This is a genomic window from Stappia sp., from assembly GCF_048268045.1.
Taxonomy (GTDB): Bacteria; Pseudomonadota; Alphaproteobacteria; order Rhizobiales; family Stappiaceae; genus Stappia.
In genome coordinates, this window is the sequence record NZ_JBLWWG010000001.1 from 1 (window position 1) to 110941 (window position 110941).

111 protein-coding genes and 3 tRNA genes are annotated in these 110941 nt (G+C 66.0%); 65 read left to right on the plus strand and 49 right to left on the minus strand.

The window, feature by feature from the left end; all coding sequences use genetic code 11:
- From ACN0WF_RS00005 to ACN0WF_RS00015, 3 genes are all read right to left on the minus strand, one after another.
- A partial coding sequence (locus tag ACN0WF_RS00005) for a GTP-binding protein (RefSeq protein ID WP_417771197.1) occupies nt 1-130 on the minus strand: 130 nt, incomplete at its 3' end.
- 134 nt (nt 131-264) lie between these two features.
- Nucleotides 265-338: transfer RNA gene (locus tag ACN0WF_RS00010), tRNA-Gly, on the minus strand.
- A gap of 14 nt (nt 339-352) precedes the next feature.
- A tRNA-Tyr gene (locus ACN0WF_RS00015) sits at nt 353-437 on the minus strand.
- Nucleotides 438-646: 209 nt separating this feature from the next.
- On the opposite strand from ACN0WF_RS00015, the gene ACN0WF_RS00020 reads away from it, so the two are divergent.
- From ACN0WF_RS00020 to ACN0WF_RS00030, 3 genes are all read left to right on the plus strand, one after another.
- A complete protein-coding gene (locus ACN0WF_RS00020) occupies nt 647-1441 on the plus strand; it encodes a TrmH family RNA methyltransferase (protein ID WP_417770714.1) in 795 nt (264 codons plus the stop codon).
- Between the two features lie 125 nt (nt 1442-1566).
- Nucleotides 1567-1642 (plus strand) — tRNA-Thr (locus tag ACN0WF_RS00025).
- Nucleotides 1643-1805: 163 nt separating this feature from the next.
- Nucleotides 1806-2501 (plus strand): orotate phosphoribosyltransferase, encoded by a 696-nt coding sequence (locus ACN0WF_RS00030; RefSeq protein ID WP_417770715.1) that lies wholly within the window; start codon nt 1806-1808, stop codon nt 2499-2501.
- A 61-nt stretch (nt 2502-2562) separates the two neighbouring features.
- Here the strand turns inward: ACN0WF_RS00030 and ACN0WF_RS00035 are convergent, their stop codons facing one another.
- Nucleotides 2563-3480 (minus strand): fatty acid desaturase, encoded by a 918-nt coding sequence (locus tag ACN0WF_RS00035; RefSeq protein ID WP_417770716.1) that lies wholly within the window; start codon nt 3478-3480, stop codon nt 2563-2565.
- A 301-nt stretch (nt 3481-3781) separates the two neighbouring features.
- Here ACN0WF_RS00035 and ACN0WF_RS00040 point away from each other — a divergent pair, with 301 nt between their 5' ends.
- From ACN0WF_RS00040 to ACN0WF_RS00050, 3 genes are all read left to right on the plus strand, one after another.
- Complete coding sequence (locus tag ACN0WF_RS00040; protein ID WP_417770717.1) at nt 3782-4630, plus strand: transcriptional regulator; 849 nt, start codon at nt 3782-3784, stop codon at nt 4628-4630.
- A 119-nt stretch (nt 4631-4749) separates the two neighbouring features.
- Nucleotides 4750-5193 carry a c-type cytochrome gene (locus tag ACN0WF_RS00045; protein WP_417770718.1) on the plus strand — a complete coding sequence of 148 codons (444 nt, stop codon included), beginning with the start codon at nt 4750-4752 and terminating at the stop codon, nt 5191-5193.
- Between the two features lie 106 nt (nt 5194-5299).
- The gene (locus tag ACN0WF_RS00050; protein ID WP_417770719.1) at nt 5300-6217 is read left to right on the plus strand and encodes a c-type cytochrome; all 918 of its coding nucleotides are present in this window, start codon (nt 5300-5302) and stop codon (nt 6215-6217) included.
- Nucleotides 6218-6234: 17 nt separating this feature from the next.
- Here ACN0WF_RS00050 and cutA read toward each other — a convergent pair whose 3' ends face one another.
- On the minus strand, nt 6235-6603 hold the full coding sequence (gene cutA / locus ACN0WF_RS00055) for a divalent-cation tolerance protein CutA (protein WP_417770720.1): 369 nt from the start codon (nt 6601-6603) through the stop codon (nt 6235-6237).
- Between the two features lie 200 nt (nt 6604-6803).
- On the opposite strand from cutA, the gene ACN0WF_RS00060 reads away from it, so the two are divergent.
- The 3 genes from ACN0WF_RS00060 (at nt 6804) to ACN0WF_RS00070 (ending at nt 8890) form a co-directional block, all read left to right on the plus strand.
- Nucleotides 6804-7586, plus strand: coding sequence for an NAD kinase (locus ACN0WF_RS00060; RefSeq protein WP_417770721.1), 783 nt, complete (start codon nt 6804-6806; stop codon nt 7584-7586).
- A 116-nt stretch (nt 7587-7702) separates the two neighbouring features.
- Nucleotides 7703-8275, plus strand: coding sequence for a response regulator (locus ACN0WF_RS00065; RefSeq protein ID WP_417770722.1), 573 nt, complete (start codon nt 7703-7705; stop codon nt 8273-8275).
- An 87-nt stretch (nt 8276-8362) separates the two neighbouring features.
- Entirely contained in the window at nt 8363-8890 is a 528-nt protein-coding gene (locus ACN0WF_RS00070) for an Hpt domain-containing protein (protein ID WP_417770723.1), read from the plus strand.
- A 53-nt stretch (nt 8891-8943) separates the two neighbouring features.
- Here ACN0WF_RS00070 and ACN0WF_RS00075 read toward each other — a convergent pair whose 3' ends face one another.
- From ACN0WF_RS00075 to ACN0WF_RS00085, 3 genes are all read right to left on the minus strand, one after another.
- Nucleotides 8944-10095, minus strand: coding sequence for a DUF2336 domain-containing protein (locus tag ACN0WF_RS00075; protein ID WP_417770724.1), 1152 nt, complete (start codon nt 10093-10095; stop codon nt 8944-8946).
- Nucleotides 10096-10231: 136 nt separating this feature from the next.
- Nucleotides 10232-11641 (minus strand): multicopper oxidase family protein, encoded by a 1410-nt coding sequence (locus tag ACN0WF_RS00080; RefSeq protein WP_417770725.1) that lies wholly within the window; start codon nt 11639-11641, stop codon nt 10232-10234.
- Between the two features lie 264 nt (nt 11642-11905).
- Nucleotides 11906-13012: a lytic transglycosylase domain-containing protein gene (locus tag ACN0WF_RS00085; RefSeq protein WP_417770726.1), complete on the minus strand. Its 1107-nt coding sequence runs from the start codon at nt 13010-13012 to the stop codon at nt 11906-11908.
- Between the two features lie 194 nt (nt 13013-13206).
- Here ACN0WF_RS00085 and ACN0WF_RS00090 point away from each other — a divergent pair, with 194 nt between their 5' ends.
- Together ACN0WF_RS00090 and ACN0WF_RS00095 are read left to right on the plus strand one after the other, a co-directional pair.
- Entirely contained in the window at nt 13207-13668 is a 462-nt protein-coding gene (locus ACN0WF_RS00090) for a MaoC family dehydratase (RefSeq protein ID WP_417771198.1), read from the plus strand.
- Nucleotides 13669-13670: 2 nt separating this feature from the next.
- Nucleotides 13671-14552, plus strand: coding sequence for an HpcH/HpaI aldolase/citrate lyase family protein (locus ACN0WF_RS00095; protein WP_417770727.1), 882 nt, complete (start codon nt 13671-13673; stop codon nt 14550-14552).
- Nucleotides 14553-14632: 80 nt separating this feature from the next.
- Here ACN0WF_RS00095 and ACN0WF_RS00100 read toward each other — a convergent pair whose 3' ends face one another.
- Both ACN0WF_RS00100 and ACN0WF_RS00105 read right to left on the minus strand, forming a co-directional pair.
- Entirely contained in the window at nt 14633-15241 is a 609-nt protein-coding gene (locus ACN0WF_RS00100) for a flavin reductase family protein (RefSeq protein ID WP_417770728.1), read from the minus strand.
- A complete protein-coding gene (locus ACN0WF_RS00105) occupies nt 15238-15798 on the minus strand; it encodes a nitroreductase (RefSeq protein WP_417770729.1) in 561 nt (186 codons plus the stop codon). The genes ACN0WF_RS00100 and ACN0WF_RS00105 overlap by 4 nt, the downstream gene beginning before the upstream one ends.
- 279 nt (nt 15799-16077) lie before the next feature.
- Between ACN0WF_RS00105 and ACN0WF_RS00110 the strand changes: the two genes are divergently transcribed.
- Nucleotides 16078-17193: a hypothetical protein gene (locus ACN0WF_RS00110; RefSeq protein ID WP_417770730.1), complete on the plus strand. Its 1116-nt coding sequence runs from the start codon at nt 16078-16080 to the stop codon at nt 17191-17193.
- Here ACN0WF_RS00110 and ACN0WF_RS00115 read toward each other — a convergent pair whose 3' ends face one another.
- From ACN0WF_RS00115 to ACN0WF_RS00140, 6 genes are all read right to left on the minus strand, one after another.
- Entirely contained in the window at nt 17194-18063 is an 870-nt protein-coding gene (locus ACN0WF_RS00115; RefSeq protein ID WP_417770731.1) for a lysophospholipid acyltransferase family protein, read from the minus strand.
- A 208-nt stretch (nt 18064-18271) separates the two neighbouring features.
- On the minus strand, nt 18272-20236 hold the full coding sequence (gene thrS, locus ACN0WF_RS00120) for a threonine--tRNA ligase (protein ID WP_417770732.1): 1965 nt from the start codon (nt 20234-20236) through the stop codon (nt 18272-18274).
- A 196-nt stretch (nt 20237-20432) separates the two neighbouring features.
- Nucleotides 20433-21893 (minus strand): RimK family protein, encoded by a 1461-nt coding sequence (locus ACN0WF_RS00125; protein ID WP_417770733.1) that lies wholly within the window; start codon nt 21891-21893, stop codon nt 20433-20435.
- Between the two features lie 17 nt (nt 21894-21910).
- Entirely contained in the window at nt 21911-23032 is a 1122-nt protein-coding gene (locus ACN0WF_RS00130) for a GNAT family N-acetyltransferase/peptidase C39 family protein (RefSeq protein ID WP_417770734.1), read from the minus strand.
- A gap of 238 nt (nt 23033-23270) precedes the next feature.
- Nucleotides 23271-23555, minus strand: coding sequence for a membrane protein insertion efficiency factor YidD (gene yidD, locus ACN0WF_RS00135; protein ID WP_417771199.1), 285 nt, complete (start codon nt 23553-23555; stop codon nt 23271-23273).
- A gap of 114 nt (nt 23556-23669) precedes the next feature.
- Nucleotides 23670-24113, minus strand: a complete 444-nt coding sequence (locus tag ACN0WF_RS00140; RefSeq protein WP_417770735.1) for an iron-sulfur cluster assembly scaffold protein — start codon at nt 24111-24113, stop codon at nt 23670-23672.
- A gap of 315 nt (nt 24114-24428) precedes the next feature.
- On the opposite strand from ACN0WF_RS00140, the gene folE reads away from it, so the two are divergent.
- Both folE and hisI read left to right on the plus strand, forming a co-directional pair.
- Nucleotides 24429-25061 (plus strand): GTP cyclohydrolase I FolE, encoded by a 633-nt coding sequence (gene folE, locus ACN0WF_RS00145; RefSeq protein WP_417770736.1) that lies wholly within the window; start codon nt 24429-24431, stop codon nt 25059-25061.
- Nucleotides 25062-25107: 46 nt separating this feature from the next.
- Nucleotides 25108-25575 carry a phosphoribosyl-AMP cyclohydrolase gene (hisI, locus tag ACN0WF_RS00150; protein WP_417770737.1) on the plus strand — a complete coding sequence of 156 codons (468 nt, stop codon included), beginning with the start codon at nt 25108-25110 and terminating at the stop codon, nt 25573-25575.
- Between the two features lie 96 nt (nt 25576-25671).
- Here the strand turns inward: hisI and ACN0WF_RS00155 are convergent, their stop codons facing one another.
- Together ACN0WF_RS00155 and ACN0WF_RS00160 are read right to left on the minus strand one after the other, a co-directional pair.
- Nucleotides 25672-26103: a CBS domain-containing protein gene (locus ACN0WF_RS00155; protein WP_417770738.1), complete on the minus strand. Its 432-nt coding sequence runs from the start codon at nt 26101-26103 to the stop codon at nt 25672-25674.
- A 143-nt stretch (nt 26104-26246) separates the two neighbouring features.
- On the minus strand, nt 26247-27008 hold the full coding sequence (locus tag ACN0WF_RS00160) for a rhomboid family intramembrane serine protease (protein ID WP_417770739.1): 762 nt from the start codon (nt 27006-27008) through the stop codon (nt 26247-26249).
- 249 nt (nt 27009-27257) lie between these two features.
- On the opposite strand from ACN0WF_RS00160, the gene ACN0WF_RS00165 reads away from it, so the two are divergent.
- The 3 genes from ACN0WF_RS00165 (at nt 27258) to ACN0WF_RS00175 (ending at nt 29772) form a co-directional block, all read left to right on the plus strand.
- Complete coding sequence (locus ACN0WF_RS00165; RefSeq protein WP_417770740.1) at nt 27258-27902, plus strand: PAS domain-containing protein; 645 nt, start codon at nt 27258-27260, stop codon at nt 27900-27902.
- 108 nt (nt 27903-28010) lie between these two features.
- Nucleotides 28011-28631: a PilZ domain-containing protein gene (locus tag ACN0WF_RS00170; RefSeq protein ID WP_417770741.1), complete on the plus strand. Its 621-nt coding sequence runs from the start codon at nt 28011-28013 to the stop codon at nt 28629-28631.
- Nucleotides 28632-29154: 523 nt separating this feature from the next.
- A complete protein-coding gene (locus tag ACN0WF_RS00175; RefSeq protein ID WP_417770742.1) occupies nt 29155-29772 on the plus strand; it encodes a transglutaminase-like cysteine peptidase in 618 nt (205 codons plus the stop codon).
- 135 nt (nt 29773-29907) lie between these two features.
- Here ACN0WF_RS00175 and ACN0WF_RS00180 read toward each other — a convergent pair whose 3' ends face one another.
- On the minus strand, nt 29908-30435 hold the full coding sequence (locus ACN0WF_RS00180; RefSeq protein WP_417770743.1) for a gamma carbonic anhydrase family protein: 528 nt from the start codon (nt 30433-30435) through the stop codon (nt 29908-29910).
- Nucleotides 30436-30489: 54 nt separating this feature from the next.
- Nucleotides 30490-30807, minus strand: coding sequence for a DUF6949 family protein (locus ACN0WF_RS00185; RefSeq protein ID WP_417770744.1), 318 nt, complete (start codon nt 30805-30807; stop codon nt 30490-30492).
- A gap of 242 nt (nt 30808-31049) precedes the next feature.
- Here ACN0WF_RS00185 and ACN0WF_RS00190 point away from each other — a divergent pair, with 242 nt between their 5' ends.
- Nucleotides 31050-31754, plus strand: coding sequence for a hypothetical protein (locus ACN0WF_RS00190; RefSeq protein WP_417770745.1), 705 nt, complete (start codon nt 31050-31052; stop codon nt 31752-31754).
- Nucleotides 31755-31839: 85 nt separating this feature from the next.
- Here the strand turns inward: ACN0WF_RS00190 and ACN0WF_RS00195 are convergent, their stop codons facing one another.
- From ACN0WF_RS00195 to ACN0WF_RS00210, 4 genes are all read right to left on the minus strand, one after another.
- Nucleotides 31840-32055 carry a DUF3126 family protein gene (locus tag ACN0WF_RS00195; RefSeq protein WP_417770746.1) on the minus strand — a complete coding sequence of 72 codons (216 nt, stop codon included), beginning with the start codon at nt 32053-32055 and terminating at the stop codon, nt 31840-31842.
- Nucleotides 32056-32364: 309 nt separating this feature from the next.
- Nucleotides 32365-33204 carry a serine O-acetyltransferase gene (cysE, locus tag ACN0WF_RS00200; RefSeq protein ID WP_417770747.1) on the minus strand — a complete coding sequence of 280 codons (840 nt, stop codon included), beginning with the start codon at nt 33202-33204 and terminating at the stop codon, nt 32365-32367.
- A gap of 556 nt (nt 33205-33760) precedes the next feature.
- The gene (locus ACN0WF_RS00205; protein ID WP_417770748.1) at nt 33761-34630 is read right to left on the minus strand and encodes an alpha/beta fold hydrolase; all 870 of its coding nucleotides are present in this window, start codon (nt 34628-34630) and stop codon (nt 33761-33763) included.
- Nucleotides 34627-35394: an alpha/beta fold hydrolase gene (locus tag ACN0WF_RS00210; RefSeq protein WP_417770749.1), complete on the minus strand. Its 768-nt coding sequence runs from the start codon at nt 35392-35394 to the stop codon at nt 34627-34629. The genes ACN0WF_RS00205 and ACN0WF_RS00210 overlap by 4 nt, the downstream gene beginning before the upstream one ends.
- 248 nt (nt 35395-35642) lie before the next feature.
- Here ACN0WF_RS00210 and ACN0WF_RS00215 point away from each other — a divergent pair, with 248 nt between their 5' ends.
- The 6 genes from ACN0WF_RS00215 to ACN0WF_RS00240 all read left to right on the plus strand — a co-directional run bounded on the left by ACN0WF_RS00215 (nt 35643) and on the right by ACN0WF_RS00240 (nt 39750).
- The gene (locus ACN0WF_RS00215) at nt 35643-35888 is read left to right on the plus strand and encodes a zinc-finger domain-containing protein (RefSeq protein WP_417770750.1); all 246 of its coding nucleotides are present in this window, start codon (nt 35643-35645) and stop codon (nt 35886-35888) included.
- A 57-nt stretch (nt 35889-35945) separates the two neighbouring features.
- Nucleotides 35946-37148, plus strand: a complete 1203-nt coding sequence (locus ACN0WF_RS00220) for an FAD-dependent monooxygenase (RefSeq protein ID WP_417770751.1) — start codon at nt 35946-35948, stop codon at nt 37146-37148.
- A 50-nt stretch (nt 37149-37198) separates the two neighbouring features.
- Entirely contained in the window at nt 37199-37957 is a 759-nt protein-coding gene (locus tag ACN0WF_RS00225; RefSeq protein ID WP_417770752.1) for a competence/damage-inducible protein A, read from the plus strand.
- A gap of 27 nt (nt 37958-37984) precedes the next feature.
- Nucleotides 37985-38494: a xanthine phosphoribosyltransferase gene (gene gpt, locus ACN0WF_RS00230; protein ID WP_417770753.1), complete on the plus strand. Its 510-nt coding sequence runs from the start codon at nt 37985-37987 to the stop codon at nt 38492-38494.
- Nucleotides 38495-38552: 58 nt separating this feature from the next.
- Nucleotides 38553-38888, plus strand: a complete 336-nt coding sequence (locus ACN0WF_RS00235) for a hypothetical protein (RefSeq protein ID WP_417770754.1) — start codon at nt 38553-38555, stop codon at nt 38886-38888.
- Between the two features lie 145 nt (nt 38889-39033).
- A complete protein-coding gene (locus ACN0WF_RS00240; RefSeq protein ID WP_417770755.1) occupies nt 39034-39750 on the plus strand; it encodes a L,D-transpeptidase in 717 nt (238 codons plus the stop codon).
- A gap of 30 nt (nt 39751-39780) precedes the next feature.
- Here the strand turns inward: ACN0WF_RS00240 and sfsA are convergent, their stop codons facing one another.
- The 4 genes from sfsA to ACN0WF_RS00260 form a co-directional block, all read right to left on the minus strand.
- Nucleotides 39781-40485, minus strand: a complete 705-nt coding sequence (gene sfsA / locus ACN0WF_RS00245; protein ID WP_417770756.1) for a DNA/RNA nuclease SfsA — start codon at nt 40483-40485, stop codon at nt 39781-39783.
- Between the two features lie 35 nt (nt 40486-40520).
- Nucleotides 40521-41984, minus strand: a complete 1464-nt coding sequence (locus ACN0WF_RS00250) for a TrkH family potassium uptake protein (protein WP_417770757.1) — start codon at nt 41982-41984, stop codon at nt 40521-40523.
- Between the two features lie 135 nt (nt 41985-42119).
- Entirely contained in the window at nt 42120-42998 is an 879-nt protein-coding gene (locus tag ACN0WF_RS00255; RefSeq protein ID WP_417770758.1) for a ribokinase, read from the minus strand.
- Nucleotides 42995-43924 (minus strand): dihydrodipicolinate synthase family protein, encoded by a 930-nt coding sequence (locus ACN0WF_RS00260; RefSeq protein ID WP_417770759.1) that lies wholly within the window; start codon nt 43922-43924, stop codon nt 42995-42997. Before ACN0WF_RS00260 ends, ACN0WF_RS00255 begins: the two co-directional genes overlap by 4 nt.
- An 84-nt stretch (nt 43925-44008) precedes the next feature.
- Here ACN0WF_RS00260 and ACN0WF_RS00265 point away from each other — a divergent pair, with 84 nt between their 5' ends.
- A complete protein-coding gene (locus ACN0WF_RS00265; protein ID WP_417770760.1) occupies nt 44009-45988 on the plus strand; it encodes an FG-GAP repeat domain-containing protein in 1980 nt (659 codons plus the stop codon).
- On the plus strand, nt 45976-46779 hold the full coding sequence (locus tag ACN0WF_RS00270; RefSeq protein WP_417770761.1) for a shikimate dehydrogenase family protein: 804 nt from the start codon (nt 45976-45978) through the stop codon (nt 46777-46779). The genes ACN0WF_RS00265 and ACN0WF_RS00270 overlap by 13 nt, the downstream gene beginning before the upstream one ends.
- A 66-nt stretch (nt 46780-46845) precedes the next feature.
- Here the strand turns inward: ACN0WF_RS00270 and ACN0WF_RS00275 are convergent, their stop codons facing one another.
- The 7 genes from ACN0WF_RS00275 to ACN0WF_RS00305 form a co-directional block, all read right to left on the minus strand.
- Nucleotides 46846-47679, minus strand: coding sequence for a shikimate dehydrogenase family protein (locus ACN0WF_RS00275; RefSeq protein WP_417770762.1), 834 nt, complete (start codon nt 47677-47679; stop codon nt 46846-46848).
- Nucleotides 47667-48488 carry a sugar phosphate isomerase/epimerase family protein gene (locus ACN0WF_RS00280; protein WP_417770763.1) on the minus strand — a complete coding sequence of 274 codons (822 nt, stop codon included), beginning with the start codon at nt 48486-48488 and terminating at the stop codon, nt 47667-47669. The genes ACN0WF_RS00275 and ACN0WF_RS00280 overlap by 13 nt, the downstream gene beginning before the upstream one ends.
- Before the next feature lie 8 nt (nt 48489-48496).
- Nucleotides 48497-49339, minus strand: a complete 843-nt coding sequence (locus ACN0WF_RS00285) for an ABC transporter ATP-binding protein (protein ID WP_417770764.1) — start codon at nt 49337-49339, stop codon at nt 48497-48499.
- 38 nt (nt 49340-49377) lie between these two features.
- Nucleotides 49378-50217: an ABC transporter permease gene (locus tag ACN0WF_RS00290; RefSeq protein ID WP_417770765.1), complete on the minus strand. Its 840-nt coding sequence runs from the start codon at nt 50215-50217 to the stop codon at nt 49378-49380.
- A gap of 76 nt (nt 50218-50293) precedes the next feature.
- Nucleotides 50294-51298 (minus strand): ABC transporter substrate-binding protein, encoded by a 1005-nt coding sequence (locus ACN0WF_RS00295; protein WP_417770766.1) that lies wholly within the window; start codon nt 51296-51298, stop codon nt 50294-50296.
- A 51-nt stretch (nt 51299-51349) separates the two neighbouring features.
- Nucleotides 51350-52108, minus strand: coding sequence for an ABC transporter permease (locus ACN0WF_RS00300; RefSeq protein WP_417770767.1), 759 nt, complete (start codon nt 52106-52108; stop codon nt 51350-51352).
- Complete coding sequence (locus ACN0WF_RS00305; protein WP_417770768.1) at nt 52105-52941, minus strand: IclR family transcriptional regulator; 837 nt, start codon at nt 52939-52941, stop codon at nt 52105-52107. Before ACN0WF_RS00305 ends, ACN0WF_RS00300 begins: the two co-directional genes overlap by 4 nt.
- A gap of 230 nt (nt 52942-53171) precedes the next feature.
- Here ACN0WF_RS00305 and ACN0WF_RS00310 point away from each other — a divergent pair, with 230 nt between their 5' ends.
- From ACN0WF_RS00310 to ACN0WF_RS00380, 15 genes are all read left to right on the plus strand, one after another.
- Nucleotides 53172-54185, plus strand: coding sequence for an ATP-NAD kinase family protein (locus ACN0WF_RS00310; RefSeq protein WP_417770769.1), 1014 nt, complete (start codon nt 53172-53174; stop codon nt 54183-54185).
- Between the two features lie 18 nt (nt 54186-54203).
- The gene (locus tag ACN0WF_RS00315) at nt 54204-55181 is read left to right on the plus strand and encodes a thiamine pyrophosphate-dependent dehydrogenase E1 component subunit alpha (protein ID WP_417770770.1); all 978 of its coding nucleotides are present in this window, start codon (nt 54204-54206) and stop codon (nt 55179-55181) included.
- A 22-nt stretch (nt 55182-55203) separates the two neighbouring features.
- Nucleotides 55204-56211 carry an alpha-ketoacid dehydrogenase subunit beta gene (locus tag ACN0WF_RS00320; RefSeq protein WP_417770771.1) on the plus strand — a complete coding sequence of 336 codons (1008 nt, stop codon included), beginning with the start codon at nt 55204-55206 and terminating at the stop codon, nt 56209-56211.
- A 1-nt stretch (nt 56212) separates the two neighbouring features.
- Nucleotides 56213-57316, plus strand: coding sequence for an acetoin dehydrogenase dihydrolipoyllysine-residue acetyltransferase subunit (locus ACN0WF_RS00325; RefSeq protein ID WP_417770772.1), 1104 nt, complete (start codon nt 56213-56215; stop codon nt 57314-57316).
- Between the two features lie 55 nt (nt 57317-57371).
- On the plus strand, nt 57372-58160 hold the full coding sequence (locus ACN0WF_RS00330; RefSeq protein ID WP_417770773.1) for a glucose 1-dehydrogenase: 789 nt from the start codon (nt 57372-57374) through the stop codon (nt 58158-58160).
- Nucleotides 58160-58492 (plus strand): carboxymuconolactone decarboxylase family protein, encoded by a 333-nt coding sequence (locus tag ACN0WF_RS00335; protein WP_417770774.1) that lies wholly within the window; start codon nt 58160-58162, stop codon nt 58490-58492. Before ACN0WF_RS00330 ends, ACN0WF_RS00335 begins: the two co-directional genes overlap by 1 nt.
- An 11-nt stretch (nt 58493-58503) precedes the next feature.
- On the plus strand, nt 58504-59577 hold the full coding sequence (locus ACN0WF_RS00340) for a 2,3-butanediol dehydrogenase (RefSeq protein WP_417770775.1): 1074 nt from the start codon (nt 58504-58506) through the stop codon (nt 59575-59577).
- Between the two features lie 85 nt (nt 59578-59662).
- Nucleotides 59663-61555, plus strand: a complete 1893-nt coding sequence (locus ACN0WF_RS00345) for a sigma-54-dependent Fis family transcriptional regulator (RefSeq protein WP_417770776.1) — start codon at nt 59663-59665, stop codon at nt 61553-61555.
- A gap of 973 nt (nt 61556-62528) precedes the next feature.
- Nucleotides 62529-63950 (plus strand): DUF1254 domain-containing protein, encoded by a 1422-nt coding sequence (locus tag ACN0WF_RS00350; protein ID WP_417771200.1) that lies wholly within the window; start codon nt 62529-62531, stop codon nt 63948-63950.
- A 104-nt stretch (nt 63951-64054) separates the two neighbouring features.
- Nucleotides 64055-64642, plus strand: coding sequence for a nuclear transport factor 2 family protein (locus tag ACN0WF_RS00355; RefSeq protein ID WP_417770777.1), 588 nt, complete (start codon nt 64055-64057; stop codon nt 64640-64642).
- 230 nt (nt 64643-64872) lie between these two features.
- Complete coding sequence (locus ACN0WF_RS00360; protein ID WP_417770778.1) at nt 64873-65913, plus strand: AraC family transcriptional regulator ligand-binding domain-containing protein; 1041 nt, start codon at nt 64873-64875, stop codon at nt 65911-65913.
- 188 nt (nt 65914-66101) lie between these two features.
- A complete protein-coding gene (locus ACN0WF_RS00365; RefSeq protein WP_417770779.1) occupies nt 66102-66932 on the plus strand; it encodes an outer membrane protein in 831 nt (276 codons plus the stop codon).
- A 391-nt stretch (nt 66933-67323) separates the two neighbouring features.
- Nucleotides 67324-68157, plus strand: coding sequence for a type I methionyl aminopeptidase (gene map / locus ACN0WF_RS00370; protein ID WP_417771201.1), 834 nt, complete (start codon nt 67324-67326; stop codon nt 68155-68157).
- A 20-nt stretch (nt 68158-68177) separates the two neighbouring features.
- Nucleotides 68178-68891, plus strand: a complete 714-nt coding sequence (radC, locus tag ACN0WF_RS00375; protein ID WP_417770780.1) for a RadC family protein — start codon at nt 68178-68180, stop codon at nt 68889-68891.
- 164 nt (nt 68892-69055) lie between these two features.
- Complete coding sequence (locus ACN0WF_RS00380) at nt 69056-71305, plus strand: EAL domain-containing protein (RefSeq protein ID WP_417770781.1); 2250 nt, start codon at nt 69056-69058, stop codon at nt 71303-71305.
- Nucleotides 71306-71337: 32 nt separating this feature from the next.
- On the opposite strand, the gene ACN0WF_RS00385 is transcribed toward ACN0WF_RS00380, so the two are convergent.
- Both ACN0WF_RS00385 and ppdK read right to left on the minus strand, forming a co-directional pair.
- Nucleotides 71338-72330 carry an ArgK/MeaB family GTPase gene (locus ACN0WF_RS00385; protein WP_417770782.1) on the minus strand — a complete coding sequence of 331 codons (993 nt, stop codon included), beginning with the start codon at nt 72328-72330 and terminating at the stop codon, nt 71338-71340.
- 6 nt (nt 72331-72336) lie between these two features.
- Nucleotides 72337-75006 carry a pyruvate, phosphate dikinase gene (ppdK, locus tag ACN0WF_RS00390; RefSeq protein ID WP_417770783.1) on the minus strand — a complete coding sequence of 890 codons (2670 nt, stop codon included), beginning with the start codon at nt 75004-75006 and terminating at the stop codon, nt 72337-72339.
- 297 nt (nt 75007-75303) lie between these two features.
- On the opposite strand from ppdK, the gene ACN0WF_RS00395 reads away from it, so the two are divergent.
- From ACN0WF_RS00395 to purU, 3 genes are all read left to right on the plus strand, one after another.
- Nucleotides 75304-77136 (plus strand): tetratricopeptide repeat protein, encoded by a 1833-nt coding sequence (locus ACN0WF_RS00395; RefSeq protein WP_417770784.1) that lies wholly within the window; start codon nt 75304-75306, stop codon nt 77134-77136.
- A gap of 7 nt (nt 77137-77143) precedes the next feature.
- Nucleotides 77144-78094, plus strand: a complete 951-nt coding sequence (locus ACN0WF_RS00400) for a 4-(cytidine 5'-diphospho)-2-C-methyl-D-erythritol kinase (protein WP_417770785.1) — start codon at nt 77144-77146, stop codon at nt 78092-78094.
- A gap of 201 nt (nt 78095-78295) precedes the next feature.
- Complete coding sequence (purU, locus tag ACN0WF_RS00405) at nt 78296-79180, plus strand: formyltetrahydrofolate deformylase (protein ID WP_417770786.1); 885 nt, start codon at nt 78296-78298, stop codon at nt 79178-79180.
- Nucleotides 79181-79252: 72 nt separating this feature from the next.
- On the opposite strand, the gene ACN0WF_RS00410 is transcribed toward purU, so the two are convergent.
- Nucleotides 79253-80269, minus strand: coding sequence for a polyprenyl synthetase family protein (locus ACN0WF_RS00410; RefSeq protein ID WP_417771202.1), 1017 nt, complete (start codon nt 80267-80269; stop codon nt 79253-79255).
- 283 nt (nt 80270-80552) lie between these two features.
- Between ACN0WF_RS00410 and ACN0WF_RS00415 the strand changes: the two genes are divergently transcribed.
- Nucleotides 80553-80819 carry a DUF2007 domain-containing protein gene (locus ACN0WF_RS00415; protein WP_417770787.1) on the plus strand — a complete coding sequence of 89 codons (267 nt, stop codon included), beginning with the start codon at nt 80553-80555 and terminating at the stop codon, nt 80817-80819.
- Nucleotides 80816-81634 carry a tRNA1(Val) (adenine(37)-N6)-methyltransferase gene (locus ACN0WF_RS00420; RefSeq protein ID WP_417770788.1) on the plus strand — a complete coding sequence of 273 codons (819 nt, stop codon included), beginning with the start codon at nt 80816-80818 and terminating at the stop codon, nt 81632-81634. Before ACN0WF_RS00415 ends, ACN0WF_RS00420 begins: the two co-directional genes overlap by 4 nt.
- 17 nt (nt 81635-81651) lie before the next feature.
- On the opposite strand, the gene ACN0WF_RS00425 is transcribed toward ACN0WF_RS00420, so the two are convergent.
- On the minus strand, nt 81652-81921 hold the full coding sequence (locus ACN0WF_RS00425; protein ID WP_417770789.1) for an usg protein: 270 nt from the start codon (nt 81919-81921) through the stop codon (nt 81652-81654).
- 521 nt (nt 81922-82442) lie between these two features.
- On the opposite strand from ACN0WF_RS00425, the gene ACN0WF_RS00430 reads away from it, so the two are divergent.
- Both ACN0WF_RS00430 and ACN0WF_RS00435 read left to right on the plus strand, forming a co-directional pair.
- The gene (locus ACN0WF_RS00430) at nt 82443-83378 is read left to right on the plus strand and encodes an AAA family ATPase (RefSeq protein WP_417770790.1); all 936 of its coding nucleotides are present in this window, start codon (nt 82443-82445) and stop codon (nt 83376-83378) included.
- A 16-nt stretch (nt 83379-83394) separates the two neighbouring features.
- Nucleotides 83395-84624 (plus strand): vWA domain-containing protein, encoded by a 1230-nt coding sequence (locus tag ACN0WF_RS00435; protein WP_417770791.1) that lies wholly within the window; start codon nt 83395-83397, stop codon nt 84622-84624.
- Here ACN0WF_RS00435 and ACN0WF_RS00440 read toward each other — a convergent pair.
- From ACN0WF_RS00440 to ACN0WF_RS00450, 3 genes are all read right to left on the minus strand, one after another.
- Nucleotides 84621-85637, minus strand: coding sequence for a P1 family peptidase (locus tag ACN0WF_RS00440; protein ID WP_417770792.1), 1017 nt, complete (start codon nt 85635-85637; stop codon nt 84621-84623). The genes ACN0WF_RS00435 and ACN0WF_RS00440 overlap by 4 nt on opposite strands.
- Before the next feature lie 52 nt (nt 85638-85689).
- Entirely contained in the window at nt 85690-86226 is a 537-nt protein-coding gene (locus ACN0WF_RS00445) for a flavin reductase family protein (RefSeq protein ID WP_417770793.1), read from the minus strand.
- A gap of 73 nt (nt 86227-86299) precedes the next feature.
- Nucleotides 86300-87208 carry a LysR substrate-binding domain-containing protein gene (locus ACN0WF_RS00450; RefSeq protein WP_417770794.1) on the minus strand — a complete coding sequence of 303 codons (909 nt, stop codon included), beginning with the start codon at nt 87206-87208 and terminating at the stop codon, nt 86300-86302.
- 418 nt (nt 87209-87626) lie between these two features.
- Between ACN0WF_RS00450 and ACN0WF_RS00455 the strand changes: the two genes are divergently transcribed.
- The 7 genes from ACN0WF_RS00455 (at nt 87627) to ACN0WF_RS00485 (ending at nt 94012) form a co-directional block, all read left to right on the plus strand.
- Nucleotides 87627-88562 carry an ABC transporter permease subunit gene (locus tag ACN0WF_RS00455; protein WP_417770795.1) on the plus strand — a complete coding sequence of 312 codons (936 nt, stop codon included), beginning with the start codon at nt 87627-87629 and terminating at the stop codon, nt 88560-88562.
- A gap of 4 nt (nt 88563-88566) precedes the next feature.
- Complete coding sequence (livM, locus tag ACN0WF_RS00460) at nt 88567-89892, plus strand: high-affinity branched-chain amino acid ABC transporter permease LivM (RefSeq protein ID WP_417770796.1); 1326 nt, start codon at nt 88567-88569, stop codon at nt 89890-89892.
- A complete protein-coding gene (locus ACN0WF_RS00465) occupies nt 89889-90734 on the plus strand; it encodes an ABC transporter ATP-binding protein (RefSeq protein WP_417770797.1) in 846 nt (281 codons plus the stop codon). Before livM ends, ACN0WF_RS00465 begins: the two co-directional genes overlap by 4 nt.
- On the plus strand, nt 90731-91462 hold the full coding sequence (locus tag ACN0WF_RS00470; protein WP_417770798.1) for an ABC transporter ATP-binding protein: 732 nt from the start codon (nt 90731-90733) through the stop codon (nt 91460-91462). Before ACN0WF_RS00465 ends, ACN0WF_RS00470 begins: the two co-directional genes overlap by 4 nt.
- 153 nt (nt 91463-91615) lie before the next feature.
- Entirely contained in the window at nt 91616-91981 is a 366-nt protein-coding gene (locus ACN0WF_RS00475) for a DUF6867 family protein (protein WP_417770799.1), read from the plus strand.
- Between the two features lie 202 nt (nt 91982-92183).
- A complete protein-coding gene (locus ACN0WF_RS00480) occupies nt 92184-93287 on the plus strand; it encodes a branched-chain amino acid ABC transporter substrate-binding protein (protein ID WP_417770800.1) in 1104 nt (367 codons plus the stop codon).
- 227 nt (nt 93288-93514) lie between these two features.
- Nucleotides 93515-94012, plus strand: a complete 498-nt coding sequence (locus ACN0WF_RS00485) for a L,D-transpeptidase (protein ID WP_417771203.1) — start codon at nt 93515-93517, stop codon at nt 94010-94012.
- Nucleotides 94013-94033: 21 nt separating this feature from the next.
- On the opposite strand, the gene ACN0WF_RS00490 is transcribed toward ACN0WF_RS00485, so the two are convergent.
- Complete coding sequence (locus tag ACN0WF_RS00490; RefSeq protein WP_417770801.1) at nt 94034-97549, minus strand: indolepyruvate ferredoxin oxidoreductase family protein; 3516 nt, start codon at nt 97547-97549, stop codon at nt 94034-94036.
- 157 nt (nt 97550-97706) lie between these two features.
- On the opposite strand from ACN0WF_RS00490, the gene ACN0WF_RS00495 reads away from it, so the two are divergent.
- Nucleotides 97707-98186, plus strand: coding sequence for an Lrp/AsnC family transcriptional regulator (locus tag ACN0WF_RS00495; protein WP_417770802.1), 480 nt, complete (start codon nt 97707-97709; stop codon nt 98184-98186).
- 17 nt (nt 98187-98203) lie between these two features.
- On the opposite strand, the gene ACN0WF_RS00500 is transcribed toward ACN0WF_RS00495, so the two are convergent.
- Nucleotides 98204-98827 (minus strand): LysE family transporter, encoded by a 624-nt coding sequence (locus ACN0WF_RS00500; RefSeq protein ID WP_417770803.1) that lies wholly within the window; start codon nt 98825-98827, stop codon nt 98204-98206.
- A gap of 183 nt (nt 98828-99010) precedes the next feature.
- Between ACN0WF_RS00500 and ACN0WF_RS00505 the strand changes: the two genes are divergently transcribed.
- Nucleotides 99011-99484, plus strand: a complete 474-nt coding sequence (locus ACN0WF_RS00505) for a GFA family protein (RefSeq protein WP_417770804.1) — start codon at nt 99011-99013, stop codon at nt 99482-99484.
- On the opposite strand, the gene ACN0WF_RS00510 is transcribed toward ACN0WF_RS00505, so the two are convergent.
- Nucleotides 99481-100743 carry an NAD(P)/FAD-dependent oxidoreductase gene (locus ACN0WF_RS00510; protein ID WP_417770805.1) on the minus strand — a complete coding sequence of 421 codons (1263 nt, stop codon included), beginning with the start codon at nt 100741-100743 and terminating at the stop codon, nt 99481-99483. The genes ACN0WF_RS00505 and ACN0WF_RS00510 overlap by 4 nt on opposite strands.
- Nucleotides 100744-100925: 182 nt before the next feature.
- Between ACN0WF_RS00510 and ACN0WF_RS00515 the strand changes: the two genes are divergently transcribed.
- From ACN0WF_RS00515 to ACN0WF_RS00545, 7 genes are all read left to right on the plus strand, one after another.
- On the plus strand, nt 100926-101924 hold the full coding sequence (locus ACN0WF_RS00515; RefSeq protein WP_417770806.1) for a sodium:proton symporter: 999 nt from the start codon (nt 100926-100928) through the stop codon (nt 101922-101924).
- Nucleotides 101925-101979: 55 nt separating this feature from the next.
- On the plus strand, nt 101980-102753 hold the full coding sequence (locus tag ACN0WF_RS00520; RefSeq protein ID WP_417770807.1) for a DUF2259 domain-containing protein: 774 nt from the start codon (nt 101980-101982) through the stop codon (nt 102751-102753).
- Nucleotides 102754-102880: 127 nt separating this feature from the next.
- A complete protein-coding gene (gene rpe / locus ACN0WF_RS00525) occupies nt 102881-103564 on the plus strand; it encodes a ribulose-phosphate 3-epimerase (RefSeq protein WP_417770808.1) in 684 nt (227 codons plus the stop codon).
- A 37-nt stretch (nt 103565-103601) separates the two neighbouring features.
- Nucleotides 103602-104075 carry a hypothetical protein gene (locus ACN0WF_RS00530; protein WP_417770809.1) on the plus strand — a complete coding sequence of 158 codons (474 nt, stop codon included), beginning with the start codon at nt 103602-103604 and terminating at the stop codon, nt 104073-104075.
- Between the two features lie 53 nt (nt 104076-104128).
- Nucleotides 104129-105457: an adenylosuccinate lyase gene (purB, locus tag ACN0WF_RS00535; protein WP_417770810.1), complete on the plus strand. Its 1329-nt coding sequence runs from the start codon at nt 104129-104131 to the stop codon at nt 105455-105457.
- A gap of 66 nt (nt 105458-105523) precedes the next feature.
- Nucleotides 105524-106078 carry an RBBP9/YdeN family alpha/beta hydrolase gene (locus ACN0WF_RS00540; protein WP_417770811.1) on the plus strand — a complete coding sequence of 185 codons (555 nt, stop codon included), beginning with the start codon at nt 105524-105526 and terminating at the stop codon, nt 106076-106078.
- Nucleotides 106079-106290: 212 nt separating this feature from the next.
- Nucleotides 106291-106977, plus strand: coding sequence for a hypothetical protein (locus tag ACN0WF_RS00545; RefSeq protein WP_417770812.1), 687 nt, complete (start codon nt 106291-106293; stop codon nt 106975-106977).
- A gap of 24 nt (nt 106978-107001) precedes the next feature.
- Here ACN0WF_RS00545 and ACN0WF_RS00550 read toward each other — a convergent pair whose 3' ends face one another.
- The 3 genes from ACN0WF_RS00550 to ACN0WF_RS00560 all read right to left on the minus strand — a co-directional run bounded on the left by ACN0WF_RS00550 (nt 107002) and on the right by ACN0WF_RS00560 (nt 108689).
- Nucleotides 107002-107220, minus strand: coding sequence for a hypothetical protein (locus tag ACN0WF_RS00550; RefSeq protein ID WP_417770813.1), 219 nt, complete (start codon nt 107218-107220; stop codon nt 107002-107004).
- A gap of 181 nt (nt 107221-107401) precedes the next feature.
- Nucleotides 107402-108172 (minus strand): HpcH/HpaI aldolase family protein, encoded by a 771-nt coding sequence (locus ACN0WF_RS00555; protein WP_417770814.1) that lies wholly within the window; start codon nt 108170-108172, stop codon nt 107402-107404.
- Nucleotides 108173-108365: 193 nt separating this feature from the next.
- Entirely contained in the window at nt 108366-108689 is a 324-nt protein-coding gene (locus ACN0WF_RS00560; RefSeq protein ID WP_417770815.1) for a DUF1476 domain-containing protein, read from the minus strand.
- Nucleotides 108690-109129: 440 nt separating this feature from the next.
- Between ACN0WF_RS00560 and purC the strand changes: the two genes are divergently transcribed.
- Nucleotides 109130-109927, plus strand: coding sequence for a phosphoribosylaminoimidazolesuccinocarboxamide synthase (gene purC / locus ACN0WF_RS00565; RefSeq protein ID WP_417770816.1), 798 nt, complete (start codon nt 109130-109132; stop codon nt 109925-109927).
- A 109-nt stretch (nt 109928-110036) separates the two neighbouring features.
- On the opposite strand, the gene ACN0WF_RS00570 is transcribed toward purC, so the two are convergent.
- Complete coding sequence (locus ACN0WF_RS00570) at nt 110037-110801, minus strand: SDR family oxidoreductase (RefSeq protein ID WP_417770817.1); 765 nt, start codon at nt 110799-110801, stop codon at nt 110037-110039.
- Between the last annotated feature and the right edge of the window lie 140 nt (nt 110802-110941).

Genomic DNA, 110941 nt, shown 5'->3' on the forward strand with positions numbered 1-110941 from the left:
TGTCGTACGCCTTGAAGTCGCCGAAGTACTTCGTGATCGCGGCCGTCAGCGTCGTCTTGCCGTGGTCAACGTGACCAATCGTGCCAATGTTAACGTGCGGCTTCGTCCGCTCAAACTTTGCTTTCGCCATCGGCGTCGCTCTCTTAGCTTGCGGTTAAGTCCATCAAACTCGATAAAGACCCGACCGCCGCTCGGCGGTGGATGCTCTGACCTGGCAACGTCATTCTCGCATGCCAAGTCCGGTTGCGGCCGTGAACTCGTAAGTGGAGCGGGTGAAGGGAATCGAACCCTCGTCATCAGCTTGGAAGGCTGCTGCTCTACCATTGAGCTACACCCGCCGCCGGTCGGGGGGTGGTGGAGGAGGTTGGATTCGAACCAACGTAGGCAAAGCCAACGGATTTACAGTCCGTCCCCTTTAACCACTCGGGCACTCCTCCGAGTCACCCTTCCCGACGCAGAAGCGTTCCGGATGGCTTCACGAAAATGCCTCGCAAAACAATCGCGAGGCCGTTCCCGTGGCGGGTGTTATGCAGATCAGGCATGGGGGTGTCAACGCCCATTTGCCTCCTGTGGACACAAAATCGACGCCCCCGGTGGATCGCTTTCCGCTTGCCCGCGATGGGGACCCGCGATAAGCGCTCGTCCCATGACAACGCCCACTCGCCCCGCACGCCGGCATCCCGGCGGAAAACCCCGCCATCGCGGTTCCTCTTTCTCCCGACAGGCTGAGGAAGGCCCGCTGCATCTTTATGGGCTGCACACGGTCGAGGCGGCCTTCAACAATCCCCAGCGCGAGCGCATCAAGCTGCTGGCGACGGAAAATGCCTTGCGCCGCCTGGCCGAACGCGGCGTCTCCCCGGACGTGCCTGTGGAAATCGTCAGCCCGCGCCAGCTCGACAAGCTCGTGGGCCGCGATGCGGTGCATCAGGGCGCTGTGCTGGAGGCGCTCCCCCTGCCCGCTTATGGTGCGCGCGACCTCGGACGCGCCCGGCTCGTGCTGGCGCTCGACCAGGTGACGGACCCGCATAATGTCGGCGCCATCCTGCGCTCCGCCGTGGCGCTGGCCGCCGACGCCGTGGTGACGACGGAGCGCCACGCGCCGGAAGAAGGCCCCGTGCTCGCCAAATCGGCCTCGGGTGCGCTCGATCTCATCCGGCATGTGCGCGTCAAGAACATGGCCCGCTTCGTCGCGGAAATGCGCGAGGCCGGCTTTACCTGCGTCGCGCTCGACAGCGACGGCCCCGCGCGTCTCGAGGACACCGAACTTGGCGACAAGGTCCTGCTGGTGCTTGGCTCGGAGGGCAAGGGCGTGCGCCAGGGTGTGCGCGAAGCCTGCGGCACGCTCGCCCGCCTCGACATGCCCGGCGAAATCGCCTCGCTCAATGTCTCCAATGCCGCCGTTCTCTCTCTCTATGTAACGCGCATGAAACTGGGGCTTTGAGCGAACCCGCGCGCACCTGCCACCGGGCTTTCTCCGCCCCTTGAGCACAACGCGCGTTTTTCGCACAGGCAGCACGCTAGAAACTGATGCACCCCGTCAGGACTTGTGCTAGAAGCGCCGCGTTTGCCGGTATAGCTCAGCTGGTAGAGCACCTGATTTGTAATCAGGGGGTCGCGGGTTCGAATCCTGCTGCCGGCACCACCTCCCGGTGACATTCCTCCGAGCGTCGGTCCTTCAGGGCATGGTTCGGTCCGCTGCGCCGGGACCAGCCCTTTCGCGCAGTCCCGCACCACGGGGCTTGACGCCCCGACGCCGCCCGACCAACCCGCAACGGCGGTCCGGTCGAGACACAAGAGGACAGAAGATGACCCCGCTCGGTTTCCCGGATCCCGCCTTCGTCGCCCGCCAGACCGCGAAGATGCTGCTTGAGGTCAAGGCCGTCCATTTCCGTGCCGACGAGCCCTACAAGCTGACTTCCGGCATCGCCAGTCCGGTCTACATCGACTGCCGCAAGCTCATTTCCTATCCGCGCCTGCGCTCCACGCTGATGGATTTCGCCGCGGCAAAGATCCTTTCCGACATCGGCTTCGAATCTCTCGACGGCATCGCCGGCGGCGAGACGGCCGGCATTCCCTTCGCGGCCTGGATTTCCGAGCGCCTGGCACTGCCCATGCAGTATGTCCGCAAGAAGCCGAAGGGCTTTGGCCGCGATGCCCAGATCGAGGGCGCGCTCGGCGAAGGCGACCGGGTGCTGCTCGTGGAGGATCTGACAACCGACGGCGGCAGCAAGGTCCGCTTCGCCGAGGCGCTGCGCAAGGCTGGCGCCCAGGTCGACCACACCCTTGTCCTGTTCTTCTACGACATCTTCCCCGAGACCCACGCCGCCATGGCAAAGCACGGGCTGACGCTGCACTATCTCGCCACCTGGCGCGACGTGCTGGCGGTTGCCCGCGAGGACGGCCACTTCCCCGAGGAAGCGCTCTCAGCGGTGGAATCCTTCCTCGACGCCCCGCTCGCCTGGTCGGGGAAGCACGGCGGCATCTCCGAATTTGCCGTCTGAGCAAGCGCCGGAATTTGCCGGAAACGACAAGGGGGCCATGTGGCCCCCTTTTTCTTTGCCCTCACTCACCCGCCGGTGGCCCCGACCTTTTCAGCGGGTGCGGCACTGGCTCCTTTGCGCGAAAGGCATATGTGCGGATCACCTGCCAGTAGGAGCGAAACACATAACCGCCGTTGTCGCGGATGAACGCCTCGCGGTTCTCCGCGTAGACAGCCGGCAGCCGATACCACGGCAGGCCAGGCCGGGCGTGGTGGACCGCATGCAGCGAATTGAACAGAAAAAGAAAGGCGAGCGGCCCGCGGTCCTCGATCAGCACCGTCCGATGACCGACCGCGTCTTCCGCTTGATGCTCCAGAAAGGTGCGGATCGCCAGCAGGGAAAAGCCGAGATAGCAGCCGGCCAGATAGGCCGTGAACGGAAAGCCCGGAACCTGCGCCAGAAGCCAGAACAGCAGTGCGCCGAATGCGGCGTGCTCAATCCATGCACGCGCGACACCCCTTTGTCCGGCGCGAATCAGGCGCGCTTCGGTGCGATAGAACGCGGCAAGACTGACCGCGGGGCCGAGTAACACACGCCCGGCAAGCGTGTTGTTGAGGCGCAGCACCAGCCGACGCCCCGGCCCGGCGCTCGCCCAGTCGCGCGGGTGCTGGTACCAGCTCTCCGGATCCTCATACGGATCCGTCAGGCGCGGATCATCGTGATGGGCGATATGCAGCGCGCGAAACCGCCAATAGGGCACGAACAGTCCCAACGGCAGCGCCACCAGCAGCGCGTTTATGCGCGGCGCGCGGAACGGGTGACCATGCAGGGCCTCATGCTGAAGCGACGAATGCAACGCGATCAGCACGCCAAACAGAAGAGCCGCGCCCCAGCCCAGCGATTCGGCGTGAAGGGCGAGCACCAGGAAAGCCCCATACACGCCGACGAGCAGCCCGAGCGTCGGCCATTCGACAGCGGCGAGCCGAGCAAATGGACGCATGCGGCCGCCGACGTCGTTCTTCCGCCCGTCCGCCCGCTCCTGCGGGCGGACGGGCCGCCACCAAAGTCGGCCCGCAGACGGCCGCCTCGTATCGGCAGCAGCGAGGCGACGGGTGGGCGGAGCAAGGCGGTAGGCGGTTTTGTCTGGCATGCCTCCTTGATCGAGCCGATGGCCGAGCCTTGCAATGAGTCAATGATCAAGCGAAAGCGAGATGATACATTGATTACACAAGAGACATGTGACTTCACAATTTTCATGTGATTTCACATAGACCATGATCCGGGCGAGCAGGAAGCAGGGCATGAGGGGAACCGACAAGCGGGAACTGGCGGCGACCTTTCGCGAGCGGCTGGCGATCCTGATGGCGCGGCGTGCGGAACCGCCTGCCCGCTTCGCCACGCGCATCGGCCTCGACCGGTCGGCGCTGAGCCACTTCCTCGACCCGGTCTCGACACGAATGCCGCGCACCGAGGCCTTGTGCGACATCGCCCGCGCCGAAGGCGTGACCACCGACTGGCTTCTCGGCCTCACGCAGACCACCAACGGTGCAGCCGACATTGCTCCCGCCATCGAGATCGAGCAGGCGGAAGACGGGCGCGGCGAGACCTTGCTGGCGAGCTGGCACCAGCAGGCGATCGGCTACAAGATCCGCTATGTCCCCTCCACGATCCCCGACCTCCTGCGGACCGAGGCCATCGTTGCCTATGAGTTCGGCGCTCCAGAAAGCGCCAAGGCCGCCGCCAAGGCCGACCAGGGCCGCAGGTTGCTCGCCTATACCCGCAGACCGGAGACCGACATGGAGGTCTGCATGCCGTTCCAGACGCTGGAGGAACTCGCCGCCGGCGCCGGCATCTGGGCCGGTCTTCCCGCTGCAGACCGACAGGCTCAGCTGCGCCACATGGCCCGGCTGGTCGACGAGCTTTATCCGACCTTCCGCCTGTTTCTCTTCGACGGGCGCGAGCGATTCTCCGCCCCCTACACCGTGTTCGGCCCTCAGCGCGCCGCGCTCTATCTCGGCACGCTCTATCTGGTGATCAACTCGGTCGAGCAGATCCGTGCCCTTACGCGTCATTTCGACGGCCTGATCCGGGCTGCAGCGGTCGGCCCCGACCGGGCGGGCGCGCATCTTTCCGGATTGGCAGAAAAATGAGACACTTGCGCCGGAGCAGTCACGGCTTCGTGATGCCTCCCCGACTTGAGCGTGCGACACTTCGCGCGGAATGTTGTCCGGGACGGCGACTGCCGTGCCATTCGAGGGAGACACTGACCATGATGAAAACGGGTATCCGGGCGCTTGCGCTCGCCATGCCGCTGGTGATGAGCGCGGCTGCCGCCAACGCCGACCCGGTCGCGATTCGCCAGGAGATGATGAAGTCCATCGGCGCCGCGACGGGCACGCTCGGCAAGATGATCAAGGGCGAGATCGACTATGACCCGCTGGCGGCAAGCCTTGCCATGCGGATCATCTTCGCCACGCCGTCCGGCTTTATCACCGAGTTTCCAGAAGGAAGCGAGACGGCCGAGAGCGAAGCCGGACCGAAGATCTGGGAAGACAAGGCCGGTTTCGACAAGATCGCCATGGACATGCAGGACGCCGCCCTTGCCGCGATCCCTGCCGCCGGCAAGAGCCTCGACGATCTCAAGGGCGCCTTCGGCCCGGTGGCCAAGAACTGCAAGGCCTGCCACGAGACATATCGCGTCAAGAAGAACTGAGGCACACGGCCCTGCTCAACGTGTCGCCGCCCCGGCCTGCCGCTGTCGCGAGACGGGCCGAGGCGGCGGGGCGATGACGGCTCCAGAGGACCCGCAGAGGATCTGAATGACCCGAAGGACCTTCCGCCGCCTTGTCGGCGTCTTCCTGCTCATCATCGCCGGAATGCTCTATGTGACCCGTCCGGAACGGGTCGACACGTCTGCGATCCCGGCACATGAGCCGGATCTCTCCAACGGCGAGCACATGTTCTGGGCGGGCGGCTGCGCCTCCTGTCACGCCGCGCCAGGCGCGGAAGGAGACGCCAAGCTCGTGCTTGCCGGCGGCGTCGAGCTCGACACGCCCTTCGGCCTCTTTCGCGTGCCCAACATCTCGCCCGACGCCGCGCATGGCATCGGCGGCTGGTCGCAGGCGGACTTCCTCACCGCGATGACCAAGGGCACCTCGCCGCGCGGAGAGCACTATTATCCAGCCTTCCCCTATACTTCCTACAAGAACATGCGGGCGGAAGACCTGATCGACCTCAAGGCGTTCCTCGACACGCTGCCGACATCGCAGAACACGGTCGCCGGTCACGACCTGTCTTTCCCCTTTTCCTGGCGCGGCGCGCTTGGCTTCTGGAAGTTCCTCTATCTCGGCGGCGAACCGCCCGCCGTGGCGGCCGATGCCAGCGACGCCGTGAAACGCGGCGCGTATCTGCTTGCCGGCCCCGGCCACTGCGCGGAATGCCACACGCCGCGCGACGTCTTCGGCGGGCTCGACCGTTCGCGCTGGCTTGCCGGAGGTCCCAACCCGGACGGCAAGGGAACGATCCCCAACATCACCCCGGCCCCCGACGGCATCGGCTCCTGGTCGGCCAAGGATATCGCCTATTATCTGGAAACGGGCTTCACGCCCGAGTTCGACAGCGTTGGCGGCGGCATGGCCTCGGTGCAGCAGAACTGGGCAAAGCTTCCAGCCGACTACCGCGAGGCGATCGCTGCCTATCTGAAGACCGTGCAGGCGGTGGCGGGCGAGAAGAAGTGACGCGCGCTTGGCGCGCCTCACCCTTCCGGCTGTGTCTCGGCGCGGATCCAGTCGAAAAATCCGGCGCTGCCACCAGCGGCTGCCACTGCGACGATAGCCGGTTCCTCGTAAGGATGAGCCTCGCGTATCGCCGCCACCGCCTCGGCAAGACGCGTCGCCGTTGTCTTGGCCAGGAACACGATCTCCTCGCCTTCCTCGACCCTGCCTTCCCACCGGTATAGCGAGACCATTCCGGGCCACATGTTGACGCAGGCCGCCAGGCGCGCGCCGATCAGACGCTCCCCGGCCTGCCTGCCACTCTCCATATCTGGAAAAGTCGCGTAAATCAGATGGATGTCGCTTTCGTTTTGCATCGGCGAACGGATTCCCAAGTCGGTGTCGGGCATGCTACGAGACCGGATGTCCCGTGCCTTGCGGTCACGTCCCAGCGACTGTGGCGCATCATGTCGGGATTTGAAACCGGGTGGAGACCTGCCATGGGCTTGCGTCGTGCCGCATCGAACACATGCAGATCCCGCGGGCCCAGGCGACGTCGCCCCGTTTCCCTCCACGGCCTCCGCTGCCGTCCGCTTCGTCAGGTCGCGCTATGAACGCTTCGCTTCCCGCCATCGACCGGATCGCCTTCGTTTCCAGTGACACGGAGGAGGCAGCGCTTGCCCGCGAAGCGCTCGAGACACGCTACGGCGCGCACGACCCCAAGCGCGCCGACGTGATCGTCGCCCTTGGCGGCGACGGGCTGATGCTGCAGACACTGCACCGCTTCATGAACACCGGCAAGCCGATCTACGGCCTGAATCGTGGGTCCGTCGGCTTCCTCATGAACGAATACCGCGAGGACGACCTGCTCGAGCGCATCCGCAGCGCCGCGGTCAGCCGCATCCGCCCGCTGGTGATGGAGGCAACCGACGCGCTCGGACACATCCATTCCGCGCTGGCCATCAACGAGGTCTCGCTCCTGCGCCAGACCCACCAGGCGGCGAAGCTGCGCATTTCCGTCGACGACCGGGTGCGCATGGAAGAGCTCGCCTGCGACGGGGTCATCGTTTCAACGCCGGCCGGCAGCACCGCCTACAACCTGTCCGCCCACGGGCCGATCCTTCCGATAGACGCGCATCTGCTGGCGCTGACGCCGATCAGCCCGTTTCGCCCGCGGCGCTGGCGCGGGGCGCTGCTGCCCAACCGGGTGCGGGTGCGCATCACCGTGCTGGAAGGAGACAAGCGCCCGGTGAGCGCGGCCGCCGACTACACCGAGATCCGCAACGTCGTCGAGGTCCGTGTCCGCGAGGAAGAGGGCTCGAGCAGCCTCGTGCTCTTCGACGCCGATCACAACTGGGACGAGCGTATCCTGACGGAGATGTTCCGCTACTGAGCCGCGATTTCGCATTCTCTATGAAAGAATATGCGAAAGTTTAACCGATAGACGGCACTCTTGCGGCCCAAGCATCCGTCTGCCGAACGCACGGCGGATGACAAAGCGGAAGAAACATGTCGTATCCGACCCTCAGTCTTGGCGCCTTGCGCATCCTGATCGTCGAGGACAACGCCCACATGCGGCGCATCCTCCGTCGCATGCTGGCAGGCTTCGGCATCACTGCCATCCATGAGGCAGAGGACGGTGCTGAAGCGCTCGACCAGATCTCGCGCCAGGACCCCGATCTTATCGTGATGGACTGGCTGATGCCGATTGTCGACGGGGCCGAGCTCACCCGCCGCATCCGTTCCGGCCGACAGCCCGGATGCTTCGTGCCAATCATCGCCGTCACCGCGCACACCCAGAAGCGCCGCGTCATCGAGGCCCGCGACAGCGGCGTGACCGAAGTGCTGTGCAAGCCGGTCTCGGCCAAGGCGCTCTATCTGCGCATCGCCAATTGTGTGCTCAACCAGCGCGACTTCATCCGCAGCAAGACCTTCTTCGGTCCCGACAGGCGTCGTTTCCAGACCCCGAACTTTCAGGGGATCGACCGGCGCGGCCTGCGCACCGACGACGGCTACGCTCTGGACGGAACCGGCCAAGTCACGCAGAATCGTTCAACCTCAGGATTGAGGGAATCGGCCTGACCGCCGCGTCCTCCGGGGAAACGGAACCCGCGGCGAGCCGGACGACGGCGACATCCGCAAAATCAATAACGCAGTCGGGGACCAGGCATGGCCAATGACCAGACCGGACGAGACGACGATTTCGAAGTTGTGAAGCCGCCGCGCGACCTGCGCTCCAAGGTGCGTGTCATGAGCGCGCGCGAGGCGGCGCGGTTCGATCCGGTCAAGGCGGCCGAGGCGGCGCTCGCCCGCCTCGCCGACGACTTCGACGACTGGATGGCATCGGAGGCGCTGACGCTGTCCAACGCGTGGACCGACATCCAGACCAATGGCATCGACGCGGAACGCCGCGATACGCTGTTCCGCGCGGCGCACGACATCAAGGGGCAGGCAAGCACGCTCGGCTACCCGCTCGTCGGCGCGGTTGCTGGCAACCTCTGCTACCTGATGGATCACGTCGACACGAAGCTTCTGCCGCTGACGCTCATTGCCCAGCATGTCGACGCGGTTCGCGCCATGGTCGCGGAAACCGCTGGAGAACAGGAAAACCACACCGCGCGCGCGCTGGTCGACGGACTTGCCGATGTGACGGAGGATTTCGTCGCGCGCAACGGTCGGCCGGAACAGGACGACTGAGCGGAAGCGGAGAAAGGTCCGCCCGTCAGACCACCTCCCTCACGCCGCCACCATCAGGCCGCCAGCGTGCGCTCGCGGAAGTCGCGGGCCGCCTCGCGAGCGATTTCGGCGGAAAACCGCCTGAGCATGACGACGAGGTCGTCGGCCTCGACGCCGTCCTGCGCCTGATAGCGGGCGATAACCTCGCCGATCAGCAGCCGGGAAACCCGCGCGCTGCCAGCAACCGCCGGCGCATTCGGCGCGGCCGACAGCAGATCCCGCCACACGGACACCGCAACGCAGAACAGCGAATGGGTCCGCGATGGCAGGCCGGCGCGTCCAAGCAACGCGCGCAGCGGCAGGCTGCGGCCTGACGAGAGGACACTCGCCACCCGCCGCCGCGACAATCCGGAAAGGCGCACAAGCGCCGTCTGGAACAGCTCCGCGTTGCCCGTGCACACACCTCTGAGCAGCAGACCGGCCGTGAGTTGCCCCGACTGGCGCAAGTGCTCGACCAGCGCCTCGGTCTCATGCGGCGCGGCGCAATTGGCAAGCGACACCGTCGCCCGCTCCCGCGCCTCCGCAACCACGGTGCGTGCCCGGTCCTCGTTGAGTCCCCGGCGCACCAGCGGATGGTCGCTCAGCAGGTCTCCGACCTGCTTCAGAAGCATCTGGCGGATCTCTATCGGCACATCGCCGCGCGTCAGCAGCGCCTCGCGCAGGGCGGCCTCCTTGCCGTGGCGCTCGACCAGGCGGATCAGGGAAAGTCGGGAAATGTCCGCACCCTCGTTGCCGACAAGCGCGACGCCCGCGTTCAGCGAACCAACCTCTGCGATTGCGGCCGCGACCGAGACACTCACCTGCGAGCGGCTCGCCACAGCGACCGGTAGCGGATCCGAATGCCCTGCCACCACGTCGACAAGCTCCGCATCGAGCAGCACCGGAGAATGGCGCAGCACGGTGGTCGCGATCTGCGGAAGATCGGAGACAAGTGCCAGGATCACCTCGCGCGGCGCGTCCTCGCTGCGCGCCAGGGCCTCGGCAAGCGCCCTGCGGACACGCACGCATGGGTCATCGAGGAGCAGCGTCAGGGCCGCTTCCGCCGCCTCCCGCTCGCCCTCGCTCAGCGTCGAGTGCAGATAGGCGCGCGCCAGCGCGCTCGTCGCTTCCGCCCGCCGGTCATCCGGCGCGTCGTCCATCCACCGCAAGAACTGTTCTACGATCATGGTGCCAGGTTCCCGAAAGGCGCCCAGGAACGCGGGCACCTTGTTCGACACCGACTATGCGCGCGAAACGCTTAAATCTTCGTTCACCATGAATCTGCGCCCGGGTGCACCATCCCGCCCCCCCCTGCCGAACCGCTCAGGCCTCGACGCGCAGGAAGCCGGCAAGGCCGGTCTTCTGGTGCTCGATCACATGGCAGTGGAACGCCCAGTCGCCCGGATTGTCGGCGACAAGAGCCACCTCCATGGTTTCCTGGGCCTGCAGCAGCGCCGTGTCGGTCCACAGCGGCGGCACAGGCCGCTTGTCGGAACGCAGAAGCTTGAACGTGTGACCATGCAGATGGATCGGGTGATCGTTCTGGGTCTCGTTGCGCAGACGCAGGATGTAGCTCCGACCGTGTTTCATCACCGCCAGCGGATCGAGCGGACCGGGCACGTCACCTTTCCACGCGACCCGGTTGATCGACCAGAACGTGTAGCCGAGGCTTCCGCAGATGGAGCGCTGCGGTGCATCGCCCGACGGCGTCCAGCCGAAGAGGAAGTCGAGCGTCTCGGCATTGGCAAGATCCGGCTCGGCATTCGGATTGGGCCGCAGAGGCTTCAGCTCCGCAAGACTGCGGTTGACGCTGGCACCGCTCGCCCGGAAGGTCGCCAGCGCCACCGGCCCGGTGGGCGAACTGCGCGTGAGCGTCACCGTCGCGCCCTCGCGCGCCGGCATCCGAAGCGCGATATCGGCGCGCTGTCCGGGTGCGAGCAGGATGTCGCGCGCCGGACGCGCCATGGGCAACGGGTTGGAATCGAGCGCGATGACACGCGCCGAACCTCCCTCCGGGCTGCCCGGCAGGTCGCTGGCGAGGTCGTAGGAGGCGACGCGCGTCAGGTCCGTGACCGCCAGACGCAGGCGCACGAGCGCTCCAGCGGGGAGATCATGCAGCGGCTCCACCTGCCAGTTGACCGTGGAAACCGTGCCGAGCGTGCCGCCGCGCGCGGCGTTTCTCGGCTTGTAGAACTCGATGAAGGAGCCCTTCCCGTCCAGACGGAAATCACGAATGTTCAAAGGCAGGTCGACATCAAACCCCGGATCCTCGTCCTCCTCGACGACGAGAACGCCGGTCAGCCCTCGGGCAATCTGCTCCAGCGTGTTGCAATGCGGGTGATACCAATAGGTGCCGGCATCCGGCGGCGTGAAGCTGTAGCGAAAACTCTTGCCGTCCTCGATGGGATTCTGGGTCAGATACGGCACGCCGTCCATCGCATTGGGAATGCGCAATCCGTGCCAGTGCACGGTCGCTGCCTCGCCCAGCCTGTTGTCGACGTCCACCGAGAACGGGCGCCCCTGTCGCATTCGCAGGACCGGCGCCGGCCCCTCGGGAATGAAGCTCATCATGTCGCGCGTCAGCGTACCGGGCAGGACTTCGTGGGAAAGCCGGCTGAGCTTCAGCGCACCGTCAGCCGCGAAGGCCCTGCGCGCGGCAAAGCCGCCGACCGCTGGCGCCGCCAACAAGGCTCCTGTTCCCACAAGAAGCTCCCGACGCGATATGCCCGTCATGATCCGCTCATCCCGTTCCTGCCAGCCGAGCCTGGCCTGCCCTCGACGCTCCCAAGAGAGAAACGCCTTGCCGGAGCGACCTTACGCCCGCTCGCGGTCGGCTTGAACCCGGCCGGCTCAAAATACATGAGGCAAGAACGCCAGTTTTCCGCAAAACACACCGCAGCGGACAATTGGTCGCATCGCGGCAGGAGCAAAAACGCCGCCGCCCGCGACAAGGCGGGCGGCGGCGCGAAAGGATCATCATCGAGATCCGGGGGCGGATCAGACCGGAGGCAGAAGTTCTTTCTGTTCGAAGTTCGGCCGATAGCTCAAGAAGCCGGTGAGATCGATTGGCTGCCCCTTGGCGATCGAGGCCGTCTTCAGCGACATGCCTTCGTCAAGCACCCGGGAACGAAGCTGCGTGTAGGCATCGGGCTCGCTATCGCGCTGCACGGCCGCGCGCTGCAGGGCCTCCTGCTGGCCGGCCTCCTGCGCCGCGAAGGCGGAAAGGTAGCGCGTGTCGAACGAAGCCTTGCGCGCCTCCACGCCATTGCGGAAGAGCGCATGGAACGGAGAAGACACCTCGCGGGTCGCCGACCAGGCCGACAGCACCCGGTTGGTCGGGTCGCCCATCGACAGGCCTGTGCCGGTTTCGGCCGCCGCGACGTTGGGAATGGCGTCCATGCCGCCCGAATCACGCACCGACGCAACGCTCTCCGGCTTTGTTGCGGGCAACGCCGCAAAGCGTGTGCCGGAGGTGCCCGGCAGGGTCGGCATCGATCCCCCGTGCTTGGCGATCAGATTGGCGTAGACTTCCTGCACGGAGCGCGCGCCACCGCGATCATAGAAGATCGGTTTGTTCGCCCGCGCCTGCTGGGAAAACACCTTATCGGCGGCCATGTCCGGATTCTGCTCGGCCAGCCGGATCAGCTTCGACGCCCCGGCGGCACCGAGGAAGTGGGCGATGTAGAGCTCGCCGTCGCTCGGCTGGCGACCGAGCTTGTCGCTCAGGTAGGCGGCGTTCTTCTGGGTCAGTTCGCCCGCCATTGCCGAGGCGATCTCGGCATTGTCGCGCAGGCTCAGGATCTCCCGGCGCATCTGCGGATCGGCGACCCGGTACTTGCCGTTCGCGGTGCGCTGGATCTGCTCGGCGTATTGGCCAAGGCCATGTTTGGAGCCGGTCTCCTTCAGCGTCTCCAGCCAGGTGCTCTCGATGAACTGAAACAGGCCGGAGGCGCTCGACGTGCGCGCCTTTGCGTCCTCATCGAAATTCGATTCGCGTTTCGCCGTCTTCACGAGGTAGTCGAAGGACGCACCAGTGGAGGTGCTGGCGGACTGAAAAGCCTGCTCTATCCGCGATGCGATCGAGGTCGTTTCGCCGACTTTCATGCTCCACGCTCCTGACTGGCTTCGAGAGTTCTTGCGAATTGATTAAAGAGTCCGAGGAAAGTGGTTAACGAGGGGTTAACATTCGCTAACTTGCGTTGCGAATTGAGAAATATGTCGCCAATCGAGCGACATGATTCGGGTTGCCCCCAAAGAAGGCCCCGGGGAGAATGCGCGAACATCAAGTGGAGGACGGCATGGCCGGATTGTATTTCGACGAATTCGAAGAGGGGCGGCTGTTTCGCCACGCGCTGACGCGCACGGTGACGGAGATGGACAACATGCTCTTCTCCAACATGACGCTCAATCCTCAGCCGCTGCATATCGACCGGCATTTCTGCGAGACGCAGACCGAATGGGGCCAGCCCCTGGTCAACAGCATCTTTACGCTCGGCCTGATGATCGGCATTTCCGTGCACGACACGACGCTCGGCACCACCATCGCCAATCTGGGTATGAGCGACGTGAAGTTTCCAAACCCGGTCTTCCAGGGCGACAGCCTGCACTGCACGACCGAGGTGATCTCCAAGCGCGTCTCGAAGTCGCGCCCCGATGCGGGCATCGTCGAATTCGAGCACAAGGCCTACAATCAGCACGACAAGCTCGTCGCCGTCTGCCGGCGCCAGGCCTTCATGCGCAAGAAGACGGAAGACGGCTGATCATGCGCTCGCTTCTCTTCGTTCCCGGCGACAGCGAACGCAAGCTTGCCAAGAGCCTGTCGAGCGGCGCCGATATCCTGCTGATCGACCTGGAGGATTCCGTCGCGCTCGAGGCCAAGGCGGCGGCGAGGACGATCGCAGCGGAGTTCCTCGCAGCCCATATCGGCGCCGCCGACCGGCCGAGGCTCTATGTGCGCATCAATGCGCTCGACACAGGCGAGACGGAGGCCGACCTTGCCGCGATCATGGCCGCGGGCCCCGACGGCGTCATGCTGCCGAAATCGATTTCCGGCCGCGATGTCGAGCACCTGTCGGCCAAACTTGCCGTTCATGAAGCCGAGGCAGGCCTTGAGGACGGCGCGACCCGTATCCTGCCTGTCGCCACCGAAACGGCCGCCGCAGTCTTCAATCTGGGCACTTATCAGGGCGCGAGCCCACGGCTGGAAGGGCTGACCTGGGGGGCTGAGGACCTGTCCGCCGACCTCGGGGCACTGGCGAACCGCGACGCGAGCGGAGGCTTCACCGAGCCCTTCCGGCTTGCTCGCAACCTTTGTCTCTGCGGTGCGGTCGCCGCCGGCGTCGTTCCGGTCGATACGGTCTTCACCAACTTCCGGGATATGGAGGGGTTGCGCGTGGAGGCACTGACCGCCCTGCGCGACGGCTTTACTGCGAAAATGGCGATCCATCCCGCCCAGGTGCCCGTGATCAACGAGGTCTTCACACCCTCGCTGGACGATGTGGCCCGCGCGCAGGCCATCCTTGCCGCCTTCGAGGCCGCCGGCAATCCTGGTGTCGTCGGGCTGGAGGGCGAGATGCTCGACAGGCCGCATCTGCGCCGCGCGGAAAAGCTGATCGCGCGCGCGCGGGCCGCCGGACGCGCCTGAACCCGCGACACGACCAGACACGAAAAAGCCCGGGTGGATCTGCTGCTCCGCCCGGGCTTTTTATCTGAAGACGCCTCGGACTAGCCCTTCGGTCGGGCCATCGTGAAGACCTCGTCGACGACCGCGTAGTCCATGTAGCCAAGACGCGACAACGGCCGGGCCAGCGTCACATCGAAACGCCCGTCGCGAAGGACGCTCTCGTCCAGATGGACGGTAACCACTTCCCCAAGCACCATCCAGTTGTCCGTCTCGCGCCCGTCGAGGCCCGTAAGCCGGATCGTCCGCAGATGCCGGCACTCGAGCGCCGCCTTGGCCTCACCGACGCGCGGTGCGCCGACGCTGGTCGAAGCCACCGGCGTCAGGCCCGCCGCCTCGAACTCCGACACCCCATGCGCCAGAGGGGCCGAGGAGGCGTTCATCGCGTCCTTCAGATTCTCGGTCGCGAGATTGAAGACGAAATCGCCGGTCTCATCGATATTGGCGACCGTGTCCTTGTAGCCGCTCGACGAGAAGGCCAGGATCGGAGGCGTATCGCATACCGCGTTGAAGAAGCTGTAGGGCGCAAGATTGACGCTGCCGTCGCCTGCCCGCGTCGAGATCCAGCCGATGGGGCGCGGCGCAACAATCGCCTTGAAGGGATTGTGCGGCAGGCCGTGCCCATCCGAGACATTGTAGGAGTAGGTGCTCATGCACCGGTCCATTCGCTGACGACGGCGGCAAGGTCCGGGCGCGGACGCTCGCTCGGCGTTTCGCTCGCGGTGCCGATGTGGATGAAGCCAGCGACGCGCTCCGTTTCGCCAAGACCGAGGATGGCGGCAACCCCGTCGTCAAAGGCCATCCATTCCGACAGCCACTGGGCGACGAATCCGCTCGCATGGGCGGCGAGCACCAAGTTCATGCACACCGCGCCGACGGAGAGCTGCTGTTCCCACACCGGGATCTTGGGATGCACCGCGGCGCGGCTGACAACCGCGATGACGAGCGGCGCGCGGGTGAAGCGCCCTGCTTCCTGCGCACGCCGGTCTTCGGGAAGTGCCCCGTCGCGCGCCTCGAGCAGCGTGACCAGCTTGCCGCCAAGCTCCGCGCGGGCATCGCCGCGGATGAGAACGAAGCGCCAGGGCGCAAGCTTGCCGTGATCCGGCACACGGGCGGCGGCGGTCAGCATGCGGTCAAGCGTCTCGCCTTCGGGGGCCGGCTCCACCATGCTCGCCGAGGGGTGGGAGCGGCGCGCCAGCAAAAGGCGCATGGTTTCGGAAATGTCCTGTGTCATAAGGATCCCTGTCATGATCGGCTGGAGAGGCCTTGGGGAATGGAACCGCAGGGTCGGGCTCCGGGGTCATGGCCCATGAGGTAAGCCCGTTTTCGGCCCTGTCAATCTTCAAGGTCCGGCTTGCTCGGGGGGCATGCCTGCGGACAACGGCATCGCTGCCGTAGCGGCAGACGGAAGCGGACTTGAAATCGCCCCAGTTTCAGGGTTTGAAACGCGGGACATCCTTGCAGGCGACACGACGGGGCAATTGGTTCGATGCGCGGCAGCTTTCTCAATCTCGTGGGGCTCGTGACCGGCCTTGCGCTCGGCGCCATGGCGATCTCCCCGGTTTTTGCGCAGGATGTGCTCACCCCGCCGAAAAAGCCCGACATCGACGCCCCCGCACACTCCTCGGCTTCAGGAGCAGGCCTCGAAGGATTGCTCGACGGCCCAGGCGCAAGCCGCCCCCTGTCGCAATCCTCCCCCTTCGGCAACGGCCTGCCCGGCTCGGACGAACTTTCTGCCTCCCCGCTCCTGGAAGGCCCGGTTCCTGGCGCCTCGGTCGTTCCCTACGCCCCCTCCTCGACCCCGGACACCGGAATGCCCGACATGGGCAAGGAAGCGCCGGTCTATCTCGTTGCCCGCCTCTCCGAGGACGGCCCGGCCGTCTCGCAGGGCGTTACCTGGCGGGTCTATGCCGAAAAGCCGAACGCGGAAGGCAAGCTGGAACTCGTCGCCAGCGCCAAGGGCGGCGACGCGGATCTCCGACTGACGCCAGGCGAGTATTTCGTCCACACCGCCTTTGGCTACGCCGGGCGCACCAGCCGCATCAGCGTGCGCCACGGCGTCACCAGCCAGACCGTTCTGCTCAATGCCGGCGGGTTGAAGCTCGACGCCCAGTTCGGCGGTCACCAGCCGATCCGCACCGGGCGCGTCGTCTTCGACATCTACCAGAGCGAGTTCAGCAGCCGCGGCGAGCGCAAGCTCATTGCCGGAAACGTCAAGCCGGGCGAAATCGTGCGCCTGAACGCCGACACCTATCACATCGTCAGCCGCTACGGCGCGGTGAACGCGGTGGTGCGCGCGGACATTCGCGTCGAGCCAGGCAAGCTGACCGAGGCGACCGTCTACCAGAACGCCGCCCGCGTGACGCTGAAACTCGTCAGCCAGCCAGGCGGCGAGGCCATCGCAAACACCCGCTGGTCGGTGCTGACACCCGGCGGCGACACCGTCGTCGAGGCGACCGGCGCGTTCCCTGCCTTCGTTCTCGCCTCCGGTGACTACACGGTCATCGCCCGTAACGAGGACAAACTCTACACGCGCGATTTCAATGTCGAGACCGCGAACCACGGCGAGGTCGAGGTTCTGACCAGCCAGTTGCTCAGGCAGTAGTCACGCCGCGATCCGGCGCATCCGGCGTCGGTCCGCCTTCGGACGCGGGCGGACCACCGCCGGCGCCATTGACACCACCTTGTGGTGAAGGTGCTCGATCATCGCCTTCTGATCCCCGAAAACGGCAAGCTCCGAATAGGGAACCGGCGCGCCGACGCGCACGCGAAGCTCGCATCCCATGATGCGCCGGAATTCTCGGATATAGAGCGACAGGCGCAGCGTCAGCGACACCCGCGAAACGAGATGGAAGAGCGCCGAGTTCTGCCCTTCGAAATGAAGCGGGATCACCGTCGCCTTGGCCGACCGGATCATCTTGGCCGTGAAGGTCTTCCATGGCAGTTCCCGCGCCCGCCCGAAGGGTTTCTCGGCGGTGGCCACACCGCCGCCTGGAAAGACGATGATGGTAACGCCCTCGTTGAGCAGGCGCAGCGCCTCCTGACGGGTGCGCATGTTGGTCCTGAGCGCCTCGGCCGTCTCCTCGAAGTCGACCGGAAGGGCATAGGGCCGGATCTCCGGCGCCTTCAGCAACTCGTTGTTGATCAGGATCCGGTAGGGCCGGCCCAGCTTCTCGGCCATGGACAGGATCGCCAGGCCGTCGCCCAGGCCGTAGGGGTGATTGGCGATCATGACCAGCGGCCCGTTCGGCAGGTCCTCCGGCGGCCACGCCCCTTCCGCGACCACCACGTCGACACCGATCAGGTCCAGCAGATCGCTCCACTTGTACTGGGACGTCGTGGCGATCGCATCGCGCCAGTAGCGATAGTAGCCAAGCAGGAAGCCACGACCCGACAGGGTTTCCACACAGCGGATGAAACCGCGCTTCAGCCAGGTATGCCCGTCGTTGGCATAGCTCAATTCAGTATCAGACAACTCGCGGCCCTCGCGCCGTGCTCGACCAGTTCCGCTGCGGCAGGACAGAGATCCCGTCGCGGCTGAATCGGAGATCTAGCCTCTTTCCCGTGACAGTTCGGCGACAGGACCCGCCAATTCCGGCCACGCAGGCTCAAAAAGAAAGGCCGGCGCGGGCATGCCGCGTCGGCCTTCGGTAACTGTTGCCGGTTCGCCGCAGCGCTCCGTCTCAGGCGTCGTCGGCGCGGCGCTGATCCGGCGCAACCGCTTCCTCGGCGAGAGCGGCGATCGCCTCGTCGAGCCCCATCGCGCTCTGGTTCTGGGAACCAAGCCTGCGAATATTGACCGTGCGCTCCTCCGCCTCGCGCTTGCCGCAGACGATGATCACCGGAACCTTGGCCAGCGAATGCTCGCGGACCTTGTAGTTGATCTTCTCGTTGCGCAGGTCGAGTTCGGCGCGCAGCCCCGCCTTCTTCACCGCCTTGAACACGTCCGACGCGTAATCGTCGGCATCCGAGGTGATGGTGGTGACGACCACCTGCTGCGGCGCGAGCCACAGCGGGAAGTGACCGGCGAAGTTCTCGATCAGGATGCCGAGGAACCGCTCCATCGAGCCGCAGATGGCGCGGTGGATCATCACCGGCGTCTTCTTCTCACCGTCCTTGTCGACATAGAAGGCGCCGAAACGCTCCGGCAGGTTGAAGTCCACCTGCGTGGTGCCGCACTGCCATTCGCGGCCGATGGCGTCACGCAGGGTGTACTCGAACTTGGGCCCGTAGAAGGCGCCCTCGCCCGGCAGGATACCGGTCTTGATGCGCCCGCCCGACTGCTCGGCAATCTCGCCGAGCACGCGGGTCATCACCTCTTCGGCATGGTCCCACATCTCGTCGGTGCCGACACGCTTCTCCGGGCGGGTGGAGAGTTTCACCACAATCTCGTTGAAGCCGAAGTCCTCGTAGACCGACAGGATCAGGTCGTTGATCTTGTGGCACTCGGCCGCCATCTGCTCCTCGGTGCAGAAGATATGCGCGTCGTCCTGGGTGAAGCCGCGCACGCGCATCAGCCCGTGCATGGCGCCCGACGGCTCGTAGCGGTGCACGGCCCCGAACTCCGCCATGCGCAGCGGCAGGTCACGGTAGCTCTTCAGCCCGTGCTTGAAGATCTGCACATGCCCCGGACAGTTCATCGGCTTCAGCGCGAACAGCCGGGTATCCTCGGCCTCCGTGTCGGCGCACTGCACGGAGAACATGTTCTCCTTGTACCAGCCCCAATGACCTGAGGTCTCCCACAGCGACGTGTCGAGGATCTGCGGCGCGTTGACCTCGTCGTAATCCTCGGCAAGGCGGCGACGCATGTAGGCGACGAGCGACTGGAACAGGCTCCAGCCCTTGGCGTGCCAGAACACAACGCCCGGACCTTCCTCCTGGAAATGGAAGAGATCCATCTCGCGGCCAAGCCGGCGATGATCGCGCTTCTCCGCCTCCTCCAGCATGTGGAGATAGGCCTTGAGCTCGGCCTCGTTCGCCCAGGCGGTGCCGTAGATGCGGGTCAGCATCTCGTTGTCGCTGTCGCCGCGCCAGTAGGCGCCGGCGACCTTCATCAGCTTGAAGGCATCGCCGATCTGACGGGTAGAAGCCATGTGCGGGCCGCGGCAGAGATCGAGCCAGTCACCCTGGCGGTAGATCTTGACGTCCTCTCCCGCCGGAATCGCATCGATGAGTTCGACCTTGTAGGTCTCGCCCTTGTCCAGGAAGAAACGCTTGGCCTCGTCGCGCGACCACACCTCGCGGGTGAAGGCATCACCGCGCTGGATGATCTCGCGCATCTTCTTCTCGATGACCGGCAGATCCTCGGGCGTGAAGGGCTCGTCGCGCTTGAAGTCGTAGTAGAAGCCGTTCTCGATCACCGGGCCGATGGTGACCTGGGTGCCAGGCCAAAGCGCCTGCACGGCCTCGGCCATCACATGGGCTGCATCGTGGCGAATAAGCTCAAGCGCGCGCGGGTCATCGCGCGTCACGATCTCGAGCCGCGCATCGCCTTCGATCGGCAGCGACAGGTCGGTGAGTTCGCCGTCGAGCGTCACCGCCACGGCCTTCTTGGCGAGAGACTTGGAAATACCGGCAGCGATCTCCGCCCCGGTCACGCCAGGCTCGAAGTCACGCACGGAATTGTCGGGGAAGGTCAGATGAATCATGTCTGTCTCCTGCTCACTCCTGCAAACGGGGCAGGTAAGCGAAGCGTCCTGTGTTTCTGGAAGGCCCTCCCATAAGGGATTTGCGCCCGCCAAACAACCGTCGCGCGGCGTGAAGTTCGGCGGGAACGCAGGTTCACCGATGGCTTGGACCGTGACGCGGGCGGTCCAGGGTCGCCGCCCGACAGCCTTCAGGTTCTTACCTCGCCTCCAGCCGCTTCACGAACCAGCGCACCAACCGGTCCCAGACGGCATCCTTCTCGGCGGAATCCTCCACGCCATGATCGAGATTGGGGTTGTCGTTGACCTCGATGACAACGACCCTGTCGCCGAAGGACTTGAGATCGACGCCATAGAGACCGTCGCCAATCAGGCGGGCGGCACGCACGGCGGTCTCCACCACCGCCGGAGGCGTCTCGGCGAGCGAAACGGAGCGGAACCGCCCCTCCTCCGCCTGTTTTCCATCCTCGTGGCGCACGATCTGCCAGTGCTTCTTCGCCATCAGGTACTGGACGGCGAAGAGCGGCTCGCCATCAAGCACCCCGACACGCCAGTCGAATTCCGTCGGGCAGTATTCCTGCGCGATGATGATGTCGCTTTCTTCGAGCAGCGCCTTGAGCTTCTCGGCGATGGCTTTCTCGCCCTCGACGCGGAAGACGCCCCTCGAAAAGGACCCGTCCGGGATCTTCAGAACCACCGGCGAACCGAGCCGCGCCTCAAGCCCCGCCGCTTCCTTGACGCTGGACAGGATCGCCGTCTTCGGGATCGGCAGGCCATGGGATTCCATCAGCTCGGCGAGATAGACCTTGTTGGTGCATCGGATCATCGATACCGGATCGTCGATCACCGGCATGGCTTCCTGCACCGCCCGCCGCGCGAAGCGATAAGTGTGGTTGTCGATGTTGGTTGTCTCGCGGATGAACAGCGCGTCGAACTGCGCCAGCCGGTCGAGATCACCCTTGCCGATGGGCACGATCTCGACGCCCTGACGGGCCGCGACCTTGGCAAGGTAGCGCAAGGATTCCTGGCTGGACGGTGCCAGGTCCTCCTTCGGATTGGAGAGCACTGCGAGCGAGTACTTCATCGGCACGCGCTGCTTCGGCGCCCGCCAGGCGCGATGCGTGTAGCGCTCGAGGCTTTCCATCATGAAGGCGCGGCTCGCCGGGTCGAGTTCGGAAACCGGCACGGCGCGGATGCGGGTGATCGCGCGCCAGTCGCCGCCGGCGAAGCGCACCTCAAGGATCGGAGCCCGGTACCAGTCGAACAGCAGCCGCGCGAAGGGCTCGAGCGCTGCCGCCCGCGTCATGCCGAGGCAGACGAGGACGCGGCTTCCTTCCGCCTCCTCCGGCGCCTTCGCAAGACAGCGGTTAAGGCTGTCCTCCAGCTCCGGGAGCGCATGACGGTAGAGCCCCTTGCGGGACAGCTCGATCATCGTCTCAACGTTTGGCAGCACCCGGTGCTGGCGTGCCTCGGCCAGCAACGAGGCGTAATAGCCCGCGCCCTGATAGGCGTAGGAACGCGACAGGTTGATGATGTTTGGATAGGTGCCCGTGAACAGCTTGGGCCGCACCAGGTAGTCACGTACGCTCATCACCTTGTGCGGCGTGTCGGCGTTCGAGACGTCTTTCGGGTTGTCTACCAGAACGACCCATGTCGCCATGTCCGGCTAATCCTTCTTCAAAGAGGTCCTGGCGTCAGGATGATCTGGGCGCGGACCGGGGGCTTGCCCCAGCGCGCCATGCGTTCGAATTCCCCATCAGGGATCGGCAGGTTTGCCGCATCCTGGATGGTTTCATAGCCCTCGTAGCCAAGCCAGGGGTCGTGCACGAAGAGGTGACGACCATCTTCGCCCGTGACAAGCACCCAATGCGGCCCGCGCCGGCCGAGCATACGATATTCGGAGATGAGCACGATGGCGAGACCGCCGCCCGCCACCGTTTCCGCAAGCTGGCGCGGCGAGAGCTGCTCCTCCAGCACCGGAATGCCAAGTTCGACAGCCTGGGCGCGGTAGTCGTCCTGCACGATCTCCATCACCCGACGCTTGTCCGCATCGCGCACGGAGGACATGAACAGATGCCCCGGAGGCGTCAGGCGGACCTGCGCGCGCAACCCCCTCTCGGCCGCTGCGACCGCCAACCCGAAAGGTCCGCAGCCGCCGTGGCCGGAGGCCAGATAGATGGTCGTCGATTCCCGCCACAGGCGCAGCTCCAGCCGCTCGCCCATCTCCGTCTCCGGCAGGAAATGCTTCAGCGCCATGACAAGGCAGGAGGGGCCGCAGGTGAAATCGGTGGTCTGGGCGAAGTAAGGCACGCGCGATGCCTGGGCCTCCGCGTCGTGAAGTGGCTTTTCCATCCGCAAGGCCGCCATGCCGTCGGCATAGTAGCCGGCGACGCGCCCATGTACCCGGTAGCCAGACCGCTCGTAGACCCGGCGCGCCGGTGTGTTGTCCTCACGAACCTCGAGGCGCAGCACGATCCGGTCGCGCGCATAGGCGTCCGCCTCCGCCGCCGCAAGCAACGGACGGGCGACGCCCCTGCCTCGCATCTCCGCCAGCACCGCGAAGGAATAGAGGCGAGCCAGCGCAGTGCCGGCCCGAAACAGCAGAAGCGCATAGCCAACCGCTTTGCCGTCGAGTTCTGCGATCAGACAGGACGCGCCCGGACTTTCAAGGAACCGTCGGAACGAACGGCGCGAGATGCGGTCGTGGGTGAACGCTTCCGTCTCGATGGCGAGGAGGTCTGCGAGGTCGTCGGGGCGGGCTGCGCGAATGCTGGCCTGCACCAGGTCGGGAGTGTCCAATTCCGGCTCCAGCGGCTGCGGCGCCTTGAGCCCGCGCTGCGCGGACCCCGGCTGGCCATGCCTTGCACGGCGCGCGCCTCCACGATGCGGGACGTCACGTTGCAGGCAGTCTCCATACTCGCCTTCACCGCGAGCGTCGCCAAGAGCTTTCGCATGGCTCCTGCGTTTTTCGCATGGGAGCGACGACTCTCGGACGGGATCGAAAAACGTCGCGCCGGAAAGACCTTGAGGTAAGAACTCAGTCGAGCCGCGTCGCCGGATCGATATGGTCGGACGTCCAATGGCCATAGCGCCAGGGCAGATACCAGCGAGCGTTGTCCGGCAGGCTCCCGGGGATCGGATCGAAGCCGCTGCCGCCACCCGGCCGGCACCTAAGGATTCGGGCAAGGCCGATCCAGCCGCCCACCCAGAACCCGTAACGCGCCATCGCATCGGAGGTGTACCAAGAGCAGCTTGGCGCGTAGCGGCAGCCCCGCCCCATAAAGGCCGACAAGGAGAGCTGATAGGCGCGGATCACCGCCATGCCGACGCGCGCGGGCACGCTGACGTGGCCTGCCGACGGGGGGCGGTGCTGCGCGTCTTCCCCATGCCGATGGCTGCTTCCGGGCCCGCACATGGCAGCACTCCCGCGGGCGGCTCAGGCTGCCGCCTCGTCCTTCGCCTTGATCTGGTCGAGCGCATCGACCACTGCCTCGAAGACAAGCATCGTGGAGGCGTGGCGGGCCTTGAAGTCACGCACCGGCTCGAGCAGCACACAGTCGGCGAAACGCCCGGCGGGCGCCGGGGCGCCTTCCTTGAGCATTGCCCGCATCTCATCGCGCAGCTTGCGCAGCTCGTCTGCGGTCGCGCCGACGACATTGCGGGCCATGATCGAGGCCGATGCCTGGCCGAGCGCGCAGGCTTTGACGTCCTGCGCGAAATCGGTCACAACATCATTCTGCATCTTAAGGTCGACAACAACGGTCGATCCGCACAACTTTGAGTGTGCCTTGGCGGATGCGTCAGGGGCATCGAGGCGGCCAAGACGGGGGATATTGCCAGCCAGTTCGAGGATTCGCGCGTTGTAGATGTCGTCGAGCATGAAGGCCTCATCACCGAAACGTGAAACGGACAACCCGAACTTCACGTCCTTCCCAAAGCTCTTATATAGGCGCTTGTCGGCGAAGAAAACGCATCCGGCGACCCTTGTCGCCGGAACCCGCGTCTCCCACACCGAAAGTCAGGACGGGATGTGGCCCATATCCGCCGTGTTTCCGGGGTCTTGACGTCAACTTCCGTGCTGCTACTCCCCGGTCTCGGGTGGGTCGGCACGACCATACAGGCCGGGGCCATGTGGTCCGCGGCGGCAGGGATAGCGTAAGGCATGCGGAATAAAGCACAAACGGGAGACCCCGCAATGGATGCCATCTTGAAGTCGGTCAACGGGGAAGACGGCGATCGCACGCCCGCGCTCAAGCGCCCGACCCGCGAGGAAGCCGAGGCGGCAGTGCGCACGCTCATTGCCTGGGCCGGCGACGACCCGACGCGCGAGGGCGTGATCGAAACGCCCAAGCGGGTTGCAAAGGCCTATGGAGAGATCTTCTCAGGCTATGATCAGGATCCGGCCGAGCATCTTCAGCGGACCTTCGAAGACGTCGGCGGATACGACGACATCGTCCTCGTGCGCGGCATCCCCTTCTTCTCCCATTGCGAGCATCACATGCTGCCCTTCATCGGCGAGGCGCATGTCGCGTATTATCCCTCCGACGGCGTCGTCGGCCTGTCGAAGATCGCAAGGGTCGTCGACATCTACGCCAAGCGCCTGCAGACACAGGAAAACCTGACGGCGCAGATCATCGGGTCCATCGACAAGCATCTGGCGCCGCGCGGCATCGCCATCATGCTGGAGGCCGAGCATCAATGCATGACCATGCGCGGCGTGCAGAAGACCGGCGTCTCGACCATCACCACCCAGTTCACCGGCGTCTTCCGCGACGACCCGGCCGAACAGGTGCGCTTCATGACCCTGGTGCGCGACGGCCGGCGATAAGCCGACCCGTTCCCCTCGCACACCACGCAAGAAATTCCGAAAGACCATGACCGAAACGCTTTTCGCCCAGCGGGGCAGCAAGGCCGAGATCGAAGGCGGAGCCTCCTTCCAGCCGAAGTTCGATGCCGACGGGCTCATCGTCTGCGTCGTCACCGACGCAACCGACGGCACCGTGCTTATGGTCGGCTACATGAACGCCGAGGCGCTGGCACGCACCATCGAGACCGGCGAAGCATGGTTCTGGAGCCGTTCGCGCAAGGGGTTCTGGAAGAAGGGCGAAACCTCGGGACAAATCCTCGCCGTCGTCGACATTCTCACCGACTGCGATCAGGACGCGCTCGTCCTCAAGGTCAATGTCGCCGGCAACGGCGCGACCTGCCACGTCGGCTATCGCTCCTGCTTCTATCGCCATGTGGTGAAGGGCAACGCCGGCGAAAGCCCGCGCCTGTCGCCGATTGGCGAGGACCGGGTCTACGACCCGGCCGAGGTCTACGGGCACAACCACGACCACTAAGACCGTTGCCGCCGGCTACCGCATCCGCAGCGGTGTCCCGTGCAGCCCGGACCAGTCCGCATCGCCGGCGCCCGACAGGCGCCGGCGATGTCCGTTTCAGGTCATGGCGATGTAGTTGCGCATGTCCTCGGCTTCGCGCTCGATCTGCGCGATACGGTACTTCACCACGTCGCCGATCGAGATCAGGCCATCGAGCTTACCGTCCTTTACGACGGGCACATGGCGGAAGCGGCCGCCGCTCATCCTGGCCATCACGGAGTTGATCGATTCATGCGCCTGGCAGGTCACCACCTTGCGCGTCATGTAGTCGGAGACTGCCTTGTCGAGCGCCTCCGGCCCGTCCTGCGAAATGGCGCGGACCACATCGCGCTCCGACAGGATGCCGGAAATGCCGGCCCCGGCGCCTGCGATCACGATGGCGCCGATCTTGTGCTGCGCAAGCGTTGCGCAGATCTCGCGCATCGTCGCGCCCTCAGAGGCGGTCGTGACCTCCCGCCCCTTCTCGTTCAAAATCGCTGCAACGGTCATGCGCCGATCCTCCCATGCCTGAATTCCGGACCCGATTCCGGTACGCGAAACGCTCCTCCGGCGTTGACGGTGCCCGCCTGTCGCTCCGTCATCATGACCGATCCTGACGCTGGCGCAATCGGCAAAGACGCCAAGGAAGGCCGTCAGCGTGCGAGCCGACGAACCGGATCGAACAAGGAAAACAGCAGGAAACCGGCAAGGAAGCCACCAAGATGCGCTTCCCAGGCAATCTGTGCGCCCTCCCCGGCAATGGCCGGCGTGAACAGGCCGAATACCAGATTGATGCCGAACCAGACCGCAAGGAAGATCAGGACCTGGGGATTCGACAGCGCCGCGACAAAGCCGATGGCAGGGACCCGGTAGGCCGCCTGGTCGGAACGGCGGAACGCTCCAAGCGGGCCTCCCATCTGGAAGACGAAGCGCGTTGCCGCCGCCATATGGCCCGAGATCGCCGCCGAGGCACCGATCATCGGCGCGATCTCGCCGAAGTGCGCGGACAGATAAGCCGCCGCGCCGGCAATGGCGCAGACGGCCGAGAACAGCAGGAAGCGCAGGGCGCCGAAGCGACGCGCCACCGCGCTGCCAAACACCGCCATCCACAACAGGTTGACGAAGAGGTGGCTCCAGCCGCCGTGCAGAAAGGCATAGGTGACGAACGTCCAGGCGTTCGCGAGGTAGCCGCCGGGCAGCTCCGCGGCCGCACCCGGAAGATAGCGCGCGGGCAGGAAGGCAAAGGTGAGAAGAACCTCAAGCTGCGCCTGCTCGGAGAGAAACACCGCATCGACGACATGGATCGCGCCCATGACCAGCGCCAGCGCCACGATGACGCGAGGAAGGTTCAGCGCCGGTTCCCGGCCTTCCGGCGGAAACGGTCGCTGCGGCGCGGGGCGGTGCGTTTCTGGCATGTGTTCCGGGCTCGACAAGGGCGGCACTCCTGCGGCGCGCTGCCGCGCGCGGGCTCAAGCATATCGGGTTGCGTCCGGCGAATACCATGGCCGACCGCCGCGCCCAACCGCTTTCGCCGGCAACTGGCACACGCCCTGCTTCGTTGAGGACGAAACCCGGCCCGGCAGCTGGAACCGTCCCCGATCGGGACAGATCCGAGGCAGCCGTCCCGAAACGACCGAACGACGGGCGCGCAAATGAAACATCCGGTGACACAACGCCTCTATGCCTATTGGGACGGATTGCGCGACGAGCGCCCCGCTCCCGACCGCAATGAGATCGAGCCGGGCCAGATTCGCGGCCTGCTGGGCGACACGTTCATCCTCGAACTGGTCAACCGCGACACCTACCGCTACCGGCTCGCCGGCACGCGCCTGTGCTCCCTGCACTGTCGCGAGCTGAAGAACCGCAACATCCTGCGCGGCTGGTCGAGCGAGGACCACGAGGCGCTCGGCACGCTGCTCGCAGCCGTTACCGAGGACGCCGCCGCTGCCGTTCTGGGCATCGCCGGCTTCACCGAGCGCAAGCAGGCGGTGGAGATGGAAATGCTTCTCCTGCCGCTGCACATTCCCGGCGAGGGATGCAGCCGCGTGCTCGGAAGCTGTGTCGCGCTGGAGCAGCCCTACTGGGCAGGAATGCACCCGATCCTGTCGCAGACGATCAAGAGCGTCCGCCTGCTCTGGCCGGACGAACGGCCGTCCTTCCTGGGCATGCGCACCGCGCAGGTGGCAACCGCAGCCTCGTCGGTTCCCCAGATCCGCCGCGCGCCATTGCCCGCCAGCGCCAGCCCGTTTCCCGTTGCCGGGGCAAGGCAGGTGCAACACCTCACCGTCATCGAGGGTGGCAAGAACTGACCAGCTTCCAGCGATTACGCTATGTTAACGCTCCCGACCTAGGGTGGACGCAGCAGCGTTCCGGCGGCATGATATCCGTGTTGGTGGTTTAGGGAAGGTCGGTGACTGATGGCGCACGCCACGGCACTCACATACATGACAGTCGCCGCCACGAAGGATGTCGACCGCCGACGCCATTCGCGCGTCAGGGTCGATATTCTCGGTCGCTTCATGCTTGAAGATCGCCGCGAGTACCCCTGTCAGGTGATCGACATGTCGCCCGGCGGCGCGGCCATCATCGCCCCGACAACCGCCCGGATCGGCGAGCGCGTGATTGCCTACATCGACCACATCGGTCGTATCGAGGGCGAGGTCGTCCGCGAGATCGAGGGCGGGTTTGCCATCCGCATCAACGCCCCCCTGCGCAAGCGCGACAAGCTCGCCAATGTGCTCACATGGCTCGCCAACCGCGACGTCCTGAACCTGCCGGAAGACCGCAGGCACGAGCGCTTCACGCCGAAGAACCCGCTGACGCAGATCGTTCTTCCCGACGGGCGCAAGTACCAGTGCCGGATCGTCGACCTGTCGCTCTCCGGAGCCTCGCTCAAGACCGACGTCAAACCCGAGATCGGCATCGTCATCGACATCGGCAAGATGCGCGCGCGCGTCATCCGTCACACCGAGGACGGCGTCGCGGTCGAGTTCGCGAACATCCAGAACCGCGATCTTCTGGAACGCCATATTTCCTGACCGGGCTTTTCCGTAACTTCCGACTGGCGTTGTCCCGCGCCCGCGCCCTGCCGCCTGCGTTCCGCTCGCGCCACGACCTCCCAGCTTTCACACAAATGTTCCTTGCACATCGCCCGGCTCTCAGCCGGGCCAATCGCGTTGCAACGCGGCGCCGGCCGAAACGTCGCGCGCGCGGCCGAACTGAGTGTCTGAGCTGAGCGCCCGAACTGAGCGCCTGAACTGAGCGCCCGAGAAGCGGCACAGAACAGGCTCCCTCTTCACAACCCAAGCGCCAACAAGCCCAAGCCCTTCCCGAGCACTCTTCACAAGCAGCTACCGCCTGTCAGCGGGAGCTGCTCGCCCGATTTCAGTCATGCCCGATAATCGATAAAATTTGAATCAAATAAGCATAAAAATATGTATTTATCTGAATAAAATTTGACTTAAATGCAATTATACTTTGCATCAAAAACACATTCCGGACTTATACTGGAATAAAAACGAGCGTGTCATTGTATATCCAACCTTGGGGAAGGGATATACGATGACAAAGACATCGAAAGCACATTTCGCGATCGCAGCTCTGGCGATCCTGATGACCGCTGGCACCGCACGCGCGGATGACGGCCCCGGCCGCTACATGGAGACCGGGCAGGCCGCCAGCGCGCCGGTCGGGCATGTGGGTTTTTGCAAGGAAAATCCATCGGCCTGCCGTACAGGCAAAGGTGGTGCCGTGGTCGTGAAGCTCGACCGGGACCGCTGGGCCGAGTTGATCGCCGTCAACGCGCAAGTCAACCGCAGCGTCAAGCCCGTGACCGACATCGAGCTCTTCGGCGTAGAGGAGTACTGGACCTATCCGACGGACGGTCAGGGCGACTGCGAGGAATACGTTCTGGAGAAGCAGCGCGTGCTCGAAGCCCGCGGCTGGCCGCGCAGTGCACTTCTCATCACTGTCGTGAAGGACACGAACAGCGCTGGACACGCTGTCCTGACGGTTCGCACCGATCAGGGCGACGTGATCCTCGACAACCAGATCGAGGCCGTTCTGCCCTGGTATTCGGCTCCATACCGTTTCGTCAAAAGGCAGTCGCCCTCGAACCCGGCCCGCTGGGCCGCGATTAGCGACCGCCGTGTCAGCACGGTGGCCAGCTTGTCGAACTGACGAGGCCGCGCCTCACCACCTTCGGCACCGCCGACCTCCCCCCCCTTCCCCAAACTTGTGGGTCGGGGTGCCGGGCCGGTCCTTCGGGACCGGCCATTTTTTTTGCGCCCGGCCAATGCGGGCGATGGTGGATGCCTAGAGCTGGACCAATCCGTCACGGAACCGCTTCCAGTTGCGCACATAGCTGGCGGCCGACTCCGTCAACCCTCGCGCTGCCGCCTCGTCGAGCTGGCGCGCGACCCGCCCCGGCATGCCGACGACGAGCGAATTGTCCGGAATCTCCTTGCCTTCGGGGATAAGCGCATTCGCGCCGACGATGCAGTTGCGGCCAATCTTTGCACCGTTCAGCACCGTTGCCCCCATGCCGACAAGGCTGTTGTCGCCAATCGTGCAGCCATGCAGGATCGCCTTGTGGCCGATCGTGCAATTGCTACCGATGGTGAGCGGAAAGCCGAGATCCGTATGGATGACGCAACCGTCCTGCACATTCGAATTCTCGCCGACGGTGATCGTCTCATTGTCGCCGCGCAGTATCGCGCCGAACCAGACGCTGGCGTCCTTCAGCAGAACGATGCTGCCAATCAGCGTGGCGCAGGGTGCGATCCAGTAATTTCCCTCGCCGGGAAGTTCGGGGCATCGCTCGCCGAGGCGATAGAGGGGCATGATGTCTCCTTCAGGGCGTGTGTTGGCTGGGGCCGACCGCAAGACCGGCCACCTTCATTGCAGCACGACCAGCATCACATGCAAGACCATCACGCCCGAGCATAGGCTCCACATGCCGGCAATGGTGGACGACGCGACAAGCCAGCCAAATGGCCTCTGTTCGATGCGCCTTCCGCGAATCGCATTGCGCATGATGATGAAAGGGCCGGCGAAAACGCACAAAAGACAGGAAACAAGCCCCTGCAGCCATGTCTCGACCTGAAACACAAATCGCAGGGGCTTACCCGTCACCAACTGATAGAAACTGCCAAGAATCCCGGCCACAACAAACCCTGAACACCCCAAATACGCCGCCGCCGCAAGTTCGCCCATCACCCTGTTAACCCCTCATTAACCAAACATCGGAGAGCCTGTCCTGAAACTGGCTTTCCGCTTGAGTAAAAAGCTCCAGCAAATAGCGTGCCGAGTGTATCGGTCCGTTAACGAACCGGTAACCATGAAATGGCGCGCAAGAGGCACCGCCTTCCGCTTCGAAACGGGACAGGTGTCCCACGGCGGAACAGGCGCGCAGCGCCCATGCAGAGGAACGAAGCAAGGATGGGGAGCGCATGACGATGCCGATGTCGCTCCCGAACGGTACGGGCATGCGGGCGCGACACTTCACGCCGATCGTGCTCGCGCTGGCGCTGGCCGGCACGGCCTTCGTTGCTCATACGGTCGGCTCCTGGATGAGCTTCGCACGCGCGCCCAGCGGCTGGAGCGCGCGCGCCGAGCACATTCCCGTCTCCCTTGGAACGCTCACGCTTTCAATCCCGGCCAACATGATGCGCAGGGTCGAGGAGCGCGTCGCCGGCGGCAGCCTGGAGCGTGTCAATCTCTCGGTGCTGTGGCCGTCGATGGAAGGCTACAGCGAATTGCGCGCCCGCGACTTCGCCGATGCCGGCGACCGCTCGCCGGTGCTCAACATCGCGCTTTCCGATGATGCCGAGACGATGGACACGAGCGAGCGGCTGCGCCGGGTGTGGCTGTCGCTGGCAGCCGGCGAATCCCTGCCAGGCCCCGAGGGCCTTGCGCTGCTGCCGCTTCCCGGCGACAGCGCCTCGGGCACCGACTTCGTCGCCCACCGTGCCGAGCCGGAGGGGCTGTTTGCGGCCCGCTGCTTCACCCCGCGTGAAAAGTCGCTCGCCGCCAATTGCGAGCGCTCGATCCGCATTGGCGACCGACTGTTCGCGACCTACCGCTTCCGCCAGGCCCAACTTGCAAACTGGCGCGAACTCGATGCCCGCGTCGGCGCGCTCGTCGCCTCGCTTCGCCCCTGACCCCGATATCTGAGCAAAGAAAAAAGGCGCGCCGAACCCTGTTCGCCGCGCCTTCGTGTCCTGTCGACCTCGAGCCGAGGGAAAATCACATCTCTTCGATGTCCATCTCAAGGATGGCCATCGAGAAATTCCAGCTCAGATCGCCATCATCGTCATCGCGATAGACCACGCCGATGAACTCGTCACCAATGTAGACCTCGGCGGAATCGTCCTTCTTCGGGCGCGCCCGGACGGCAAGCTTCGGCAGCTCGAATTTCTTCTGGAAATAGAGTTCAAGCTTGCGGATTTCGTCTGCCTTCACGGTCGGCTCCTCTCGTCGCCCGCCCGGGCAAGCCGGCCCGGCGGGTGTCATGTTCCTGTGGCGCCCCGCGCGAACCAGCGGTTCCGCGCGATGCGACCGGACACCGAAACGGCGACCGGCCCGGGCACCGTCGATGCGCGAACCCTACACGTTCAAAGCGTCGAGCCAAGGCACTCGCGGCCACTTTCCCCATGCGAGCTTCGCCTGGGGAGAAGTGATGCGCGAATGAGCCACCAATGCGGCAGGGGCAATTCCGCCGCACAGGAGGCGCTGTTCACCGTCTCTGACCCTGGCCGCGCCCGGGTCGGACTACGCCTTGTCACTCTGTGGTTCATCGACGATCAGCTGGTTCATCGTGCGCGACGGCTCGGCGCACCCCGCCGCGCCGACCACCCTGGCCGGAACGCCCGCCACGGTCGAGTTCGCCGGCACGTCGTGGAGCACCACCGAGCCGGAGGCGATCTTCGAGCAATGGCCGATGTCGATGTTGCCGAGCACCTTGGCGCCGGCGCCAATCAGAACGCCGTTGTGGATCTTGGGATGGCGGTCGCCCTCCTCCTTGCCAGTGCCGCCGAGCGTCACGTTCTGGAGGATCGAGACATTGTCGCCGATCTGCGCGGTCGCACCGACGACAATGCCCGTGGCGTGATCGACGAAGACGCCGTTGCCGACCGGCACGGCCGGATGGATGTCCACCTGGAACACCTCCGAGCAGCGGCTCTGCAGATAGAGCGCGAAATCCTTGCGCCCGCGCTTCCACAACCAGTTGGCCAGCCGGTGCGTCTGCAGCGCGTGGAACCCCTTGAAGTAAAGCAGCGGCTCCAGGAAGCGGGTGCAGGCCGGGTCGCGATCATAGACGGCCACGATATCGACGCGGAACGTCTCGGCAAGCTCCCGGCTCTCGACCAGCGCCTCCAGATAGGTCTGCCGGATGAGAGAGGCCGAAACGACCACATGGCCAAGCCGGTCGGCAAGACGATGGACCACCGCCTCCTCCAGCCGGTCGTGATTGAGGACGGTCTCATAGACGAACGAGGAAAGCGCCGGCTCGGCGCGAACCATTGCCTCCGCTTCCTCGTGAAGACGCTCCCAGACGGGATCGTGGCGCGGCAGCACTGCCGCTTCCGTTGCGTGTGTGGATTGCGGCATGCCTGCCTCCTTGCCCCGGCCGGCCCCTGAGGCAACGTCCGGGCGCATGCATTGTGACTGCGGTCTCGGGAGACATCATATAGCCATCGCCCCGGCGATGACCATAGGGGAGGCAGCGAGGCGTCTCGCGCGTGGTGCGAGTCGTTTTGTTAACCGGTTTCAGCGAAGGTGCAGGGATGGAATGCGACGTACTTTCGCCTGGAAGCCGCGCCCTGCCGGGGACCTGCCGCAGTCGCTCTTGACGCCGGCCACACCGCCTGATTCCTTACCGCGCAATCAGGCTGATTGATTCTCCTTGCGAAGCAGGAGATTCATCGCATGAAGAACCTGAAGCAGCGCTTCAAGCGCCCAAAAGATCCAAGCCGACGCAAACACCGAAAGATCTTGCTAGCCAACCTGCTGGAGCAATCTCCTCACAGGAAGCTTAAACACGCTCACGCTCCGCGTTAACTTTCAGTTTACCATATAGGTCTCTGAAAAATATAGAATTCCCCCGTAGCGCGCGTGGCGCGCCCCGCACACCGGAACGTCCCGCCCGCATGGCACGAAGGCGGCTTCAGGCGGCTTTCAATTTTTCCAGGAACGACACCACCGCATCGGCGAAGGCGTCATTCCGGTCTCCGGCCACCATATGCCCCGCGCCCTTTACATCCGCGTATTCGGCCTGGGGAACGAGGGACAGGAACTCCTCGACATGCGCGTCGGTGACGAGCTCGGAACGCGCGCCCCGCACAAGCAGCACGGGCAGGCGCAACGCCGCCGCCGAGGCGACGAGCTGCGCCTCCACATCCTGCGGCCGCGCCTCGGTGCCGTGGCGGCCGTCGATGAAACGCGGGTCCCAGTGCCAGCGATAGCGCCCGTCCTCATGCAGCCGCAGGTTCTTCGAAAGACCGTCGAGGTTCGAGGGGCGGCGGCGATGGGGCAGATAGCTGGCGATGGCGTCGGCCGCCTCTTCCACCGAGGCAAAGCCCTCGTGCATACGCTCCGCCATGAAGGAGATGATCCTGTCGACGCCGGAAGGATCCATGCGCGGCGTCACGTCTACCAGCACCAGTGCGGAGAGCGTTCCCGGCTGCAGCCTCCCCTCCGCCAGAAGCGCCGCTATTCCACCAAGCGACGCGCCAATGGCGATCGGTCGTGCGCCGGTCTCGCTGACGATCAGGTCGCTGACGGAAACGACGTCGCGGGCGAAATCGGTGAAGTCATAGGCGCCGCTCTCCACCCAGGCGCTGTCTCCATGGCCGCGCTGATCCATGCTCCACGCATTGAGACCGCGCTCGGCCAGCCGCACTCCGGTCGCGTCCCAGGCATGGCGGGTCTGCCCACCGCCATGGAGAAGCAATGCCGACCGGGCCCCACTGCCGAAACGGTCTGCGACGAGGATATTGCCCTCCGCGCCGCGAAGTTCGACCGTGCGCGCACTCATGACACACCCGCCCGCGCCAAGGCCTGGAGGAAGTCGACGACACCCTGCTTGTAGACCTTGTCGCCGACGGCAACCATGTGATCGCGGTTGGGAATCTCCAGCACCTCGGCATGCTGCATCAGCGCGGCAAGCTTCTGAGGCGAACCGGCAATATCGTCCTTCGTGCCGACGGCAACCAGAACCGGCTGCCGGATGCGCGAGATTTCCTCCTCCGAGATCTTCTGGCGCGAGGAGCGCATGCAGGCCGCAAGCGCCAGCCGGTCCGACTTCGTCTGCTCGGCGAAGGCGCGGAAGGCGCGCCCGGTGCGGTCAGTCACATCGGAGAGCTTCTCCGCCTCGAGGGCTGATGCGATCGGCTCGGGATCGCCGACGCCGGACACCATTCCATAGCCAAGGCCGCCAAAGACGACGCTGCGTACCCGCTCGGGATGATTGAGCGCGAGAAAGGCGGAAATGCGCGCGCCCATCGAGTAGCCCATCACGTCGGCACGACCGATGCCGAGATGGTCGAGAAGCCGAAAGGCATCCTCCGCCATCGCCGGCGCACCGTAATCATCCGGCTTGTGGCTTCCCTGGCTCTCGCCATGCCCGCGGTTGTCGATCGCTATGACCCTGCGCCCGGTCTCCGTCAGCAGCTTGACCCAACCGGGATAGACCCAGTTCACCTGCTTGTTGGATGCAAATCCGTGGATGAGCAGGATCGGCTCGCCCCGCCCCTCGTCGAGGTAGGCAAGTCGCAGTCCGGCGGAATCGAAGTGGGGCATCTATCCTCTTACCCTTACGTAAAGGTTACATTTGCTCCCGCTACGATAGAGCCCCGCTCCCTTGTTGAAAAGTCCCGCGCCACGCGACGAAGGCAATGTCATTCATCGCATTTGCCGACCAGAAGTGCCCGCGGATCAGCTCCACCGGCTGGAATGTCGCATCCCTCTCGCCGCTTTCCCCTGTTCAATCCGGGTCTTCCTGCGTATGGTCCCGCCAAACATCGACCCGAACGGCAAGGATGGATGCGATGGCGGACGCAGTGATCCCCCATTTCCAGAACGACAGCGGCTTCGAGACCATCGAGATCGGCGCGAAGGAATTCCAGTGCGTCGGCGCACGACCGCCTTTCGATCACCCGCATGTCTATCTCGACATGGGTGACGAGACGGAGATCGTCTGCCCCTATTGCTCGACGCTGTACCGCTACAATGCGAAGCTCGGCGCGGGTGAGACGGAGCCGGCCGGCTGCCTTTGGAAGCCCGAAGCGGCGTGACCGCGCGGCGTCATCGGCTTCGCGCTGCATGACGCGGGACACACGCCGGACAAAAACATGGCGACTTCCGAAACAGGCTCCGGCCCCCTCTATGTGGCAGGAGCCGGCATAGGTGGACTGACCACCGCACTGGCGCTGTCACGCCGGGCGATACCGGTCACGGTTCTGGAGCGCGCCGAGCGCCTCGACCCGGTCGGCTCCGGCCTGCAGATCCCGCCCAACGCGATGCACATCTACCGCGCCTTCGGCCTCGAGGAGGTGCTGAAGCGGCATGCGGTGGCCCCGGAAGCAATCCGGATCATGTCGGCGCGCACGGGCCGCGCGCTAGCAGACGTGCCGCTCGGAAAAACCGTCGAGGAGCGCTACGGCGCGCCCTATCTCGTCATCCACCGCGCCGACCTGCAATCGATTCTGCTCGATGCGGCGCGCCTTTCCGCTGGCGTCACCCTGACGCTTGGAGCAAGTCTTCGCGACGCGACGCAAGACGCTTCCCGCGTCACCATCGCGCTCGAGGAAAGCGACCGCGGCGATCTCCAGACCGGCTGCGGCCTCATCGGCGCGGACGGCGTCTGGTCCCAGGTCCGCCGCCGTGTCATGGGCATCCGCCAGGCCGTCTACAGCGGACGCACCGCCTATCGCGCGGTTTTCCCCATCGACTCCGTTCCCGGCGACTGGCGTCATGTCACCGGACTGTGGATCGGTCGCAACGCCCATATCGTCCACTACCCGGTCCGCGCCGGCACCCAGCTCAACGTCGTCGCCATTGTCAGCGAGGACTGGCAACAGGAAACCTGGTCGGGACCCGCCGCACGCGACGAACTGCTCGGCCATTTCCGCGACTGGCCAGCAGAGGTTCGCGCCTTGCTGGAGAGGCCGGAAAGCTGGCTGAAGTGGGCGCTATGCGGCATGGACCCCGGCTCGAGCTGGGTCGACGGCCGGCTCGCCCTGTTGGGCGATGCCGCCCACGGCATGCTTCCCTTTGCCGCCCAGGGCGCGGCAATGGCAGTGGAGGACGCGGCAGTCCTGGCGCGCGAGGTCGAGCGTCACGACACGATTCCCGCCGCCTTCTCCGCCTATCAGGATGCACGCCAGAACCGGGCGGAGCGCGTGCTTCGTCTGGCGCGGGAAAACGACCGCATCTATCACATGTCCGGCCCGCTGGCGCTTGCCCGGGACACGGTGATGCGCACCCTGCCCGCGATACGTCTTCTCGGACGGCTCGATTGGCTATATGGATGGCAACCTCCGGCCGAAGCGTGAGCGCCCGGCATCGGGGAAATGATGCACCGGAAAGCAGGAAACCGCGACTCATGACCGGCGAGCGCCAGGACACGATCGTCACCGCCGCGTTTCTCGTCATTGGCGACGAGATCCTCTCAGGCCGCACCAAGGACAAGAACATCGGCTATCTGGCCGAATATCTAACCGCGCTCGGCATCGATCTCGCCGAGGTCCGTGTCGTGCCCGACGTTACCGAGCGCATCGTCGAGGCGGTCAACGCGCTGCGCGCGCGCTATACATATGTGTTCACCTCCGGCGGCATCGGGCCGACCCATGACGACATCACCGCCGATTCCATCGCCGCAGCCTTCGACGTGCCGATTGACCACGACCCACGCGCCGTCGCGATTCTCAAGGCGTTCTATCCCGAGGGACAGCTTACTCAGGCGCGCCTGCGCATGGCGCGCATCCCGCAGGGCGCGGAGCTGATCGAGAACACGGTTTCCAAGGCTCCAGGATTTCGCATCGGCAACGTGCATGTGATGGCCGGCGTTCCCGCGATCATGCAGGCGATGCTCGACGCCATCGCCCCCACGCTGAAGACAGGAACCCGCATCCTGTCGCGCGCCATCGACGCCGACCTTCCCGAAAGTCGCATCGCCGACCGCCTGCGCACGATCCAGGACGAGAACCCCGGAACGATGATCGGCTCCTACCCCCGTTCCAACGACGGCCGCTTCTCCACGCAGATTGTCGTGCGCTCACGCGACGAAGCGCTTCTGGAGCGTGCCGCATCCGCCGTGAGCGAGGCCGTCGCCGAGACGACCCGCCAGGCACCGAACCCCTAAGACACACCGCCATCAGGACGAGATTACATGGAAAACCCGCAAGCCCCGAAAGCCTTCCCCGTCTCCTGGGACCAGTTCCACCGGGACTGTCGCGCGCTTGCGTGGCGCCTGTCCAGCCAGGGCAAGTGGGAAGCCATCGTCTGCATCACCCGCGGCGGTCTCGTTCCGGCGGCGATCGTTGCCCGCGAACTGGGCATCCGCATGATCGAGACGGTCTGCATCGCCTCCTATCACGATTACGAATCCCAGGGCGCGCTCAAGGTCATCAAGCCCGTCGACCCGGATGTCATCGACCTTGACGGCGGCAAGGGCGCGAGCGTGCTGGTCATCGACGATCTGGTCGACACCGGCAAGACCGCGCGGGTCGTGCGCGAGATGCTGCCGGACGCGCATTTCGCAACCGTCTACGCCAAACCGATGGGCCGCCCGCTGGTCGACACCTTCGTCACCGAGGTGTCGCAGGACACCTGGATCTACTTCCCCTGGGACATGGGCTGGCAATTCCAGCCGCCGATCGCGACCAATACGCAGGGCTGAACCGCCGAGATAGGCGCGCGCCGCTATTTCGGCGCATTTTCCTAGGCAAAAGGGAGACATGAGCGGATTCGGCGCCAGCCTTCGCCACGGCCTGACCGTGTTTCTTCTCCTCGCCTTCGCGTTGCACGCGGGCGGGGCGAACCTGCGTGCGTCCTCCCTGCGCAGCCTCGAGGCCCCGGGCGCGACGGCGACGGAAGCGTCGGCCACGCGGGAGGTGGCGCGCGGAGGTCCGTTGCGCTCCTGTGCCCTGCAGGGCAAGTGCGTGCCCTATGTCGCGCCAGGCACCCCGCGCCTCGCGCCTCCCGAGCGCTCCGCGCGCCGGCACCCGCGCGAGACCGGGACGCTGATCGCACTCGCGGAACCCGCTCTCGACAATCCGCCACCGCGCGCCTGAACGGTTTTCCCGGAACCGTGGAACCGACCGCGTGTGCTCGGGGTTCTTCCCGTGTCCCTCGGGACGCGCCGCCCCTTCCCTTGCCCTCGCCGGGCTGCCACTCGCCCGCTGGCGCATCTGACCTATGTGAAACGAAATGAAGACAATGACGCCTCCCAATCTTGCCTTGCCGTCGCGGCGCAGCTTTCTCACCGGACTGGCGGGTATATCGGGCCTGGCCCTGGCCGGTTGCCAGTCGGCGCCGCACGGTCGCCTCCAGCCGGCGGCCACCGCTCCCGCCCAGGTGGCCATCGACCCGTATTACCTGCAGATGTACGCGGCGATGCCCCAGGAGGAATTCCCGGTTCCCGCCGTCGATCTGCGTAGGCTCGATCCGGTTTATTTCCGCCAGGTCGTGCCCTACCAGACCGACGAACGCACCGGCACGCTGATCGTCGACACGCCGAACAGGTTTCTCTATCTGGTGATGGAGAACGGGCAGGCGATGCGCTACGGCGTCGGCATCGGCCGTGCCGGCTTCTCCTGGGGCGGCCGCGCCAGGATCGCCTACAAGCGCGCCTGGCCGCGCTGGACGCCGCCGGCGGAGATGATCCAGCGCCAGCCGGAGCTGGAGAAGTATCGCAACGGCATGGCGCCGGGGCTGGAAAACCCCCTTGGCGCCCGCGCGCTCTACATCTTCGAGAACGGGCGCGACACGCTGTATCGCATCCACGGCACGCTCGAGACCTGGTCCATCGGCAAGGCCGTGTCCTCGGGCTGCGTCCGCCTGCTCAATCAGGATGTCATCGATCTCGCTTCGCGCGTCCCCAACGACACGCCGATCATCGTGCTTCAGGATCGCAACAACGGCAGCGTCGCCTGACCCTAAAAGGTCGACCGGCGCGACCCGTGCTCACATCTCGAGCATGACGCGCCGGTCGACGACGATTTCCTCCGGCGTGATCCGGCATCCGATGGCATAAGCCTCGACACCGCGCTCACGCGCCGCTGCGAAGGCGGCCGCATATGCCGGGTCGATGTCCGCGGCCAGGTTCATCCGCGCGCAATCGGGACGCTGCACCAGATAGACCATCGCCGCGCGCGCCCCCTGCTCGACCATGTCCCCCATCTCCACCAGATGCTTGGCACCGCGCGCGGTAACGGAATCGGGAAATTCCGCCAGTCCCGGCTCGCGCATCAGATGGACGTTCTTGACCTCCACATAGACCGGCCGGCCGTCGCTCTCCTCCAGCAGGATGTCGATGCGCGAGTTCTTCCCGTAGCGGACCTCGCGCCGCAGGCTCGAATAACCGGCGAGTTCACCGACAAGCCCGGCGGCAAGCGCCTCCTCGACCAGCCCGTTGGGATGCGCGGTATTGATGCCCACGAGCACTCCGTCGACCTCCACGATCTCCCAGGAATAGGCAAGCTTGCGCTTGGGGTTGTCCGACTTCGACAGGAAGACGCGCGCGCCCTCCGGCGCGAGCCCCAGCATCGAGCCGGGGTTGGCGCAATGGGCGGTGATCGTCTCGCCGTCATCGTCGAGAATGACGTCGGCGAGAAACCGCTTGTAGCGACGCACGAGTCGCCCGGAAACAAGAGCGGTGGGAAAACGCATGGGGAAACCCCTTGGAAGAACGGGCGCGCCCGGTGTCAGCGCGACCAGAAATCGGGATCGAGCAGCACGATGACCGTGAAGAGCTCGAGACGCCCCATCAGCATGGCGAAGGACAGGATCCATTTGGCCCCGTCGGGAAGCGGCGCGAAATTGCCCGACGGCCCGATGATCGGCCCCAGTCCGGGTCCGACGTTGCCGACCGAGGTCGCCGCCGCCGACAGCGCTGTGACGAGATCGAGATCGAAGGCGGCCAGCAGCAGCGTGATGATGCCGACCGTTCCCATGTAGACGACGAGAAAGGCCAGCACCGAGAAGGACAGTTCCGGCGTCAGCCGGGTGTTGCCATAGAGCTCCGGCACCACGCGGTTCGGGCGCACCATGCGGCGCAGGTGGGCCCGCACGGTGCCGAAGAACACCAGGAAGCGGAAGATCTTGATGCCGCCCGTCGTCGAGCCGGTGCAGCCGCCGACGAACTTCAGCAGCAGCGCCAGCACGACCACCGGCGTTCCCCATGTGGTGTAGTCGCCGTAGGCATAGCCCGTGCCGGTGATGATGGCGATCATATTGAAGGCGGAGAGCCGCAGCGCGTCCTCGAACGGCAACCGGTGCACGAGGCCGATGTAGACGGTGACCGCCAGCGAGACGAGGACGATGAAGCCGAGGAAGGCACGCACCTGCGGATCGCGCCAAAGCGCCAGTGGCGCCCCCCGGAGCGCCTGGATGATCAGCACGAAGGGCAGCGCACCGGTGATCATGAAGACGATCGCGACCCAGGCCGTCGCCGGGTTTGTGAAGAAGCCGAAAGACTTGTCGTGGGTGGAATAGCCGCCCGTCCCCACCGTCGTGAAGGCGTGGTTGACCGCGTCAAAGGGCGACATGCCGGTCGCCCAGAAGGCCGCCGCGCAAAGACCGGTCAGGAACAGGTAGGAGACGCCGATCAGCCGCACCAGTTCGATGGAGCGGGCGACGATCTTTTCGCTTCGGTCGGAATTCTCACTCTGGAAGAGCTGCATGCCGCCGATCCGCAGGAACGGCAGCAGCACGATGGCCATGACGATGATGCCAACGCCGCCCATCCACTGCATCAGCGAGCGCCAGACAAGCAGCCCCGGAGGCAGGTCGTCGAGGCCGGAAAGCACGGTCGAACCGGTCGTGGTGAATCCCGACACCGCCTCGAAGACGGCGTCCGCGTAACCGACGCCAAGCCACAGGAACGGCAGTGCGCCAAAGGCCGGCAGCGTTACCCAGGACAGCGTCGTCAGGATGAAGGTCTGGCGCATGTTGAGCCCGTCGCCGAGCGATCCACCGACGGCAACCGACAGCAACAGTCCGATCAGGCCGGTGATCAGCGACGACATGACAAAGGCCTGCCAGTCGGCGTTGCGCGCGGCCACGTCCACCATCGCCGGAATCAGCATGGCCGTCGCCAGCCCGACATGGAGGAAACCGAGAACGTTCAGGACAGGGCGCAGCGAAATCACGAACCGGGCATCTTTCATCGACAACAAGGCCGCAAAGGCTTAGCCGATTTCAGGGCCGAACCCTACCCCCAATTGACAAGGGCGACGCCCATGCGCCCGCAAGCGAACATACCGCGAGGACAAACGGCAAGACGTGACGCCGGGCCGGGCGGATCAGCCGCGCCGCGCCTGGAATGCGCGGATGTCGGCCAGCGTCGGAATCGCCTCCGTCGCCCCGTGCCGTCCGACCTGTAGCGCCGCCGCGGCATTGGCCGTCGCCATCGCGGTGGCCGGATCGGCTCCCTTGTCGGTCTCCGCCAGGAAGGCACCTAGGAACACGTCGCCCGCCCCGGTCGTGTCGACGACGCTCACCGCATGTGCGCCGACCGTCGTTTTGCTGCCGCCGGCGATATAGTCGGCGCCCTCGCCGCCGCGCGTGACAAGCAGCGCGAGGCTCTCCGGCAGGTTGCCCGCGCCACCTATGGCATGCAGCAATTGCTCAAGCTCGATTGCGTTCACGGAAAGCAGATCGACATCGGCAAGCAGCGGAACGACCGTATCGGCGACAAAGGGGGCGGCCGAATAGGCCACCTTCAGCCCGCGCCGACGTGCCGGCCGAGCGCAGCTCGCCGCCTGATTGGTCTCGTTCTGGAACAGCAGCCAGTCGCCCGCCTGTGCCGCTTCGATGGCCGCCTGAACGGCGCCATCCGGCACCTGCCCATTCGCTCCCCAGTCCAGCACGATCAGGTTCTCGCCGGCCCGGTCGACGAAGATCGTCGCGCTTCCCGTCTCGATGCCCTCGACGCCGACAACCGCGCCGTCGTCGAGGGACAGACGACGCAGGGTCTCGCGCATTGGTACATCCAGGGCTCCAACCGCCCCGACGTGACGCACCGATCCTCCGGCCCGCAGGATCGCAACCGACTGGTTGAGCCCCTTGCCTCCAGGCCCGACCGACACCGAGAACGCCTGCAGCGTCTCACCCGGCTGCGGGAAATGCGGCACCCGCAGCACGCGATCCCAGTTGATCGAGCCGACGTTCAGGATGGTCATTGCGCCGCAATCTCCTCCCGGAATTGCGCCGTGCCCGTCTCGATGTGCTCAAGCAGGTCCATAACGGCCCAGTGCCTTTCGCAAATATCGTAATCCGTGACCCGGGAGTGCGCCGAGGCAAAGGTCCCAAGGCGCGTGTGGTAGATCTTGGCAAGGCCCGGATAGCCCATGGGTTCGGCCATGGCCGCCAGCGCCAGGAACACTTCCAGCCGCCGCGACAGATCGCTGTCCGCATCCCGGTTGCGGTAGAGCCAGGCATAGAGATCCGGGTGGAAGTTGGTGAAGACCCCGGCAAAGCCGCGCGAACCGGCCCGCATCGCCTGCGCGGCGATCGCCGCGTTGGCGTTCACCACGGCAAAGCCTGAATCGCCCGCAAGCCCGACCCGCCGCCGCACCGTCTCAAGGTCGCAGGACACATCCTTCAACGTCACGAAGCGTCCGGTGTCGCGGCACAGTTTGAACTCGTCGTCACTCAGAAGCCTCCGGTATGGCGCCGGGCATTCGTAGAGCCCCAGCTTCAAGTCACCGGGAAGCCAGCCGAGGACGGCATCGAGCCCCTCGCGGAACGCCGCCTCGCCCGCGTTCGCGGGATCGAGGTGATTGGTCACCAGGACCAGCGCGTCCAGGCCGGTGTCGGCCATCGCCATCAGTTCCTCGCGCTGCGCGTCCCGAGCATCGCTGATATGGCCCGAGCCGATGACCCCGACCCGTCCGTCGGCGAACTCGATCGTGCGCCGCGCCAGTTCGACGCGTTCGGCCAGCGACAGCCTCTGCATCTCGCTCGACTGGCACACTGCAAACAGGGTGTCCGCACCCTGGGCGACATACCAGTCGACGAGACGGGCGAGGCCATCCCAGTCGATCCGGTCGTCTTCCGTGAAAGGTGTCAGCATCACCGGTACGATACCGTCAGAGCCCTTGCGCATTTTCCGTTCTTTCCAATGGATTTGTAATCATTTTTTATTTTAGAATAGCATTCCAGAATTCAAGTCGACAAGGAGGTTCGTCGCGTGAACGTCAAGAGGTGGGAGGACGATGCAACTGTCTGGCACGGGCCGGACTATGGCCCCGAGGCGCTCAGCTACCATCCGGATGTCGCCTCGGCCTCCGTCGCGGGGCGCATCATTACCTGCGTCGACGTGGTCGACTGGACGGGGACGGGCGCGCGCGACCTTCTGCTCTCGACCTGGGACCCCTGCTACGACGGCAAGGTCTTCCTGCGCCGGCAGATCGGCACCAACGACGACGGGACGCCGATCCTCGGCGAGGAGGAATGCGTCGAGGGCGTTCGCGGATACGTGACCGCCGTTCCGGATGGCGAGGTCTTCCACCTCGTGTCCGCGTCCCGCATGCGGCGCCAGATCTACCTGTTCCCCAACATCGGCCGCCGGGGCGCGCCCGAGTTCGGCGAGCCGGTGGTGCTCAAGCTCGACGCCGACTGGGTCAAGGGAAACGAATATTTCCACATGGTCCGGTTCCATGACATCGACGGTGACGGTGTGCCGGAGCTGATCGTCGGCAGCGACAGCTGGGACGACTACTGGCCCAACGGACTGGAATGGAACGACGAGGGCTACCGCGGCTATGACGCCGCCGGACGCTGGCTCGGCGGCCCGCTGCGCGGCTTTCTCTATGCCTTCAAGAACACCGGATCGCTCGCCGCACCGGTTCTCGAGAAAGGCCGTCCGCTGCTGGCTGGTGACACGCCGCTGGAGGTCTACGGCCAGCTTGCGCCCGCGTTCGGCACCTTCCGGCCCGGCGAGACGAGCCTGATCGCCGGCGAGTTCTGGAACATCCTGCACCTCGCCCGCCAGCGCCAGGATGGCCACTTCGAGCCGAACACCCTGGTGCGCACGCCGGGCGACGAGGTCCTCGAGCTCGACCAGTGCATCCATCTTCCCTGTGTCACCGACTGGAACGGCGATGGCAGGCTCGACATTCTCGTCGGCGCCGAGGATGGCTATGTGACCTATCTGAGGAACTGCGGCGAGGGAGACGACGGCCAGCCGCGTTTCGAGAAGGTCGGCCGCGTGCAGACCACCCGGCCGCTGATCCACGCCGGCGTGCTACCGTCGCCGGCTGCCCATGATTTCACCGGCGACGGCCGCCCGGACCTCGTGGTCGGCAACAGCACCGGCGAGCTTCTGTTCTACGCGAACCGGGGCGATAGCGATCCCCGCCATCTCGACAAGGAAGTCATGCTGACGGCGGCCGGTCAGCCGGTGCGCATCGCCGCCGGCCTTACCGGCTCCGTGCAGGGCCCCTCGGAAAAGATGTTCGGCTACACCTGCCCCACCGTCGCCGACTGGACGGGCTCGGGCGCCGGCGATCTGCTCGTCAGCGACGTGACCGGCTATCACCGCCTGTTCCGAAACCTCGGCAAGGGGACCGTTCCCCCGGTCTTCGCGCAGGAGGAGCTGCTCACCGTCCGGGGCAAGCCGCTCAAGACCGTCTGGCGGGTGCGCCCTGCCGTAACCGACTGGGGCGGCGACGGTCCGCTGCACTATCTCGCCCTGGACGAGGATGGTGTGCTCTCGGACTGGACGAAAGTGTCGGACACGGAACTCGCCGACAAGCGCCACCTCAAGTGGGAGGACGGCCGCGACATCCGCTTCACGGTGGACGTGGGCGGCGGACGCGGCCGCGTGAAGCTCTGCCTGTGCGACTGGGAAGGCAGCGGACGCACCGACCTGATCTTCGGCACCCACGCCCGGGCATGCGTCCCCGACGACCCGGCAACCGGTGCGCCGCGCAACACCACGAAACAGGCCGGCCTCTTCTACGCCCGCAATGTCGGCACGCCTGAGGAACCGCGCTTTGCCCTGCCCGTGGCGATGAAGCACAAGGGAGAGACGATCGCCATGGCCATGCACGTCGCCTCGCCCGAGGCGGTCGACTGGGCCGGACGCGGCGCGCTCGACCTGATCGTCGGCGTCGAGGACGGCAGCATGGTCTGGCTCAAGCGCGAGGATCTGTCATGGCAGTCGTGATCGGCGGCGGCACCCGGCTCATGGGCGTGATCGGCGATCCGATCGCCCAGGCCCGCACGCCCGGAGCGATCAACCCGCTGTTCGCGGCCCGTGGCGCGGATATCGCCTGCGTGCCCCTGCATGTGCCGACAAACGATCTGGCCGTCTGCTGGGCTGGCCTCAAGGCGATGCCGAACCTTGTCGGCTTCGGCATTACCTTGCCCCACAAGCAGGCGGCGCTGGCGCTTTGCGACAGCCTTGACCATGTTGCCGAGCGCGTCGGCGCGGTGAACCTGGTTCGCCGCGAGGAAGACGGCAGTTTCAAGGGGTATCAGTTCGATGGCGAAGGCTTCGTGCGTGGACTGAATGCCGCCGGGATCGCGATTGCCGGGCGAAGCTGCCTGATGATCGGCGCCGGCGGAGCCGCCGTCGCCATTGCCTTCGCGCTTGCCGGGGCGGGCGCCTCGCAAATCATCGTCGCCAATCGAACCCGGGCCAAGGCCGAAGCGCTTGCCCGCAAGGTCAACGACGACCTGGGCCGCGAATACGCCTGCGCCGGCGATCCCCTGCCGCAAGCCGGCCAGCTCGTGATCAACGCCACCTCGCTGGGCCTCAAGGATACGGACGCGTTGCCGCTCGATCCCGACCTTCTGCATCCCGGCATGACCATGGCCGAGGTGATCGCCCAACCGGAGACCACGCCGCTGCTCGAGGCCGCGAAACGTCGTGGCGTCGCGTGTCATTCCGGTCTTCGGATGATCGAGGGTCAGGTCGGGCTCATCGCCGACCACATCAGCGCGCTCTGGGGCTAGCCGACAACCGCCCGTGCGGCTGCGCTGCGGAGACGTCCGGGTCGTCGCGGCTTCGGCTGTGCTGCCTCAGGCTCCCAGCGGCGTTCCAGCGGGCAGTCCGGACGCGAAACCGGCGATCAGCGCGATCTGCGCCTGCAGCATGTCGTTGCCGTCCGAGGTCGCCGCGCCGGCCGCCCTCGCATCGCGCAGAAGCTGTGTCTCGCCCGAAAGCGCCGCGATGTCGGCGACCAGCATGTCGCTGTGCAAGGCTTCCGGCGAGATCGGAAAGCCGGCATTGCCCTTGATGCCGATGGGCGAGGCATTGATCACGACGTCGAACCTCGCCTCCGCCAGCGGATCGAGGGCGGTGGCCGCCTCGCGCTTCAACAGGCCGTTGACCATCCAGGCGGTGAAGGCGATGGCGTCGGGATCGAGGTCCACGAGCGCCAGCGAGGCGATCCCCTCGCCCGCCAGCGCATGGGCAATGGCGCGTCCGGCACCACCAGCGCCAACCATCAGCACCCGCGCGCCGGCAAGACGCGCCCGGCGCGCGCCGATCCCCAGAACAAAGCCGGTGCCGTCGAACAGGGCCCCGTGCATGCTCCCGTCCGCACTGCGCTGGATCGAATTAACGGCGCCAACGGCCTCCGCCGTCGGTGTCAGCGTCGCGCACTTGCGCGCGGCCGCCACCTTGTGCGGCACCGTCACGCCGATGCCGGCGACGTTATCGAGCATGGAAAACGCATCCCAGGCGCTGTCGAACTGCGCCGGAGTGACATGAAAGGGAACGGCGAAGATGTTGCACGCGGCCGCGGCGAAGATCGGGTTCACCAGCCGCGGTGTCTGCACCTGCGCCACCGGATCGCCGAAGACCGCATAGATCTGCGACGCGCCATCCAGGTTGGGGATCAATCCGCCCATGCCGCCTGCTCCGTTCCGAAAATCCTCGCGCAGCGATCCAAGGCGATATCCATCACCTCCGCCGGATCGCGCTGCCACCAGGTGCTGGAGAAGATCTCCACCTCGACCGGTCCGCCGAACCCGGCGCGACGCATCATCGCCTCGATGCCGGGAAGGTCGATCACGCCGTCACCCATCATGCCCCGGTCCGTGAGCAAGTGCCGCGTCGGCACCAGCCAGTCGTTGACATGGAAGCCAAGCAGCCGGCCGGCCCGGCCCGCACGCGCGATTTCCGCCTCCAGCCGTTCGTCCCACCACAGGTGATGCACGTCGACAACAACGCCGATGCCCTCGCCCAGCCGGTCGCAGATGTCGTTCGCGTGGCTCAGGCTGGAGATCAGCGTCCGGTCGCCGACAAGCATCGGGTGCAAGGGCTCTATCGCCAGCTTGACGCCAACGCGCCGGGCGCGCTCCAGCAGGCCGGCGATTGTCTCCTCGGCCCGCTGTCGCGCGCCGGGAAGGTCGCGCGCGCCCTCTTCAAGCCCGCCCGTGAACAGGAAAACATGGTCGGCCCCGAAGCGGGCGGCACGCTCCAGCTCGGCCTCAGCCGCGCCAAGCCCCTCGGCCGTGAACGGGCCGATGCGGTTGTAGCCGGCGACCGACAGTCCGTGCGCGCGGATCGCCTCCAGCGCCCGCGCCTCGCCCACCTTGTCGATCTCATTGCCCCAGATCGACACCGTGTCGAGCCCGCGCCCGGCACAGAGGTCGAGGAACGTCAGCATGTCGGCACGTTCGCGCACCGTTGCGTGATTGAAGACGACCCCTGTCATCGCCGCGCTCAAAACTTGTAAACACCCAGCTTCGAGAAGATCCGGTAGATCCGCTCGGCATATTTCGAGAACTCCGGATATTCACCCAGATGCGCCGGACGCGGCCTCGGCAGGTCGATCTTGATCTCCTCGACGATCTGGCCGGGGCTCTGCGACATCACCAGCACCCGGTCGGAAAGGCCGACGGCCTCCTCGATGGAATGGGTGATGAAGAGCACCGTCTTCTTCGTTTCCAGCCAGAGCATTTCCAGGTCGTGCCGGATCTGGGTGCGGGTGATCGCATCGAGCGCGCCGAAGGGCTCGTCCATCAGCAGCATCGAGGGATCGTGCACCAGAGCCCGGGCGATGGAGACCCGCTGGCGCATGCCGCCGGAGAGCTGGCGCGGATACTTGCTCTCGCTCCCCTTGATGCCGAGGCGGTCGAAGAGCATTTCCGCGCGTCCGAGGAGCTTCGCCCTGTCGAGCCCGCGGATTTCCTGCTGCAGCATCACGTTCTGGATCGCGGTGCGGAAGTCGAGCAGCAGATGGTCCTGGAACACGATGCCGACTTCGGAGATCGGCTTGGTCAACGGCTTGGCGTCAACCTCCACCACGCCGTCGCTGACCGGCTCCAGGCCGGAGACCAGCAGCAGCGTCGTGCTCTTGCCGCAACCCGAAGGACCGATCAGGCTGACGAACTCGCCCGGCTTCACGTCGAGGTCGATGGGGCCCAGCGCGTGAAACGGGTTCGGGCCGTCCTGCCCGTAGATCTTGGAAATTCCCCTGGCGACAATCGACGCACCGACGGCAACGGTGTCGCCCTCGTCCGAGGACGCAAGTGCACTGTGATACGGCTCCGTGGTCTCTGCCATTCGTGCCATCCTGTTCTTTCCTTTTCCTGGCAGCGGGTTCAGTGCCCGCTTCGTTCCCAGGGCATCAGCCAGCGTTCCGTCACGCCCATTGCACCGTTGAAGACCAGCGCGACGAGCGCCGCCGCGATCAGGCCCGCGAACATCAGCGGCATGTCCATGAAGCTCGAGGCCTGCATGATCATGAAGCCCAGTCCCTTGTTGGAGGCGATGAACTCGGCGATGATCACGCCCTCCACCGCCTTCACCACGCCGATTTTCATGCCGGAGAAGATCTCCGGCATCGCCGCCGGCAGGCGGAACTTCCAGAAGCTCTGCCACTGCGTCGCGCCCATGGAGCGCGAAATGTAGAACAGGCGCGGATCGACCGCCCTGAAGCCGGCCATGGAATCGACAAGCACCGGGAAGAAGCACATCAGGAAGACGATCAGCGCGGCGACCAGCGGCCCGATTCCGAACCAGATGATGAGGATCGGCCCGATCACCGTTTTCGGCATGATGTTGAGGAACACGACCACCGGGTAGAGCCCGCGCTCCAGCGCCGGCACCGACACGATGGCAAGGGCCATCGGCACCGCGACGACCACGCCAAGCGCGAAGCCTTCGGCAATGGTCACGGAGGTTGCCAGTGCGTGATACCCGATGATCCGCCAGTCATCGACCAGCCTGCCGAGAAAGTCCGAGGGCTTGGGCACCAGCCAGGCGGGCACCTCGAACCAGATCGCCAGCCCCTCCCACAGGCCGAGCAGGGCCGCGATCGACAGCACGCCGATCAGGAAGGATCCGACGAATGATCCGCGCAGATGCGCGAAGACGCCGAGCGGCAAGCTATGGCCCTGGCGTGGCATGGCCATCGCGGGCGGTTCGGGGGACGTTGCCATCCGTTGTTCCTGCTGTTCCTTCGTCACCTACCGGATGGGGCGCGACAGGCGTGCCCCATCCGGCTGACCGCATCGATCAGGGGCAGGTGACGGGCGTGGCCGGGGCCAGCTCGTTCGTGTAGTAGGTGGTCACGGGCTTGTCGTTGGACATGCTCATGGCCGTCGTCATTACCGAGAACATCTTCTCCCAGGTCTCCGGAGCGGTGACGCCGATGACATCGCCCGTGCCGCCCGGGCAGACCGAGGCGAAACTGAAGGCGGCCGCCTGCTTCAGCGACGCGGCCGAGTTCTCGGTTTCGGGGAAGACCTTCTGCAGGTCCTCGATGGCCTTGTCCGGATCGGCCATGGCCATCTTCCAGCCCTCGGCGGTCGCCTCGATGAAGCGTTTGAAGACGTCGCTCTTCTGCGCGATCTTGTCCTCGCGCGCGACGAGGCTCAGGCTCGCGATCGGCACGCCATTGTCATAGAAATACATGTTGCCGGCCTCGATGCCCTGTTCGGCGAGAGGCACCACGATGTTCTCCGGCGTCTGCGAGACCGCGTCCACCTCATGCGAGGTCAGCAGGCCGAGGAAGGCGGATTCCGAGGCCGTGACGATCTCCACATCGCCCTCGGCAATCCCGTTGGCCTTCAGGAACACCGGGATCAGCGGCATCATCGCCGAGCCGGGCGAGACCGCCAGCTTCTTGCCGACCAGGTCCTGGGGCTTGGAGATGCCCGAATCCGACAGGAACTGAATGCCGAACTGTCCGGATTTCCAGATCGTCGAGACGATCTTGATCGGCGCGCCCTTGGAGGCGACATTGAGCGCCGCGCCGGCATCCGCGTAGCCGAGGTCGACCTGGCCGGTGGCAACGAGCTGCGCCGCCACGGACGACCCGCGCCCCTCGACCAGATCGACGTCGAGATCGTACTTCTTGTAGATCCCTTCCGCCTGCGCGACGGCAAAGCCCAGATGCGCGGAGTCCGCCGTCCAGTTCATCTGCATCGTCAGCTTGTCGGCCGCCATCGCCCCCGATGACATCAGCCCGGCCGCGAGCACGACAGCGGATGCGCCGATCAGTTTCCCGAAATACGTCATGACCTTCCTCCCAACTTCAGGTTATTCCGACTGGCAATTGATCGCCCTGGCTCAGAACCTCCGCCACGGCAACAGGACGCGCTCCAGCAACGACATCCCGAAACTCAGAAACACCCCGATCAGCGAGCCGACGACGAGCACGGCGAAGATGAGCGGCGTGTTGGAGCTGTCCATCGCCCGCAGCACGAGGTAGCCAAGACCGTTCTGCGAGTTCAGCCACTCGACGACGATCACGACGGTGACCGCGATGACGATGGTGATCTTCATGCCCGACAAGATGCTCGGGGCGGCAGAGGGAAGCTCGAAGAGGCGGAATGTCTGCCACCAGGACGCCCCGACCGAGCGGCTCAGGTAGTATTGGCGCGGATCGATGGACTTGAACCCGGTGACGCTGTCGACCATCACCGGAAAGAAGGTGATCAGCGCCGTCAGAAGCACTTTCGGAAGGTCGCTGAAGCCGAACCAGACCAGCATGAGCGGCGCCAGCGTCACCTTCGGCAGCCCCTGGATGAAAACGACCATGGGATAGAGGATCTGCTCCGCGATCCGGAACTTGGCGATCAGATAGGCAAGCACGATCCCCGGCACCGCGCCCGCGACGAAGCCGACGAGGATCAGCCGGGTGGTGATCAGGCCATGATGCAACAGCCGCCAGCGTTCCTCGACCATGTCGGCCAGGAAGTCCGAAGGCGCCGGGAGCACGAAGATGGGCACCTCGAACACACGCACGCACACCTGCCAGATCGCCAGCAGCCCGGCGAACCAGAGCACCGGCTCGACGATGCGTCGGATCGTGGAAACCTCACTCATTGGATCGCTCTCGCCCCGTTTGCGCCGAAGCGTTCGAAGCCGGACACATTGCGCTGGCGCTTGCGCAACGGCCATAACTGGCTGATTTCCTCCGCCGCGCGATGAAGCGCATCGGCAAGCTCCGGCCAGCGCTCTTGCCCGATACGCAGCAGCGGCCCGGCGATCGAGATCGTCCCGGCCACCGGATCGCTCTCGTCGGGGCCCGAGCGGAACGGCACCGCCAGCGCCGCGGTACCCGCCTCGGCTTCCTCAACGGAGGTGCCGAACCCCTGCTCACGGGTCTCGCGCAGCCTGCGCCGCAGATCGTCGATCGATGTCGCGCTGTTGGGACCGAGTTCGCGGTTGGCCTTGAAGCCGCGCGAATAGACGATGGCGAGCGCCTCTTCCTCGGGCAGCGTCGCCAGCCAGGCCTTGCCGTTCGCCGTCGCGTGGAGAACCACCTCCTGCCCCATGTCGGGGTCGTAGCGCAGGCCCGTCACGGCGCCTTGCGCACGCGCCACCCAAACGAGGTCCTGCCCCTCGAGAATGGCCAGCCGGCAGTATTCCCTGGTTTCCGCCGCCAGGCGGTTCAGCGCCGCCTGCACCACGTCGGGCACGTTGCGGCCGTCGAGGTTGCGAAAGGCAAGCGAACTCATGCGCAGCGACAGGGCGTAGTTCTGGCTGGCGGGATCCTGCACGACCCAGCCGTGGTCGAGCAGCGTGCTGATGAGCCGATGCACGGCACTCGGCGGGATGTCGAGCCGCGTCGCCAGTTCGGACAACTCCACCGGCTCGCGCTCACCGGCAAGTATCTCCAACAACTTCAGGCACCTGGATACAGCTGCGACCGTCACTGGGTTTCTCCTCTTGGGGCGATCATATGGGACCTCGTTCCAAATTGGAATATGTTTCTAAAACTATCCGTTCCGCGTCTGCCGATGTCGCCTGCGGCAGCGTGGCGCCGACGCCCTGTTGCGCCACATCTGTTGCATGCCGCGCAACACTGCAGAGCTCTCCTCCCCGGAAAACCGCGCTTTTGAAACTGGCACAGGCGTTGCTGACCTTGATCGGCGGGAGGACACACATGATCAAGGTCGGCGTTATCGCCAATCCGATTTCTGCCCGCGACATCCGGCGGGTGATATCGCACGCGGGCAATCTGCCCATCAACGACCGCGCAAACATCGTCCTGCGGATGATGGCCGGGCTGGCGGCGACCGGCGTCGGCGACGTGGTGATGATGCCCGAGCACGGCGGCATCCGCTTTCATCTGGAGCGCAGCATCCAGCGCGAAGCGCGCCGGGGGGGCTCCTGCTTCCCGCGGATGCGCTATCTCGACATGCGCGTTACGGCGACCGCGGAGGACAGCGCCCACGCCGCCCGCATGATGCGCGAGGAGGGTGTCAGCGCCGTCGTGGTGCTCGGCGGCGACGGCACGCACCGCGTCGTCGTGCAGGCCTGCGGCGATCTTCCGGTGGCCGGCGTCTCGACCGGCACGAACAATGCCTTTCCCGAAATGCGCGAGCCCACGATCACCGGACTGGCAGTCGGCCTCGCCGTCACCGGGCAGGTTCCGCCCGAGCGCGCCCTTGCCCGCAACAAGTGGCTCGAGGTGACGGTGGGTGGGCGCAGCGAGATCGCACTCGTGGATGTGGCCGTCGTCGAGGATCGCTTCATCGGCGCCCGTGCGATCTGGAAAACCGCGGGTTTCCGCGACCTCTTCGTCGCCTTTGCCCTTCCCCAGGCGATCGGCATGTCCTCGATCGCCGGACTGACCGACCCGGTGGACCGCGCGACGCCCGAGGGGCGGCACGTTCGCCTGTCGCGCGACGCCGCCCACAGGCTTCGCGCGCCCATCGCCCCGGGCCTGATCGACGAGATGGGCATCGAGGCCACCGCCCGCATGGTGCCGGGCGAAGTCTACCGCCCCTCGATCCGCGCCGGCTCGCTCGCCCTCGACGGCGAGCGCGAGCTGACCTTCAGCGAAAAGGACGACGTGGCGATCCGCCTGGTAACCGACGCCTTCGCCACCATCGACGTTCCCGCCTGCATGGCCCACGCGGCCGCCACCGGGCTTTTCTCCAGCAACCAGAACTGAACGACAAGGGAGGAGTTCATGACCAATCCGTTTCCGCTGCCCAAGGATAGGCTGCTCGATGCCTATCGCAGGATGAAGACGATCCGCGACTTCGAGGAGCGTCTGCACGTCGATTTCTCACGCGGCGAGATCCCCGGCTTCGTCCACCTCTACGCCGGAGAGGAGGCCACCGCCGTCGGCATCATGATGCACCTGCACGACCGCGACCGCATCGCCTCGACCCATCGCGGCCACGGCCACTGCATCGCCAAGGGCGTCGACGTGAAGGCGATGATGGCGGAGATCTACGGCAAGGCGACCGGCTGTTGCGCGGGCAAGGGAGGGTCCATGCACATCGCCGATCTCAGCCTCGGCATGATGGGGGCGAACGGCATTCTCGGCGCGGGCGCTCCCCTCGCCTGCGGCGCCGCGCTCGCGGCGATGAAACTCGGCCACGACGGGGTCGCGATCACTTTCTTCGGCGACGGCGCCTCCAACCAGGGCACCGTGCTGGAGAGCATGAACCTGGCCGCGATCTGGAACCTGCCGGCGATCTTCGTGGTCGAGAACAACGGCTATGCGGAATCCACCTCCGTCGACTACGCCACCGCCTCCGACAGCTACGTCGACCGCGCCACGGGCTTCGGCATGCCCGGCATCACCGTCGACGGGCTCGACTTCTTCGCGGTCTTCGAGGCCGCCGGCGAGGTCATCAAGCGCGCCCGCGAGGGTGCCGGCCCAACGCTCCTGGAGTGCAAGAACGTTCGCTTCTTCGGCCACTTCGAAGGCGACGCCCAAACCTACAAGGCACCGGGAGAGAACGAGCACAACCGGGCCAACAACGACTGCCTGAAGCTCTTCCGCCAGAAGGTAACCGAGGCCGGCATCATCTCCGACAGCGAGCTGGATGCCATCGACACCGAGGTTGCGACCCTCATCGACGAGGCCGTGGCCGAGGCCATCGCCGCGCCGCTGCCCGGTCCGGAGCAACTGACCACCGACGTCTACGTGAACTGAAGAACCAGGGGAGGAGAAGAAAATGGCACGTATCATCAGCATGAAGGACGCGGTGAACGAGGCGCTCGATCAGGAGATGACGCGCGACCCCACCGTGATCATGTTGGGCGAGGACATTGTCGGCGGTGCCGGCGCGCAAGGCGAGGACGACGCCTGGGGCGGGGTGCTCGGCGTCTCCAAAGGGCTGTACCACAAGCACCCGAACCAGATGATGGACACGCCCCTGTCGGAAAGCGCCTATGTCGGCGCGGCCATCGGAGCCGCGACCGCCGGCTTGCGGCCGGTGGCCGAACTCATGTTCGTCGACTTCATCGGCGTCTGTCTCGACCAGGTGTTCAACCAGGCCGCCAAGTTCCGCTTCATGTTCGGCGGCAAGGCGGAAACGCCGGTGGTGATCCGCGCGATGTGCGGTGCCGGCTTTCGCGCGGCGGCACAGCACAGCCAGATGCTAACGCCGTTCTTCACCCACATTCCGGGTCTGAAGGTCGTCTGCCCCTCCAACGCCTATGACACCAAGGGCCTGCTGATCCAGTCGATCCGCGACAACGACCCGGTGATCTTCCTCGAGCACAAGAACCTCTACGCCTCGCAATGCGACGTGCCGGAGGAGGCCTACACAATCCCCTTCGGCGAGGCGAACATCGTTCGCGAGGGGGGCGATGCGACCATCGTCACCTACGGACAGATGGTCGGACGGTCGCTGGAAGCCGCCGACCTGCTCAAGAAGGACGGCATCGAGGTCGAGGTCATCGACCTGCGCACGCTGTCTCCCATCGACATGGACACGATCCTGGAAAGCGTCGAGGTCACCGGCCGGCTGATCTGCGTCGACGAGGCGAACCCGCGCTGTTCAATCGCGGCGGACATTTCCGCCACCGTTGCGCAGGACGGCTTCGACCTGCTCAAGGCTCCGATCCGGATGGTCACCGCCCCGCACGCGCCGGTGCCCTTCTCGCCCGCGCTCGAAGACATCTACGTGCCGTCGGCCGCCCGCATCGCCGAGGCCGTCCGAAAGGCCATGGAGAACTGAAATGGCAGAAATAACTCCGATCCTGATGCCGAAATGGGGCCTGTCCATGCAGGAGGGCAGGCTCTCTGCATGGCATGTGGCGGAAGGCGCCACGATCTCTCCCGGCGACGAGATCATGGACGTCGAGACCGACAAGATCGCCAATGTCGTCGAGGCCGCCGACGGCGGCCTCCTGCGCCGGCGCGTCGGCAAGGAGGGCGAGGTCTATCCGGTGCGCGCGCTGCTCGCCGTGCTCGCCCCCGCTTCCGTTTCCGACGAGGAGGTCGACGCCTATGTCGCCGCCTATGAGGTTCCAGCCGCCAGCGGCGACGACGAGGAGGCCGGCCCCGTCTACCGCTTCGCCGACCTTCCGGCGGGTCGCATCCGCTACGCGGAACGTCCCGGCGAGGGCACGCCGCTTCTCCTGATCCACGGCTTCGGCGGGGATCTCGACAACTGGCTCTTCAACATCGACACGCTTGCCGAGGGCGGGCCGGTCTATGCACTGGACCTTCCCGGCCACGGCCAGTCAGTCAAGACGGCGCGCCCCGCGGCTCTCGAGCTCATGGTCTCGACCGTCCTCGCCTTCCTGGATCATCTCGGGCTCGAAAAGGCTCATCTGGCCGGGCATTCCATGGGCGGGCTGGTCGCCGGACGTCTCGCCATCGACCATCCGGACCGGGTCGCCTCCGTCACGCTCGTCTGCGCGGCCGGCCTCGGGGACGCGATCAACGCCGACTATATCGACGGTTTCGTCGCAGCCGAGGGGCGCAAGGACCTGAAGCCGGTGCTCGCCCATCTGTTCAATGACCGCAGCCTGGTGTCCCGCGCGATGGTCGAGGACCTGCTGAAGTTCAAACGCCTCGACGGCGTGCGGGAGTTCCTCGGCGAGCTGTCGGCGACCCTTTTCGCCAAGGGCCGGCAGGCCGAAACCATCGCCGCCGCCCTTTCCGCCTCCGGCGTACCGGCACAGGTAATCTGGGGTGAGGCGGACGCGATCATCCCGGTCGCGCATGCCGCCAACGTCGACGGCGCGGCGGTCCATGTGCTCGCGAACGCCGGCCACATGGTCCAGATGGAGCAGGCGGCCGAGGTCAACCGGCTGATCCGCGCTTTCATCGACTAACGCAACAGGCTGTTCCCCGCCACCGGGGGCAGCCGCCTTTCAACGGGTGGGAAACATGAGCAATTCCGTCGAAAATCGCGCAATCATCGTCACCGGCTCGGGCCGGGGCATCGGCCGCTCCATAGCGGAGGGACTGGCCGGCGCCGGCGCCCGCGTGGTCATCGCCGACATCGATCCGGCAACCGCCGAGGCGACCGCGGCCGAAATCCGGAAGGCGGGCGGACAGGCGATCGGCCTTCCGGTCGATGTCACCAAGCGCGCAACCGTCAGGACGCTGATCGAAAGCACCGTCGCCGAGTACGGCCGTCTCGACGTGATGTTCAACAACGCCGGCATCGCGCAGGTGAAGCCCTTCAACGACATCACCGAGGACGACTGGCACCGCGTCATGGACGTCAACGCCATGAGCGTGCTGATCGGCATTCAGGAAGCCTCCCGTCAGTTCATCGCGCAAGGCGGCGGGGGCAAGATCATCAACACCTCCTCGATCGCCGGAAAGCAGGGCTACGAGCCGCTGGCGCATTATTCGGCCAGCAAGTTCGCCGTCGTCGCCCTGACCCAGGCGGCTGCCCGCGCCTTCGGCAAGCACAAGATCAACGTCAACGCGATCTGCCCGGGCGTGGTGGCGACCGACATGTGGAAGCTGATCGACAAGGGCTTCAAGGACGAAGGGCTGACCAGTCGCGACAACGAGGCGTTCGAGTCGTTTTCCGCCGACATCCTGCTCGGCCGCCCCTCGCGCCCCGACGATCTCGCCGGTGTGTCGATCTTCCTGGCCTCCTCGGGCTCCGACTACATGACCGGCCAGTCGCTGCTGGTCGACGGCGGCATGGTGCTGGTCTGATGGCGGATGCGAAGGAGAAGCTCGCCGGGATCAATGCCCGCGCCATGGCCCTCTACAAGGCCGACGGCAAGACGATGGGCGCCTTTCGCGAGCTGATGGCCTCGGCAACGCGCGAAGGCAGGCTGTCGCCCGCCATGAAGGAGATGGTCGCCATCGCCGTTGCCGTCGCGCGCGGCTGCGAGGATTGCATCGTCTTCCACGCCCACGAGGCAAAAGGCCGCGGCGCAAGTCGCGAGGAGCTTGTGGAGATCCTCGCCGTTGCCATTGAGATGTCGGGTGGTCCGGGCACGGTCTACGCTGGCAAGGCGCTGGCCGCCTTCGACGAACTGTGAAAGGAACTCCCATGAAAGCACTGCGTTTTCACGCCGCCAAGGACCTGCGCCTGGAAGAAATTCCCGTCCCGCCGCAGCCCGGCCCGGGCCAGGTGCTGATCCGCAACCGCTTCGTCGGCATCTGCGGCACGGACCTGCATGAATACGCCAGCGGCCCGATCTTCATCCCCAAGGAGCCGCACCCCTACTCCGGCGCACAGCTGCCGCAGGTGCTGGGCCACGAGTTCGGCGGAACGGTCGAGGCCGTCGGCGAGGGCGTCACCAAGGTCGCGGTCGGCGACCGCGTTTCCGTACAGCCGCTTATCATGCCCCGCGGCGGCGAGTATTTCGCCGATCGCGGCTGGCACAACCTCTCCGGCAGCCTGGCGCTCGTCGGGCTGAGCTGGGTTTCCGGCGGCATGGCCGAGATGGCCCTCCTCAACGACTACAACGTCGAGAAGATCCCGGCCGAAATGTCGGACGAGGAAGCCGCCCTCGTCGAGCCGACCGCCGTTTGCGTCTATGCCTGCGACCGCGGGCGGATCACGGCGGGAAGCAGCGTGCTGGTCACGGGTGCCGGTCCCATCGGCATCCTCGCGCTGCTCACGGCGCGGGCCTTCGGTGCAACCAGGCTCTTCGTCTCCGACGTGAACGAGACCCGGCTGAAGCTTGCCGAGGAGATCGTGCCCGGCGTCGTCGTCATCAACGCCGCGCGCGAGGATGTCGGCGAGCGGGTCCGCGCCGGCACCCAGGACGGCATCGGCTGCGACGTTGCGCTGGAATGCGTCGGCAACGAGCGCGCCCTCCAGTCCTGCCTGGACGCCATCCGCAAGCAGGGCGTCATCGTCCAGACCGGACTGCATCCGGGCAAGGGAAGCGTCGACTTCTTCCAGCTCACCTTCAAGGATGCCGAGATCCGCGGCTCCTGGTGCTACCCGACCCACAGCTGGCCGCGCACCATCGAGCTGATCGCATCCGGCGCGATCCCGGCAAAGCGGGTCGTGACCCGGCGCATCGCGCTGGAGCAGGCCGTCTCGGAGGGCTTCGAGGCGCTGCTTGATCCGGCGGGAACGCAGTTGAAGATCCTGATAGATCTTGCCGGCTGACGGCACACCGGCAACGGGACCATCGAGCTTTCTGGACCGGGGCGAAGAAGAAGTGCTATCTTCGCCCCGGCTTTGGGAGGAGTCGATGGACGGAGCGCAGGAGACGGGGACGCATGTCCTCGAAATCAGCCGCGTTGCCGAGGGACAGCGGTCGCATCGAGACGACGATGTCCTGGCTTCATGGCGTCGCTGCCTGAACGAGCACCGGCTCGACCCTGCCCGGCGTGCCGGGCCGCGCATTCTCACCCAGCGTGAACTTCGCCAGCACAGACAGGATTCCGAGGAACTGCTCGGCATGGCGCGCCACGGCATGGAGGATCTCTTCCGCCGTGTGAATGCAATGGGATACGTGCTGCTTCTGGCCAACGCGCGCGGCGTCACCGTCGACACGATCGGCGATGCGGATCTGGACCGCGACCTGCGCCATGCCGGCTTGATCGCCGGGTCGGAATGGCACGAGAGCAACGCCGGCACCAATGGCGTCGGCGCCTGCCTCGCCTCCGGCCGGGCGATAACCGTGCACCGCACGGATCATTTCGACATGGCGCTGACACCGCTGTCGTGCACCGCCGTTCCGGTGCATGATGCCCTGGGCCGCCTGATCGGCGTGCTCGACCTGTCGCACCTTCAGGCTCCGCACAACAAGATGAGCCAGGCGCTGACGCTGGAGGTAATGAAATCCTGCGTCCGCCGGATCGAGATGGCCAATCTGGTGCGCAGCCGTCGCAGCGACTGGATCCTGCGGCTCAATCCCTCGCCCGAATTCCTGGACGTCGACCCCATGGCCGCCGTCGCCATCGACGCGGGCGGGCGCATCAGCGGCATGACCCGCAACGCGGCCGAGATGCTGACGGCGGGCACGCCGCCCGCCACGCTGATCGGCCGGCGTTTTTCGGACATCTTCGCCTATGAGGTCGAGGACCTGCCGAAGCTGTCGCACTCGCTCGCGCAGGGCGAGGGCATGCTCGAGAAGCAGGCCGGCGGTTTGCTCTTCGCCCGCGCCGTGCCGCCGACCGCGCCGGCCCCGCGCGCCACAAGCCCCCTGCCCACCGCCCTGCGCGAGATCCATGGCGGCGATCCAGCGCTGCAACGCCTGGCCGAGCGCGGTGCCAAGGTCGCCGACCGGCAGATCAGCGTGATCCTGCGCGGCGAGACAGGTACCGGCAAGGAGTTCATCGCCCGCGCCCTGCACGAGGCCAGCACCCGTCGCGGCCCCTTCGTCGCGATCAACTGCGCCGCCCTGCCCGAGGCGCTGATCGAGAGCGAGCTCTTCGGCTATTCGCCCAATGCCTTCACCGGCGCCCACGCGCGCGGCAAGAAGGGCCTGATCCGCGAGGCAAGCGGCGGCACGCTGTTTCTCGACGAGATCGGCGACATGCCGCTTGGGCTGCAGGCGCGGCTGCTGCGCGTGCTTTCCGAACGCGAGGTGCTGCCCGTTGGCGGCACCCGCGCCGAGCCGGTGGACATCCGCGTCATTTCCGCCTCGCACCGCGATCTGGCCGCGATGGTGGCGGAGGGCGGGTTTCGCCAGGACCTCTACTACCGCCTGAACGGCCTGTCGCTCGACATCCCGCCGGTCAGGCTGCGGCGGGACCTGGAATGGCTGATCGACCGCATTGCCGCGCGAACCGAGGGCACACCCGTTTTCTCCGGCCCTGCGATGCAGATGCTTCTGGCGCACGACTGGCCGGGCAACGTGCGCGAGATCGTGAACCTTTGCGCTTTATGCGCTGCGATGTGCGAGGGCAGCCCGGTCCTTCCGGAGGACCTGCCGAGCGATGTGGCACAAGGCCCCGCCCGCATCCGCCTGCCCGTCCGGCAGGCGATGGAGGCCGAGGAAGCCGAGGCCCTGCGCGCGCTGGTGAAGTCCTGCGACGGCAACATCTCGGCCGCCGCACGCCGCTCCGGCGTCGACCGCAGCACCATCTACCGCCGGATGAAAAGACTGGGCCTCACCGGCCTCCCGCCGCGCGGCTGAGCAACAGGCGCAAGGCGGAACGGACATGGCCATCCACTGCCAAACCGGCGACGGTAGCCTAGACAACCGCCACCGACGCAGTTCCAGGTTGAGCATTGGCCACCGCTTTGCTAGCAGAGATGCCCATGCGGACGTGGTGGAATTGGTAGACACAAGGGACTTAAGGCAAACTTGAGTGCGCTGGCGGAAACGCCGGACGTAGAACTGCTCAAATTCGGGGAACCCTGTCAGATGGCAATCCCGAGCCAAGCCCGAGCGATCGGGAAGGTGTAGAGACTAGACGGGCAGCACCTAAGGCATTGGCTACGGTGAAGGTATAGTCCAGACCACAAACGCCGGAAGGCGGCGGCGAAAGCCGTAGTTGGTACGAAAATCCCTCAGCCTTGGCTATGCGGGTTCGAGTCCCGCCGTCCGTACCAGGATATTCAATCTTCTCCTCAATCCAGTCCGGGACTTTTGGCAGGGGTCCGTGACGGCTCGAATGTCGGCGGGCGACCGGACGGGAGCCGCAAGCGGGCTGCCGGCGTACGCGCGACCAAACCGTCCACGCAGATCGTCCAACCATCGCAGCGGCGACATGGCTTTCGCTTTTTGCAGGCCGGCGCCTTGCACGAAGCGGATGAATGGTCCTTGCGCCAAGGCTGCGGCTTCGTTCGATGCCCGCCATTTGCTCTGGCGGAAAATGCAAAGCGCAACCGATCCAATTGCACTCAGTATCATGCTCTTGGTTCTCAGAGGCCGCTTCGGGCCCGTGAGGAGAGACGTCTGAAAGGTGCTGGAAATCGGCCACTCCCTCTCCCTTTTTGGTGATGGACGATTCTTGGCTTTCTGGTGTCGACACGCCGTTCAGACAAATCTCCATGAAAATTTCCGCGGCCGACGTTCGAACAAACAGGGCAACTCCCAGGCTTGGAGATGAAAATTGAAAATAAAGGCAGCACTCACAGGCGTCTTGCTCGCGACGTCCGTCACCATGTTCGCAAACGGTTTCGCGCAGGCCAAGGACCTGACACAGTCGGAAGCCAACGAGATCGCGGTGGAAGCCTATCTCTATTTCTATCCGCTCATCACAATGGACCTGACGCGTCGGCAGCTGATGAGCATCAAGCCCGGCCCCGGGTCCATGGGGGGCGGTGAGAACTGGTTCACCAATATCCCGGCCTACCCGACGGCGGATGAAAAGTCTGTCGTGCGGCCCAACTTCGACACGCTCTATTCCTCGACGTTTCTCGACCTCCGGGATGAACCGATGATCGTCTCGGCGCCCGACACCGACGGACGCTACTACCTTCTGCCGATGCTCGATATGTGGACGGATGTCTTCGCTTCGCCGGGCTCCCGGACAACAGGAACCGAGGCTGGAACCTTCCTGGTCACCGCCCCTGGCTGGAAACCGGAGAACGGCGCGGAACTGGGTAAAGACTTTGCCGATCAGCTTGGCCTTCCGAAAGAGACGCATCACATCAAAGCCCCGACGAACCATGTCTGGATCATCGGACGGACCAAGACGGACGGACCGGCCGACTACGAGGCCGTTCACAAAGTCCAGGCCGGTTTCAAGGTGACCCCCCTCTCCAAATGGGGACAGCAGGTTACCGAACCCGCCTACTCGCCAGATCCGACCGTTGACACGAAAACGCCGCCGAAAAAGCAGGTCGATACCATGGCCGGCCGGAGCTACTTTACCTACGGCGCGGAACTCCTGAAGGCTGAAACGTCGCACATCACCGACCAGCCGATACTGGCGCGCATGGCCCGCCTCGGGTTTGAGGAAGGCAAGAGTTTCGACTTCGACGCAGCGAGCCCCCTTGTTCAGTCGGCGCTTACGGACGCACCCGTCACCGCGCAGAAGCTGATGGCCTGGAAGAGCCCGCGCATTGCCAACTTCGTGAACCAGTGGTCGATGGATATCGACACGGTGGGGGTCTACGGCACCTATTATCTCAAGCGGGCCCTGATGGCTCAGCTCGGTCTCGGGGCAAACCTGCCGGCGGATGCCGTCTATCCCATCGCCATGGCGGATGGTGACGGCAATCCTCTCAACGGAACCAACGACTATGTCCTGCATTTTGATGCAACCGACATCCCCCCGGTCAATGCCTTCTGGTCGGTCACGATCTACGACAACGACGGCTATCAGGTCGCCAACAGCCTGAACCGTTTCGCCCTGTCGAGCTGGATGCCGATGCAGAAGAACCCGGACGGATCGCTTGATCTGTACTTCCAGCACGAAAACCCCGGCAAGGACAAGGAAGCCAACTGGCTCCCGGCCCCCAACGGTCCGTTCAACGTGACCATGCGATTGTATGCACCCAAGCCCTCGGCCCTGATTGGCAAGTGGGCCCCGCCGGCCATTACCAAGGTTGGCAAGCTTTCCGTCCACACCGCGCAATAAACACGATCTCGATGGCCTTTCGGGCCAATCTATCCGAACGGATCCGGTCGTACTGCGCCGGATCCGTTTTCGTGGCGCCTGACACAGACCAACGTGAGAGAGACATGAAGCAGCTCATCCCCCTTGCCATGATCGGCTCGCTCCTCGCCGCCGCGTCCTTGCCGGCTCTGGCCGAAACCGCGCTTCCCGAAGGAGCGAGCATCGCGAAGGACGCCAAGCCACTTCGGACATACGTCCCGCAAGACAATCCCGGAGCTGTCGGCTTCGACGCCGCCGACCGGCTGGCGATCGCCAATCTGCTCTACGCCTATTCCTTTGCCTACGACAACTACGAGGCGGATTCCTGGTTCAAACTGTTCACGGCTGACGCCGTGTTCGTCGCCGGCGTACCGGATGCAGGAGCCGTGTCGTTCACCGGAGATGGCTTCCGGACGTTCTGGAAGGAGCGGATGAGGGAGTTCAGCACCTCGGGAAACCAGCGCCGGCATCTGATGTCCAACATCCTGTTCCTGGATCAGACCGCTGACACCGCTCACATCAGTGTCGCTGGGCTTTTGACCAACGCCAAAGACGGCAAGAGCTTCGCTGCCGTGTCGAGCCTCAACTACGAAGGTTGGCTGGTGAAAGGCTCCGACGGCTGGAAGATCCAGCGCTGGCATGATTTCCCGGACGCGCCCGTTTCGGAAAAATAAAACAGGCAAAACCTCTCCAGAAGGAATTGCAATAAGTCCGCCTCCCAAATCCTGATTTGAAATTCAATTCACATTTGGGAGGCATTCTTTTGACCGTATGTCGCTTCGCCTGAGTATCGCCCCGCGCAACGGATGATCCTCCCTCAAACTGTTTTTCGCTTGCGCAAGGCAATGAGCGTTATCAGGATCCGTGTCCGGTTCTCCAACACAATGCCAAAACGACAAGGGCGATGAGCGACAGCAGGTCGATACTCTTGGTCAGAGCCAGTGGTTTCGGTCCACTTCCGGCGATCTTTGAGCAAAGAGCCGGCGAGCAGGCACTGTGGCGCGTTTTCGAGAAGGTGGGCCTTCCCGTAGACGTTATCGGCTCACCACACACGCCCATTCCCCTCCCGGCCATGATCAGCCTTTTCGAGATATGCGGACGCGAACTCGGCGACCGGACCTTCGGCCTCGAGATCGGTTTCGAGATGCAGAAGGCCTGGGGGTACGGACTGTGGGGGCGCTATGGTGCCACCGCGGACACTCTGGGCAAGGCGATCCGACGCTACAATCTTACCTTTTGGGCCCATGCGTCCGACGGCAGGCTGGAACTTGTTCAAAGCGGCACGGCCATGCTCTGGCGCCATGTGAAACGGCCGCTCGAACCGCAGGCCCAGCATATCGATCACCTGATCGGCCCCATGATTATCATTGCCAGGCAGTTTCTCGGGCTGGACTGGTCACCGGAATGGATTGAGGTTCCTTATCAAAGGGACAACGACGCCCATCTGGTGGAAGATCGGCTGCAGGTTCCCGTCCGCTTCGGATGCAAGGGAACCGGGATCGCCTTCAAGTCCGGCGACCTTGACGTGCGAAAAGCGCGCAGACCCGAGGGAGCTGCGTCCGCGATCATCACCTTGCGAGAGGTGGTTGCCGACAATGTCCTTTCCCGCGCGCCGGAGCCGGCACGTTCCGTGTCGGCGATTGCCGCGCTTCGCCTTCTGGATGGAAGAACCGACATCGATGGCGCGGCACAGATGGCCGGGCTTAGCGTCCGCAGCCTGCAACGGCAGCTTCTGGAAAAGGGATACTCCTACCGTGACATCGTGACCATTGCGCGAAACGAGAGGGCAGTAAGTCTCCTGCGTGAAACAAGCTATGCCATCATGGAGATAGCCTTGCTCCTCGGCTACGAGGATCATGCAAGTTTCACCAGAGCCTTCCGCCGTTGGAAGGGATGTTCTCCCGTGGAGTTCAGACGTCTCCACCAGCCTGCCGGGCTGGCGTGAAATGCAAAGCAGGAAGAGCCTCTTCCTTCCTAAACGTACGGATCGTCACACGTCCGATAGTCGGCAAGGACCGCTGGATGGACAACATGCGCCCGGGACACCCTGGACATTCCGGTTCCTAGGGGACGATGCCGTCACGATGCGTTGTGCCAAATCGTCGATGCGCCTGCGAAGCAAAGGACATGTGAATGGAAATTCTGTCTGGGCGATTGAAGAACGCGGTGGCGCTGCGCACCCTGTTGGTCGGACTCGGTACCGCGGTTGCCGGCATTCAGGCAGCACCAGCGATCGCTGCGGATCCAGGTGCGTCCTTTGCGTCGCCCCCTCTTGAGGAAAACGTCTTTCCGCCCCAGTGGAGCGTTGAGGTCGCTCCGTATTTCTGGGCGGCTGGAATGTCGGGCCAGGTCGCGTCTTTCGGAGCCCCCAGTGTCGATGTCAACATGGGCTTCTCCGACATTCTAGACGATCTTCGGTTCTCGGCCATGGTCGCAGCGGAAATCCGCAACGGCCCTTTCAGCCTCTCAACGGATCTTTTTTATCTGAAGCTGGGCACGGACCAGGCCACCCCGCGCGGCGTTCTGGCGACGAGCGTCGAACTCGACTCGTCAACGATGTCTGCGACCGCGCTTGCCGGCTATTCGGTTCTGGATCGTGCGAACCTGCGTTTGGATGCAGTCTTTGGCGCACGCCTGTGGTCTGTCGAAAACACACTCAAATTCAAAGGCGGCATCTTTGGCGGCCAATCCTTCAAGGATTCAGAGACCTGGGTTGATGCCATGGGCGGCATCAAGGGGCGTCTGAACGTCACTGACCGCATTTACTTCACCGGCTCCGCGATTGCAGGCGGCGGTTCCTCGAATTTCGGCTGGGATGTCATGGGAGGAATTGGATATGAGATATCCCGACACTTCTCCGCAGTTGCCGGCTATCGCGCCCTCGGTGTTGACTACAAGAACGGCAGTTTCGATTTCGATGTAACGGTTCAGGGCCCCATCGCGGGGGTTTCCATCAAGTTTTAGAATTCGAGCTCATCATCCAAGTCATTCAAGTCTTGTGCCCACAGGTTCCACCATGTCGGCGCGGACTTCGCGTTGCCGGCACAGGCGCGGGCGCAAGAGGCCAGCAAGCGTTATCGCCGGTTGCGGACGGCCCGCAGGGCCGAATGCGATTGCGCCCGCCCTTCCGCCGAATTATGGCTATGGAATGTAACGCGACGACGCGCATGCCGTGCAAGGTGCCCGATGTGGTGCCATCCGGTGGTCGCGGCGCGACACGGCGACTGCCGCTCTCTCCGGGGAGCCTCGCCCTGCGCCGCCGCCGCCGCGGGGCCCTCCCGCCCCTGTCGGCCTCGCAAGAAGTCCGCCCCGCGATGCAAGAGCCGGGGTGGAAAACGATGGAAAGCTGCTGCTTATGGTCACCTACGTCGATGCCGCCACGGCGCCCCTGAAGAACACCGGTCAGATTCGCCTCTACTCTCCCGAGGATTTCGCGGGAATGCGCAAGGCAAGCCAGGTGACGGCGCGCTGCCTCGATGCGCTCGTCGACCTGATCAAGCCGGGCGTCACAACCCAGCAAGTCGACGATTTCGTCTTCGATTTCGGCCTGCAGAACGACGCCGTGCCGGCCACGCTGAACTACCGCGGCTTCACGAAGTCGACCTGCACCTCGATCAACCACGTTGTCTGCCACGGCATCCCCGACGACAAGCCGCTCAAGGAAGGCGACATCGTCAACGTCGACGTGACCTTCATCGTCGACGGCTGGTATGGCGACTCAAGCCGCATGTATCCGGTCGGCCAGCTCAAGCGGGCGTCCGAACGACTTGTCGAGGTGACCTATGAATCGCTGCTGCGCGGCATCGAGGCGGCCAAGCCGGGCAACACCACCGGCGACATCGGCGCCGCGATCCAGACCTTCGTGGAGGCCGAGCGCTGTTCGGTCGTGCGCGATTTCTGCGGCCATGGCGTCGGCCGGCTCTTCCATGACACGCCCAACATCCTGCACTATGGGCGCCCCGGCGAGGGCGTGGAGCTGAAGCCGGGAATGATCTTCACCATCGAGCCGATGGTGAACCTCGGGCGCCCGCACGTGAAGGTGCTGCGCGACGGCTGGACCGCGGTGACGCGCGACCGCTCGCTGTCGGCGCAGTTCGAGCATTCCATCGGCATCACCGCCGATGGCTGCGAGATCTTCACATTGTCACCCGCCGGGCTCGACAATCCGATGGTGCGCACCGGGGCGTAACGCTGCCGGAGAGAGGTGTGATGGACCAGAAAGACAACGGGTTCTCCGACGCCGGCGCCTCCTCTCCGCATTATCACGGTCATCGCGACCGTCTGCGCCAGCGTTTCCGCGAGGCCGGCCACGAGGCGCTTCAGGACTACGAGCTTCTGGAGCTGCTGCTGTTTTCGCCGATCAGGCGCGCCGACACCAAGCCTATCGCCAAGGCGCTGATTGCCCGCTTCGGCTCGTTCGGCGAGGTCCTCGCCGCTCCGCCGGCGCGCCTCAAGGAGGTGAGCGGCGTCGGCGACAGGGTCGTCGACGAGTTGAAGCTCGCCCATGCGGTGGCCGAACGCTTCCTGCGCGGCCAGTTGCGCAAGAAGCAGGTGCTCTCGTCCTGGTCCGCCGTGCTCGACTACATCCGCACCGCCATGGCCTATTCGGACCGCGAGGAGTTCCGCATTCTCTTCCTCGACAAGAAGAATGCGCTCATCGCCGACGAGGTGCAGCAGCGCGGCACGGTGGATCACACGCCGGTCTATCCGCGCGAGGTGATGAAACGGGCGCTGGAGCTTTCCGCAAGCGCCATCATCCTCGTCCACAATCATCCTTCAGGCGACCCGACGCCCTCGCGCGCTGACATCCAGATGACCAGCCAGATCGCCGAGATAGCAAAGCCTCTGGGAATTGCCCTGCACGATCACATCATCGTCGGCCGCGACGGACACGCCAGCTTCCGCGGCCTCCAGCTTCTGTGACGGCAAATGTGCAAAAAAAGACAGAAAACTGCCGCAGCGGAATAGGTCTGTTAATAATAATTAACTAATATTCCACGGCTTTTGTTAAATTCGCTGTGTAAGCGTTTCCCGGGTGGGGAAATGAGGCTGCAATGGGTGCGTCACGGAAATCTAGCGGAACGAAATTGGCCAACGCCATTTTGTTTCCGGTCGTCGGATTGGTTCTGCTCGCGATCGCTTTTTCGGTCGTGCTCATTGCCTATACGTCGCGTTCCGCGGATATCGCCGCCCTCAACAGCGAGCGCAATCTGCTGCGCGGCGGCACCAAGCTGCAGCTGGATCTGCTGGCCAAGGAGCAGGAAGGGACCGCGATCTGGGACCAGGCCTTCTTCTACACGCGGCCGGGCTCGTTCAACCCCAGCTGGATCGACGCCAACATCGGCCGCTGGATGCTGGCCAACCACGGCCACGACCAGACGCTGATCATCGGTGTCGACGGCAAGCCGGTCTACAACTTCCTCAACGGTCGCGACCAGGATCCCGCCACCGCCCGGGAGCTCGCCGACAGCATCCACCCGCTCGTCGCGCGGGTGCGAGCCCGCTTCATCAACAGCTTCACGCGGCTTCCCTCCGGCCTCTTCGTCGTCGAGCGCCCCAAGTCCGGGTTCACGCGCTCCGTCAATGAGACCGGTTTCACGCAGCTTGACGGGCGTCCCGCCTTCGTCGCCGTCACCGCCATCGGTCCCGAGCTCAAGCAATTCCTGGCCGAGCGCCAGCCGCCGGCCGTCCTCGTCAGCATCAAGATGCTCGACCCGGCGCGGCTGTCCGCTCTCGCGGAACGCTCCGGCACCCATGATCTGCGCGTTTCACCGAGGGTGCCGAACGATGGCAATGCCGCCAGTCTCGCGATCAAGGATCCGCGCGCGCGCGACATCGGCTATCTGACCTGGCAGTCGGAAAACCCGGGCGCACAGATCCTTGCCGGCGTCAGCCCGATGCTGTTCTTCCTGGCGACGACCATCGCCGGCCTGACCGGCCTCGTTCTCTACTACACCCGCCAGAACACCCGCCGTCTGGCGGAGAGCGAGGCCCGCGCCCATCATGCGGCCCTGCACGACAGCCTGACCGGACTGGCCAACCGCGACTTCTTCTCCTCCCGCTTCCGCGAGGAGCTTGGGGAATGGCACAGCGGTCGGGGCATCATCGGCGTGATCTACATCGATCTCGACCACTTCAAGGACATCAACGACACGCTCGGTCACGCCGCAGGCGACGAGGTCATCCGCGAGGCGGCCCGACGCCTCAGGGTGCTGGCGCCGGACAATGCGACGCTTGCCCGCATCAGCGGCGACGAGTTCGCCCTGCTCCTGCCCGAGTGCGCCGACCGCTCCTACATCGAGACCGTCCTGCGGCGCATGCAGGACCGTTTCGCCGTGCCGATGTATGTCGCGGGCAACCACCTGCACGTCAGCCTCAGCGTCGGCGCGGCGATCGCGCCCGACGACAGCCTTTCGATGGGCGAGCTCCTGCGCAAGGCCGACATCGCGCTCTACTCCGCCAAGTCGGGCGGGCGCGGGCGGTGGGCCTTCTTCGATTCCTTCATGGAAGAGCACGTGCGAACCCGCGAGAACCTGGCGCACGGCCTGCGCGAGGCGATCCGCAACGAGCGCCTTCAGGTGGTCTACCAGCCGCAGACCACCATCGATGGCACGCGCGTGCTCTCCGTCGAGGCGCTGCTGCGCTGGACCGACCCGGAGATGGGCGCCATCAGCCCCTCGGTCTTCGTGCCGATTGCCGAGGAAACCGGCCTCATCAACGAGCTCGGTCTCTATGTCTTGCGCCGCGCCTGCCGCGATGCCGCCGCCTGGCCGCATCTGGGCGTCGCCGTCAACGTGTCACCGACCCAGTTCCGCCATCCGCGCTTCATCGACGATCTGCGCGACACGCTGGAGGACTGCAACTTCGAGCCGACGCGGCTGGAGATCGAGGTCACCGAGACCGTTTTCGCCGACGATGACAGCGGCATTCTCGACACGCTGACCCAGGTCCAGGACCTCGGCGTACGCGTCGCTCTCGATGATTTCGGCATCGGCTATTCGAGCCTGAGCTATCTGCGCCGTTTCCCGTTCGACACGCTCAAGATCGACCGCAGCTTCATCGCCGATCTCGACGTCGCCCCGCATGCCCACGCGATCCTGTCGACGATCATCGATCTCGGCGAGGCACTTGGCATGAAAGTGGTCGCCGAGGGCATCGAGACGCGCCAGCAGGCGGCGATCCTGCAGCGCACCAACTGCGACCGCCTGCAGGGCTACTACCTGTCGCGGCCGATGCCCCGCGAGGATATCGCCGAAGCCGAGAGGCGGCTGGCCGGTGTCACCGCCCCTGGCGAGACCGACGTGCCGACCGCAGCGGCGGCTTCGCGCTGCGCCTGAAGAAAGCGGGGCGGAGCCTGTTGCGACAAGCGTCAGGCGAGCGGTGGCTGATCTGGCGTCAAAGGGTCTGGCATCGATGACTGCCCGGCGGCGAGCCGGGTCCGCATCGCCGCGTCGAGCATGGCCATCGCCGCGAACGGCCCGCCAGCCTTGGCAAGTGCGCCGTCGACATCGCAAAGGCCGAGCCCGACGCTGCCAAAGCGCTGGCGTAGCGCGTCAACCACCCAATGGCGCTCCTGTCGCACCCGGCGCTCCCGCAGCGCACCGCTGTCGCGCGCGCTGCCGGCAAACGCGTCGGCCGCGGCCAGGGCTTCGTCGATCCCTTCCCCCGACGTCGCGGAAATGCAGAGAACCTGCGGTGCGGCACGCGCATCCGCCGGCCTGGCGAGGGTCAGAGCCCCAGCCACATCGGCGCGCGCGCGGCGCGCCAATCCACCCATGTCGGCTTTGGTGACGAGGATCAGATCGGGCAGTTCCATGACGCCCGCCTTCATGAACTGCAGGCTGTCGCCGGAACCAGGCTGGATGCACAGCGCCAGCGTGTCGACCGCATGGACGACATCCGCCTCCGACTGTCCGATCCCGACGGATTCAACGATCACCCTGTCCATCACCGCGCGCATCAGCACAATGGCGGCGATGGCGTGATCGGACAGGCCACCGAGACGGTCACGCGCCGCCATGGAGCGCACGAAGATGCCGGCGTCCTCCGGATCCGTCGCAAGCCGCGTCCGGTCGCCGAGAAGCGCGCCGCCGGTCACCTGCGACGAGGGATCGACGGCAATCACCCCAACCCTTTCGCCACGGCTCCGATAGGCCCGGATCAGCGCGTTGGTGAGCGTCGACTTGCCGACGCCCGGCGGCCCGGTCAGGCCAAGCACCTCCGCCCGCGGCGCGGCCGCCGCCGCGTCGAGAAAACGGGCAAGATCGTCCTCGCCCGCTTCGGTCTCGACCGCCGACAACGCGCGCGCCAACGCGGCCTTGCCGCCGGCCCTCAGGGCCTCGAGGCTGGCCGGCCGGCGCACCGCGACTTACGCCGTCTGCGCCTTGAGCGCCGCCTGCGCGGCGGCAAGGCGGGCGATGGGCACGCGGAACGGCGAGCAGGACACATAGTCCAGGCCGACGCTCTCACAGAAGAAGATCGAGGCCGGATCGCCGCCGTGCTCGCCGCAGATGCCGAGCTTCAGCCCCGGACGCGCGGCCCGGCCGCGTTCCGCGCCGATGCGCACCAGTTCGCCGACGCCTTCCTGGTCGATGGACACGAACGGGTCGCGCTCGACAATGCCGAGGCGCTGGTAGGCGCCGAGGAAGGAGGAAGCATCATCGCGCGAGATGCCGAAGGTGGTCTGCGTCAGATCGTTGGTGCCGAAGGAGAAGAACTCCGCCGAGGCCGCGATCTCGCCAGCGCGCAGGCAGGCCCGCGGCAGCTCGATCATCGTGCCCACCTGATAGGCGATGGCGACACCCGTTTCCGCCGAAACCGCCTTGGCCATCGCATCGATGCGCGCGCGCACCAGGTCGAGCTCGGCCTTGACGCCGACGAGCGGCACCATGATTTCCGGCGTCACCGGGGAGCCGGTGCTCTTGCCCGCGGCAACCGCGCCCTCGAAGATGGCGCGCGCCTGCATTTCGGCGATCTCCGGATAGCTGACGAGCAGGCGGCAGCCGCGATGACCGAGCATCGGGTTGAACTCCCGCAGTTCCAGAGCCCGCTCGCGCAGCCGATCGGCGTCGACGCCCATCACGGCGGCGACCTCGGCGATCTCCTCGTCGCTGTGCGGCAGGAACTCGTGCAGCGGCGGGTCGAGCAGGCGGATGGTCACCGGCAGACCCTGCATGATCTCGAAGAGCTCGGTGAAATCACCGCGCTGCATCGGCAACAGCTTGTCAAGCGCCGCCCGGCGGCCCGCCTCGTTCTCCGACAGGATCATCTCGCGCACCGCGACGATGCGCTCCCCCTCGAAGAACATGTGCTCGGTGCGGCACAGGCCGATGCCCTCGGCGCCGAAGCCGCGCGCGGCGCGCGCATCCGCCGGCGTCTCCGCGTTGGTGCGCACCTTCATGCGGCGCTCCGCGTCGGCCCATTCCATCAGCCGCGCGAATTCACCCGACATTTCCGGCTGCTGCATCGCCACCTCGCCGACGAGCACCTGGCCGGTCGCCCCGTCGATGGTGATGCGCTCGCCCTTTGCGAACTTGCGCCCGGCGACCGTCAGTGTGCCGGCCCGGTAGTCGATCCGCAGCGAACCCGCGCCGGAGACGCAGGGCTTGCCCATGCCGCGGGCGACGACCGCTGCGTGGCTGGTCATGCCGCCACGCGTGGTCAGGATGCCTTCGGCCGCGTGCATGCCGTGAATGTCCTCAGGACTTGTCTCGACGCGCACGAGAATGACCTTGCGCCCTGCGTTTTTCGCCTCTTCGGCCTCGTCGGAGGAGAAGACGATGTCGCCGGACGCCGCGCCCGGCGACGCCGGCAGACCGGTCGCGAGGATGTCGCGCTCCGCCTTCGGGTCGATCATCGGGTGCAGGAGCTGGTCAAGGGCGGACGGATCGACGCGCATCACCGCCTCCCTCGGCGAGATCAGACCGTCGTCCGCCATCTCGACAGCGATCTTGAGCGCCGCCTTGGCGGTGCGCTTGCCGTTGCGCGTCTGCAGCATCCACAGCCGGCCGCGCTCGATGGTGAACTCCAGGTCCTGCATGTCGCGGTAATGGCCCTCGAGCCTGTCGCAGATGGCGACGAATTCGGCGAAGGCCTCCGGCATCGCCTTTTCAAGCGACAGTGCATCGGAGCCGGCGGCGATGCGCGCGGCTTCGGTGATGTCCTGCGGCGTGCGGATGCCCGCGACCACGTCCTCGCCCTGGGCGTTGATCAGGAACTCGCCGTAGAGCGCCTTCTCGCCGGTCGAGGGATTGCGGGTGAAGGCCACGCCGGTCGCGGAATCGGTGCCCATGTTGCCGAACACCATGGCCTGAACATTGACCGCCGTGCCCCAGTCATTGGGAATGTCGTGCAGCCGACGGTAGGTGACCGCGCGGGCGCTCTGCCAGGACAGGAACACCGCGCCGATCGCGCCCCAGAGCTGCTCGCCCGGATCCTGCGGGAAGGGCTGACCAAGCTCCTCCTCGACCAGCGCCTTGTAGCTCACGATCACCTGCTGCCAGTCCTCGGCGGAAAGATCGGTGTCGAGCGCGTAGTCGTTGTCGTTCTTGTACGTTTCGAGGATTTCCTCGAAATCGTGATGCTCAAGGCCAAGCACCACGTTGGAGTACATCTGGATGAAGCGGCGGTAGCTGTCATAGGCAAAACGGGCATCGCCGGCGGATTTGGCGAGTGCGGGAACGGTGGCGTCGTTGAGGCCGAGGTTGAGGACCGTGTCCATCATGCCCGGCATGGAGACGCGCGCGCCCGAGCGCACGGAAACCAGAAGCGGATCGGTCGCGTCGCCGAAGCCGCGCCCGGTGATGCGGGCGATCTCGGCAAGCGCCGCGTCGACCTCGGCGCCGAGACTGTCCGGATAGGACCGGCCGTTCGCCTCGAACCAGGTGCAGACCTCGGTGGTGATGGTAAAGCCTGGGGGAACCGGCAGACCGAGATTGCTCATCTCCGCCAGATTGGCGCCCTTGCCGCCAAGCAGGTTCCTCATGTCGGCCGCCCCTTCGGACTTGCCGTCGCCGAAGCCGTACACCCATTTGGTCATTGCGTTCCTGTCCCTTCTCCCGCAGACGCCGCAACGCGCCCGTTTTTTTTGCCGGAGCCGGTACCACTCCGGACGCCTTCCCCTTAAATGATGCAGTGCGAGAAACAAAGGACTTTCGGACCTTCGAACGGGTTCCCGACAGGCTTTCGCCGCACTGCAATATACTTTGCCGGGGGAGCGGGCGCGCGCTGCCCTCCCCGTTTCCTGCCCACTTCCGCAAGGGCGACAAGGCACTGTCGCGAGGCCTGCTTGCGGCGCAGACACATAAAGGCCATCCTCATGGAGAAAATTCACGCCATGACTCGCCTGAACCCGCGTGCCAGCAGAGGCAGCCAGTCCGACACAATGATGCGACGCCTTTTCAGAAACACCGCCCTTTCCCGCGGCCTTCTCGCCGCAACGGCACTCGCCCTCGTCTCCGCTGCCGCGACACCGGCGCTATCGGAAACGGACGCCGCCGCCAGCATCATCGCTGAAAGCGGGACCGCAGACGGTCTTCCCGTAACGCTGAGCGGCAGCTACCTGTCCGGTCGGCTCGCCGGGCAGACCAACGACCTTGCAAATGCCGCCGCCTTCTTCGCCGAGGCGCTGGAGGCGGATCCCGGCAACACGTTCCTGCTCGACCGGGCGTTCGTGCTGCAGCTCGCCAACGGCAACATCGAAGAGGCCCTCGACCTGGCCGAACGGCTGCGCAGCGAACAGCCCGACCATTTCGTCGCCGGCCTGTTGCTTGCTGCCGACGCGCTGAGGCACGGCAAACCAGTCGAAGCCGACAAGCTCCTCGCAAAGGGCGGACGCGGCCCGCTTGCCGAACTTGCCGGCGGTCTTGTCGCCGCCTGGGCCAAGGAGGCCGAGGGCAACACCGACGCGGCGCTTGCGCAGGTCTCCAGCCTCGACGGCCCGTCCTGGTTCACCGTTTTCCTCACCTATCACGCCGGCCTGATCCAGGATCATGCCGGGCGCACCAAGGACGCGCTGGAAAACTTCCGCGCCGCCTATGACACCGACAAGGGAGCGCTGCGCGTCGTCGACGCCTATGCCCGCTCCCTGGCCAAGAACGGCCAGAAGGACGAGGCCCTCAAGGTCCTGGCCGAATACGACCGCGTCCTCCCCGACCATCCGGTGATGAGGGCGACGCGCAAGGCTCTGGAAAGCAACGAGAAGATCGGGCCGATCGCTGGCGATGCCAAGGTCGGTTCGGCCGAGGTTCTCTATGGCCTCGGCGCGGCGATCGGACGGGACGGCGGCGAGGAACTCGCGGCCGTTTTCCTCCAGCTCGCACTGCATCTCGACCCCAAGGCGGATGTTGCCGCGGTGGCGCTCGCCGGCCTCTTCGACCGGCTCGGGCGCTTCGAGCGTTCGATCGGCATCCTGGAGAATCTCTCCCCCGATTCGCCGCTCAAGCGTGACGCCGAGATCCAGATCGCCCTGAACTACAACGCTCTGGAGGATCTCGAACAGTCCCGCGCCCATCTGGAGGCGCTGGTTGCTAAGGATCCGACCCAATATGAGGCCGTGGTCGCGCTCGGCAACGTGCTGCGCTCGCACAAGCTCTTCGCCGAATGCGAGGAAGCCTATTCCCGTGGCATCGACACGATCGACAAGCCCGAGGAAAAGCACTGGACGATCTTCTACTTCCGCGGCATCTGCCGAGAACGGCAGAACAAGTGGGATGCCGCCGAGGCGGATCTGGGCAAGGCGCTGGAGCTCTCGCCCGACCAGCCTCTGGTGCTCAACTATCTCGGCTATTCGCTCGTCGACCGTGGGCTGAAGCTGCCCGAGGCGCTGGAGATGATCCGCACCGCCGTCGAGCTGCGGCCCAAGGACGGCTATATCGTCGACAGTCTCGGCTGGGTCTATTTCCGCCTCGGTCGCTACGACGAGGCGGTTGTCGAGCTTGAGCGTGCGGTCGAGCTGCGCCCCGAGGATCCGGTGATCAACGATCACCTTGGTGACGGCTACTGGATGGTCGGGCGCAAGCTGGAGGCCCGCTTCCAGTGGAACCACGCCCGCGACCTCGGTGCCGAGCCGGACGATCTGGTCACCATCCTCGACAAGATCGAGAACGGACTGAAGCTGCCGCAAGGCACGCCGGCGGCCCATGTCGAGCCGAAGAAGAACGGCGGCTGATCCTCTCGTGACGCCGGCTTGCGGGGGAAATCCCCCCCAGTTCACCACACCGGACCTCGCCCGCCTCGCGCGGGCGAAGGTCAATTACGCCCTGCACGTCACCGGACGGCGCGAGGACGGTTATCACCTGATAGAAAGCCTCGTCGCTTTTCCGCGCGTCGGCGACAAGGTGGCGCTCGTGCCCGCCGGCGAGGCGGGCGCCCCCCGCTCCCCGCTTGGCGGAATGGCTCTGTCGGGACGGTTCTCCGATGCACTGGAGGCGGCCGGCGGCGCGGCCGACAATCTGGTCCTGCGGGCCGCCGAAGCCCTGCTTGCCACGCTCGAGACGGGCGCGCGCGAGGCGGTGCGACCCTTTCTCATCCGGCTCGAAAAGAACCTGCCGGTCGCAGCCGGCATCGGTGGCGGCTCGGCCGATGCCGCCGCCACTCTTCTCCTTCTGCGTGACGCCCTGTCCCCCACCCTGCCGGATGAAACGCTGCTTTCGCTCGGCGAGCGGCTCGGCGCCGATGTTCCCATGTGCATTTCCGGCCGGCCGGCGCTCGTTGCCGGGATCGGCGAACGGATCGCACCGCTCCCCGGCCTGCCGGCGCACGCGCTGGTCCTGGTCAATCCGGGGGTTCCGGTCGCCACTCCGGCCGTCTTTTCCTCGCTCGCGCGGCGCGACAATCCCCCTCTTCCATCGCTCCCTCAAGGGGGCTTCGCCACCCTGGGGGACCTTTGCGGCTGGTGCCGGCAGGCGCGCAACGATCTGGAGACCCCGGCGCTGCGCGTCGCGCCTCAGATAGCCGGCGTTCTCGAACGGCTCGCAGACGCCGACGGCGTGCACCTTGCCCGCATGTCCGGATCCGGGGCGACCTGCTTCGCGATTCTCGACAACCTCGATCAGGCGACGCGTCTTGCCCGCGACATTTCGCGCGACCAGCCCGATTGGTGGGTCGTGGCCGCCCCCGTCGACTGAGGCTTTTCCGGACCGGGAAGCCCGCGTTTTGTCCCCGATCCGCAACGTCAGCGGGGCAAGGTCGGATTTTTATCGTTTCGCGACGCTTTTCCCGGTGGTACCGCCATCCGCGAATGCCAAGACTCGCCGAGGTGCTATACCTCGCGCAACCGCACTGCGAGACCGGCCGCCGGGCCGCCTCCAACCACCGGATGACCGTTCATGACCGCCTTCGCCCTGACCGTGACATGCGCTTCCCGGCGCGGGATCGTCGCCGCCATCTCGACCTTCCTGGCCGATCATGGCTGCAACATCACCGACAGTGCCCAGTTCGATGATCGCGAGACAGGCCGGTTCTTCATGCGGGTCAGCTTCAACGCCGAGACCGGGGCAACCCTGGAAGAGCTTCAGGACGGATTTGCCAAGCGCGCGCAGACGTTTGAGATGGACTACGCCTTCCACGACGAGCACGCGCGGATGAAGGTCCTGATCATGGTGTCGCGATTCGGACACTGTCTGAACGACCTGCTCTACCGCTGGCGGATCGGCGCGCTGCCGATCGACATCGTCGGGGTGATCTCCAACCACCTCGAGTATCAGAAGGTCGTCGTCAACCACGACATTCCCTTCCACTACATCAAGGTAACGCGAGCCAACAAGACCGAGGCCGAGGCCCGCCAGCTCGCGATCATCGACGAGACCGGCGCCGAGCTCATCGTTCTTGCCCGCTACATGCAGGTCCTGTCAGAGGAAATGTGCGCGCGCATGGAAGGGCGGATCATCAACATCCACCACTCCTTCCTGCCAAGCTTCAAGGGCGCCAATCCCTACAAGCAGGCCTTCGAGCGCGGCGTGAAGCTGATCGGCGCGACGTCGCACTACGTCACCACGGATCTCGACGAGGGCCCGATCATCGAGCAGGACACGGTGCGCGTCACCCATGCCCAGTCGCCCGAGGATTACGTCTCTCTCGGCCGCGACGTGGAGAGCCAGGTTCTGGCCCGCGCCATCCACGCCCACATCCATCGCCGGGTCTTTCTCAACGGCAACAAGACCGTCGTCTTCCCGGCGAGCCCGGGCAGCTACGCCTCCGAGCGCATGGGCTGAGAAGCGACGCAAAAAAAGCGCCCGGCCGTGCATTTCCTGCAAGCCGGGCGCTTAAATTTCGAAATTTCGTCCTCAGCTGACGCGCGCGATGCAGAATTCGACGGCCTCGGCAAGCGCGGCGCGGTGCGGCCCCTCGGGCAGCGTCTGCAGCGCCTGCAGCGCCTCGGCGCCGAAGCTGCGCGCGCGCACGACCGTGTCGGCGAGCGCGCCGGTCTCGTCCATGATCCGGATCGCGGTCGCAAGATCGTCGTCGCGCACATCGCGGTCTTCGAGGCAGCGCTTCCAGAACGCCTTATCCTCGTCGCGGCCGCGCTGAATGGCGAGGATCACCGGCAGGGTGATCTTGCCCTCGCGCAGGTCGTCGCCCGTATCCTTGCCGAGATCGGCGGCCGAGCCACCGTAGTCGAGCGCGTCGTCGACGAGCTGGAAGGCGAGGCCCAGCGCCATGCCGTAGTCGCGCGCCGCCTGGCGGGGCTCGCCCTCGATGCCGGCGATCACCGGACCGACCTCGGCGGCGGCGGCAAACAGCGCTGCCGTCTTCGCCTCGATCACCTGCATGTAGCGGTCTTCACTGGTCGCCAGGTTCTGGGCGGCACCGAGCTGCATCACCTCGCCCTCGGCAATGACGGCGGAGGCGGTCGACAGGATGCGCAAGGCCTCGAGCGAGCCGACATCGACCATCATCTTGAAGGCCTGGCCGAGCAGGTAGTCGCCCACGAGAACGCTGGCCTGATTGCCCCAGAGCTTGCGCGCGGCGAGCTTGCCGCGCCGCATGTCGCTCTCGTCGACGACGTCATCATGAAGAAGCGTCGCCGTGTGCATGAACTCGACGCTGGCGGCCAGCCCGACATGCCCCTGCCCGGCGTAGCCGAAGAGCTCGGCCATCGCGAGTGTCAGCATGGGACGCAGCCGCTTGCCGCCGGAGGAGATGAGATGGTTGGCGATCTCCGGAATCAGGTCGACATTGGATCCCGCCTTGTCGAGAATGACCTGGTTGACGGCGCCCATGCCGTCGCAGGTCAGATCGACCAGGTTCTGGATGCCTGCCGGTTCGGACCGGGTCTCGCGCAAGGGAACCACAACGCCCACGTTCAGTACCTTTTTGTCATTGTGCACGGGCGGGACAATAGGTCCGCCCCCTCCATCCGGCAAGCCGTCTTTCGCAGGGACACCGATCACAACGGCAGGCCGATGGCGCGAATCCGCCGGTGTTCGGAGGTCGTGAACACATCGTCTCACCCGCCTCGCCCCCGGACTTGCCCCCGCATCGCGCGCCGGCGGTCGCGTCTTCGCGCCGGACGCGGTAAGCTCGTCCGCGACAATCGGCCCTCCTGCGGGAAAGCGGCCGCCACCCCAGACGGAAGGCCGATCCATGGTTCCAGTCCTGCGCACCAACGACGTGGTGCTGATCTCCTTCGTCGAGGCGCTGCTCGACGAATCCGGAATCGGCCATGTCGTGCTCGACGGGAACATGAGCGTGCTGGAGGGAACCCTGGGCATTATCCCCCGCCGGGTGATGATCGCCGACGACGACGCCGTCGCCGCCGTGCGTCTGCTGCGCGAGGCCGACCTTGGCGCCGAACTCCACGCCGACTGCCTGAAGGCCGCCGACCTCGCCGCCTCCGGAGGCGCGGCATGAGCCTCGCGCCCGCGGCCGAAACCGATGGCCTGTCTTCCGGCGACGTCACCAAGGACGCCTTTCTCGGCGGCCTCGTGCAGGTGCTCCAGCCAAGGCGCGGCGCCGGCCACCGCGCCGGGCTCGATGCGGTCTATCTCGCCGCCGCCGTTGCCGCCGGCACCACCGGCCATGTGATCGACCTTGGGTCCGGCGTCGGCACCGCCGGCTTCTGTCTCGCCGCCCGCCTGCGCGGCGTGAGCGTGACGCTGGTCGACCGCGACCGTCGCGCCCTCGATCTCGCGCGCCAGGCGCTGACGCTTGAGGAAAACGCCGGCTTTTCCGACCGCATTCGACTGATGGAGGCGGATGTGACGGGCGCGGGCCAACTTCGCCATGCCGCGGGTCTTGGCCCCGCCATCGCCGATCACGTCATCTGCAATCCGCCCTATTACGCCGATACCCGCTTCCGCGCCTCGCCGGAAGTGTCGCGGGCCGGCGCCCATGTTCTGGACGGGCGCGGGCTGGAGCCCTGGGCCCGCACCATCACCGATATCCTGAAGGAAGGCGGCACGCTGACGCTGATCTTCCGCGCCGACGGGCTCGACGAGGTGCTGTCGGTTCTGGCCCGCCGCTTCGGGGCAATCGACATCGTGCCGCTGCGCCCCCGGCCGGAGGCGGCCGCGACCCGGATCCTGGTGCGGGCGGTCCGCGCAAGCCGCGCGCCGCTGCGCCTGCTGCCAGGCTTCGTGCTGCACGAGGGCACGGGCTCGGACTTCACCGCAGAGGCCAATGGCGTCATGCGCGACGGGGCCGGTCTCTCGATCCCGCCGCGCTGATTGGCGACAGCGTTGCGTCAGTGGATCGGGAACTCGGCGTCGAGAAGACGCCAGTCTCCCGGCCCGATCAGCCCGCGATGGGCGATCTTCACCGAATGCAGCTTGCCTTCGATGTCGCGCTGCCAGAACTCCAGAAACTGCCTGAGCTCGGGAAAGACCGGAGCCTTGTCGAGCGTTTGCCACAGAAAGCTCTGGAGCAGCTTCGGGTGGTCCGGCATGTGGTAGAGAATATGAGCCGTCAGCAGCCCGTAGCCCTCAAGCTGGCGCGAAAAATCCGATCTCGTCATATCGGAACCTCCGTTACCCTCTCCTAGCGTAAAGTTTCCGGCCACCATGGTTAACAAACCCTGAAGGCTCCGGGTCATCCCGATATCGCCCCTACGGCAACCTCAGCGGCATGACCCTCCACGTCCCTCCCCGTGGCTTGCCCCCACGGCGGCACCCTCCGGTGCCAGTCCCCCCTCCGGAGCGACCCCACCCGGCATCCTCCGGCACCAGCCCCCTCCGGGCGTCATCCCGGGCTTGACCCCTGATCCTCCTGCGCCGGCTCCCCCCAGGCGTCATCCCGGGCTTGACCCGGGACCCAATCCACATCGCGACAGCCGGAGCGGGGGCCGGTGCGCCCGCAGCGGTCCGCATGCCCCGTGCCCGGCTGCGAAGGCTCAGGGAGCCAATCCACGTTGCGACGGGTGGAGGGCCTGACAAACCCGGCCGGGAGGTTCTATGGTGAGCGTAGCGCCGCGCGCGGACCTGCGCGCACGCCACCGAGCCAGGCGGTCGTGCCGCCAGCAAACCAGCCGGAGATCCGATGTCGCAACGTCCCCTGCCCGCCTCCATCGACGAGACCCTGGCCCTGCTCGACGGGCAGGGCTATGTCGGCGACCGCGCGCTCGCAACCGTCCTGCATCTGGCGCTGAAGCTGAAGCGGCCGCTCTTTCTCGAGGGCGAGGCCGGCGTCGGCAAGACCGAGATCGCCAAGGTCCTGTCAGAAGGGCTCGGGCGCGACCTGATCCGCCTGCAATGCTACGAGGGGCTCGACGTCTCGACCGCTGTCTACGAATGGAACTATGCGGCGCAGATGGTCGAGATCCGGGTTTCGGAGGCGTCCGGCGACGCCGATCACGAGGATCTGTCGAAGTCGGTCTTCGGCGAGCGCTTCCTGATCAAGCGTCCGGTGCTGCAAGCGCTGGAACCGTCGCTTTCCGGCCCGCCCGTGTTGCTGATCGACGAGCTCGATCGCGCCGACGAGGCCTTCGAGGCCTTCCTGCTGGAAGTCCTGGCCGACAATCAGGTGACGATCCCCGAACTCGGCACCATTCGTGCCGAGGAGCCCCCCATCGTCATCATCACCACGAACCGCACCCGCGAGATCCACGACGCGCTGAAGCGCCGCTGCCTCTACCACTGGGTCGACTATCCCGATGCCGCGCGCGAACTCGCCATCGTCCGGCGCAAGGTGCCCGGCGCGGCCGAGCGGCTGGCGGGGGAAGTCGTCGCCTTCGTGCAGGCGCTCAGGGCCAACGAGGATCTCTTCAAGCAGCCCGGCGTCGCCGAGACCCTCGACTGGGCGACGGCGCTCACCGAGCTGAACGAGATCGCGCTCGATCCCGACATGGTGTCCGATACGCTGGGCGTGCTGCTGAAATACCAGGACGACATCGAGCGCGTACGCGGGTCGAGGGCACGACAGATCATCGACGACATCCGCCGCGAGCACGACCGCGCCCTGGCCGACACCGAGTGACGGCGCCCCTGCATCGATGACGACACCGGCAGAAAGCGACGCCCCGCGCGGGCGCATCACCGAGAACATCGTGCATTTCGCGCGCACCCTGCGGCGCGCCGGCATGCCCGTGGGGCCCGCCAGCGTCGTCGACGCGGTGCGCGCCGTCGAGGTTGCCGGCATCCGCAACCGGGACGACCTCTACTGGACGCTGCATGCCGTCTTCGTGCGCAAGCGCGACCAGCGCGCCGTCTTCGACGAAGCCTTCCGCATCTACTGGAAGTCGCGCGGGCTCGTCGAGAAGCTGCTGTCGATCCTGTCGCCCGTGGCCCCGCCGCGCGGCGAGCCGGACAAGCCGAAGGCCGCCCAGACCCGTGTCGCACAGGCGTTCCAGGCGACCCGGGAGCGCCGCCGGGAGGACGAGCGCGAGGAGATGGAGATCGACGCGCGCTTCACCGCATCGGGCCGTGAGGTGCTGCAGCGCAAGGACTTCGCCCAGATGAGCGCGCAGGAAATCGCCACCGCCAAGGCGGCGCTGCGCCGCATGGTGCTGCCGATGGAGAAGGTGCGCCGGCGGCGGCTTGTCGCCGCGCCGCGCGGGCGCATTGACCCGCGCAAGACCCTGCGCGCCTCGCTGCGCACCGGCGGTGACATGATCGACCTGCGCCACCGCAGGCCGGAGGAGAAGCGCCCGCCCATCGTGGCGCTTTGCGACATTTCCGGCTCCATGAGCCAGTACACCCGCATCCTGCTGCATTTCCTGCATGCGCTGACGGAGGAGCGGCGCAACGTCCACACGTTCCTGTTCGGCACCCGGCTGACCAACGTCACCCGGCAGTTGCGCATGAAGGACCCGGACGAGGCGCTGATCGCCTGCACCGACGGGGTGGAGGACTGGTCGGGTGGCACGCGGATCGCCACCGCGCTCGCCGACTTCAACCGCCACTGGTCCCGCCGGGTGCTCTCGGGCGGGCCGATCGTGCTGCTGGTCACCGACGGGCTCGAGCGCGACACCGACGAAGACCTCGCCCGCGAGATCGACCGGCTGCACCGCTCCTGCCGCCGGCTGATCTGGCTGAACCCGCTCCTGCGCTTCGACCGGTTCGAGGCGCGCGCGCGCGGCGTGCGGGCCATGCTGCCGCATGTGGACGAGTTCCGCGCGGTTCACTCGCTGGAGGCCGTGGAAGACCTGTGCAAGGCGCTGTCCGGCTCGGCGCGCACGCTCACCGCCGCAACCGATCCGCGCCGCTGGCTGCGCGGCGGCTAGGGCTGCGGGCCCCGGCCCGCCGGCGCCGCGAAGGTCTCCGCCCATGTCGGCAGGACGTCGCCGGGGGCCCGGGTCGCGGCGAACACCGCACGGGCAATCGCCCGGCTCATCACGGCCGCCGCCGTCGCCCCCGCCTCGATGGCGTCGGCCATCGGCTCAGCCGATTTCACCCGCGCCGTCGATGCGGCGAAGACCAGATCGCCGTCAAGCGCGGTGTGCGAGGGCCACAGCGCCCGGGCATAGCCGTCATGGGCCATGACCGCGAGGCGCTTCAGTTCCGCCTTGGTGAGATCGAGATCGGTCGCGACGATGCCGATGGTGGTGTTGGCCCCCTCGCGCACCGCGTCGAACTTGGTGCGGATGCGGTCGAGGCCGTCGGCCCGGACCGGCAGACCGAGGCCGCCGAACTCACGCTCCCTCTCGAAGGGGGCGGCCCAGAAATGCGGCCCCTCGCCCATGGTCGCCGACCCCAGCGCGTTGACGGCGACGAGCGCGCCGACGGTCGCTCCGTTCGAAAGCCGCGCCGAGGCGGAACCGAGCCCGCCCTTGAAGGTGGCCGTGGTGCACCCCGTGCCCGCACCGGCGCTGCCGAGGGGAAAGTCGCGCGCCGCCGCGCCAAGCGCCTGCCGCCCGAGCGCGCCATAGGGATTGCCGTCGCCCCAGTCCTTGTCGCCGCCATTGGCGAGGTCGAAGAGGATCGCGCCGGGCACGATGGGCACCCGCACCGGGCCAACGGCAAAACCGCGGCCCGCCGCCCTCAGCGCCATCTGCACGCCGGAGGCGGCATCGAGACCGAAGGCCGAGCCCCCAGACAGCACCAGCGCGTCAACCGCATCAACGGTGAACTCAGGCTCCAGCAGGGTCGTGTCGCGGGTCCCCGGCGCCCCGCCCAGAACGGCAACGGAGGCACGCAACGGCGCATCCGGGACAAGCACGGTGACGCCCGATTTCAGGCGCGCGTCCTCGGCATTGCCCACCAGAAGGCCGGGCACATCGGTGATCAGGTTCAGCAAGGCGTCTGGCTCCCGGCATGAGGAAAAGGGCGAACCGGCGGGCGGACCTGCCTCAGATGCGGTGGTAGGCGCGGTCGAGATAGATCAGCGCCGGACCGCGGTCGCCGAGCGACAGGGCGACGACCTCGCCAAAGATGACGGAATGGGTTCCGACCTCGGTGATTTCGGTGACGCGGCAATCGAGGCCGACGCGGGCGGCGGCGAGCACCGGTGTGCCGGTCGCCAGCACCATCCACTCGGCAAGCGCGAATCGCTCGTCGAAGCTCAGACCGCCCTTGCCGGCGAAGGCATCGGACAGCCGCTCGGCGTGGGCGGGGAGCGTGTTGATGGCGAAGACGCCGTTTTCCTTGATGGCGGCGTTGATGCGTGCCTGGCGGTTGACGCAGACCAGGATCGAGGGGGGCGAATCCGAGACCGAGGTCACCGCCGAAACGGTGGTGCCGCAGCGTCCGCTCGCGCCATCGGTGGTGGCGATATGCACCGCCGAGCCGAGCCGGCTCATTGCCTCGCGAAAGGCGGCGGCATCGACCTCGTCGGCGACCGGGCGCGGATCGGCTCCGGTCGGTCCGGACACGGGACTGTTCGTCATTCGCGGCACTCGCAGGCTCCCCTCGGGCGCAACCGCCCATCCATGCTTGGGTTTAGGCTATATCGAGGGGGTTTCAATTCCCTTTCTGCACGAGATTGCCCACATCCGGCATCTGCGCGCTCAACCAGTCGACAAAGCGCCGCGCGGCCGGGCTCGGCGCATCGGTTGCCGTCAGCCAGTAACCGCGCCTGCTGGCGCCGATGGTGCCGGTGAGCGGCACCAGATCGCCACGGCCAAGCTCCGCCTCGATCATGGTCTCCACACAGAGCGCCACGCCGTGGCCGGCCACGACGGCGCTGACCAGAAGGTTGAAGTCGTCGAAGACGGGTCCCTCCGACGCCTGCTCCAGCGGCAGGCCGTTGTCGATCAGCCAGTCGCGCCAGTCCTTGCGGGTCTCGTCGTGCAGCAGACGGGCGCGCACGATCTGCTGCGAACGGTCGAAGGGACCGTAGCGGGCCAGATGCGCCGGACTGCAGACCGGCCGCGTGTGCCCCGACAGCAGCCGGATGCAGACGGCGAAACGGTCGGCCGGCGGCGGCGCGTCGTACCAGTCGATGGAAATGTCCGCGTCCTGCGGCGTGCCGTGGAGCGCATAAAGCAGACGCAGGCGCAGCGCCGGATCGACCTCGGTGAAGTCGACCAGCCGGGGAATGAGATAGCGCGTGGCGAAGGACGGCACGCAGGCGATGGAAAGCTCCGTGCGCCGCGCCGCCTCGGCAACGTCGCCGCAGACCTCGCCGAGCCGGGTGAGCGCTGCCTGCATGGCGGCGGCGATCCGCTCCGCCTCCGGCGTCAGCTCGATGCGCCGGCCGACGCGGCGCACAAGGGCCGTACCGAACCAGTCCTCCAGGTTCCGCAGATGATGGCTGACGGCGGCGTGGGTGACGCCGAGTTCCTCGGCGGCAAGGCCGACCCGACCCGTGTGGGCGAGGCTCGCAAGAGCGCGCAGGGCATTGAGCGGTGGCAGGCGGGACGGTTGCATTGTTCGAAAAACTAACCACCTGGTCGGTGAAATTCAATTGTCCCAGCCGTTCTGCTGTGACTTTTTTCGTCATAGAGATATTTTGCAAGCAGGAGGAGGAGTCGGCGGGGGCCGATCTTTCGAAACTCATCCGGCCGGCAAGGCTTGCGCAGGTCGACGTGTCGGCGACCCTGCGGAACAGCGCGAGGTGTGCCACGTCAGGCGGACCATCCTCGCCGTCGCCACCCGGCGAGGATGAAATGTTCGATCCAGCCGCCCAACGGGAAAGATGTTCTTTTCTGGCAGGTGGCAAACGAGGGGAATTGTCTCCCCTTGAGCGTCTTGATAAAAACGGATTTCATTCGTCGTTGAGAATTCTTCGACGCATGCGGGACCGAGAAAGGCAAAAGCCTCCGGTTCATGAGGGGAACACAGGGCAATGGACTATTTCTTCCAGCAGTTGATCAATGGCGTCACGCTGGGGTCGATCTACGGCCTCATCGCCATTGGCTATACGATGGTCTACGGCATCATCGGCATGATCAATTTTGCCCATGGCGATATCTTCATGGTCGGCGCCTTCATCGCGCTGATCCTGGTCATCGCCCTCGGCATCACTGCGGCAACGCCGCTTCTGCTTCTCATCCTGGCGCTGGTTCTGGTGCTGGTCATCGCCATGGCGCTGACCGCGGTCTGGGGCTGGACGGTTGAGCGGATCGCCTACCGCCCGCTGCGCGGGTCCTTTCGCCTGGCGCCGCTGATCACCGCGATCGGCGCCTCGATCGCGCTCCAGAACTTCGTCCAGATCGCGCAAGGGGCGCGCAACAAGCCCCTGCAGCCGCTGATCTCGGGCAACTTCCAGCTCTGGGAAACCTCGACCACCGACGGCTCCTTCGTCGTCCAGGCCAGCTACATGCAGGTCCTGATCGTGGTCACCACCTTCCTGCTGATGGTCGGCTTCACGCTGCTGATCAACAAGACCTCGCTCGGCCGCGCCCAGCGCGCCTGCGAGCAGGACCGCAAGATGGCCTCGCTGCTTGGCGTCAACGTCGACAGGACGATCTCGCTGACCTTCGTGATGGGCGCCTCGCTGGCCGCCGTCGCCGGTCTGATGTTCCTGCTCTACTACGGCGTCATCGACTTCTACATCGGCTTCCTCGCCGGCGTGAAAGCCTTCACCGCAGCGGTTCTCGGCGGCATCGGCTCGCTTCCCGGCGCCATGCTTGGCGGCTTGCTGATCGGGCTGATCGAGACCTTCTGGTCCGGCTATTTCTCGCTCGAGTACAAGGACGTCGCGGCGTTCTCCATCCTCGCCATCGTGCTGATCTTCATGCCTGAAGGTCTGCTCGGACGGCCCGAAGTCGAGAAGGTTTGAGCCGATGGCAACCCGGAAAGATGATCTCCTCGGCGCGTCCCTGAAGGATGCGGCCGTGGGAGGCCTGATCGCGCTCGGCCTGTTCGGCCTGCTGATCGGAATGCGCACCAAGATCGACGTCGGCGGCCTGCAGATCGAATACCGCTGGAGCACCGTGGCCATCGCCGTTCTTGTCGTCTTCGTCGGACGGCTCCTGCTCAACCTCTTCGTCTGGAAGAGCGAGCGCCCGCTCACCGGCATGCTGTCTGCGCTCAAGCCGAAGCCGGGGGCGATGTCCTCCGTCTCGCATCTGGTCGCCCCGCTGCTGTTCCTGCTGGCGGTCGTGCTGCCCTTTCTGCTCATGTACTTCCTGGGCACGCGCGGCTCACGGCAATATCTCGATCTCGCCATCCTGGTGACGACCTACGTGATGCTCGGCTGGGGCCTCAACATCGTCGTCGGCCTCGCCGGCCTGCTCGACCTGGGGTATGTCGCCTTCTACGCGGTGGGCGCCTATTCCTACGCGCTGCTGGCGCATTACTTCGGCTTCTCGTTCTGGGTGTGTCTGCCGCTGGCCGGCATTCTCGCCGCCTTCTGGGGCATCATCCTCGGCTTCCCGGTGCTGCGGCTCAGGGGCGACTATCTCGCCATCGTGACGCTGGCCTTCGGCGAGATCATCCGCGTGGTGCTGCTCAACTGGTACGAGTTCACCGGCGGGCCTGACGGCATCTCCGGCATTCCCCGGCCGTCCTTCTTCGGGCTCGAGTTCGAGCGCGGCGAGGGCGGGTTCGCCGCCTTCTTCGGGCTCGACTACAGCTCCATCCACCGCATCATCTTCCTCTACTACCTGATCCTGCTGATGGCGCTGGCGACCAACTTCGTCACCATGCGGCTGCGCAAGCTGCCGGTGGGTCGGGCCTGGGAAGCGCTGCGCGAGGACGAGATCGCCTGTCGCGCGCTCGGCATCAACACGACGAACACCAAGCTCACCGCCTTCGCGCTGGGCGCCATGTTCGGTGGCTTCGCCGGTTCGTTCTTCGCGACCAGGCAGGGCTTCATCTCACCCGAGAGCTTCACCTTCATCGAGTCCGCCGTGATCCTGGCCATCGTCGTGCTCGGCGGGCTCGGCTCGCAGATCGGCGTCGTCATCGCCGCGGTGGTGATGATCGGCGGCTTCGAGTTCTTCCGGCAGTTCGAGGAGTACCGGATGCTGGTGTTCGGCCTGCTCATGGTGGTCATCATGGTGTGGAAGCCGCGCGGCCTGATCTCGACCCGCACACCCTCGGTCGCACTCGACCGGGGCAAGGCCAAGGGCATATCCGCCGATATGGTTCAGGAGGGCCACGGATGACCCACTGGAACGACGATCCGGTCCTGCGCATCGACCATCTGACGATGCGCTTCGGCGGCCTGGTGGCCGTCAACGACCTCTCCTTCAACGTCGGCCGGGGCGACATCACCGCCCTGATCGGCCCCAACGGCGCCGGCAAGACCACGGTCTTCAACTGCGCGACCGGCTTCTACAAGCCGACCGAGGGGCGGATCTCGATGCGGCGCAAGGGCGGCGACGTTTTCCTGCTCGAGCGCATGCCCGACTTCCAGATCTCGGCGAAGGCGGGCGTGGCGCGCACCTTCCAGAACATCCGCCTGTTCGGCGGCATGACGCTTCTGGAAAACCTGATGGTCGCCCAGCACAACGAACTGATGGTCGCCTCCGGCTACACGGTCGGCGGCCTGCTGGGGCTGAAGGGCTTCCGCAGCGCCGAGCGCGAGGCGATGGACCGGGCCCGCTACTGGCTCGAACGGACCGAGCTGCTGCCGCGTGCCGACGCCCCGGCGGCCGATCTTCCCTACGGCGACCAGCGCCGGCTGGAGATTGCTCGCGCCATGTGCACAAGCCCGGAACTCCTGTGCCTCGACGAGCCGGCGGCCGGCCTGAACCCGCGCGAGAGCAGCGAGCTCAACACGCTGCTGCACTTCATCCGCGACGAGCACGCAACTTCCGTTCTGCTCATCGAGCATGACATGTCGGTGGTGATGGAAATCTCCGACCACGTCATCGTGCTCGACTACGGTGAAAAGATCTCCGACGGCACGCCGGACGAAGTGAAGAACGATCCCAAGGTGATCGCGGCCTATCTCGGCGTCGCCGACGACGAAGTCGAACTGGTCGAAGAGGAGGTGGGCCTGTGAGCGTGCAGAAACCGCTTTTGCGGGTCCGCGGCGTCGAGACCCACTATGGCAAGATCGTCGCCCTGCGCGGCGTCGACCTCGACGTGTTCGAGGGAGAGATCGTGACGATCATCGGCGCAAATGGCGCCGGCAAGTCGACCCTGATGATGACCGTCTGCGGCGCGCCGCAGGCCACCACGGGCCAGATCCTCTACAAGGATCTCGACATCACCCGCATGCCGACCCACGAGATCATGCGCATGGACATCGCGCAGTCGCCCGAAGGGCGGCGGATCTTCCCGCGCATGTCGGTAATGGAGAACCTGCAGATGGGGGCGGCGGTGGCCGATCCGACGCATTTCGATGCGGATCTGGAGAAGGTCTTCAGCCTGTTCCCGAGGCTCAAGGAGCGGCGCGAGCAGCGCGGCGGAACGCTGTCGGGCGGCGAACAGCAGATGCTGGCCATCGCCCGCGCCCTGATGGGCCGGCCGCGGCTGCTTCTGCTCGACGAGCCCTCGCTGGGGCTCGCGCCACTGGTCGTCAAGCAGATCTTCGACGCCATCGCCGAGCTCAACCGCTCGGACGGGCTGACGGTCTTCCTTGTCGAGCAGAACGCCTATCACGCGCTCAAGCTCGCCCACCGTGGCTATGTTCTGGTCAACGGGGCCATCACCATGGCCGGAACGGGCAAGGAGCTGCTGGCGCGCGACGACGTCAAGGCCGCCTATCTCGAGGGCGGACGCCATTGAGGCCGCCGGCCGCGCCCGCCCCTGCCCTTTCGGCAAGGCGAAGCGCGCGGCCGCATTCGGAAATCTCCGCGGAGCGCCGGCAATCCGGCTCCCGTCGGGGTGCTCCCGGGCAAGCGGCACGGCCGCGACCCCGGGCACTGGGGAGAGCCTGACATGGGTTACCTTTACGACTCGAGCCTGACCGGCTTCATCGTGCTGACGCTTTGCCTGGGCGGCACCGCCGCCTGGGCCACGGGGCGCGCCTGCGCGCTGACTTGGCGTCCGCTCTATGTGCTTGTCTGGTTTCTTTTCCTGCTGTCGCTGGGCGTGCGTTTCCTCAATTACGCGCTCAACCACGGCGGCCTTCTGTCCGTCTCGCACTGGCTGGTTGCCTTCGTCTATCTGCTCGCGGTCGGCCTTGCCAGCTGGCGGCTGACCCGCACCGAGCAGATGACGCGGCAGTACCGGTGGCTCTACGAAAAGACCAGCCCCTTTAGCTGGCGCGTGAAGCCGGGTGCCGACGATACGATCACCTCGTGAAAACGGGGCTGGCGGACGCGATTTTCCGTTGCGTCCGCAAGGGTTCCGAAACGCTCGACTTTGTCTGAGAAGCCGATAGTGTTTCGGTACAAGCCGCCATCCACGGGGTGCCGGCGCGGGTGAAAATCCCGCAAGCCAGAGTGGTCCAGCGCCGGCCCGGTCCGGGTTCGGTTTTGCATCTGGAGCAAGGGGAGAACAGTCAATGAAAAAGCTTCTTATGGCGAGTGTGGCAACGGTTGTCGGCATGGGCCTGTCGACCGCGGCCATGGCCGACATCGTGATCGCCACGGCCGGTCCGATGACAGGCCAGTACGCATCCTTCGGCCAGCAGATGAAGGCGGGTGCCGAGCAGGCGGTCGAGGACATCAACGCGGCCGGCGGCATCAATGGCGAGAAGCTCGTCCTCGAGGTCGGCGACGACGCCTGCGATCCCAAGCAGGCCGTGGCCGTTGCCAACCAGTTCGTCGGCAAGGGCGTCGTCTTCGTCGCCGGTCACTTCTGCTCGGGCTCCTCGATCCCGGCCAGCCAGGTCTATTCGGAAGAGGGCATCATCCAGATCTCTCCCGCCTCGACCAACCCGAAGTTCACCGATGAGCGTCCGGGGCCGGGCGTGTTCCGTACCTGCGGCCGCGACGACCAGCAGGGCCAGGTGGCCGGCGCCTTCCTCGCCAAGAACTTCGGCGACAAGAAGATCGCCATCATCCACGACAAGTCGGCCTACGGTAAGGGTCTCGCCGACGAGACCAAGAAGTACATGAACGAGGCGGGCAAGCAGGAGACCCTCTACGAAGCCTACACGGCGGGCGAGAAGGACTACACTGCGCTGGTGACCAAGCTGAAGTCCGAGGGCATCAACGTGCTCTACGTCGGCGGCTATCACTCCGAGGCCGGCCTGATCAAGCGCCAGATGGCCGAGCAGGGCATGGACACCATCCTCGTTTCCGGCGACGCGCTGGTCACCGACGAGTACTGGTCGATCACCGGCGACGCCGGCGCCGGCACGCTCATGACCTTCTCGCCGGATCCGCGCAAGAACCCGGACGCCGCACCGGTCGTCAAGGCGCTTGAGGCCGCAGGCCGCACCGCCGAGGGCTACTCGCTCTACACCTACGCCGCGATCCAGGCGTGGGCCGACTCCGTCAAGGCCGCCGGTTCGACGGACTTCGACGCCGTCATCGAGAAGCTCAACGACGGCGAGTTCACGACCGTTCTCGGCCAGCTCTCCTTCGACGACAAGGGCGACGTGACCCTGCCGGGCTATGTCTTCTACGAGTGGAAAGACGGCAAGTACGACTACCTGAACTGAGCCGCGACAGGCTCCCGTCGCAGCGGACCCCGGTCCGCCGCACACCCCGCCCGGGCGACCGGGCGGGGTTTTTCTTGACAGAAACACTTTCATCAAGGTCAAGCGCGCGCGAATCGTAACCTTAACAGGCGATTGTCACGAAGGTGCATTCAGTCGCTCTCTGCGATGTCGTAAACTCCTCGTTAAGCATTGACGGGAGTACCGACATGCAGAAAGTGGTCTGGGGAATGGTCGCCATCTATCTGGCGATCGGGCTGGCATTCTGGAGCAGCCGCGCGTTCGCCGCGCCGGAGCTCGTTCGCTTTTCCGATACCCGCTTCCAGGCGGGCACGATCCTTGTGAAGAACGGAGAAAAGCGCCTCTATCTCGTCCAGCGGGACGGAACGGCGCTGCGCTACCGCGTCGCCGTCGGCAAGACCGGCAAGGTCTGGACCGGCCGCACCTATGTGTCCGGCAAATACGTGCGTCCGGCCTGGTCGCCGCCGGCAACGGTCTGGCGCGACCTGCCGCACCTTCCCGCCCGCATCGAGGGCGGCGCGCCGAACAACCCGATGGGCGCGGCCGCCATGACGCTGGCCGGCGGCGAATACGCCATCCATGGCACCAACCGGCCCGGCTCCATCGGCCGCGCCGTCTCCTATGGCTGCATCCGCATGAAGAACGAGGACATCGCCGACCTGTTCGCCCGTGTCCGCGTCAACACGCCCGTCGTCGCGGTGAACTGAGGGCGGCGATTGCCGGTCCGCCTATTCGGCAGCCTCGAGACCGGATGCGCCCGCGTCCGGCGCATCCAGACGGGCAAGGAGCGTCGCGCGCTTCGCCGCCGCCTTCGCCATGTTCGCCTCCTTCACCGGCCCGAAGCCGCGCACAAGGTCCGGCACCCGCGCGATCTCGACCAGCAGACCGTAGTCGGCCCGCCCGAGCGAGGAAACGACCCGCTCCAGATCGGCGAGATAGCTTGCAACCAGCGCCCGCTCGCCACGCCGCTCGGCCGTCTTCCCGAAGATGTCGAGCGCCGTGCCGCGCAGCCGCTTCATGCGCGCGAGCAGGCGGAAGGCGGTGAAGATCCACGGCCCGAAGGCGATCTTCCTCGGCCTGCCCGTCTTCGCGTCGAGCGAACGCGCCAGCAGCGGCGGGGCGAGCATCACCCTCACCTTCTTCGGATCGGCGAACTGGGCGGCGAGCTTCTCGCCGAACCCGGGCAGCGTGTAGAGCCGCGCCACCTCGTATTCATCCTTGTAGGCCATGACCCGGAAGAGCATGTCGGCCGCCGTTCGGGTGAGCCTGAGAGCGCCGTTGCCGCGCGCCTCGTCGGCCTGCCGGACACGCGCCACCGCGGTGGAGAAGCGCTGCGCATAGGCCGTGTCCTGATAGGCCGCAAGCTCGCTCTCCAGAAAGGCGATGCGGGCGTCGAGATCCATCTGCGCGCCGGATGCCGGCTCCCGGCCTCCCGGCAGCGCCGAAAGGATCGCCTCCGGCGTCGCGAAGAGCACCCGCCCGGCGCGAAATGCCTTGATGTTGCGCGCGACCGCCGCGCCGTTGAGCGTGATCGCGGTCTCCAGCGCGGCCGTCGACAGCGGCAGGCGGCCCGCCTGGTGCGCCATGCCGACCAGCATCATGTTGGCGAAGATGGCATCGCCCAGCACCGCCTCGGCGAGGCCGGCGATATCGTGGCCGGCGTACAGCGGACAGGCCTCGGCCAGCGTCTGGCGCATGCGCGTCTCGTCGAAGGAAAGCGTCTGGCGCATGACGAATTCCGCCGTCGGCGCGACACGCGCATTGGCGAAACACGCCGTCTTCTCCCGGTCGATCAAGGCCAGCTGCTCGGCATTGGTGGCCACCACCATGTCGGAGGCAAGCAGCACGTCGAGGCCGGCGGCGGGAACGCGTGGCCCCTCGATGGCGCGCGCGCGCGTCGAGAAGCGCACATGCGAGGTGACCGGCCCGCCCTTCTGAGCAAGGCCCGTCATGTCGAGCGTCGAGGCCTGCTTGCCGTCGACATGGGCCGCCATGGCGATCACCGCAGCCGTCGTCGTCACTCCCGCCCCGCCGATGCCGGCGATGAGCAGGTTCACCGTGGTCTCCAGCGGAGCGATCACCGCCGCCGGCAGAGCCTCCGAGAGCCCGTCGATGTCGAGGCCGGTGACTTCCATGCGGGCAAGCTCCGCCCCCTCGATCTCGACGAAGGAGGGGCAGAAGCCCTTCACGCAGGAGAAATCCTTGTTGCAGGACGACTGGTTGATCCGCCGCTTCTCGCCGAAGGGCGTCGCCAGCGGCTCGACCGAAAGGCAGTTCGACTGCACCGAGCAATCACCGCAGCCCTCGCAGACACGGTCGTTGACGAAGAGCCTGATGTCGGGGTCGGGGTAGCCGCCCTTCTTGCGCCGCCGACGTTTCTCCGCCGCGCAGGTCTGGTCGTAGATGAGGATGGTGACGCCCTTCACCTGGCGCAGCTCCTCCTGCACCTCCATCAACCGGTCGCGGTGGTAGACATCGACGCCCGGCGCAAGATCGTGGCGGCCGAGATAGGCGTCCGGCCGCTCGCTGACGACAACGACGCGCTCCGCGCCCTCCGCCTCGAGTTGGCGGGTGAGCTGTGGCACGGTGAGAATGCCGTCGACCGGCTGCCCGCCGGTCATCGCGACCGCATCATTGTAGAGAATCTTGTAGGTGATCGGCACTTTCGCCGAGATCGCCTGGCGGATCGCCAGGATCCCAGAGTGGAAATAGGTTCCATCGCCAATGTTGGCGAAGACGTGGGTATCCCGGGCGAAGGGCGCCTGGCCGACCCAGAGCACCCCCTCGCCGCCCATGGCGATCTGCCCGTCCGTTGTCCGCCCCGGGATCTCGGTCATGGCATGGCAGCCGATGCCGGGGAGCGAACGCGCGCCCTCGGGCACCACGGTGGAGGAGGAATGCGGGCAGCCCGAGCAGAAATAGGGCACCCGCGCGGCCCGCTCCGCGTGGCCCTGCGCCCACATCGCCTGCCGGTTCATGCGCTCCGCCACGGCCCGCATTTCCGCCGTGACCACCGCCTCGGGCAGGAAGGCGAGCAGCGCCGGCACGATCTCGGCGACGGAAAGCTCCAGAACGTCGGAGAGGAAGGGACCGCCCTCCGGTGCGCTCTTGCCCCAGATCGCCGGGCGCGCATGCTCCGGCCAGGCGTAGGCCAGCTCCTTGATCTGCGGCTCGATGAACCCGCGCTTGTGCTCGACGACGAGCAGCCGCTCCAGTCCGCGCGCGAAGCCGGAAACGCCGATCGGCTCCAGCGGCCAGGGCATGGCGACCTTGTAGATGGCAAGGCCGATGTCGCGCGCACGCGCCTCGTCGATGCCGATGAGCTCGAGCGCCTGGCGCAGGTCGCGATAGGCCTTGCCTGTGGCGACGAGGCCGACACGCGGACGCCCGGAGCCGAAGGCCACCCGGTCAAGACCGTTCGCCCGCACATAGGCCCGGGCGGCGGGAAGGCGCACATCGCGCAGCAGCCGCTCGGTCTCGAGCCGGTTGGCCAGCAGCAGCCCCCGGTTGAGGTCCGCATGGCGTCGCGGATCCCGCTCCATCGGCCGCTCGAAGGAGAGCCGGGCCGGATCGACGGAAATGGTGGCGGAGGCATCCATCGTGTCGGCCAGGCAGATCATGCCCGTCCACAGGCCCGAGAACCGCGACAACTCCAGCCCGTGCAGGCCATAGTCGAGCACTTCCTGGATGTCGGAGGGATTGAGCACCGGCATCTCCGCATGGGCGAAGAAGAATTCGGACTGGGCGGGCAGGATCGACGACTTGGCGAGATGATCGTCGCCGGCCAGCGCCAGCACGCCGCCATGCGCGGCCGTGCCGCTGGCATTGGCCTGGCGCAGCACGTCGCCGGCGCGGTCGACGCCCGGCGCCTTGCCGTACCAGATGCCAAAGACGCCGTCGCGGTCGGTGCCCCTGCCATGCAGGGCGACCTTCTGCGAGCCCCAGACCGCGGTCGCGCCGAGTTCCTCGTTGACGCCTGGCTGGAAGACGATGTCGGCGGCGGCAAGATGACGTTTCGCCCGCACCAACTCGGTGTCGTAGCCGGCGAGCGGCGAACCGCGATAGCCGGAGACGAAGCCGGCGGTGTCGAGCCCCGCCTCCCGGTCGAGCCGGCGGCGGTCGAGCGTCAGGCGCACGAGCGCCTGGATGCCGGAGAGATAGACATGCCCCTGCGTGGCGACATACTTGTCGTCGAGCGAAATGGGCGTGTTTCCCAGCGAAATGGCACGGGTGATGGCATTCATGGCGACGGCTCCTCTTCCGCCCGGGCTTCAACGGCCCTCTGGTGCCGTGCGCCCGCTTATCGCGGCCACCCAATATCCTCCGGCTTACGGTCAAATTCTGTGCTATCCGCCCTCACAAAACTCTGGAAATCGCAGTAAAATTCCGTACAAGAGCCGGATGAGCGAAAAATATCTCCTCGATCCGTCCGACATTCGCGTGCTCAAGATCCTGCAACGGGACGCCTCGCTGTCGATTGCCGAAATCGCGCGCGAGGCCGGCATGAGCCAGACGCCCTGCTGGCGGCGGATCAAGAAGCTCAAGGAAAGCGGCATCATTCGCCAGACGGTCGCCGTGGTCGACCGCGAGGCCGTGGGCCTCGGCTTCGTCGCCTATGCCTTCGTCAAGCTGGCGGTGCCGAGCCGGGAGAACATGGAAACCTTCGACAAGCTGGTCGACCGCTGGCCGGAGGTGGTGATCTGCGAGCGCATCACCGGCGCCGTCGACTACCTGATCAAGGTCGTGACCAGCGACATAAAGGCTTATGACGATTTCCTGCGGCTGAAGCTGCTCGACAACGCCATGGTCTCCGACGTGCAGTCACGCATCGTCGTCAGCACGGTGAAACAGACGGTCGCCCTGCCGCTTCGCGAAAGCTGAAGCGGCCTCGCCCGCCCTCAGCGGTCCATCACGGCGATGCGCAGGCCGAGCAGGATGAGTACGCCGCCGAGCAGGCGTGACACGCCTGCCTGCGCCCCCTCGATGGACCGGCGCACCGGCCGCGTGTCGAGCGTGAAGACAAAGACCAGCCAGAACAGCGCGCTGACGCAAACCGTGGTCGCCACCAGCGCCAGCATGCCCGCGCCCGAGGTCTGCGGCGTGATCACCATGGTGAAGACGCCGAGGTAGAAGAGCGTGCCCTTGGGGTTGAGGATGTTGTTGAAGAAGCCTTGCACGAAGAACGTGCGCCGACGCGCCTTTGCCGTCTCCGCCGACGCGTCGAGGGAAATTCTCCCGCCGGCCGAGCGCAGGCTCATGATGCCGAGATAGACCAGATAGGCGGCGGCCAGGTATTTCAGCACCGAGAAGGCGACAATGCTGCGCGAGATCAGCAGCCCGATGCCGACCGCGCAATAGCCGATGTGCACCAGATTTCCCGCGAGAACCCCGAGCGCCGTCATCAGGCCGCCACGACGCCCGCCGGCAAGCGTGTTGCGCAGCACGATGACCATGTCCGGCCCCGGACTCACCATGACAAGGGCAGTGAGACCGGCGAGCACCGCGACCTGATGGGCAAGCATGTTGTCGATCTCCTACGCAGAGCGGGCAAGAACAGGATCCGCCCGAAAGAGATCACCTGTCGACAAGATGGACAAGGCGTCATTTTGGGCAAAAGGGCAGGCATGCAGGTTTCGGGGCGCTCGGTTTCGGGCCACACTGCGACCAGGAATCGCAACGCCCACTGCCCTGAAGGGGAGCATCCCATGAAGCCGCTTGTCGGATCCTGCCGCTGTGGCAAGACGGAAATCGAGGTATCCGCCCCGCCGATCATGACGGCGGCCTGTCACTGCGACGGTTGCCGCAAGATGAGCGCGAGCGCCTTTTCCCTTACCGCCATGGTGCCAACCTCCGCCTTTCACGTCACCAAGGGAGAGCCGGTGAAAGGCGGGGCGAAAGGCCCTCAGCTCGACCACTATTTCTGCCCCGACTGCATGACCTGGATGTTCACGCGGATTGTCGGCATGGATGCCTTCGTCAACGTGCGCCCGACCATGTTCGACGACGCCCGCCTGTCGTACCCCTTCATGGAGACGATGACGGCGGAGAAACTTGCCTGGGTGGAGCTGCCTGTCGAACACAGCTATACGGGCTTCCCTCCTCCCGAGGATTTCGCGAAACTCATGCAGGATTTCGCCGCACGCTGGGCGGCGGCTCCCGCGGAAGAGACCGGCAGCTAGCCGACCAGAAGGCGCGCCGGAGTGAAGGGGACCGGATCGACGAAGGCCGGGTCGCCCGACATCATCTCCGACAGCAGCCGCCCCATGGCCGGCGCCAGAGAGAAGCCGTCCGCGCCGTGGCCGAGCGCCATCCACAGGCCGGGGCCGCCGGGGACGGGGCCGAGCACGGGCAGCCCGTCCGGGGTCAGCACACGGTGGCCGATGACCGGCACGTCCTCCACCGCGGAGCCAAGGGGGATCAGCGCGCGCGCGCAGGTCACCTGCCGCTCGAAACCGGCGGAGCGGATCTCGTCGGCCGGCTCGTTCTGGCCTGCCGTCAGTTCCTCGTCGCCGATCAGGCGGATGCCGCGCTCCATCGGCGTCATCAGGAAACCGCCGTCGACATCGCTGACCGGCCGCGACAGCGACACGCCCGATACGGGCCGGAAATGGCCGTGGCGGTTGCGCAGCGTGGCAAGCGGCAGTGCCAGGCCGAACCGGTGCAACAGCGGCAGCGTGCCCGAGCCCAGCGCCAGCACGGCCTGTTCGGCCGCGATCTCGCCATGGGCCGTCGGCACCGTCCAGTTCGACCACGCCTGAGACAGCGCTCCCGGATCGCCGGTCACGATCTCGCCGCCGCGCTCGCGGAAGAGGCGTGCATAGGCCTTGGTCACCCCGCCCGGCGAGGACACCGACTGGCTGTCGGGCCAGTGGACAGCGGCAAGAATGCGCCCGCGAATATCCGGCTCGAGCCGGGCAAGGCGCGCGTCGTCCAGATCCTCGTAGGGAATGCCGACAATCCGGGCGAAATGACGCTCGACCTCGCTGGCCTGATGCGAGGCCGCGGTCCGGTAGATCTTGATCCAGCCGGTGCGCCGGAAAAAACGGAAGGCGCTCGCCGCACGGGCAATCGCCAGATGCTCAGCGATGGCCGCCGCCTGAAGCGGCGCCAGCGCGCGGGCATGGCGCGGAACGTTCAGCGAGGAGGTCTCGACGCGCGCCGCCTTGAGAAACCGGCGCAGGGCGGGAAGCGCGCGTGCCTCGATTCGCATCCCCCCGGAGCGTGAGAAAAGGCGTGCGAGGATGTCCATCGCTCCCTGCGGCACATCCAGCGGCGTGAAGCCGGTGCGGGCAAGAAGCCCCGAATTCCCTCGCGAGGAGACCTCTCCCGGCGCGAAATCGTCGACGAGGCACACACGCCAGCCTCGCGCCTGCAAGTGCAAGGCGACGCTGACCCCCGTGATACCCGCCCCCAGGACGATGACGTCGACGCTACGCATATCATCTATCGACACAAATCCGCCGCGCCGCGCAAGCGGCAAGTCGCGCGCGGTCCCATGTCGACGGTTGCGAAGCCCCTGCGGCCACACGCTTTCACCAGCATTCGTGTCGCCGGTCATTGCCAAGCCTGCCGCCGGCCGGCATGCTTGCACCTCCCGCCGCAGCCGCCGGAGGCCATGCCATGCAGGCGCTCGCCCTGCCCCTCCATCTTCTCGCGTGGCTCGGACGCCAGGGCACACGCGCCGTCGCCATCAGCGCCTTGCTCGGCCTCTTCCTGCCGCAGCTTTCAGCGCTCTTCCGCCCCTATGTGGGCGAAGCCATCTTCGTGCTCCTGGTGCTTGCCTTCCTGCGCGTCGACCCGGTGGCCGTTCTTGCCCACATGCGGCGGCCGCGCCTGATCTTCCTTGCCTTCGTGTGGATGCAGGTCGCCGTGCCGGTGGCGGCCGCCCTTCTGGTGACCGCCTTCGGCCCGGCCTCCCTGCAGCCCGACCTCGGCCTTGCGGTCTTTCTCGTCACCGCCGGCCCGGCGATCATGTCGGCACCCGCCTTCATCGCCCTGATCGGCCTCGACAGCGCCCTGTCGCTCGCCCTGATCGTCGCCGGCATGCTGCTGACGCCGCTGACCGCGCCTCTGATCGGCGGCCTGATCCTCGGTGACACGCTGCCCATCGACGCGCTCGCCCTCGGCATCCGCCTGGCGCTGCTGCTCGCGGCCTCCGCCGGCAGCGCCTGGGTAATCCGCCGCCTCGCCGGAACGCCGCGCGTGGCGGCCGCGCGCGAGCATATCGACGGGCTCAATGTGCTGATCCTCTTCGTCTTCGCCGTCGCCGTGATGGACGGGGTGGCGGCGCATTTCGCCGAGACACCGTTGCTGACGCTCGGTGTCGGCGCGCTCACCTTCGCCGTCGCGCTGGCGCAGATGGGCCTGACCATGCTGGTCTTCGCCCGCACAAGGCGCGACCAGGCCTTCGTGCTCGCCCATGCCTGCGGCAACCGCAACATGGGTCTGCTCGTCGCCGCCCTCGGCGGCACGCTGCCCGATCTCGCCTGGCTCTATTTCGGCCTCGGGCAGTTGCCGATCTACCTGCTGCCCTGGCTGCTGAAGCCGGTGGCGACACGTCTTGCCGCCGATCATCGCCCGCGTGACGGCGATCACATCGCAGCCCCCGGTTCCAGCTAGACTTGCCGGCACGAAGCCCGCAAGGGCTTGCCCCTTGCCCGCGAAGGACAGTCCGATGCCCAACCGCTCCCGCTTCATCGCCGTGCCCAGGCACTTCGTCCGTCTGCTTGCCGTAGCCGTCGCGGTGCTTGTCGCCCCCGTCGGCCCGGCGCTTGCCGGCGACTACGCCAGGACAGAGATCCTCGGCTTTTCCGCCGACGGCAGCCATTTCGCCTTCGAGGAATACGGCATCCAGGACGGTTCCGGCTTTCCCTATTCCAACATCTACGTGATCGATACGAGCCAGGACAGCTGGGTGCCGGGCTCACCGTTCCGCCTGCGCGAGCGCATCGACGACAGCCAGCCGCTCGACCTCGAAGAGGTGCTGCGGGAAACCCGCGCCCGCAACCGGGAGACGGCGCGCGCCGTGCTGGAGGCGACCGGGATCGACGGGCGCGGCGACACGGTCGCTCACAATCCGCCGACGGAAAAATTCGCCGACCGCTACCTGATGGTGGCCTCGACGGTGCGCGAGTCCCCCGACTTCGGCACTCCGCTGGACCTGCGCATGTCGGTCTTCCCGCTCGACGCCAAGTCCTGCCCCTCGGGCTTCGGCAAGACGCAAGGGTTCCGCCTGACGCTGACAGAGGGGCAAGACGAACGCCTCCTCAACGACGACAAGAGCCTGCCGGAAAGCCGCGGGTGCCCGCTCGACTACCGCATCGAGAGGCTCGTCACCTACCGCAAGAGCTGGAACGACACGCCCTATTTCGCCGTGCTCGTGCTGGTCGAGTCGATCGGCTTCGAGGGCAAGGACGGACGCTATCTGGCGATCACCGGCAAGCTCTAGGCGCACAGGCGGTGGCAGCGGCGCTTTCCCTGCGGCCTTGTGAGCCGGCACCGGCTATGATAGCCGCATTCGCGAATGCGGCGGCATCGCCCGCCGCCTCCCCTCGCCCCTGCCGGAGCTGCCACCGATGACCCGCCCGATCACCATCGCCCCCTCGATGCTCGCCTCCGACTTCTCCGCCTTTGGCCAGGAAGTCCGCGACGTCGTGGAAGCCGGCGCCGACTGGATCCATCTCGACGTGATGGACGGGCATTTCGTGCCCAACATCAGCTTCGGCCCAGACGTGATCGCGGCGATGCGCAAGCATACCGACAAGGTGTTCGACACCCACCTGATGATCGCACCCTGCGATGCCTATCTGGAGGCTTTCGCCAAGGCCGGCTCCGACATCATCACCGTCCACGCCGAGGCGGGCCCGCATCTCGACCGCTCGCTGCAGGCGATCCGTTCGCTTGGCAAGAAGGCCGGTGTCTCGCTCAACCCGGCGACACCGGAAAGCGTCCTCGAATATGTGCTCGACCGGCTCGACCTGATCCTCGTCATGAGCGTCAACCCGGGCTTCGGCGGCCAGTCCTTCATCCCGGCGATGGTCGACAAGGTGGCGCGGATCCGCGAGATGATCGGTGACCGGCCGATCGACATCGAGGTGGACGGCGGCGTCACTCCCGCCACCGCGCCGCTGGTCGCCGCCGCCGGCGCCAATGTGCTCGTCGCCGGCTCCGCCGTGTTCAAGGGTGCGGGCGTCGACGGCTACCGCAGCAACATCGACGCGATCCGCAGCGCCGCCGAGATGGCCGCGGCGGCGGCCTGATCCGGCCGGCCCGCGGCCGCAGCCGAAGGAGACGCCGATGCGCCCGCTCCTCTTCGCGTTCGTCTGGTCGCTTTTCGTGACAGGGCTCGAGGCGGGTGTGCTCACCCTGCGTGCGGAGGCGCTCACCGGACGCTCGCTCGGCGTCGTGGCGATCTTCGCCGTCGGCGGCTTCGCCGGCGGGCTCGCCGCCTGGGGCATCGCCTCGCTGCTCACCTTCCGGCGCAGGCGTCACCGCACATCCGCCCGCTTCGCGGCGATGGTGGTGGCGCTCGCAGTGGCGACAGCCGCCGCCACCGCCTTCCTCTTCTACCTGCAATTCAACACCTATTACGCCCAGTGGCACACCGACAGGCCATCCTTCCGGATGCTCTGGGAGACGATCTTCACCTCGGCGACGAGCAGCTACATCTTCGTCGTCATGGGCATCCGCCCGCTGCTGCCCGTCCTGCTCCCCGCACTTCTCGCGGCCGGCTGGATCTTCGCCCGGATTGAGCCGCGCCGCCGCGTCTGATATGGCACCGGCAACTTTCCGAAGCTTCCAAACAGCTCCCAAGAGGACACCGCATGATTCCGCGCTACTCCCGGCCCGAGATGGTCGCCATCTGGTCGCCCGAGACCAAGTTCCGCATCTGGTTCGAAATCGAGGCGCATGCCTGCGACGCGCTGGCGGAGCTCGGCGTCATCCCGCAGGAAGCTGCAAGGACCATCTGGGAGAAGGGCGGCTCGGCCACCTTCGACGTCGACCGCATCGACGAGATCGAGCGCGAGACCAAGCATGACGTCATCGCGTTTCTGACCCATCTCTCCGAGATCGTCGGCCCCGACGCCCGCTTCGTGCACCAGGGCATGACCTCCTCGGACGTGCTCGACACCTGCCTCAACGTGCAGCTGACCCGCGCCGCCGACCTGCTGCTCGCCGACATCGACGCGCTGCTTGGCGCAATCAAGCGCCGCGCCTTCGAGCACAAGGACACCGTCTGCATCGGCCGCTCCCACGGCATCCACGCCGAGCCGGTCACCTTCGGCCTGAAGATGGCGGAGGCCTATGCCGAGTTCGACCGCTGCCGCACCCGCCTTCTGGCGGCCCGCGCCGAGATCGCCACATGCGCCATCTCCGGCGCTGTCGGCACCTTCGCCAACATCGATCCGCGCATCGAGGAGCATGTCGCCAACGCCATGGGCCTCGCCGTCGAGCCGGTCTCGACCCAGGTCATTCCGCGCGACCGCCATGCGATGTTCTTCGCCACGCTCGGCGTCATCGCCTCCTCGATCGAGCGCGTGGCGACCGAAATCCGCCACCTGCAGCGCACCGAGGTGCTGGAAGCGGAGGAGTATTTCTCCCCCGGCCAGAAGGGCTCCAGCGCCATGCCGCACAAGCGCAACCCGGTCCTGACCGAGAACCTGACGGGCCTCGCCCGCATGGTGCGCGCCTATGCGATGCCGGCGATGGAGAACGTGGCGCTGTGGCACGAGCGCGACATCTCGCACTCCTCGGTCGAGCGCATGATCGGCCCCGACGCGACCGTCACCCTCGACTTCGCACTCGCCCGGCTGACCAATGTCATCGACAAGCTGATGGTCTATCCGGAGCGGATGCTGGCCAACATGAACCGCCTTGGCGGTCTCGTGCACTCCCAGCGCATCCTGCTGGCGCTGACGCAGGCCGGCGTGTCGCGCGAGGACGCCTACCGGCTCGTCCAGCGCAACGCCATGAAGGTGTGGGACAGCTACCAGACGCAGGGCAGCTCCGACGTTGATTTCCTTGAAGAGCTGCTGAAGGACAAGGATGTGCGCGATGCTCTGTCCGAGGACGAGATCCGCTCGCGCTTCGACCTCGGCTACCACGTCAAGTCCGTTGACACGATCTTCGCCCGCGTCTTCGGCAAAGACTGACAGCACGGATGGGGACGAGCCTCGCGGCCGTCCCCATTTTCCTGCCCAACCGGGAGAAGAGCGGCCATGAAGATCTCCGAGACAGACATTCTCCTCGTTCCAGGCTACGGCGAGACGCCGGCCGCGCACTGGCTGCACCGCTGGCAGGAGAAAATGCCCACGGCTCGCTTCGTCGAGCTGTCCTCGACCTTCCATCCCGTGCGCAAGCAGTGGGTCGAGGCGATCGCGGCCGCCGTCGAGGCAGCCGAACGGCCGGTTGTGCTCGTCGCCCATTCGCTCGGCGCCATCGCCTGCGTCCATGCGGCCCGCGCCCTTCCGGCGGACAAGGTGAAAGCCGCCTTCCTCGTCGCGCCGACCAATCTCGCCCGCAGCGCGCCGAAGCCCGCCTTCGAAGTCGGCGACTTCCTGCCCGTCCCCAAAGGTCCGCTTCCCTTCATGGCGCGTGTCGTCGCGAGCCGCAACGATCCGCATTGCGACTACGACACGGCACACGGCTTCGCGCTCGACTGGGGCGCCCACTTCCAGGACGCGGGCGAAGCCGGGCACATCAACCAGGACAGCGGCCACGGCCCATGGCCGGAAGGGTTGATGTCCTTCGCCTATCTCATGAAGGACTTGTGAGCGCGCGCAGGCGATGACGCAAGGACAGCGCCCTGCCCTTCTTCACACCCGGAGGAAGGCGTTTTCGCCGTTGCTTGCCGCAAACGCCGCACATACAGTTCGGGCCGTGCGTTCGACGCAAAAGCTTTGACTGCATTTCCCTGGTCACATCAAGCGTTAGGCGGGTTCATTCATTTCGTCAGCCAACCTCTTTTTCCGGAAAAAGCATTTCGATGAAATCAGGCAAGAACGTCCTGCGCGCAGCGCTGCTCCTCGCCGGCCCGATGATCCTCGCCGGGTGCGGCCCGAGCAAGGAGGATCTGGAGCGGCACAAGCAACTGGTGCAAACGCTCGTCGAGGCCCGTGACGGCAGGAGCACCTGCGGCAACACGGAAAACTCCTCTCCTGCCGCCCGCGCCATCGTGGCGAAGGACAGGCTGCGCGGGTTGACACGCTACACCGACAACGACGCCCCCGAGGCCATGTCCGACCGCACCAGCGTGTCCTACATGCCCGGGCACGGCACGCAGATCTCCTACACCTCCGCCGACGGACGCTCCTGGCTCTGGTATCCGGGCAACAGCCGTATCCTGGAAGGCCGCTGGAAGCTGGACGACAGCAAGGACTACCTGCAGGTCTGCTACGACTACGGTGCTGGAACCCGCAACCCGACGATGAAGAAGGCCGGCAGCAGCACCCAGTGCGGCAATTTTCACAACCAGGAAATCTTCACGCTCGATACGAAACGCGGCGACGTCTTCGGCCTTGCCGGCGCGGCGGTGGCCAGGCCGCTGCCCAAGGACGCGGCCAAACCCTATTCACCGGGTTGCGCGCCGGCCCGCAAGCCGCTGCTGAAAAACGGCAAGCCGCCGATCGAGAACCTGCAGGCGGACCTCAAGGGATACCTCCGTCATCCCTGAGGGAAGCGTCCCGCCCGCCGCGGGTCAGCTGGCCGCGCGCGGGCCGGCCTTGGTCAGCGCGCTGATCTTGGCGGCCACGAAGAGGGAGACGGGCACGGCGAGCACCACGCCGACGCCGGCGAAGGCCGCCAGCAGCCAGGGCTCATAGTCGTTGATGCCATAGAAGGTCATCGGCATGAGCGCGCAGATGCCCGCAAGCGTCGGGGCGATCACGATGAAAAGCAAGGCTGCCAGTTTCCACATAGGAAGTCACTCCGCGCTGAGGCGGCGCTCCTGATCCCCGGCCCGCACCGGCGGGCCCGCGCCGCACGACACGGTTCACCCTAGCCTTCACAAATGCGAAAAGAATGCGGCACCCCGCCCCATGGGGCTTTCACCTAGGACGCCAGGCCCTGCGGGCGGGGCTTCCTCATCGGCGCGCGCCTCAGCCGATTTCGGCGCGCTTGCGGGCTGCCTCGTCGAGGAACATGGCCATGTCGACGCCATAAGCGATGTAGCCGTAGCCCATCTCGCGCGCCCTGATGGCATCCGCGGCGGTGTTGCAGAAGATACCCGCCAGCTTTCCGGCCGCCTTCGCCCGCGCGGCGATGTCGGCGGCATGGCCCTGCACCTCGTCGCTGCTCGGGGCAAGACCCTTGCCCTCCGACAGGGTCAGCGACAGATCGCCCGGGCCGACGAAGACCGCATCAAGCCCTTCGACGGCAAGGATCTCGTCCAGCGCGGCAAGGGCCGCGGGCGTCTCGACCATGGCGAAGGCGATCGTCTCGCTGTTGGCGGCGGCGAGATACTCAGGCGGCGTCAGCCCGGCAAGCATGGCCCCGCGATGCGGCCCCCAGCTGCGCGCGCCGAGCGGCGGGTACTTGGCCGCTGCGACCAGCGCCAGCGCGTCCTCCGGCGTGTTGATCATCGGCACGATGACCGCCTCGGCGCCGAGATCGAAGGCCCGGCTGACATTGGCGAAATCATCCACGGGCGTGCGCACCACCGGATGCGCCCCGCCAAGCCGCGCGGCGGCGATGCCGTCGCGGACAGAGGCGATGTCGTGGAAGCCGTGCTGCATGTCGAGCATGACGCCCTCGTAGCCGGCGCGCGCGCACAGCTCGGCGACAATCGGCACCGCCAGCGACGACCAGGCCGTGACAATGGTCTCTCCGGCACGAAGCCGGGAAGCGAGCGAAGGCGTTCGGGAGGTCATGACGGGTCATCCTGTGCCGGGCCTAAGGCAGCAGCGCAAGGCGCGGTGCCGATGGCGGGATCGATCTGGCCGAAGCAGGATGCCCCGGCCGCGCGGGTCGCGGGCCACCGGCAATGGGGGCCCGGACGCGACGGGGAGGGAAAGCGCGCCGCGGAGCGGAGCCGCGACGCGCGAAGTCATAAACTGTCGGGGTTCAGGTGCCCGACTGGATCTGCTCAGCCGCGGTGTGCAGCAGTTCGTCCATGGTGCGACGGATCTGATGATCGGACTGCTCCACGCCGGCGTCGTCGAAATCCTTGCGGATCTTGCGGAACACGTCCTCCTCGCCCGGCTCCTCGAAGTCGGAACGGACGACTTCCTTGGCATATTCCTGAGCCTTCTCGGCATCGAGGCCGAGCTTCTCGGCAGCCCACAGGCCGAGCAGCTTGTTGCGCCGCGCGATGGCCTTGAAGCGCAGTTCCTCGTCGTGAGCGAACTTGCCCTCGAACCCCTCCTCGCGGTTGTTGAACGTGTTCATGCGCTCTTTCTCCTGCCTGTGTATCGCGTTTGCGTGTATCGCCACTGTATGTGGGCGGTTTCGGGGCGGTGCGGACCCGGCCCTGACCCCGGCCACGCCCTCGCGCGGCCTGTCGGCCCGGTCCGTCCCCCCATATGGGTATTGGTTCGCACCTTGCATATCCTTGCAGGGTGACCAAATCAACGCGATAACGCCCGCTTTCCTGAACTCTGCACGCTCCCTCGCACACCGGCCGCAAGCTGCGGCGCAGGCGCTGCAAATGTCGCCCAACGGCTTCATTGTACTTTGTCGGGCGATCGTGTAGTTTCCGCGCCATCGAGCGGGGGGACCGTATCTCATCTGCTGCTTCCGGACGCGCCGATGCTCCGCCCTCCTGCCAAGGACAAGGCGAGGCAGACGGCACCCGAAGGCACGCAGCGCACTGGAGCCACTCCGCCAGAATGGATTTTCTCTCACCAACACGGTACGTGCCTATGAACCGCCGCCGGCGCATTTACGAAGGCAAGGGCAAGATCCTCTATGAGGGCCCTGAGCCTGGAACGCTCATCCAGCACTTCAAGGACGATGCAACCGCGTTCAACGCCAAGAAGCACGAGATCATCGATGGCAAGGGCGTCCTGAACAACAGGATCTCCGAGTTCATCTTCAATCAGCTGAACGCGATCGGCATCCCCACCCACTTCCTGCGTCGCATGAACATGCGCGAGCAGCTGATCCGCGAAGTCGAGATCATCCCGCTCGAGGTGGTGGTGCGCAACGTTGCAGCCGGTTCGCTGTCGAAGCGCCTCGGTCTCGAGGAAGGCACGCAGCTGCCGCGTTCGATCATCGAGTTCTACTACAAGAACGACGCGCTCGACGATCCGATGGTCTCCGAGGAGCACATCACCGCTTTCGGCTGGTGCTCGCCCCAGGAGATGGACGACATCATGGCGCTGGCGATCCGCGTCAACGACTTCCTGACCGGCCTGTTCCTTGGCGTCGGCATCCGTCTCGTCGACTTCAAGATCGAGTGCGGCCGTCACTGGGAAGGCGACATGATGCGTGTCGTCGTCGCCGACGAGATCTCGCCCGACAGCTGCCGCCTGTGGGACATCCAGTCCAACGAGAAGATGGACAAGGACCGCTTCCGCCGCGACCTCGGCGGAATGCTGGAAGCCTACCAGGAAGTGGCCCGGCGCCTCGGCATCCTCAACGACAACGACCGGCCGAACGGCACCGGCCCCGTGCTGGTCAAGTAAGCTGCTCGCCCGGCAAGATCGCCGCGCGCTTCGCTTGCAAGAAACACGGAAAGCCCCGACCGGAAACGGCCGGGGCTTTCGGCTTTTCAGGGACGCCTTGCAGCGAAGGTCAGGTGCGGTTGATCGAAACGCCGCCGTCGACCAGCATCGCCGTTCCGGTGGTGAAGCTGGAGGCCGGAGAGGCAAGGTAGAGCGCGGTCCCGGCGATCTCCTCGGGTGAAGAGATGCGCTTGAGCGCATGCAGGCTCTCCACGAAGGCCAGCGCCTCCGGCGTCGAAGCCGCCTCGCGTCCCATCGGCGTGTCGATGCCGCCGGGCAGGATCGCATTGACCCGGATCCCCTTCGCGCCGACCTCGGCGGCCAGCACCTTGGTCAGGCCGACCAGGCCGGCCTTGCTGGCGGCATAGGCTGCCATGCCCGGCAGGCCGGCGGTATGGCCGACAAATGTGGACGTGAAGATCACCGAGCCGCCGCCCCGCTCCTCCATGGCCGGAAGCTGGTATTTCGCCCCCAGGAACCCGCTGGTCAGGTTGGTGGCGAGCACCGTGTTCCAGTCGTCGAGCGACAGGGACGACACGGGCTCCATGGGACCGATCATGCCCGCATTGTTGAACGCGATATCGAGGCCGCCGAAGCGGTCCTTCGCCAGATCGACCAGCGCCCTTGCGTAGTCCTCCTCCTGCACGTCGCCGGCCAGAACCGCCGCCCGGCCCCCTGCCCGCTCGATCTCCCCGGCGACCTCCTCAAGCTCGCCCCGGCGCCGCGCGCCAAGAACGACGGCACAGCCTTGCGCGGCGAAGAGCCGCGCTGTCGCCGCCCCCAGCCCGGAGCTCGCCCCGGTGATGATTGCGACCTTGTCTTCCAGTATTGGCATGAAACCCTCCATCGCCGTTGCAATGGCAGGCTTGGTAGGCGGGGAGAGCGCGCGGCGACACCCGATAGCAGATCGGCGAGGTTATCCCTGAGCGGCAGCCCGAACGGGAAAAACGGGCCGCGAAACGCCTCCCGCCGCTG

Bases quoted from the DNA above. Each gene is read 5' to 3' on its own strand.
- ACN0WF_RS00555 (WP_417770814.1), bottom strand. From the start codon at position 108,172: ATGACCTCCCGAACGCCTTCGCTCGCTTCCCGGCTTCGTGCCGGAGAG.
- ACN0WF_RS00500 (WP_417770803.1), bottom strand. From the start codon at position 98,827: ATGCTTGCCCATCAGGTCGCGGTGCTCGCCGGTCTCACTGCCCTTGTC.
- ACN0WF_RS00455 (WP_417770795.1), top strand. From the start codon at position 87,627: ATGGACTATTTCTTCCAGCAGTTGATCAATGGCGTCACGCTGGGGTCG.
- ACN0WF_RS00140 (WP_417770735.1), bottom strand. From the start codon at position 24,113: ATGCTCGACGACATCTACAACGCGCGAATCCTCGAACTGGCTGGCAAT.
- ACN0WF_RS00280 (WP_417770763.1), bottom strand. From the start codon at position 48,488: ATGACAGGGGTCGTCTTCAATCACGCAACGGTGCGCGAACGTGCCGAC.
- ACN0WF_RS00320 (WP_417770771.1), top strand. From the start codon at position 55,204: ATGGCACGTATCATCAGCATGAAGGACGCGGTGAACGAGGCGCTCGAT.
- ACN0WF_RS00490 (WP_417770801.1), bottom strand. From the start codon at position 97,549: ATGAATGCCATCACCCGTGCCATTTCGCTGGGAAACACGCCCATTTCG.
- ACN0WF_RS00510 (WP_417770805.1), bottom strand. From the start codon at position 100,743: ATGCGTAGCGTCGACGTCATCGTCCTGGGGGCGGGTATCACGGGGGTC.
- ACN0WF_RS00345 (WP_417770776.1), top strand. From the start codon at position 59,663: ATGGACGGAGCGCAGGAGACGGGGACGCATGTCCTCGAAATCAGCCGC.
- cutA (WP_417770720.1), bottom strand. From the start codon at position 6,603: ATGCCCGACACCGACTTGGGAATCCGTTCGCCGATGCAAAACGAAAGC.
- ACN0WF_RS00415 (WP_417770787.1), top strand. From the start codon at position 80,553: ATGGTTCCAGTCCTGCGCACCAACGACGTGGTGCTGATCTCCTTCGTC.
- ACN0WF_RS00180 (WP_417770743.1), bottom strand. From the start codon at position 30,435: ATGCCCCTCTATCGCCTCGGCGAGCGATGCCCCGAACTTCCCGGCGAG.
- ACN0WF_RS00260 (WP_417770759.1), bottom strand. From the start codon at position 43,924: ATGCGCAAGGGCTCTGACGGTATCGTACCGGTGATGCTGACACCTTTC.
- ACN0WF_RS00030 (WP_417770715.1), top strand. From the start codon at position 1,806: ATGACCCCGCTCGGTTTCCCGGATCCCGCCTTCGTCGCCCGCCAGACC.
- ACN0WF_RS00215 (WP_417770750.1), top strand. From the start codon at position 35,643: ATGGCGGACGCAGTGATCCCCCATTTCCAGAACGACAGCGGCTTCGAG.
- thrS (WP_417770732.1), bottom strand. From the start codon at position 20,236: ATGATTCATCTGACCTTCCCCGACAATTCCGTGCGTGACTTCGAGCCT.
- ACN0WF_RS00330 (WP_417770773.1), top strand. From the start codon at position 57,372: ATGAGCAATTCCGTCGAAAATCGCGCAATCATCGTCACCGGCTCGGGC.
- ACN0WF_RS00110 (WP_417770730.1), top strand. From the start codon at position 16,078: ATGCGCGGCAGCTTTCTCAATCTCGTGGGGCTCGTGACCGGCCTTGCG.
- ppdK (WP_417770783.1), bottom strand. From the start codon at position 75,006: ATGACCAAATGGGTGTACGGCTTCGGCGACGGCAAGTCCGAAGGGGCG.
- ACN0WF_RS00235 (WP_417770754.1), top strand. From the start codon at position 38,553: ATGAGCGGATTCGGCGCCAGCCTTCGCCACGGCCTGACCGTGTTTCTT.
- ACN0WF_RS00450 (WP_417770794.1), bottom strand. From the start codon at position 87,208: ATGCAACCGTCCCGCCTGCCACCGCTCAATGCCCTGCGCGCTCTTGCG.
- ACN0WF_RS00425 (WP_417770789.1), bottom strand. From the start codon at position 81,921: ATGACGAGATCGGATTTTTCGCGCCAGCTTGAGGGCTACGGGCTGCTG.
- ACN0WF_RS00080 (WP_417770725.1), bottom strand. From the start codon at position 11,641: ATGACGGGCATATCGCGTCGGGAGCTTCTTGTGGGAACAGGAGCCTTG.
- purU (WP_417770786.1), top strand. From the start codon at position 78,296: ATGACCGCCTTCGCCCTGACCGTGACATGCGCTTCCCGGCGCGGGATC.
- ACN0WF_RS00155 (WP_417770738.1), bottom strand. From the start codon at position 26,103: ATGACCGTTGCAGCGATTTTGAACGAGAAGGGGCGGGAGGTCACGACC.
- ACN0WF_RS00340 (WP_417770775.1), top strand. From the start codon at position 58,504: ATGAAAGCACTGCGTTTTCACGCCGCCAAGGACCTGCGCCTGGAAGAA.
- ACN0WF_RS00560 (WP_417770815.1), bottom strand. From the start codon at position 108,689: ATGAACACGTTCAACAACCGCGAGGAGGGGTTCGAGGGCAAGTTCGCT.
- ACN0WF_RS00175 (WP_417770742.1), top strand. From the start codon at position 29,155: ATGACAAAGACATCGAAAGCACATTTCGCGATCGCAGCTCTGGCGATC.
- ACN0WF_RS00070 (WP_417770723.1), top strand. From the start codon at position 8,363: ATGGCCAATGACCAGACCGGACGAGACGACGATTTCGAAGTTGTGAAG.
- ACN0WF_RS00100 (WP_417770728.1), bottom strand. From the start codon at position 15,241: ATGAGCACCTACTCCTACAATGTCTCGGATGGGCACGGCCTGCCGCAC.
- ACN0WF_RS00350 (WP_417771200.1), top strand. From the start codon at position 62,529: ATGTTCGCAAACGGTTTCGCGCAGGCCAAGGACCTGACACAGTCGGAA.
- ACN0WF_RS00255 (WP_417770758.1), bottom strand. From the start codon at position 42,998: ATGACCATCCTGAACGTCGGCTCGATCAACTGGGATCGCGTGCTGCGG.
- ACN0WF_RS00050 (WP_417770719.1), top strand. From the start codon at position 5,300: ATGACCCGAAGGACCTTCCGCCGCCTTGTCGGCGTCTTCCTGCTCATC.
- ACN0WF_RS00085 (WP_417770726.1), bottom strand. From the start codon at position 13,012: ATGAAAGTCGGCGAAACGACCTCGATCGCATCGCGGATAGAGCAGGCT.
- ACN0WF_RS00105 (WP_417770729.1), bottom strand. From the start codon at position 15,798: ATGCGCCTTTTGCTGGCGCGCCGCTCCCACCCCTCGGCGAGCATGGTG.
- ACN0WF_RS00570 (WP_417770817.1), bottom strand. From the start codon at position 110,801: ATGCCAATACTGGAAGACAAGGTCGCAATCATCACCGGGGCGAGCTCC.
- rpe (WP_417770808.1), top strand. From the start codon at position 102,881: ATGACCCGCCCGATCACCATCGCCCCCTCGATGCTCGCCTCCGACTTC.
- yidD (WP_417771199.1), bottom strand. From the start codon at position 23,555: ATGGCGGTGATCCGCGCCTATCAGCTCTCCTTGTCGGCCTTTATGGGG.
- ACN0WF_RS00540 (WP_417770811.1), top strand. From the start codon at position 105,524: ATGAAGATCTCCGAGACAGACATTCTCCTCGTTCCAGGCTACGGCGAG.
- ACN0WF_RS00020 (WP_417770714.1), top strand. From the start codon at position 647: ATGACAACGCCCACTCGCCCCGCACGCCGGCATCCCGGCGGAAAACCC.
- ACN0WF_RS00040 (WP_417770717.1), top strand. From the start codon at position 3,782: ATGAGGGGAACCGACAAGCGGGAACTGGCGGCGACCTTTCGCGAGCGG.
- ACN0WF_RS00550 (WP_417770813.1), bottom strand. From the start codon at position 107,220: ATGTGGAAACTGGCAGCCTTGCTTTTCATCGTGATCGCCCCGACGCTT.
- ACN0WF_RS00505 (WP_417770804.1), top strand. From the start codon at position 99,011: ATGAAGCCGCTTGTCGGATCCTGCCGCTGTGGCAAGACGGAAATCGAG.
- ACN0WF_RS00095 (WP_417770727.1), top strand. From the start codon at position 13,671: ATGCGCTCGCTTCTCTTCGTTCCCGGCGACAGCGAACGCAAGCTTGCC.
- ACN0WF_RS00420 (WP_417770788.1), top strand. From the start codon at position 80,816: ATGAGCCTCGCGCCCGCGGCCGAAACCGATGGCCTGTCTTCCGGCGAC.
- ACN0WF_RS00270 (WP_417770761.1), top strand. From the start codon at position 45,976: ATGGCAGTCGTGATCGGCGGCGGCACCCGGCTCATGGGCGTGATCGGC.
- ACN0WF_RS00295 (WP_417770766.1), bottom strand. From the start codon at position 51,298: ATGACGTATTTCGGGAAACTGATCGGCGCATCCGCTGTCGTGCTCGCG.
- ACN0WF_RS00315 (WP_417770770.1), top strand. From the start codon at position 54,204: ATGACCAATCCGTTTCCGCTGCCCAAGGATAGGCTGCTCGATGCCTAT.
- ACN0WF_RS00190 (WP_417770745.1), top strand. From the start codon at position 31,050: ATGCCGATGTCGCTCCCGAACGGTACGGGCATGCGGGCGCGACACTTC.
- ACN0WF_RS00335 (WP_417770774.1), top strand. From the start codon at position 58,160: ATGGCGGATGCGAAGGAGAAGCTCGCCGGGATCAATGCCCGCGCCATG.
- ACN0WF_RS00225 (WP_417770752.1), top strand. From the start codon at position 37,199: ATGACCGGCGAGCGCCAGGACACGATCGTCACCGCCGCGTTTCTCGTC.
- ACN0WF_RS00310 (WP_417770769.1), top strand. From the start codon at position 53,172: ATGATCAAGGTCGGCGTTATCGCCAATCCGATTTCTGCCCGCGACATC.
- livM (WP_417770796.1), top strand. From the start codon at position 88,567: ATGGCAACCCGGAAAGATGATCTCCTCGGCGCGTCCCTGAAGGATGCG.
- ACN0WF_RS00300 (WP_417770767.1), bottom strand. From the start codon at position 52,108: ATGAGTGAGGTTTCCACGATCCGACGCATCGTCGAGCCGGTGCTCTGG.
- ACN0WF_RS00445 (WP_417770793.1), bottom strand. From the start codon at position 86,226: ATGACGAACAGTCCCGTGTCCGGACCGACCGGAGCCGATCCGCGCCCG.
- radC (WP_417770780.1), top strand. From the start codon at position 68,178: ATGGACCAGAAAGACAACGGGTTCTCCGACGCCGGCGCCTCCTCTCCG.
- ACN0WF_RS00530 (WP_417770809.1), top strand. From the start codon at position 103,602: ATGCGCCCGCTCCTCTTCGCGTTCGTCTGGTCGCTTTTCGTGACAGGG.
- ACN0WF_RS00205 (WP_417770748.1), bottom strand. From the start codon at position 34,630: ATGAGTGCGCGCACGGTCGAACTTCGCGGCGCGGAGGGCAATATCCTC.
- ACN0WF_RS00465 (WP_417770797.1), top strand. From the start codon at position 89,889: ATGACCCACTGGAACGACGATCCGGTCCTGCGCATCGACCATCTGACG.
- sfsA (WP_417770756.1), bottom strand. From the start codon at position 40,485: ATGCGTTTTCCCACCGCTCTTGTTTCCGGGCGACTCGTGCGTCGCTAC.
- ACN0WF_RS00185 (WP_417770744.1), bottom strand. From the start codon at position 30,807: ATGGGCGAACTTGCGGCGGCGGCGTATTTGGGGTGTTCAGGGTTTGTT.
- ACN0WF_RS00395 (WP_417770784.1), top strand. From the start codon at position 75,304: ATGACTCGCCTGAACCCGCGTGCCAGCAGAGGCAGCCAGTCCGACACA.
- ACN0WF_RS00160 (WP_417770739.1), bottom strand. From the start codon at position 27,008: ATGCCAGAAACGCACCGCCCCGCGCCGCAGCGACCGTTTCCGCCGGAA.
- hisI (WP_417770737.1), top strand. From the start codon at position 25,108: ATGACCGAAACGCTTTTCGCCCAGCGGGGCAGCAAGGCCGAGATCGAA.
- ACN0WF_RS00045 (WP_417770718.1), top strand. From the start codon at position 4,750: ATGATGAAAACGGGTATCCGGGCGCTTGCGCTCGCCATGCCGCTGGTG.
- ACN0WF_RS00485 (WP_417771203.1), top strand. From the start codon at position 93,515: ATGGTCGCCATCTATCTGGCGATCGGGCTGGCATTCTGGAGCAGCCGC.
- purB (WP_417770810.1), top strand. From the start codon at position 104,129: ATGATTCCGCGCTACTCCCGGCCCGAGATGGTCGCCATCTGGTCGCCC.
- ACN0WF_RS00355 (WP_417770777.1), top strand. From the start codon at position 64,055: ATGAAGCAGCTCATCCCCCTTGCCATGATCGGCTCGCTCCTCGCCGCC.
- ACN0WF_RS00060 (WP_417770721.1), top strand. From the start codon at position 6,804: ATGAACGCTTCGCTTCCCGCCATCGACCGGATCGCCTTCGTTTCCAGT.
- ACN0WF_RS00480 (WP_417770800.1), top strand. From the start codon at position 92,184: ATGAAAAAGCTTCTTATGGCGAGTGTGGCAACGGTTGTCGGCATGGGC.
- ACN0WF_RS00125 (WP_417770733.1), bottom strand. From the start codon at position 21,893: ATGGCGACATGGGTCGTTCTGGTAGACAACCCGAAAGACGTCTCGAAC.
- ACN0WF_RS00065 (WP_417770722.1), top strand. From the start codon at position 7,703: ATGTCGTATCCGACCCTCAGTCTTGGCGCCTTGCGCATCCTGATCGTC.
- ACN0WF_RS00075 (WP_417770724.1), bottom strand. From the start codon at position 10,095: ATGATCGTAGAACAGTTCTTGCGGTGGATGGACGACGCGCCGGATGAC.
- ACN0WF_RS00290 (WP_417770765.1), bottom strand. From the start codon at position 50,217: ATGGCAACGTCCCCCGAACCGCCCGCGATGGCCATGCCACGCCAGGGC.
- purC (WP_417770816.1), top strand. From the start codon at position 109,130: ATGGATTTTCTCTCACCAACACGGTACGTGCCTATGAACCGCCGCCGG.
- map (WP_417771201.1), top strand. From the start codon at position 67,324: ATGGTCACCTACGTCGATGCCGCCACGGCGCCCCTGAAGAACACCGGT.
- ACN0WF_RS00220 (WP_417770751.1), top strand. From the start codon at position 35,946: ATGGCGACTTCCGAAACAGGCTCCGGCCCCCTCTATGTGGCAGGAGCC.
- ACN0WF_RS00435 (WP_417770791.1), top strand. From the start codon at position 83,395: ATGACGACACCGGCAGAAAGCGACGCCCCGCGCGGGCGCATCACCGAG.
- cysE (WP_417770747.1), bottom strand. From the start codon at position 33,204: ATGCCGCAATCCACACACGCAACGGAAGCGGCAGTGCTGCCGCGCCAC.
- gpt (WP_417770753.1), top strand. From the start codon at position 37,985: ATGGAAAACCCGCAAGCCCCGAAAGCCTTCCCCGTCTCCTGGGACCAG.
- ACN0WF_RS00515 (WP_417770806.1), top strand. From the start codon at position 100,926: ATGCAGGCGCTCGCCCTGCCCCTCCATCTTCTCGCGTGGCTCGGACGC.
- ACN0WF_RS00170 (WP_417770741.1), top strand. From the start codon at position 28,011: ATGGCGCACGCCACGGCACTCACATACATGACAGTCGCCGCCACGAAG.
- ACN0WF_RS00360 (WP_417770778.1), top strand. From the start codon at position 64,873: ATGAGCGACAGCAGGTCGATACTCTTGGTCAGAGCCAGTGGTTTCGGT.
- ACN0WF_RS00240 (WP_417770755.1), top strand. From the start codon at position 39,034: ATGACGCCTCCCAATCTTGCCTTGCCGTCGCGGCGCAGCTTTCTCACC.
- ACN0WF_RS00430 (WP_417770790.1), top strand. From the start codon at position 82,443: ATGTCGCAACGTCCCCTGCCCGCCTCCATCGACGAGACCCTGGCCCTG.
- ACN0WF_RS00035 (WP_417770716.1), bottom strand. From the start codon at position 3,480: ATGCGTCCATTTGCTCGGCTCGCCGCTGTCGAATGGCCGACGCTCGGG.
- folE (WP_417770736.1), top strand. From the start codon at position 24,429: ATGGATGCCATCTTGAAGTCGGTCAACGGGGAAGACGGCGATCGCACG.
- ACN0WF_RS00495 (WP_417770802.1), top strand. From the start codon at position 97,707: ATGAGCGAAAAATATCTCCTCGATCCGTCCGACATTCGCGTGCTCAAG.
- ACN0WF_RS00520 (WP_417770807.1), top strand. From the start codon at position 101,980: ATGCCCAACCGCTCCCGCTTCATCGCCGTGCCCAGGCACTTCGTCCGT.
- ACN0WF_RS00475 (WP_417770799.1), top strand. From the start codon at position 91,616: ATGGGTTACCTTTACGACTCGAGCCTGACCGGCTTCATCGTGCTGACG.
- ACN0WF_RS00090 (WP_417771198.1), top strand. From the start codon at position 13,207: ATGGCCGGATTGTATTTCGACGAATTCGAAGAGGGGCGGCTGTTTCGC.
- ACN0WF_RS00250 (WP_417770757.1), bottom strand. From the start codon at position 41,984: ATGAAAGATGCCCGGTTCGTGATTTCGCTGCGCCCTGTCCTGAACGTT.
- ACN0WF_RS00325 (WP_417770772.1), top strand. From the start codon at position 56,213: ATGGCAGAAATAACTCCGATCCTGATGCCGAAATGGGGCCTGTCCATG.
- ACN0WF_RS00365 (WP_417770779.1), top strand. From the start codon at position 66,102: ATGGAAATTCTGTCTGGGCGATTGAAGAACGCGGTGGCGCTGCGCACC.
- ACN0WF_RS00210 (WP_417770749.1), bottom strand. From the start codon at position 35,394: ATGCCCCACTTCGATTCCGCCGGACTGCGACTTGCCTACCTCGACGAG.
- ACN0WF_RS00545 (WP_417770812.1), top strand. From the start codon at position 106,291: ATGAAATCAGGCAAGAACGTCCTGCGCGCAGCGCTGCTCCTCGCCGGC.
- ACN0WF_RS00275 (WP_417770762.1), bottom strand. From the start codon at position 47,679: ATGGGCGGATTGATCCCCAACCTGGATGGCGCGTCGCAGATCTATGCG.
- ACN0WF_RS00285 (WP_417770764.1), bottom strand. From the start codon at position 49,339: ATGGCAGAGACCACGGAGCCGTATCACAGTGCACTTGCGTCCTCGGAC.